The sequence below is a fragment of the Pseudonocardia broussonetiae genome (assembly GCF_013155125.1).
In the GTDB taxonomy this organism is placed as follows: Bacteria; Actinomycetota; Actinomycetes; order Mycobacteriales; family Pseudonocardiaceae; genus Pseudonocardia; species Pseudonocardia broussonetiae.
The window spans coordinates 3550568-3664921 of the sequence record NZ_CP053564.1 but is presented as its reverse complement, the minus strand read 5'-3'; the positions used below and the strand labels follow the sequence as shown (position 1 = coordinate 3664921).

General features: G+C 74.7%; 102 protein-coding genes, 1 tRNA gene and 1 pseudogene (2 of these 104 only partly in view). 54 read left to right on the top strand and 50 right to left on the bottom strand.

What is annotated here, in order from left to right:
- On the top strand, positions 1 to 2 hold a 2-nt sliver of the coding sequence (locus HOP40_RS18050; RefSeq protein WP_172160126.1) for an enoyl-CoA hydratase-related protein. It extends 1198 nt beyond the left edge of the window; a 2-nt sliver of its 1200-nt coding sequence is all that appears in the window; the start codon falls outside the window, past its left edge; the stop codon is cut by the window's left edge — 2 of its three bases fall inside, at positions 1 to 2.
- Positions 1 to 1180: the 3' portion of an acyl-CoA dehydrogenase family protein gene (locus HOP40_RS18045; protein WP_172160124.1), read on the top strand. It extends 2 nt beyond the left edge of the window; the window shows 1180 of its 1182 coding nt (coding positions 3-1182); its start codon straddles the left edge of the window (only 1 of its three bases is visible, at position 1); its stop codon occupies positions 1178 to 1180. Before HOP40_RS18050 ends, HOP40_RS18045 begins: the two co-directional genes overlap by 4 nt.
- 83 nt (positions 1181 to 1263) lie before the next feature.
- The gene (locus HOP40_RS18040; protein WP_172160122.1) at positions 1264 to 2853 is read left to right on the top strand and encodes a class I adenylate-forming enzyme family protein; all 1590 of its coding nucleotides are present in this window, start codon (positions 1264 to 1266) and stop codon (positions 2851 to 2853) included.
- A gap of 1167 nt (positions 2854 to 4020) precedes the next feature.
- Here HOP40_RS18040 and HOP40_RS18035 read toward each other — a convergent pair.
- Positions 4021 to 5712, bottom strand: a complete 1692-nt coding sequence (locus HOP40_RS18035) for a class I adenylate-forming enzyme family protein (RefSeq protein WP_172160120.1) — start codon at positions 5710 to 5712, stop codon at positions 4021 to 4023.
- Positions 5713 to 5805: 93 nt separating this feature from the next.
- Here HOP40_RS18035 and HOP40_RS18030 point away from each other — a divergent pair, with 93 nt between their 5' ends.
- The 5 genes from HOP40_RS18030 (at position 5806) to HOP40_RS18010 (ending at position 10664) form a co-directional block, all read left to right on the top strand.
- Positions 5806 to 6426: a TetR/AcrR family transcriptional regulator gene (locus HOP40_RS18030; RefSeq protein ID WP_172160118.1), complete on the top strand. Its 621-nt coding sequence runs from the start codon at positions 5806 to 5808 to the stop codon at positions 6424 to 6426.
- A gap of 240 nt (positions 6427 to 6666) precedes the next feature.
- Positions 6667 to 7458: an enoyl-CoA hydratase-related protein gene (locus HOP40_RS18025; protein ID WP_172160116.1), complete on the top strand. Its 792-nt coding sequence runs from the start codon at positions 6667 to 6669 to the stop codon at positions 7456 to 7458.
- A 57-nt stretch (positions 7459 to 7515) separates the two neighbouring features.
- Positions 7516 to 8832 (top strand): phytoene desaturase family protein, encoded by a 1317-nt coding sequence (locus HOP40_RS18020; RefSeq protein WP_172160114.1) that lies wholly within the window; start codon positions 7516 to 7518, stop codon positions 8830 to 8832.
- A 17-nt stretch (positions 8833 to 8849) separates the two neighbouring features.
- A complete protein-coding gene (locus HOP40_RS18015) occupies positions 8850 to 10019 on the top strand; it encodes an acyl-CoA dehydrogenase family protein (protein ID WP_172160112.1) in 1170 nt (389 codons plus the stop codon).
- A gap of 15 nt (positions 10020 to 10034) precedes the next feature.
- On the top strand, positions 10035 to 10664 hold the full coding sequence (locus HOP40_RS18010) for a TetR/AcrR family transcriptional regulator (RefSeq protein ID WP_172160110.1): 630 nt from the start codon (positions 10035 to 10037) through the stop codon (positions 10662 to 10664).
- A 4-nt stretch (positions 10665 to 10668) separates the two neighbouring features.
- On the opposite strand, the gene HOP40_RS18005 is transcribed toward HOP40_RS18010, so the two are convergent.
- Both HOP40_RS18005 and HOP40_RS18000 read right to left on the bottom strand, forming a co-directional pair.
- On the bottom strand, positions 10669 to 11835 hold the full coding sequence (locus HOP40_RS18005; RefSeq protein WP_205346801.1) for an RNA polymerase sigma factor: 1167 nt from the start codon (positions 11833 to 11835) through the stop codon (positions 10669 to 10671).
- Positions 11832 to 12236 carry a YciI family protein gene (locus tag HOP40_RS18000; protein WP_172160106.1) on the bottom strand — a complete coding sequence of 135 codons (405 nt, stop codon included), beginning with the start codon at positions 12234 to 12236 and terminating at the stop codon, positions 11832 to 11834. The genes HOP40_RS18005 and HOP40_RS18000 overlap by 4 nt, the downstream gene beginning before the upstream one ends.
- Positions 12237 to 12466: 230 nt before the next feature.
- On the opposite strand from HOP40_RS18000, the gene HOP40_RS17995 reads away from it, so the two are divergent.
- Entirely contained in the window at positions 12467 to 13975 is a 1509-nt protein-coding gene (locus HOP40_RS17995) for a C1 family peptidase (RefSeq protein WP_172160104.1), read from the top strand.
- Between the two features lie 8 nt (positions 13976 to 13983).
- Here HOP40_RS17995 and HOP40_RS17990 read toward each other — a convergent pair whose 3' ends face one another.
- Positions 13984 to 14862 carry a helix-turn-helix transcriptional regulator gene (locus HOP40_RS17990; RefSeq protein ID WP_172160102.1) on the bottom strand — a complete coding sequence of 293 codons (879 nt, stop codon included), beginning with the start codon at positions 14860 to 14862 and terminating at the stop codon, positions 13984 to 13986.
- Positions 14863 to 14963: 101 nt separating this feature from the next.
- On the opposite strand from HOP40_RS17990, the gene HOP40_RS17985 reads away from it, so the two are divergent.
- Positions 14964 to 16169 carry a multidrug effflux MFS transporter gene (locus HOP40_RS17985; RefSeq protein ID WP_205346800.1) on the top strand — a complete coding sequence of 402 codons (1206 nt, stop codon included), beginning with the start codon at positions 14964 to 14966 and terminating at the stop codon, positions 16167 to 16169.
- A 35-nt stretch (positions 16170 to 16204) separates the two neighbouring features.
- Positions 16205 to 17227 (top strand): zinc-dependent alcohol dehydrogenase family protein, encoded by a 1023-nt coding sequence (locus HOP40_RS17980; RefSeq protein ID WP_172160100.1) that lies wholly within the window; start codon positions 16205 to 16207, stop codon positions 17225 to 17227.
- 41 nt (positions 17228 to 17268) lie between these two features.
- Here HOP40_RS17980 and HOP40_RS17975 read toward each other — a convergent pair whose 3' ends face one another.
- Entirely contained in the window at positions 17269 to 18408 is a 1140-nt protein-coding gene (locus HOP40_RS17975; protein WP_205346799.1) for a cupin domain-containing protein, read from the bottom strand.
- A 125-nt stretch (positions 18409 to 18533) separates the two neighbouring features.
- Between HOP40_RS17975 and HOP40_RS17970 the strand changes: the two genes are divergently transcribed.
- Positions 18534 to 19451 (top strand): LysR family transcriptional regulator, encoded by a 918-nt coding sequence (locus HOP40_RS17970; protein ID WP_172160098.1) that lies wholly within the window; start codon positions 18534 to 18536, stop codon positions 19449 to 19451.
- Between the two features lie 29 nt (positions 19452 to 19480).
- On the opposite strand, the gene HOP40_RS17965 is transcribed toward HOP40_RS17970, so the two are convergent.
- The 3 genes from HOP40_RS17965 to HOP40_RS17955 all read right to left on the bottom strand — a co-directional run bounded on the left by HOP40_RS17965 (position 19481) and on the right by HOP40_RS17955 (position 22846).
- Positions 19481 to 20686 carry a cytochrome P450 gene (locus tag HOP40_RS17965; RefSeq protein ID WP_172160096.1) on the bottom strand — a complete coding sequence of 402 codons (1206 nt, stop codon included), beginning with the start codon at positions 20684 to 20686 and terminating at the stop codon, positions 19481 to 19483.
- Between the two features lie 34 nt (positions 20687 to 20720).
- Positions 20721 to 22043 carry an MFS transporter gene (locus tag HOP40_RS17960; protein WP_172160094.1) on the bottom strand — a complete coding sequence of 441 codons (1323 nt, stop codon included), beginning with the start codon at positions 22041 to 22043 and terminating at the stop codon, positions 20721 to 20723.
- Between the two features lie 200 nt (positions 22044 to 22243).
- Complete coding sequence (locus HOP40_RS17955; protein WP_172160092.1) at positions 22244 to 22846, bottom strand: TetR/AcrR family transcriptional regulator; 603 nt, start codon at positions 22844 to 22846, stop codon at positions 22244 to 22246.
- Positions 22847 to 22938: 92 nt separating this feature from the next.
- Between HOP40_RS17955 and HOP40_RS17950 the strand changes: the two genes are divergently transcribed.
- On the top strand, positions 22939 to 23751 hold the full coding sequence (locus HOP40_RS17950; RefSeq protein WP_172160090.1) for a crotonase/enoyl-CoA hydratase family protein: 813 nt from the start codon (positions 22939 to 22941) through the stop codon (positions 23749 to 23751).
- An 803-nt stretch (positions 23752 to 24554) separates the two neighbouring features.
- On the opposite strand, the gene HOP40_RS17945 is transcribed toward HOP40_RS17950, so the two are convergent.
- Positions 24555 to 25547, bottom strand: a complete 993-nt coding sequence (locus tag HOP40_RS17945; protein WP_172160088.1) for an LLM class flavin-dependent oxidoreductase — start codon at positions 25545 to 25547, stop codon at positions 24555 to 24557.
- 267 nt (positions 25548 to 25814) lie between these two features.
- On the opposite strand from HOP40_RS17945, the gene HOP40_RS17940 reads away from it, so the two are divergent.
- Entirely contained in the window at positions 25815 to 27767 is a 1953-nt protein-coding gene (locus HOP40_RS17940) for an acetoacetate--CoA ligase (RefSeq protein WP_172160086.1), read from the top strand.
- Complete coding sequence (locus HOP40_RS17935; RefSeq protein WP_172160084.1) at positions 27767 to 28510, top strand: LLM class flavin-dependent oxidoreductase; 744 nt, start codon at positions 27767 to 27769, stop codon at positions 28508 to 28510. Before HOP40_RS17940 ends, HOP40_RS17935 begins: the two co-directional genes overlap by 1 nt.
- 5 nt (positions 28511 to 28515) lie before the next feature.
- Here HOP40_RS17935 and HOP40_RS17930 read toward each other — a convergent pair whose 3' ends face one another.
- The 6 genes from HOP40_RS17930 to HOP40_RS17905 all read right to left on the bottom strand — a co-directional run bounded on the left by HOP40_RS17930 (position 28516) and on the right by HOP40_RS17905 (position 34272).
- Positions 28516 to 28794: a hypothetical protein gene (locus tag HOP40_RS17930; protein ID WP_172160082.1), complete on the bottom strand. Its 279-nt coding sequence runs from the start codon at positions 28792 to 28794 to the stop codon at positions 28516 to 28518.
- Between the two features lie 137 nt (positions 28795 to 28931).
- Positions 28932 to 30710, bottom strand: coding sequence for an FAD-dependent monooxygenase (locus HOP40_RS17925; RefSeq protein ID WP_172160080.1), 1779 nt, complete (start codon positions 30708 to 30710; stop codon positions 28932 to 28934).
- A complete protein-coding gene (locus tag HOP40_RS17920) occupies positions 30707 to 31591 on the bottom strand; it encodes an alpha/beta fold hydrolase (protein ID WP_205346798.1) in 885 nt (294 codons plus the stop codon). The genes HOP40_RS17925 and HOP40_RS17920 overlap by 4 nt, the downstream gene beginning before the upstream one ends.
- Entirely contained in the window at positions 31588 to 32208 is a 621-nt protein-coding gene (locus HOP40_RS17915; RefSeq protein WP_172160078.1) for a cysteine hydrolase family protein, read from the bottom strand. Before HOP40_RS17915 ends, HOP40_RS17920 begins: the two co-directional genes overlap by 4 nt.
- A gap of 28 nt (positions 32209 to 32236) precedes the next feature.
- Positions 32237 to 33310, bottom strand: a complete 1074-nt coding sequence (locus HOP40_RS17910; protein WP_172160076.1) for an LLM class flavin-dependent oxidoreductase — start codon at positions 33308 to 33310, stop codon at positions 32237 to 32239.
- Positions 33311 to 33324: 14 nt separating this feature from the next.
- Complete coding sequence (locus tag HOP40_RS17905) at positions 33325 to 34272, bottom strand: 3-carboxyethylcatechol 2,3-dioxygenase (RefSeq protein ID WP_172160074.1); 948 nt, start codon at positions 34270 to 34272, stop codon at positions 33325 to 33327.
- Positions 34273 to 34420: 148 nt separating this feature from the next.
- Between HOP40_RS17905 and HOP40_RS17900 the strand changes: the two genes are divergently transcribed.
- On the top strand, positions 34421 to 35110 hold the full coding sequence (locus HOP40_RS17900) for a GntR family transcriptional regulator (RefSeq protein ID WP_172160072.1): 690 nt from the start codon (positions 34421 to 34423) through the stop codon (positions 35108 to 35110).
- A gap of 21 nt (positions 35111 to 35131) precedes the next feature.
- On the opposite strand, the gene HOP40_RS17895 is transcribed toward HOP40_RS17900, so the two are convergent.
- Both HOP40_RS17895 and HOP40_RS17890 read right to left on the bottom strand, forming a co-directional pair.
- Positions 35132 to 36826: a sigma-54-dependent Fis family transcriptional regulator gene (locus HOP40_RS17895; protein WP_172160069.1), complete on the bottom strand. Its 1695-nt coding sequence runs from the start codon at positions 36824 to 36826 to the stop codon at positions 35132 to 35134.
- A 64-nt stretch (positions 36827 to 36890) separates the two neighbouring features.
- Entirely contained in the window at positions 36891 to 38060 is a 1170-nt protein-coding gene (locus tag HOP40_RS17890) for an LLM class flavin-dependent oxidoreductase (protein ID WP_172160068.1), read from the bottom strand.
- A 142-nt stretch (positions 38061 to 38202) separates the two neighbouring features.
- Between HOP40_RS17890 and HOP40_RS17885 the strand changes: the two genes are divergently transcribed.
- The 3 genes from HOP40_RS17885 to HOP40_RS17875 all read left to right on the top strand — a co-directional run bounded on the left by HOP40_RS17885 (position 38203) and on the right by HOP40_RS17875 (position 41371).
- On the top strand, positions 38203 to 38712 hold the full coding sequence (locus tag HOP40_RS17885; protein ID WP_172160066.1) for an NUDIX hydrolase: 510 nt from the start codon (positions 38203 to 38205) through the stop codon (positions 38710 to 38712).
- A 43-nt stretch (positions 38713 to 38755) separates the two neighbouring features.
- Complete coding sequence (locus tag HOP40_RS17880; protein ID WP_172160064.1) at positions 38756 to 39448, top strand: DUF4230 domain-containing protein; 693 nt, start codon at positions 38756 to 38758, stop codon at positions 39446 to 39448.
- Positions 39449 to 39517: 69 nt separating this feature from the next.
- Complete coding sequence (locus tag HOP40_RS17875; protein ID WP_172160062.1) at positions 39518 to 41371, top strand: FAD-dependent oxidoreductase; 1854 nt, start codon at positions 39518 to 39520, stop codon at positions 41369 to 41371.
- A 4-nt stretch (positions 41372 to 41375) separates the two neighbouring features.
- On the opposite strand, the gene HOP40_RS17870 is transcribed toward HOP40_RS17875, so the two are convergent.
- Positions 41376 to 43370 carry a SpoIIE family protein phosphatase gene (locus HOP40_RS17870; protein WP_172160060.1) on the bottom strand — a complete coding sequence of 665 codons (1995 nt, stop codon included), beginning with the start codon at positions 43368 to 43370 and terminating at the stop codon, positions 41376 to 41378.
- A gap of 1534 nt (positions 43371 to 44904) precedes the next feature.
- Positions 44905 to 45369 (bottom strand): GNAT family N-acetyltransferase, encoded by a 465-nt coding sequence (locus HOP40_RS17865; RefSeq protein WP_240157128.1) that lies wholly within the window; start codon positions 45367 to 45369, stop codon positions 44905 to 44907.
- Between the two features lie 82 nt (positions 45370 to 45451).
- Here HOP40_RS17865 and HOP40_RS17860 point away from each other — a divergent pair, with 82 nt between their 5' ends.
- Positions 45452 to 45886, top strand: coding sequence for a Fur family transcriptional regulator (locus HOP40_RS17860; protein WP_172160056.1), 435 nt, complete (start codon positions 45452 to 45454; stop codon positions 45884 to 45886).
- Positions 45887 to 46023: 137 nt separating this feature from the next.
- A complete protein-coding gene (katG, locus tag HOP40_RS17855) occupies positions 46024 to 48285 on the top strand; it encodes a catalase/peroxidase HPI (protein WP_172168516.1) in 2262 nt (753 codons plus the stop codon).
- 72 nt (positions 48286 to 48357) lie between these two features.
- Here katG and HOP40_RS17850 read toward each other — a convergent pair whose 3' ends face one another.
- The gene (locus HOP40_RS17850) at positions 48358 to 48828 is read right to left on the bottom strand and encodes a globin domain-containing protein (protein WP_172160054.1); all 471 of its coding nucleotides are present in this window, start codon (positions 48826 to 48828) and stop codon (positions 48358 to 48360) included.
- A gap of 246 nt (positions 48829 to 49074) precedes the next feature.
- Here HOP40_RS17850 and HOP40_RS17845 point away from each other — a divergent pair, with 246 nt between their 5' ends.
- Positions 49075 to 49287: a hypothetical protein gene (locus tag HOP40_RS17845; RefSeq protein WP_172160052.1), complete on the top strand. Its 213-nt coding sequence runs from the start codon at positions 49075 to 49077 to the stop codon at positions 49285 to 49287.
- Between the two features lie 36 nt (positions 49288 to 49323).
- The gene (locus tag HOP40_RS17840) at positions 49324 to 51687 is read left to right on the top strand and encodes a glycoside hydrolase family 65 protein (protein ID WP_172160050.1); all 2364 of its coding nucleotides are present in this window, start codon (positions 49324 to 49326) and stop codon (positions 51685 to 51687) included.
- A 50-nt stretch (positions 51688 to 51737) separates the two neighbouring features.
- Here HOP40_RS17840 and HOP40_RS17835 read toward each other — a convergent pair whose 3' ends face one another.
- The 5 genes from HOP40_RS17835 to HOP40_RS17815 form a co-directional block, all read right to left on the bottom strand.
- Complete coding sequence (locus tag HOP40_RS17835; protein ID WP_172160048.1) at positions 51738 to 52589, bottom strand: class I SAM-dependent methyltransferase; 852 nt, start codon at positions 52587 to 52589, stop codon at positions 51738 to 51740.
- A 56-nt stretch (positions 52590 to 52645) separates the two neighbouring features.
- The gene (locus HOP40_RS17830; protein WP_172160046.1) at positions 52646 to 55765 is read right to left on the bottom strand and encodes an ATP-binding protein; all 3120 of its coding nucleotides are present in this window, start codon (positions 55763 to 55765) and stop codon (positions 52646 to 52648) included.
- An 85-nt stretch (positions 55766 to 55850) separates the two neighbouring features.
- Complete coding sequence (locus tag HOP40_RS17825; RefSeq protein ID WP_172160044.1) at positions 55851 to 56186, bottom strand: AzlD domain-containing protein; 336 nt, start codon at positions 56184 to 56186, stop codon at positions 55851 to 55853.
- Entirely contained in the window at positions 56179 to 56907 is a 729-nt protein-coding gene (locus tag HOP40_RS17820; RefSeq protein WP_172160042.1) for an AzlC family ABC transporter permease, read from the bottom strand. The genes HOP40_RS17825 and HOP40_RS17820 overlap by 8 nt, the downstream gene beginning before the upstream one ends.
- The gene (locus HOP40_RS17815) at positions 56904 to 57698 is read right to left on the bottom strand and encodes a PIG-L deacetylase family protein (protein WP_240157127.1); all 795 of its coding nucleotides are present in this window, start codon (positions 57696 to 57698) and stop codon (positions 56904 to 56906) included. The genes HOP40_RS17820 and HOP40_RS17815 overlap by 4 nt, the downstream gene beginning before the upstream one ends.
- 410 nt (positions 57699 to 58108) lie before the next feature.
- On the opposite strand from HOP40_RS17815, the gene HOP40_RS17810 reads away from it, so the two are divergent.
- Both HOP40_RS17810 and HOP40_RS17805 read left to right on the top strand, forming a co-directional pair.
- Entirely contained in the window at positions 58109 to 59419 is a 1311-nt protein-coding gene (locus HOP40_RS17810; RefSeq protein ID WP_172160040.1) for a BtrH N-terminal domain-containing protein, read from the top strand.
- A gap of 86 nt (positions 59420 to 59505) precedes the next feature.
- Positions 59506 to 60519, top strand: coding sequence for an ABC transporter substrate-binding protein (locus tag HOP40_RS17805; protein WP_172160038.1), 1014 nt, complete (start codon positions 59506 to 59508; stop codon positions 60517 to 60519).
- Here the strand turns inward: HOP40_RS17805 and HOP40_RS17800 are convergent.
- Positions 60473 to 61768 carry an MFS transporter gene (locus tag HOP40_RS17800; protein ID WP_205346797.1) on the bottom strand — a complete coding sequence of 432 codons (1296 nt, stop codon included), beginning with the start codon at positions 61766 to 61768 and terminating at the stop codon, positions 60473 to 60475. The two genes, HOP40_RS17805 and HOP40_RS17800, sit on opposite strands and share 47 nt — an antisense overlap.
- Before the next feature lie 224 nt (positions 61769 to 61992).
- Here HOP40_RS17800 and HOP40_RS17795 point away from each other — a divergent pair, with 224 nt between their 5' ends.
- The gene (locus tag HOP40_RS17795) at positions 61993 to 63303 is read left to right on the top strand and encodes a DUF6884 domain-containing protein (protein WP_172160036.1); all 1311 of its coding nucleotides are present in this window, start codon (positions 61993 to 61995) and stop codon (positions 63301 to 63303) included.
- Positions 63304 to 63506: 203 nt separating this feature from the next.
- Here the strand turns inward: HOP40_RS17795 and HOP40_RS17790 are convergent, their stop codons facing one another.
- Positions 63507 to 63722 (bottom strand): hypothetical protein, encoded by a 216-nt coding sequence (locus tag HOP40_RS17790; RefSeq protein WP_172160034.1) that lies wholly within the window; start codon positions 63720 to 63722, stop codon positions 63507 to 63509.
- A gap of 174 nt (positions 63723 to 63896) precedes the next feature.
- On the opposite strand from HOP40_RS17790, the gene HOP40_RS17785 reads away from it, so the two are divergent.
- Complete coding sequence (locus HOP40_RS17785) at positions 63897 to 64904, top strand: alpha/beta fold hydrolase (RefSeq protein WP_172160032.1); 1008 nt, start codon at positions 63897 to 63899, stop codon at positions 64902 to 64904.
- A gap of 12 nt (positions 64905 to 64916) precedes the next feature.
- Here HOP40_RS17785 and HOP40_RS17780 read toward each other — a convergent pair whose 3' ends face one another.
- Complete coding sequence (locus tag HOP40_RS17780) at positions 64917 to 65219, bottom strand: hypothetical protein (RefSeq protein ID WP_172160030.1); 303 nt, start codon at positions 65217 to 65219, stop codon at positions 64917 to 64919.
- Positions 65216 to 66112 (bottom strand): UV DNA damage repair endonuclease UvsE, encoded by an 897-nt coding sequence (gene uvsE / locus HOP40_RS17775; RefSeq protein WP_172160028.1) that lies wholly within the window; start codon positions 66110 to 66112, stop codon positions 65216 to 65218. Before uvsE ends, HOP40_RS17780 begins: the two co-directional genes overlap by 4 nt.
- A gap of 38 nt (positions 66113 to 66150) precedes the next feature.
- On the opposite strand from uvsE, the gene HOP40_RS17770 reads away from it, so the two are divergent.
- The gene (locus HOP40_RS17770; RefSeq protein WP_172160026.1) at positions 66151 to 66669 is read left to right on the top strand and encodes a 2'-5' RNA ligase family protein; all 519 of its coding nucleotides are present in this window, start codon (positions 66151 to 66153) and stop codon (positions 66667 to 66669) included.
- Positions 66670 to 66687: 18 nt separating this feature from the next.
- On the opposite strand, the gene HOP40_RS17765 is transcribed toward HOP40_RS17770, so the two are convergent.
- Positions 66688 to 67332 (bottom strand): response regulator transcription factor, encoded by a 645-nt coding sequence (locus HOP40_RS17765; protein WP_172160024.1) that lies wholly within the window; start codon positions 67330 to 67332, stop codon positions 66688 to 66690.
- 149 nt (positions 67333 to 67481) lie between these two features.
- Here HOP40_RS17765 and HOP40_RS17760 point away from each other — a divergent pair, with 149 nt between their 5' ends.
- From HOP40_RS17760 to HOP40_RS17735, 6 genes are all read left to right on the top strand, one after another.
- The gene (locus tag HOP40_RS17760; RefSeq protein WP_172160022.1) at positions 67482 to 68183 is read left to right on the top strand and encodes a DUF4097 family beta strand repeat-containing protein; all 702 of its coding nucleotides are present in this window, start codon (positions 67482 to 67484) and stop codon (positions 68181 to 68183) included.
- 53 nt (positions 68184 to 68236) lie between these two features.
- On the top strand, positions 68237 to 69049 hold the full coding sequence (locus HOP40_RS17755; RefSeq protein WP_172160020.1) for a CPBP family intramembrane glutamic endopeptidase: 813 nt from the start codon (positions 68237 to 68239) through the stop codon (positions 69047 to 69049).
- A 114-nt stretch (positions 69050 to 69163) separates the two neighbouring features.
- Positions 69164 to 70960, top strand: coding sequence for a sensor histidine kinase (locus HOP40_RS17750; RefSeq protein ID WP_172160018.1), 1797 nt, complete (start codon positions 69164 to 69166; stop codon positions 70958 to 70960).
- Between the two features lie 250 nt (positions 70961 to 71210).
- Complete coding sequence (locus HOP40_RS17745; RefSeq protein ID WP_172160016.1) at positions 71211 to 71837, top strand: hypothetical protein; 627 nt, start codon at positions 71211 to 71213, stop codon at positions 71835 to 71837.
- Positions 71838 to 71935: 98 nt separating this feature from the next.
- The gene (locus HOP40_RS17740) at positions 71936 to 72889 is read left to right on the top strand and encodes an ATP-binding cassette domain-containing protein (RefSeq protein WP_172160014.1); all 954 of its coding nucleotides are present in this window, start codon (positions 71936 to 71938) and stop codon (positions 72887 to 72889) included.
- A 6-nt stretch (positions 72890 to 72895) separates the two neighbouring features.
- A complete protein-coding gene (locus tag HOP40_RS17735; RefSeq protein WP_172160010.1) occupies positions 72896 to 73639 on the top strand; it encodes a hypothetical protein in 744 nt (247 codons plus the stop codon).
- Between the two features lie 90 nt (positions 73640 to 73729).
- Here HOP40_RS17735 and HOP40_RS17730 read toward each other — a convergent pair whose 3' ends face one another.
- Positions 73730 to 74224 (bottom strand): MarR family winged helix-turn-helix transcriptional regulator, encoded by a 495-nt coding sequence (locus tag HOP40_RS17730; RefSeq protein WP_172160009.1) that lies wholly within the window; start codon positions 74222 to 74224, stop codon positions 73730 to 73732.
- A gap of 121 nt (positions 74225 to 74345) precedes the next feature.
- Between HOP40_RS17730 and HOP40_RS17725 the strand changes: the two genes are divergently transcribed.
- Positions 74346 to 75290, top strand: coding sequence for an NADP-dependent oxidoreductase (locus HOP40_RS17725; protein ID WP_172160008.1), 945 nt, complete (start codon positions 74346 to 74348; stop codon positions 75288 to 75290).
- Positions 75291 to 75309: 19 nt separating this feature from the next.
- Here the strand turns inward: HOP40_RS17725 and HOP40_RS17720 are convergent, their stop codons facing one another.
- A complete protein-coding gene (locus tag HOP40_RS17720; protein ID WP_172160007.1) occupies positions 75310 to 76440 on the bottom strand; it encodes an epoxide hydrolase family protein in 1131 nt (376 codons plus the stop codon).
- Between the two features lie 62 nt (positions 76441 to 76502).
- On the opposite strand from HOP40_RS17720, the gene HOP40_RS17715 reads away from it, so the two are divergent.
- The gene (locus HOP40_RS17715; protein WP_172160006.1) at positions 76503 to 77471 is read left to right on the top strand and encodes a helix-turn-helix transcriptional regulator; all 969 of its coding nucleotides are present in this window, start codon (positions 76503 to 76505) and stop codon (positions 77469 to 77471) included.
- Here HOP40_RS17715 and HOP40_RS17710 read toward each other — a convergent pair.
- Genes HOP40_RS17710 through HOP40_RS17685 form a run of 6 tightly spaced genes read right to left on the bottom strand, consistent with a single transcriptional unit; the run spans position 77458 to position 83053 of the window.
- A complete protein-coding gene (locus tag HOP40_RS17710; protein WP_205347222.1) occupies positions 77458 to 78366 on the bottom strand; it encodes an alpha/beta fold hydrolase in 909 nt (302 codons plus the stop codon). The genes HOP40_RS17715 and HOP40_RS17710 overlap by 14 nt on opposite strands.
- An 11-nt stretch (positions 78367 to 78377) precedes the next feature.
- Complete coding sequence (locus HOP40_RS17705) at positions 78378 to 79157, bottom strand: SDR family NAD(P)-dependent oxidoreductase (RefSeq protein WP_172160005.1); 780 nt, start codon at positions 79155 to 79157, stop codon at positions 78378 to 78380.
- A complete protein-coding gene (locus HOP40_RS17700; RefSeq protein ID WP_172160004.1) occupies positions 79154 to 80506 on the bottom strand; it encodes an MFS transporter in 1353 nt (450 codons plus the stop codon). The genes HOP40_RS17705 and HOP40_RS17700 overlap by 4 nt, the downstream gene beginning before the upstream one ends.
- Before the next feature lie 39 nt (positions 80507 to 80545).
- Entirely contained in the window at positions 80546 to 81496 is a 951-nt protein-coding gene (locus tag HOP40_RS17695; protein WP_172160003.1) for a VOC family protein, read from the bottom strand.
- Positions 81493 to 82353 (bottom strand): fumarylacetoacetate hydrolase family protein, encoded by an 861-nt coding sequence (locus HOP40_RS17690; RefSeq protein WP_172160002.1) that lies wholly within the window; start codon positions 82351 to 82353, stop codon positions 81493 to 81495. Before HOP40_RS17690 ends, HOP40_RS17695 begins: the two co-directional genes overlap by 4 nt.
- Positions 82354 to 82357: 4 nt before the next feature.
- Entirely contained in the window at positions 82358 to 83053 is a 696-nt protein-coding gene (locus HOP40_RS17685) for a VOC family protein (RefSeq protein ID WP_275691361.1), read from the bottom strand.
- 119 nt (positions 83054 to 83172) lie between these two features.
- Between HOP40_RS17685 and HOP40_RS17680 the strand changes: the two genes are divergently transcribed.
- The 3 genes from HOP40_RS17680 to HOP40_RS17670 are packed head-to-tail and all read left to right on the top strand — an operon-like array spanning position 83173 to position 85272.
- A complete protein-coding gene (locus HOP40_RS17680; protein ID WP_172160000.1) occupies positions 83173 to 83844 on the top strand; it encodes a GntR family transcriptional regulator in 672 nt (223 codons plus the stop codon).
- A gap of 19 nt (positions 83845 to 83863) precedes the next feature.
- On the top strand, positions 83864 to 84475 hold the full coding sequence (locus tag HOP40_RS17675; protein ID WP_172159999.1) for a nuclear transport factor 2 family protein: 612 nt from the start codon (positions 83864 to 83866) through the stop codon (positions 84473 to 84475).
- Positions 84472 to 85272, top strand: coding sequence for an SDR family NAD(P)-dependent oxidoreductase (locus HOP40_RS17670; protein ID WP_172159998.1), 801 nt, complete (start codon positions 84472 to 84474; stop codon positions 85270 to 85272). Before HOP40_RS17675 ends, HOP40_RS17670 begins: the two co-directional genes overlap by 4 nt.
- Positions 85273 to 85437: 165 nt before the next feature.
- On the opposite strand, the gene HOP40_RS17665 is transcribed toward HOP40_RS17670, so the two are convergent.
- Complete coding sequence (locus HOP40_RS17665) at positions 85438 to 85806, bottom strand: winged helix-turn-helix transcriptional regulator (protein WP_172159997.1); 369 nt, start codon at positions 85804 to 85806, stop codon at positions 85438 to 85440.
- An 87-nt stretch (positions 85807 to 85893) separates the two neighbouring features.
- Between HOP40_RS17665 and HOP40_RS17660 the strand changes: the two genes are divergently transcribed.
- Positions 85894 to 88170, top strand: coding sequence for an LLM class flavin-dependent oxidoreductase (locus HOP40_RS17660; RefSeq protein WP_172159996.1), 2277 nt, complete (start codon positions 85894 to 85896; stop codon positions 88168 to 88170).
- Positions 88167 to 89066 (top strand): LLM class flavin-dependent oxidoreductase, encoded by a 900-nt coding sequence (locus HOP40_RS17655; protein WP_172159995.1) that lies wholly within the window; start codon positions 88167 to 88169, stop codon positions 89064 to 89066. The genes HOP40_RS17660 and HOP40_RS17655 overlap by 4 nt, the downstream gene beginning before the upstream one ends.
- 19 nt (positions 89067 to 89085) lie before the next feature.
- On the opposite strand, the gene HOP40_RS17650 is transcribed toward HOP40_RS17655, so the two are convergent.
- Positions 89086 to 90003, bottom strand: a complete 918-nt coding sequence (locus HOP40_RS17650) for a LysR family transcriptional regulator (RefSeq protein WP_172159993.1) — start codon at positions 90001 to 90003, stop codon at positions 89086 to 89088.
- Positions 90004 to 90076: 73 nt separating this feature from the next.
- Here HOP40_RS17650 and rarD point away from each other — a divergent pair, with 73 nt between their 5' ends.
- Entirely contained in the window at positions 90077 to 90994 is a 918-nt protein-coding gene (rarD, locus tag HOP40_RS17645) for an EamA family transporter RarD (RefSeq protein WP_172159991.1), read from the top strand.
- 40 nt (positions 90995 to 91034) lie between these two features.
- Here rarD and HOP40_RS17640 read toward each other — a convergent pair whose 3' ends face one another.
- The gene (locus HOP40_RS17640) at positions 91035 to 91631 is read right to left on the bottom strand and encodes a carboxymuconolactone decarboxylase family protein (RefSeq protein ID WP_172159989.1); all 597 of its coding nucleotides are present in this window, start codon (positions 91629 to 91631) and stop codon (positions 91035 to 91037) included.
- 1118 nt (positions 91632 to 92749) lie between these two features.
- Between HOP40_RS17640 and HOP40_RS17635 the strand changes: the two genes are divergently transcribed.
- Together HOP40_RS17635 and HOP40_RS17630 are read left to right on the top strand one after the other, a co-directional pair.
- Complete coding sequence (locus HOP40_RS17635; protein ID WP_205347221.1) at positions 92750 to 93661, top strand: patatin-like phospholipase family protein; 912 nt, start codon at positions 92750 to 92752, stop codon at positions 93659 to 93661.
- Positions 93658 to 94653 carry a 1-acyl-sn-glycerol-3-phosphate acyltransferase gene (locus tag HOP40_RS17630; RefSeq protein WP_172159987.1) on the top strand — a complete coding sequence of 332 codons (996 nt, stop codon included), beginning with the start codon at positions 93658 to 93660 and terminating at the stop codon, positions 94651 to 94653. Before HOP40_RS17635 ends, HOP40_RS17630 begins: the two co-directional genes overlap by 4 nt.
- A 34-nt stretch (positions 94654 to 94687) precedes the next feature.
- Here HOP40_RS17630 and HOP40_RS17625 read toward each other — a convergent pair whose 3' ends face one another.
- From HOP40_RS17625 to HOP40_RS17615, 3 genes are read right to left on the bottom strand one after another with little or no spacing between them, the layout of a single operon-like run.
- Positions 94688 to 95650 (bottom strand): MmpS family transport accessory protein, encoded by a 963-nt coding sequence (locus tag HOP40_RS17625; protein WP_172159985.1) that lies wholly within the window; start codon positions 95648 to 95650, stop codon positions 94688 to 94690.
- A gap of 27 nt (positions 95651 to 95677) precedes the next feature.
- Entirely contained in the window at positions 95678 to 96652 is a 975-nt protein-coding gene (locus HOP40_RS17620) for a carbon-nitrogen hydrolase family protein (RefSeq protein ID WP_172159983.1), read from the bottom strand.
- Positions 96649 to 97503: a class I SAM-dependent methyltransferase gene (locus HOP40_RS17615; RefSeq protein ID WP_172159980.1), complete on the bottom strand. Its 855-nt coding sequence runs from the start codon at positions 97501 to 97503 to the stop codon at positions 96649 to 96651. The genes HOP40_RS17620 and HOP40_RS17615 overlap by 4 nt, the downstream gene beginning before the upstream one ends.
- A gap of 134 nt (positions 97504 to 97637) precedes the next feature.
- Here HOP40_RS17615 and HOP40_RS17610 point away from each other — a divergent pair, with 134 nt between their 5' ends.
- The 3 genes from HOP40_RS17610 to HOP40_RS17600 all read left to right on the top strand — a co-directional run bounded on the left by HOP40_RS17610 (position 97638) and on the right by HOP40_RS17600 (position 102319).
- On the top strand, positions 97638 to 100727 hold the full coding sequence (locus HOP40_RS17610; protein WP_172159978.1) for an ATP-binding protein: 3090 nt from the start codon (positions 97638 to 97640) through the stop codon (positions 100725 to 100727).
- A gap of 76 nt (positions 100728 to 100803) precedes the next feature.
- Positions 100804 to 101967 (top strand): FAD-dependent monooxygenase, encoded by a 1164-nt coding sequence (locus HOP40_RS17605; RefSeq protein ID WP_172159976.1) that lies wholly within the window; start codon positions 100804 to 100806, stop codon positions 101965 to 101967.
- 154 nt (positions 101968 to 102121) lie between these two features.
- Positions 102122 to 102319, top strand: coding sequence for a DUF1059 domain-containing protein (locus HOP40_RS17600; RefSeq protein ID WP_172159974.1), 198 nt, complete (start codon positions 102122 to 102124; stop codon positions 102317 to 102319).
- Between the two features lie 45 nt (positions 102320 to 102364).
- Here the strand turns inward: HOP40_RS17600 and HOP40_RS17595 are convergent.
- Positions 102365 to 103084, bottom strand: a pseudogene (locus tag HOP40_RS17595) (aldehyde dehydrogenase family protein); the annotation flags it as partial.
- A 31-nt stretch (positions 103085 to 103115) separates the two neighbouring features.
- Complete coding sequence (locus tag HOP40_RS17590; RefSeq protein WP_172159972.1) at positions 103116 to 103337, bottom strand: GntR family transcriptional regulator; 222 nt, start codon at positions 103335 to 103337, stop codon at positions 103116 to 103118.
- Positions 103338 to 103660: 323 nt separating this feature from the next.
- Here HOP40_RS17590 and HOP40_RS17585 point away from each other — a divergent pair, with 323 nt between their 5' ends.
- Positions 103661 to 104746: a VldE C-terminal domain-containing protein gene (locus HOP40_RS17585; protein WP_172159970.1), complete on the top strand. Its 1086-nt coding sequence runs from the start codon at positions 103661 to 103663 to the stop codon at positions 104744 to 104746.
- 6 nt (positions 104747 to 104752) lie between these two features.
- On the opposite strand, the gene HOP40_RS17580 is transcribed toward HOP40_RS17585, so the two are convergent.
- The 3 genes from HOP40_RS17580 to HOP40_RS17570 form a co-directional block, all read right to left on the bottom strand.
- Complete coding sequence (locus tag HOP40_RS17580) at positions 104753 to 105298, bottom strand: hypothetical protein (protein WP_172159968.1); 546 nt, start codon at positions 105296 to 105298, stop codon at positions 104753 to 104755.
- Between the two features lie 170 nt (positions 105299 to 105468).
- Positions 105469 to 105882: an SgcJ/EcaC family oxidoreductase gene (locus HOP40_RS17575; protein WP_172159966.1), complete on the bottom strand. Its 414-nt coding sequence runs from the start codon at positions 105880 to 105882 to the stop codon at positions 105469 to 105471.
- 91 nt (positions 105883 to 105973) lie between these two features.
- Positions 105974 to 106930, bottom strand: coding sequence for a sigma-70 family RNA polymerase sigma factor (locus HOP40_RS17570; RefSeq protein ID WP_172159956.1), 957 nt, complete (start codon positions 106928 to 106930; stop codon positions 105974 to 105976).
- Between the two features lie 216 nt (positions 106931 to 107146).
- Here HOP40_RS17570 and HOP40_RS17565 point away from each other — a divergent pair, with 216 nt between their 5' ends.
- From HOP40_RS17565 to HOP40_RS17540, 6 genes are all read left to right on the top strand, one after another.
- Positions 107147 to 107749: a TetR/AcrR family transcriptional regulator gene (locus HOP40_RS17565; protein ID WP_172159954.1), complete on the top strand. Its 603-nt coding sequence runs from the start codon at positions 107147 to 107149 to the stop codon at positions 107747 to 107749.
- Positions 107750 to 107867: 118 nt separating this feature from the next.
- Positions 107868 to 109067 carry an LLM class flavin-dependent oxidoreductase gene (locus tag HOP40_RS17560; RefSeq protein WP_172159952.1) on the top strand — a complete coding sequence of 400 codons (1200 nt, stop codon included), beginning with the start codon at positions 107868 to 107870 and terminating at the stop codon, positions 109065 to 109067.
- Positions 109064 to 109867, top strand: coding sequence for a dienelactone hydrolase family protein (locus HOP40_RS17555; RefSeq protein ID WP_172159950.1), 804 nt, complete (start codon positions 109064 to 109066; stop codon positions 109865 to 109867). Before HOP40_RS17560 ends, HOP40_RS17555 begins: the two co-directional genes overlap by 4 nt.
- Positions 109864 to 112167, top strand: coding sequence for a CaiB/BaiF CoA transferase family protein (locus HOP40_RS17550; protein WP_172159948.1), 2304 nt, complete (start codon positions 109864 to 109866; stop codon positions 112165 to 112167). The genes HOP40_RS17555 and HOP40_RS17550 overlap by 4 nt, the downstream gene beginning before the upstream one ends.
- Before the next feature lie 42 nt (positions 112168 to 112209).
- Entirely contained in the window at positions 112210 to 113238 is a 1029-nt protein-coding gene (locus HOP40_RS17545; RefSeq protein ID WP_240157730.1) for a VOC family protein, read from the top strand.
- Positions 113235 to 114068 carry a mycofactocin-coupled SDR family oxidoreductase gene (locus tag HOP40_RS17540; protein ID WP_172159946.1) on the top strand — a complete coding sequence of 278 codons (834 nt, stop codon included), beginning with the start codon at positions 113235 to 113237 and terminating at the stop codon, positions 114066 to 114068. The genes HOP40_RS17545 and HOP40_RS17540 overlap by 4 nt, the downstream gene beginning before the upstream one ends.
- Positions 114069 to 114248: 180 nt before the next feature.
- On the opposite strand, the gene HOP40_RS17535 is transcribed toward HOP40_RS17540, so the two are convergent.
- Positions 114249 to 114320 (bottom strand) — tRNA-Val (locus HOP40_RS17535).
- Positions 114321 to 114354 lie beyond the last annotated feature (34 nt).

The window sequence follows — 114354 nt, the reverse complement described above, 5'->3', positions numbered from 1 at the left end:
GAACGCCTCGCTCATCGTCGCCGACACCGAGGAGCGCGCCGCGCTGCGCGAGGCCGTCGGGAAGCTCGTCGCGAAGTACGGGCACGACTACTTCATGGAGAAGGCGCGCCTGCACGAGGAGCCCACCGCGCTGTGGCAGGACCTCGGTGCGGCCGGGTTCCTCGGCGTGCACCTGTCGGAGGAGTACGGGGGCGGCGGCGGCACGATGGCCGACCTCGCCGTCGTCGTCGAGGAGGTGTCGACGCAGGGCTGCCCGCTGCTGATGATGGTCATCTCCCCCGCGATCTGCGGCACGATCATCGACGAGCACGGCAGCCACGAGCTCAAGTCGCGCTGGCTGCCCGGCATCGCCGACGGCTCGCTGAAGATGGCGTTCGCGATCACCGAGCCCGACGCGGGCTCCAACAGCCACGCGATCACGACGACGGCCCGGGCCGACGCCTCCGCCGATGGACGCAGTGGGTGGCGCATCTCCGGGACCAAGTACTGGACCAGCGGGATCGACGAGGCCGACGCCGTCCTCGTCGTCACGCGCTCGGCCGAGGCGCTGCCGAACGGGCGCCACCCGCTGTCGCTGTTCGTGGTGCCGACCGACGCGCCGGGCCTGACGTACACCCCGATCCCGGCGGCGCTGCAGCAGCCCGAGCACCAGTTCACGGTGTTCCTCGACGACGTCGCCGTCGGTCCGGAGGCGCTCATCGGCGAGGCGGGCAACGGGCTGCGGCAGGTGTTCTCCGGCCTCAACCCGGAGCGGATCACCGCGGCCTGCATCAGCAACGGCATCGCCCGCTACGCGCTGGGCAAGGCCACCCGCTACGCCACCGAGCGCCAGGTCTGGGGGACGCCGATCGGGGCGCACCAGGGCGTGGCCCACCCGCTGGCCGAGTCCTACATCGGCGTGCAGCTCGCCCGGCTGATGGCGTTCCGCGCCGCCGAGCTGTTCGACGCGGGCGCCGACGCCGCGGAGGCGTCGAACATCGCGAAGTTCGCCGCCGCCGACGCCTCGCTCAAGGCCCTGGACCAGGCGATGCAGACCCACGGCGGCAACGGCCTGTCGCTGGAGTACGGGCTCGCCGACCTGTGGTTCGTCGCCCGGATGCTCAAGACGGCCCCGGTCAGCCGCGAGATGGTGCTCAACTTCGTCGCCCAGACCAGCCTCGGCCTCCCCCGGTCGTACTAGCCGCTCTCGGGCTGCGAGCCGCTAGTGTCGTTCCTTAATATTGATTCGACGAGTGGTCGCGGTCACGTCTGTGGAGGTCAGTGATGAGCACGGACGCGGGGACGCGCACGCTGTCGGAGGTGGCGCCCGAGCCGGGCGTCGCCCTGCTGGAGAGCACGGTCGGCGGACTGCTGCGCGAGCAGGCGCGGCTGCGGCCCGACGCCGTCGCGCTGGTGGGCACGACCCACGCCGGTGAGTCGCGCCGCTGGACCTACGCCGAGCTGCTGGCCGCGGCCCGCCACACCGCGGGCAGCCTGCTCACCGTCGCCGACCCGGGCGACCACGTGGCGCTGTGGGCGCCGAACGTCGCCGAGTGGCCGATCGTGCAGTACGGGGCGGCGCTCGCCGGCGTCACGCTGGTGGCGCTCAACCCGGCGCTGCGCGCGGCCGAGCTCGAGTACTGCCTGCGGCTGTCGAAGGCGTCGGTCCTCGTGCACGCCGACGACCTGCGCGGCTACGACATGGCCGCCGTCGCCGCCGAGGTGGCGCCGTCGCTGCCGGAGCTCGTCGAGCGGATCAGCCTGTCCGACGTCGGGCTGTTCTACGGCAGCCCGGTCGAGCCCGAGGAGCTGAGCACCCCCGACTCCCCCGCGATGATGCAGTTCACCTCCGGCACCACCGGGCGTCCCAAGGGCGTGCTGCTCTCGCACCGCTCGCTGGTCAACAACGCGCACCTGACGATGCACACGGCGGGGGTCGCGCCCGGTGCCGTCGCGATCGCCCCGCTGCCCTCGTTCCACACCGCGGGCTGCGTGATCTCCCACCTCGGCCCGGCGTTCCTCGGCGGCACGGTGGTGCTGATCGAGAAGTTCGACCCCGCCGCGGTGCTCGCCGCGATCGCCGACGAGGGCGCGTCGGTGCTGATGAGCGTGCCGACCGTGCTCGGCGCCGTGCTGCACGCGGCCCGGCGGTCCGACGCTCCCGCGCCGCACCTGGACACCGTGCTCGTCGGGGCGTCGACGGTGCCGGGGAGCATGATCGAGGCCGTCTCGGAGACCTTCGGCGCGTTCGTGCACAACCTCTACGGCCAGACCGAGCTGTCGCCGGTGATGACGCTGACGCGCCGCACCGACACGCGCGAGGACCAGGTCACCGCCGTGGGCCGCCCGCTGCCGCACACCGGGGCGCGGATCGTCGACCCGGTCACCGGCGAGGTCGTGCCGCTCGGGACGGTCGGCGAGGTCTGCGCGCGCGGCTACAACCAGATGATCGGCTACGTCGACGATCCCGACGCGACGGCGACCACCGTCGACGCCGAGGGCTGGCTGCACACCGGCGACCTCGGCTCCATGGACGCGCGCGGCATGATCACGCTGTCTGGCCGGCTCAAGGAGCTGATCATCCGCGGGGGCGAGAACATCTCCCCCGCCGAGATCGAGATCGCCCTGGCCGCGCACCCGGGCGTCGCGGAGTCGGCGGTGATCGGCCTGCCCGACCCGACGTGGGGCGAGGTGGTGGCGGCGGTGGTGACGACGCACGACCCCGCCCCGTCCGAGCAGGAGCTCGTGGACCACTGCCTGGCGCGGCTGACGCCGTACAAGGTGCCGGTGCGGTGGTTCTTCCGGGACGAGCTGCCGCACACGGCGTCGGGGAAGGTGCAGAAGTTCGTGCTGCGGGAGGAGCTGGGGGGCTGACGTCCCGTCCGCCCCCTCGCCGCCCGCGCGCCCCGCTTTCGCGCCCGGCCTGCGCGTCCGCACCGCCGCGCGTGCCAGCGCGCCCGGCCTCGCCCGCGCGACCTGGTGCGCGGCCTGGTGCGCGCGCCCTGGTGCGCCCGGCCTCGTGCGCGCGCACCTCGCGCCCGCACCTCGCGCCCATCCCGCCCCCGCCCCGGGCCCGCACACTCGGTGATCAAGGGCAGATGGTCGCCGCTGGTGATCCACGAGCAGCCATCCGCCCTTGATCAGCGGGATCGGGAGGCGATCAGGCCCGCCCCCCGGCCCACCGCCTCTGAACCTCGGTTGCAGCCGGTCGGCGCTGCTCGACGATCAAGGCGAGGTGGTGGCCTCCCGTGTTCCACGAGCGTTCCGCGCGCGTTCCCGGTTGCCGCGCGCGTTCCCAGCTCCCGCGCGCCCCCGGAAGCGCGCGGGACCTTGTTGGGTGCGCGGGACCCTGTTCGGCGCGCGGGAAGGGTCGGCGCCGGCGTGCGGCCCGGTCCGCCGACCATCCGCCTCTGATCAGCGAGATGGAGCCGGTTCGCGGTCGCTCCGCTCCACGGTCGTCCCGCGCGCGTTCCCGGTTGCCGCGCGCGTTCCCAGCTCCCGCGCGCCCCCGGAAGCGCGCGGGACCTTGTCGGGTGCGCGGGACCCTGTTCGGCGCGCGGGAAGGGTCGGCGCCGGCGTGCGGCCCGGTCCGCCGACCATCCGCCCTTGATCAGCGAGATGAAGCCGGTCCACGATCGATCCGCTCCACGCGACGGCCTTGCAGCCCGCGCCCGGCCCGCAGCGCCGCGTTCGGCCCCACGCCCCGCACCCGGCCCGCCGCCCCACACCCCGGCGCCGCCGCCCTACACCCCGGCCCCGCCGCCCCACGCCCGGCCCCGCGGCCCCGCGCCCCGGCCCCGCCGCTCCGCGATCAAGGCGAGATGGTCGCGCCCAGTGATCCACGAGCGACCATCCGCCCTTGATCAGCGGGCTCGGGCAGCCGCGGGCTCGGGCGAACGCTGGCGCCGGGGCACGGACCGTCGAGGGCAACGGACGCGCGAAGGGGCTCGGCCGCAGGCACGCGGTGCCCAAAGGCCTCAGCCTCGGGCGGTCGGACCGCCACGGGTGCCCGCGTCGGCCAGCGGCGGGACCGGCGGTGCGTCAGGAACTCAACCGCTCCGCCGCCCGCCGGGCCAGCCGGAACTTCTGGACCTTCCCCGTCGGCGTCGTCGGCAGCTCCTCCGCCGTGGTCAGCAGGACGTGCTTGGGCACCTTGAACCGGGCCAGCTTGTCCTTGCACAGCGCGATCAGGTCGTCGGGCCGCACGTCGGCACCGGGCTCCGGCACCACCCACACGCATCCGACCTCGCCCCACCGCTCGTCGGGCACGCCCACCGCGTACGCCTGGCTGACGCCCGGGTGCCGGGTGAGCAGCTCCTCGATCTCCTTGGGCATCACGAGCTCGCCGCCGCTCTTGTACAGCTCCTTGCTGCGCCCGGTGAGCTGCAGGTAACCGTCATCGCGGATGCGGCCGAGGTCGCCGGAGTGCACGCCGTCGGCCCGCAGCGTCTCCGCGGTCTCGGCGGGCTTCTCCCAGTAGCCGAGCATGTGGGTGGGGCCGTGGCTGACGAGCTCGCCCTCGCCGCCGTCGGGCAGCGGGTCGCCGGTGAGGGGGTCGATGGTGGTGTAGGCGCAGAGGTCGCCGCCGGGCAGCCCGGCCACGCCCGCGAGCTTCGGGCGCCCGACCGTGGCCGAGTGGCGCTCCAGGTCGTCCTCGGGCAGCGACATGGTCATCGCGCCGCCGCACTCGGTCATGCCGTAGCCGGTGGTCATCTCGGTGATGCCCAGCTCGTCGCGGACCTTCTCCCACAGCCCCACCGGCGCCGGCGCCGCGCCTGAGAGCAGCGCGAACACCGACGAGAGGTCGCGCGTGCGCCGGTCGGGGTGCTCCAGCAGCGCGACGGTCATCGTCGGCACGGCCAGCAGCTCGGTGGCGCGATGCCGCTCGACGGAGGCGAAGTAGTCGGCGGGGGCGAACGCTGTGCGCGGCACGATCGCCCCGCCGACGACCATCGCCGCGAGCAGGCCCTCGACGTAGCCGAACATGTGGTAGCAGGGCAGCGAGAACAGGATCCGCCGCCCGTCCTCGAACGCGCGGGTCAGCGCGGAGGCGTACGCGGTGCGCAGGACGGCGTCGTGGGTGACCATCACGCCCTTGGGCGAACCGGTCGTGCCCGAGGTGTAGAGGATGTCGCCGAGGTCGTCGGGCGCGGCCGCCCCCGCCGCCGCGCCGCCGGGGTGGGCGTCGCCGAGTGCCGCGAGGTCGTCGAGGGTGCGGACTCCCGGCACGCTCCGCCCGTCCGTCGGGAACTGCACGACGTGGCGCAGCTCCGGAAGCGCGTCGGTCGGGCCCTCGGTCCAGCCGGGCGCGATCTCGTCGAGCATCTCGGGGTGGGCGAGCCCGGCGAACCCGGTCATCGTCACCAGCACCGCGCAGCGCGACTGCGCCAGCACGTAGGCCAGCTCGTCGCGCCGGTAGAGGAAGTTGAACGGGACGGCGACGGCCCCGGCCCGCGCGATCGCGAACTTCAGCGGCACGAACTCGAGGTAGTTGGCCATCAGGACGCCGACGCGGTCGCCGGGGCGCACGCCGAGCGCGGCCAGGCCGTCGGCGAGGCGGACCGACCAGGCGGCGATCTCGGCGTAGGTGGCCGTGCGGTCGTCGGTGAGCACCAGCGGGCGGTCCGGGAACTCCCCCGCGCACCGGTCGAGGAACCCGTCCAGCGTGGTGGGCGCCCAGACCGGGAACCGCGACGCGAGTGCCGCCCGGCGTCGCTCGATGGTGTCGGTCATCGACGTCCTCCTTGACGGTGGCATTCTTTAATCGCAGATAGATTAGAGGGCCGGAACCGCGTCTGGCAACGACGCCGTGCCTAGACTCCCGCCATGGCGCGGCGGCAGGTGGTCACGGCGGACGCGTCGTCGAAGTCGGCACGCACGCGGGAACGCATCCTCGACGCCGCCGCCGAGGTCCTGAACCGCAAGGGCTACGCCGGCACGCGGCTCTCCGACATCGCCGACGTCGCCGGCCTGCAGGCGCCCGCGATCTACTACTACTTCCCCTCGCGTGACGACGTGATCCAGGAGGTCGTGCAGGTCGGGCTGCGCCGGACGCTCGCGGAGGTGCAGGCGGCGCTCGCCGCGCTGCCCGCCGACGCCCCGCGCCTGGACCGCATCCTCGCCGCCGTGGCCGCGCACCTGCGGGTGGTCCTGGAGGACTCGCGGTTCGCCTCGGCCGCGATCCGCAACGCCCAGCAGCTCCCGGCCGCGATCCGCGAGGTGCAGCTGCTCGACGAACGGCGCTACGGCGCGCTGTGGCGCGGGCTCGTCGACGACGCCGTGGCGGCCGGCGAGATCGACCCCGACCTCGACCCCCGCGCCGCCCGCATGCTCGTGATCGGCGCGCTGAACTGGGCGCCGGAGTGGTGGGACCCGGCGCGCGGGACGCTGGCCGAGACGGTCGCGACGGCCCAGCGGCTCGTCCGCCGGGGCCTCGCCGCCCGCTGACCCGACGCCCGCCGACCCGGCGCCCGCGACCCGGCACCCGCCGAGCCCGAGCTCGCACACACCTTCCGGGGCCGCACACGGGTTCGGCCCTGTGTGCGAGCACCGCAGCCTGTGTGCGAGCACCCGAGCGGGAGGGGCTGCGAGCCGCCGGGGCGGGAGGCCACCCGGGCGGGAGCGCTGTCCGAGCCACCCGAGCGCGACCCGCTCGCGTCGCACCCTTTTCGAAGCTACGTTAGAAGGATGGCCTACGACGACATCCGCTACCACCACGACGCGGGGGTCGCGCACATCGAGCTCCACCGGCCCGAGGCGCTCAACGCCTGGACCCCGGGAATGGGGCGCGAGCTGCTGCACGCCGTGCGCCGGGCGTCGGCCGACGACGCCGTGCGGGCCGTGCTGGTCACCGGCGCCGGGCGCGCCTTCTGCGCGGGCGCCGACGTCAAGAACGCCCGGGACCTCATGCCCGACGGCAGCCCCGACCTGTCGTCGCGGCTGCGCGAGATGTACAACCCGCTGGTCCTGGCGCTGCGGGCCGCGCCGAAGCCGTGCGTCGCCGCGGTCCAGGGCGCGTGCGCGGGCATCGGGGTCTCGCTGGCGCTGGCGTGCGACCTCGTCCTCGCCGCCGACGACGCCTACCTGCTGCTCGCCTTCGTCCGGATCGGCGTGATGCCCGACGGCGGGGCCACCGCGTTCCTGGCCGAGCGGGTCGGCCTCGCGCGGGCCGCGGAGCTCTGCATGCTCGGCGACCGGCTGCCCGCCGAGCGCGCGCGGGACTGGGGCCTGGTCAACGCCGTGCACCCGGTCGCCGATCTCCCCGCCGTCGCGCGCGAGCTGGCCGCGCGGCTCGCGGCGGCGCCCACCGTCGCCATCGCCTCGACGAAGCGCGCGCTGGCGGCCGCAACGCAGCGCTCGCTGGCCGACCACCTGGAGCTGGAGGCCGGCCTGCAGCAGGGCCACGCCGCCACCCACGACTACGCCGAGGGGCGCGCCGCGTTCGTCGAGCGCCGCCCGGCCCGCTTCCTCGGCCGGTGACGCCCGGCGTCGCGTGTGCCACACTCGCTTAATCAACGTTCGAAAAAGGAGCTGACGATGACCGACGGCACCACGTTCGACGCGCTGGTCGTCGGCGCCGGGGCGGGCGGCCTGTTCGCCGCGGCCCGCCTCGCCCACGCCGGGTACCGCACGCTGGTCGTCGAGCGGCTGCCCAAGGTCGGCGGCCGCGCCTCCACCACCGACATCGACGGCTTCAGGGTCAACGACGGCGCCATCGTCATCGAGGTCGGCGGGATCACCGAGGAGACGTTCGCCGAGGTCGGGGCGGAGTTCGACGTCCGCACGCCCGCGGTGCCGGTGCTCTACCGCGTCGGCGGCAAGGACCTCGACGTCACCCGCGGCGGCTGGGGCCTGCTGCTCTCGACGCTCACCCGCCAGGGCGCCAAGCTCGTCAGCGGCATCGGCGCCGCCCGCAAGGACGACGACGCGCTGCCCGGCGAGGAGCTGTCGACGGCCGAGTGGGTCGGGCGCTACTCGAAGAACGCGGCCGTGCAGGGCGTGTTCCGCAACATGTGCGCGTCGGTGTTCGCCGTCGGGTCCGAGGAGCTGCCCGCGCGGGTGTTCCTCACCTACTTCACCCGCAAGTCGGCGTTCAAGCGCTTCGGGTTCTGCCCCGACGGCACGATCGGCGTCTGGGAGTCCCTCGCGGCCACGATCACCGCGCGGGGCGGGGAGGTCTGGCTCTCCAGCACGGTCGAGGCGCTGCACGTCGACGGCGGGCGGGTCACCGGAGCGACCGTGCTGCGCGGCGGCGAGCGCGTCGAGGTCACCTGCGGGGTGGCCGTGAGCGACACCGGCCCCGCCGCCACCGTCGGGCTCGTCGGCGCGGAGCACCTGCCCGAGGACTACCGCGAGCAGGTGCGGCGCAAGGACCGGCCGTGCTCGATGCTGGCGCTGAACTTCGCCAGCCGCGACCGCCTCGTCGACGTCCCCGGCATGCTGCTGTTCTCCACGACCAGGCGCCTCTGCTACGTCGCGAACTTCACCGACACCTGCCCGGAGATGGCGCCGCCCGGCTGGAACCTCTACGTCGGGGCCTCGGTCCCGAAGCCCGCCGTCGGCGACTTCGACGAGGCCGCCGAGATCGCGCTCCTGCGCGCCGACCTGCGCGAGCACGTCCCCGGCTTCGACGACGCCCGCGAGCTCTCGGTCGCCGTCATGCGCGACGGCTGGCCGCCCCAGCGCGCCGTGGCCGGCCACGACCTCCCCCACACCACGCCGATCGCGAACCTCTGGAACGTCGGCGACGGCGTCAAGGAGTACGCCAACGGCGGCACGACGGCGTGCGCGGAGACCGCGAAGCTGGTCGTCGAGCAGATCACGACGCACCACCCGCTCCCCGCTGCCGTCTGACCCCGAGAGGCGCCCCCATGCAGCGCACGCTCTACACCGAGGACCACGAGCAGTACCGCGCCACGGTCCGCGCCTTCCTCGCCCGCGAGGTCGAGCCGCACTTCCTGCGGTGGGACGAGGAGCGGCTGATCGACACCTCGGTGTTCCGGACGGCCGCCGAACAGGGCGTGTACGCGCTGGCGGTGCCCGAGGAGCACGGCGGCGCGGGCGAGACGGACTACCGCTACCGGATGGTCGTCAACGAGGAGGTCGCCCGCGTCGGCGCCACCGCCTTCGGCATGACCCTGGGCCTGCAGGACGACCTCGTGCTCGCCTACCTGCTCGACCTCACCACCGACGAGCAGAAGGAGCGCTGGCTGGAGCCCTTCGCGCGGGGCGAGCTGCTCGGGGCGCTCGCGATGACCGAGCCGGGCACCGGCAGCGACCTGCAGGGCATCACGACGCACGCCCACCGCGACGGCGACGGGAACTGGGTCCTGTCGGGCGCGAAGACGTTCATCAGCAGCGCCACCACGGCCGACCTCGTGATCGTCGCGGTCCGGACCGACCCGGAGGCGGGCTCGCGCGGGTTCAGCCTGCTCGTCGTCGAGCGCGACACCCCCGGGTTCACCCGCGGGCGGAAGCTCTCCAAGGTCGGCCTGCACGGCCAGGACACCGGCGAGCTGTACTTCGACCGCGCGGTGGTCCCGGCCGAGAACCTCCTCGGCGTCGAGGGCCGGGGCATGCAGCACCTCATGAGCCACCTGCCCCAGGAGCGGCTCGGGCTCGTGGCGTCGGCCTACACCGCGGCCCGCGCCGTCTACGAGCTGACGGCCCGCTACTGCTTCGAACGCACCGCGTTCGGCACGGCCGTCGGCGACTTCCAGAACTCCCGGTTCGTGCTGGCCGAGATGGAGACCGAGCTCGACGTCGCCGAGGCCTACGTCGACCGCTGCGTCCTCGCCTTCAACGCCGGCGAGCTGACGCCCGTCGAGGCGGCCAAGGGCAAGTGGTACCTCACCGAGCTGCAGAAGCGCGTCACCGACCGCTGCGTGCAGCTGCACGGCGGCTACGGCTACATGCTGGAGTACCCGGTGGCCCGGGCGTTCGCCGACGGCCGCATCCAGACGATCTACGGCGGCACCACCGAGATCATGAAGGAGATCATCGGCCGCGACATCGCCGGGCGGCACCGGCCCGCGCGCTGACCCTAGGCTGACCGCGTGCCCCGCAAGCTGCCCGCAGACCCGGTCGAGCCCGACGCGGCGGAGACCAAGTCGGCCCGCACCCGCGCCCGACTGCTCGACGCCACGGCGAAGGTGCTGGCCCGGCGCGGGTTCGCGGGCACGCGGCTCTCCGACATCGCCGAGCAGGCGCACGTGCAGGCACCGGCGATCTACTACTACTACCCCTCGCGCGAGGACCTGATCGAGGCCGTCATGTTCGCCGGCGCGTCGGCGATGCGCGAGCACCTGGAGCAGGCGCTCGCCGCACTGCCGCCGGGCACGCCGCCCGCCGACCGGATCGCCGCCGCCGTCGACGCGCACCTGCGCCACGAGCTGGAGATCTCCGACTACACGCGCGCCGTCGTCCGCAACACCAACCAGCTCCCGCCCCAGCTCAGCGCGCGGGCCCTCACCGAGATCGCCGCCTACAACGACATCTGGCGCGAGCTGGTGGCCGACCTCGCCGCGGCCGGGCAGCTGCGCGCCGACGTCCACCCGTCGATCGGGCGGATGACGGTGCTGGGCGCGCTCAACTGGACCGTCGAGTGGTGGGACCCCGAGGCGGGCAGCCTCGAGGACGTCATCCGCACGGTCCAGTCGATGGTGCTGCACGCCCTGCGGCCCTGACGCCTCAGCCGCGCAGCGCCTGCCCGATCCGCGCCGCCTGCTTCGCGAGGTGGTGGCGCTCGGCGAGGTTCGGGGCGCGGCGCGCCGCCTCGGCGTAGAGCCGCGCCGCCTCCGCCCGGTCCCCCGCCCGCTCGTGCAGGTACGCCGCGGCCGCGGTGCGGCGGGGCAGGCCGGGGTCGACGTCGGCCAGCGCCGCGAGCCCGGCCGCCGGCCCGTCGGCCTCCCCCACGGCGACGGCCCGGTTGAGCCGCACGACCGGGCTGCCGGTGATCCGCAGCAGCTCGTCGTACCAGCCGACGATCTGCGGCCAGTCGGTCTCCTCGGCGCGCGGGGCGTCGGCGTGCAGGGCGGCGATCGCGGCCTGCGCCTGGAACTCGCCGAGCCGGTCGCGGGCCAGCGCCGCCTGCAGGACGGCGACGCCCTCGGTGATCAGCGCGGTGTCCCACAGCGAGCGGTCCTGCTCGGCCAGCGGGACCAGGCTGCCGTCCGCCCGCGTGCGCGCCGGCCGCCGCGCGTGGTGCAGCAGCACCAGCGCGAGCAGGCCCGCGGTCTCCTCGTCGTCGGTGCGCCCGGCCACCTGCCGGACCAGCCGGAGCGCCTCCTCCGCGAGGTCGACGTCGCCGGTGTAGCCCTCGTTGAACACCAGGTAGAGCACCCGGAGCACGGTCGCGAGGTCGCCCGGCGCGTCGAACCGCACGTCGCGCACCGTCCGCTTGGCCCGGCTGATGCGCTGGGCCATCGTCGCCTCCGGCACGAGGTAGGCCTGCGCGATCTGCCGGGTCGTGAGGCCGCCGACGGCGCGCAGCGTGAGCGCCACCGCCGACGCCGGGGGCAGCGACGGGTGCGCGCACAGGAAGAACAGCGCGAGCGTGTCGTCCACCGCCGCGGCCGGGCCGGGCGGCGGCTCGACCGCCACCCGGTCCTCCCGGTCGCGCCGCGCGGCCTCGGACCGGCGGGCGTCGAGGAGCTTGCGCCACGCGACCGTGACCAGCCAGCCCTTCGGGTCCTCGGGCGGGCGCTCCGGCCAGGTCAGCGCGGCCTGGACGAGCGCCTCCTGCACGGCGTCCTCGGCCGTCGCGAAGTCGGCGCCGCGGCGCACGAGGATCCCGATGACGCCGGGCGCCACCTCCCGCAGCAGCCGCCCGTCGACGACCCGGCCGGGCCCGGTCACTCGGTGACCGTCGGCGGTGCGGTGAGGAACGGGCGCAGCTCCAGCCACTCGTGGATCGGCTTCCCGCCGGCCCCGGGCGCCGCCGACAGCTCCCCCGCGAGCTCCAGCGCCCGGTCGTGGCTCTCGACGTCGATGATCATCCAGCCCGCGATCAGGTCCTTCGTCTCCGCGAACGGCCCGTCGGTGACCGGCGGGCGCCCCTCCCCGTCGTGCCGGACCCACGCGCCCTCGGGCGAGAGCGCCTGGCTGTCGACGAACTCCCCCGTGGTCTCCAGGCGCGCGGCGAACTCGTCCATGTACCGCACGTGGTCCTCGACCTCGGCCGGCGTCCACCGGTCCATCGGCACGTCGTTGACGGCCTCGGGCGCGCCGCGGTAGTGCTTGAGGAGCAGGTACCTCATGGTGGTCTCCCTCTCTGCGGTGCGACCCCGTCGGCCGCATCCACCCCGGGGACGGGGCAGCCGGACCGTTCTCGACACCCGCGCCCACATTCTTCCGAAGAGATTCGCCGCCGCAGTGGACGGCCGGGACGTTGCTCCGTTCGGTCGCCAACCGTCGTCCCGTCGCGGCGTCTCTTCCTGTGGCTGGCCGCGGCACCACCGCCCGGCCCGGACGAGAGCAGGCCCCACCGATGTCGATCGCGCAGTTCGTGCTGGAGAGCGCGGAGGGGACCCTGCGGGTCCTGAGCGGGTACCAGTACCAGGAGCCGCCTGCGGACGCCAAGCGCTTCAGCGCCGGGCGCCCGAGCGGGGGGCTCCCGCCCAAGGTCGACCTGCGCGAGTGGATGACCACGGTCGAGGACCAGGGCCAGACCAACACCTGCACGGCCAACGCCACCGCGGGCGCGTACGAGTACCTGATGAAGCGGCACCTGGGCGACGACGCCTACGACGTCAGCCGCATGTTCATCTACTACAACGCGCGGACGCAGTCGGGCGGCGAGATCGCCGACGAGGGCGCGGTGCTCGTCGACGTCATCGAGGGCCTGCGCCAGCACGGGGCCTGCGCCGAGGACTCGTGGCCCTTCGAGCTCGACACCGTGAACGACGAGCCCCACGCGGACGCCTACACCGAGGCCGAGTCGTTCCTCGTCGAGGACGTCCAGCTGGTGCCCACCGACCTCGACGAGTGGCGCGGCGCGCTGGCCGAGGGCTACCCGATCATCTTCGGCATCTCCCTCTACGACTCGTTCTACAAGCAGCGCCGGCCCGGGCTGGTGCCGATGCCGACGCAGCAGGAGTCTCAGCTGGAGCGCCACGGCGGCCACGCGATGCTGTGCGTCGGCTACTCCGACGCCGACGAGGTCTTCATCGTCCGCAACTCCTGGGGAGCGGAGTGGGGCGACCAGGGCTACTGCTACATGCCCTACGGCTACCTCATGGACCCCCGGCAGAACGACGGCGACTCCTGGATCATCCGCCAGGTCGAGGTCGTCGACGAGGAGGCCGGCTGGGGCGACGAGGAGTCGGTGCTCACCGAGGTCGGCACGTTCCTGGCCGAGATGGACGAGGACGCCTACGGCGAGCTCGTCGACGCGATGGGCGAGGTCGCCTTCGAGCGCCGCATCGCGCTGCTGTTCGTGGCGGTGGCGGCGGCCGACGGGGAGGTCGACGACGCGGAGCTCGCCCAGGCGGCCCTGCTGCTGCAGCCGGTGCTCGACTCGCTGAGCTCCTCGATGTCGCCGGAGAAGCTGCTGCGCAAGGCGCAGGCGCTGTTCGACGGCGACGACGCCGAGGACCTCATCGGCGAGACCATCGTCCTGTTCGCCGAGCACGTCCCGGCCGACGTCCTGGCGAGCCTGCTCGGCCAGCTGCGCGAGGTCGTGGAGGCCGGGGACGGGGAGGACGAGGACGAGACCGAGGTGCTCGACGCGATCGTCGTGGCCTGGCAGGTGGAGGAGTTCGTCAGCGACGAGGCCGAGGTGGAGGGCGAGGAAGAGGGCGAGGAGTCGGACGAGTCCGAGGAGGACGAGGAGTCCGACGAGGAGGACGCCGACGAGTCCGAGGACGAGGAGTCCGAAGACGAGGAGTCCGAAGAGGAGGAGTCCGAAGAGGAGGACTCCGAGGACGACGAGGGCTACGAAGAGGAAGAGGAGTCGGAGGACGACGAGGAGTACGAGGAGGAAGAGGAGCAGCGCTAGGGGGTGCGTCAGGGGTGGTGCAGCGCTGCCGGGCTGTGCTCGGCTGCCAGCGAGGCCAGCAGCCTGAGGCGCTCGGCGGAGGCCGAGCCGGGTTCGGCGGTGTAGACCAGAAGGACCAGCCCGGGCTCCGCGGTGATCGCCAGCTCCTCGTAGGCGAGCACGAGCTCCCCCACCTCGGGGTGGGCGAAGCGCTTGGTCCCCGTGCCGTGGGTGCGCACGTCGTGGGCGCCCCACAGCGTGCGGAACACCGGGCTCTGCATCGACAGCTCGCCGACGAGGTCCTGCAGGCCGCGGTCGTGCGGGTCGCGCCCGGCCTCGGCCCGCATGATCGCGACGCACATCTCCGCGAACGCCTCCCAGTCCGGGTAGAACGCGCGGGAGGCGGGGTCGAGGAACTGGAAGCGCGCGAGGTTGGGCGTGCGGCCGCCGTCGCCGATCACCGGTGAGTAGAAGCGCCGGCCCAGCGCGTTGGTGGCGAGCAGGTCCTGCTGCGGGTTGCGGACGAACGCGACGCCGTCGGTGATCGCGTCCAGCGCCCAGGCCAGGCTCGGCCGCGCCGCGCCCGGGCGGCTCGCGCGGCGGCGGGCGCGGCCCGAGGTGGGGATGCCGTCGGCGGCGCGGGCGAGGTCGAGCAGGTGCGCGCGCTCGGTGTCGTCCAGGCGCAGGGCCCGCGAGACCGCGTCGAGCACCGACGCCGACGCGCCGGCGATCGCGCCGCGCTCGAGCTTCGCGTAGTACTCGACGCTGACCCCCGCCAGCACCGCGACCTCCGCGCGCCGCAGCCCGCGCACGCGCCGGTTGCCCCCGGCGGGGATCCCGACGTCGGCCGGGGACACCTTGGCCCGGCGCGACATCAGGAACTCGCGGACCTCGTCCCGGTTGCGCATGTCCCGAGCCTAGGCGCGGTGCCGCTGAGCTGGGGCGCTCTGCGGGTACACCCTTCGGCAGGGACTCCCACCCCGCCCGCCCGGGGCCTTGACTGGGTCGCGTGAACCGCTCCTCCCGCCTCCTGCCGGCGCTGCTGCTCCTGCTCACCGTGTTCGGCCCGGTCTCGATGGACCTCTACCTGCCGGTGCTCCCCGCGCTGACCGCCGAGCTCGGCGCCGCCACCTCCACGGCCCAGCTGACGATCACCGCGTGCCTGCTCGGCCTCGCGCTGGGCCAGCTCGTCGCGGGCCCGCTGTCGGACCGGTACGGGCGGTCGGTGCCGCTGCGCGTCGGCGTCGTCGCCTACGTGGTGACGTCGCTGCTGTGCGCCGCGAGCCCGACGGTCGAGGCGCTCGTCGCGGCGCGGCTGGTGCAGGGCGTCGCGGGCGGGGTGGGCATCGTCATCGCCCAGGCCGCGGGCCGCGACCTCTACTCCGGCGGCGCGCTGATCCGCTACTACGCACGCCTGACGGTGCTCGGCGGGCTCGCGGCCGTCGTCGGGCCGGTGCTGGGTGGGCAGCTCGCCCGGTTCACCGACTGGCGCGGCCTGTTCGTGTTCCTCGCCGCGCTCGGGGGGCTGGTCCTGCTGGCCGTCGCGCTGGTGCACCGCGAGACCCTGCCGCCGCACCTGCGCACCACCGGCGGGTCCGCGCAGACCGGCCGCGACGTCCGCGCGCTGCTGGCCGACCGCGTGTTCACCGGCGCCGTCCTCGTGCAGGGGTTCGTCCACGCCGCCCTGTTCGCCTACCTCAGCGGCGCGACCTACGTGCTGCAGGGCGTCTACGGCCTCACGCCGCAGCAGTACGCGCTCGCGTTCGGCCTCAACTCCGCCGGGTTCATGCTCTGCGGCCACCTCGCCGGCCGCGCGACCGAGCGGTGGAGCGCGACGGGCACGCTCACCGTCGGCCTGGTGCTGTGCGGCGCCGGCGCGCTCGGGCTGCTCGCGGCCGGGCTCGTCGCGCTGCCGCTGGCCGCGGTGGTGGTCTCGCTGCTGGTGATGGTCGGCGGGGTCGCCGCCACCACCCCTCCGACGACCACGCTCGCCCTCGCCGACCACCCGCGCACGGCGGGCACGGCGTCCTCCCTGCTCGGCACCGCCCGGTTCGCCTTCGGCGCGGTGTCGGCCCCGCTGGTCGGGATCGCCGGCGCGGCCGCGGTGCTGCCGCTGGGCCTGGTCACCGTCGTCTCCACCGTCCTGGCCGCCGTCGCGGCGGCCCGCATCCACCGTCCCGTCCCCGGGCGCGCCGAGCCCCAGCTCGTCGCCTGAGCACATCACCACTGACCGAGAAGGAGACCACCACCATGCGTGGAGTCGTCATGCACGCCCCCGGCGACGTCCGGGTCGAGCAGCGCGAGCGCCCGACCGTCGTCGAGCCCACCGACGCGGTCATCCGCGTCACCGCCGCCTGCGTCTGCGGGTCGGACCTGTGGCCCTACCGCGGCGTCGAGGAGCTGGCGGGGCCGACGCCGATGGGCCACGAGTACGTCGGCGTCGTCGAGGAGATCGGCGCCGACGTGCGGAACGTCGCCGTCGGCGACTTCGTCGTCGGGTCGTTCTTCGCCTCCGACGACACCTGCGAGATCTGCCGCGCCGGCTACCAGAGCCGCTGCGTGCACGCCGTGCCGATGGGCTCGATCGGCACCCAGGCCGAGTACGCCCGCATCCCGCTGGCCGACGGCACGCTCGTCGCCACCCCCACCGCCCCGACGCCCGAGCAGGTGCCGCACCTGCTCGCCGCGTCCGACGTCCTGGGCACCGGCTGGTTCGCCGCCGTCGCCGCCGAGGCGGGCCCCGGCAGGACCGTCGCCGTGGTCGGCGACGGCGCCGTCGGGCTGCTCGCCGTGCTCGCCGCCCGCCGCCTGGGCGCGGAGCGGGTCATCGCGATGAGCCGCCACGCCGACCGCCAGGCCCTGGCCCGCCGCTTCGGCGCCACCGACGTGGTCACCGAGCGCGGGGCCGAGGGCGTCGCGGCCATCAAGGAGCTGACGGGCGGGCTCGGAGCGCACAGCGTCGTCGAGGCCGTCGGCACGCAGGAGTCGATGATGCAGGCGATCCGCTCGACCCGGCCCGGTGGGCACGTCGGCTACGTCGGCGTGACCCACGACGTCTCCCTCGACGGCATGGAGCTGTTCTTCTCCGGCGTGCACCTGCACGGCGGCCCCGCCCCCGTGCGGCGGTTCCTGCCCGAGCTGGTCGAGCTGATCCTCGCCGGCGAGATCCACCCCGGCGACGTCTTCGACCTCACCCTCCCCCTCGACGACGCCGCCGAGGCCTACCGGGCGATGGACGAGCGCCGCGCCACGAAGGTCCTGCTGACGCCCTGACTCCCCCACCCCCACCGCACGTCATGGAGGAGGGGTGGGCGTCAGGTTCCGGACTGGCGCGGGCCCAGGTAGCCGGTCTGGCCGGCCTCGGAGCCCAGGGCGAGCACGGGCCCGTCGAGCTCCTCCTGCCACACCAGCGACTCCATCGCGATCTGCAGCGGGTGGTCCTGCACGGTGAAGGCGCCGAAGCCCTCGTCGCCCCAGAAGTGGGCGTGCTCGGACCAGCCCGGTGCGGACAGCAGCAGGTCGCCGGCCTTCCAGCTGATCTCCCGGCCGTCGACGACGCTCGAGCCGCGGCCGCGGAAGTGGTAGTTGATCGCCACGGACGTGTGCCGGTGGCCGGGCCCCGCCTCCTTGCGCGGGCTGCCCGGCGGCACGGTCATCGCGGTGACGAAGAAGCTCTGCGTGGCGCCGGAGCGCCGTCCGGTGGCCGGGTTGTAGTAGGCCATGATCGGCCGCTTGCCGTCGCCGGGCCGTGACGACAGGTGCTGCTCGACCTCGCTCCACGGCCACAGCAGCGGCGGGTTGTCGACCACCTCGATGTCGACGAGGTGCTCGTAGCCGCGCAGCCGCGCCCCCTCCGTGCCGATCGGGACGTCCGGCGACTTCTCCCGCACGTAGTCCCCGCCGTCGACGACCTCCCGCTCCGGCGGCACGACCGACGCCAGGCGCTCCACGTAGTGCACGCCGAGCGCGGCGAGCAGCGGCGAGTTCGAGTAGCTCAGCCGCACCCACGGCTGCGACGACTCGTTGCGGAACACGTAGGGCCGCATCGCCGGCACCGTGGCGACGTCCCAGCGGCGCTGCACGTGCGCGACCCCGGCGACGTCGACGACGCCCTCCCCGCGGAGGCCGATCTGTACCAGGCTCGCGTTCTGGCGCACCGGCGCCGTCGCCTCGCCCGGCAGGAGCACCTCCACCGCGACCTGCACGCCCGGGGCCAGCCCCAGCCCCGGGCCGGTGGCCTCGGGGTGCACCAGCAGCGCGACCCGGCGGCCGTCCGGCGGGGTCGGTCCCTGCGACAGCCGCTCGATCTCGGCGTCGATCCGCTCCCCCTCGATCTTGACCGGGGCCCAGGGCACCACCCCGTTGCGGACCGCGCCGCTGGCGTCGACCAGGCGGACCCCTTCCGCGCTCGTGCCGCCGAGCTGCGCCTCGACATCGACGTCGATCGTGGTCATCGCTCCTCCTCCGAACTCCCCGGACGGGTGGACGGACGTCCGCCCCGTCGTGTCCGTCCGACGCTAGGCAGGGCCGACCCATAACGCCAATGCCGAGTTCCGGATGGACTGATAACCTCCGCGCTATGGACCTGCGCGCGCCGTTGCGTCGCCTCGAGATCTTCTGCCTGGTGGTCGACGAGGGCGGGGTGACGCGGGCGGCCGAGCGGCTGCTCGTCGTGCAGCCCGCGGTGTCGGCGCAGCTGCGCGCGCTGGAGAAGTCGCTGGGCGCGGTGCTGTTCGCGCGCAGCGGCAACACCCTCGCGCTCACCGAGGCGGGCGAGCGCGTGTACGTCTGGGCCAAGGAGGTGCTCGCCGGCTGCGCGCAGGTGCAGCGCGACGTCGACCAGCTGGCGGCGGGCCAGGCGGGCTCGCTCGTCGTGCACGCGAGCATGGCCGTCGGCACCTACCTGCTCCCGCCCGTGCTGACGGCGCTGCGGGCCGACCGCGCGGGCGCCCGGATCACGGTGCACGTCGGCGAGCCCGCGGTGGCCATCCGGGCGGCCGAGGTCGGCAGCGCCGACTTCGCCGTGACGACGCTGCTGGACACCCCCACCCCGGAGACGCTGACCTCGACCCGGCTGTGGGAGGAGCCGATCGTGCTCGGCGTCGGGCCGAACGGGCCGGCCGTGGGCGAGAGCGTGAGCCTCGCCGAGATCGCCGCGATGCCGCTCGTCGCCGCCCCGCAGGACGTCGCCTTCGACCGGATGCTGCGCGCGCAGCTGCAGCGGATCGGCGCCCCCGAGCTCGACGTCATCATCCGGCTCGGGCACGCCGAGGCGATCAAGCAGGCGGCCGTCGAGAACGGGTGGGCGTGCCTGCTGCCCTCCTACATCATCGCGAACGACCCGCCCGGGCGGCTGCGCGGCGTGCCGATCCGCGACGCGCACCTCGTCGAGGGCATCGGGCTCTACCACCGGCCGACGAAGTACTTCTCGCCGCTGCAGCAGGCCGCCCTGGACGCCCTGCGGGCGCGGGGCCGCGAGCGCGCCGCGGCGGGCTGACCCCGCGGCCGGGGCCGGCCCGCCGCAGGTCACGCGCGCACGCGGACGGGCAGCGTGCGCAGCGAGGGGAACATCAGCGACGGGTACCGGGCGGACTCCCCCGCGGCCTCGATCGCGGAGAACCGGCGGACCAGGCCGAGCACCGCCTCCTGCAGCTGGACCCGGGCGAGCGGCGCGCCCAGGCAGTGGTGCAGACCGCCGCCGAAGGAGGTGTGCCGGCCGGCGTTGGGCCGGGCCGGGTCGGCGACGGCGGGATCGGGGAACACGCTCTCGTCGAGGTTCGCCGCCCCGGCCGCGCACAGGACGGTGGCCCCGGACGGCACCACCGTGCCGTCGGACGCGGTGTGGTCGGCGGTGAGGATCCGCGGGATCGTCTGCACCGGGGCGCGCAGGCGCAGCGTCTCCTCCACCACGCCCGGCACGAGCGCGGTGTCCGCGCGCACCCGGTCGAACAGCCCCGGCTCGGCCGTGAACAGCTCGATCGCGTTCGAGATCGAGGTCCGCGTCGTCTCGAAGCCGGCGTCGAGCACCGTGTGCATCAGCGACAGCACCTCGTCACGGGATAGGTCGCCCGCCTCCTCCGCGTCGAGCAGGCGCCGCACGAGCTCGGTGGGCTCGGCGGTGCGGCCGAGCAGCCCGTCGAAGTAGTCGAGGTAGAACTGCGCGACCTCGTCGAGGCGGGCCCGCTGCTCGTCGGGCAGCGGGAACGGCGAGAAGATCATCAGGAAGTCGGTCTGCACCCGCAGCAGGTCCGCCCAGTCCTCGTCGGGCATCCCGACCAGCAGGCGCAGGACGCCCTTCGGCACGCGGGCGGCGAGGTCGGTGACGGCGTCGAACACGCCTCCGCGGGCGGCCACCGCGTCGAGCTCCACCTCGACCTCCGCGGCCGCCGCGGCCCGCATCCGCTCGGCCGGGCGGGCCGTGAACAGCGGCCCGACGACGCCGCGCAGCCGGGTGTGCACCGGGCGGTCGGTCTGCACCATGTTGGCCCGCAGCCGGCGCGCGGCCGGGCCGGAGCCCATCCAGGCGGGGGCGTCGACGCCGGCGGGGTGCATCCGGCTGGTCGTGTCGCGCAGGACGGCCTGCACGTCGACGTACCGCGACACCACCCAGGGGGCGCCGCCGTCCCCCAGCGGGATCGCCGGCGCGGTGTCGCGCAGGAGGCGGTAGGCCTCGTGCCGGTCGCCGACGAGGAAGGCGGGGTCGTGCAGGTCCGGGAGTGCCGTGGTGGGCATGGTGACCTCTCAGTCGGGCGGGGTCCGGGGACGGTCAGGCCGTCTCGGCGACGGCCGGGGCGGGTGCGGCGGTGGAGTGCTCGACGGTGTGCGGGCTGCGCAGCGCCCGCGCGGCCGCCAGGCTCACCAGCCCGAGCAGGACGAGGTAGGCCGACAGCGCGGTGGCCGACCCGGTCGCGGCGACGAGCAGCGTCGCGACGATCGGGGCGATGGCCCCGCCCAGGACGCTGCCGATCGCGTACGACACCGAGGCGCCGCTGTAGCGGACGGCTGTCGGGAAGGCCTCGGCGATGAAGGCGCCGTACGGCCCGGACGTCATCCCGATGCCGGCCCCGGCGACCAGGCAGGCCACGAGCACGCCCGCGGTGCCGCCGCCGTCGACCAGCCAGAAGTAGGGGAACGCCCACAGCGTCAGCACGACGAGCGACGCGGTGATCACCGCGCGCCGCCCGAACCGCTGCGCCAGCAGCGCGCCGACCGGGATGGCCGCCGCCCAGACGAGCGCGGTGACGGTGGTGATCGCGAGCATCGTCGACGCGCCGACCAGGCCCCGCGCCGCGACGTAGGACAGGGTGAAGACGAGCAGCACGTTGCCGAGCCCGGACGCCAGGATGTTGACGCCCGACGCGGGCATCAACCTCCGCGGCGCGCGCAGCACGTCACGCAGCGGGGACCGGCGGACCTCCTGCTGCGCCCGCGCCCGCTCGAACTCCGGGCTCTCGTCGAGCCGCAGCCGCAGCACGAGCCCGAAGACCACCAGCAGTGCACTGAGCAGGAACGGGATCCGCCAGCCCCAGGCCGCGAACGCCGCCTCGTCGACCGAGAGGCGCAGGACCAGGAAGACCAGGCTGGCCAGGACGACGCCGAGCGGCAGCCCGACCTGGGGCAGCGAGCTGTAGAGCGTGCGCCGCGACGGCGGGGCGTGCTCCAGCGCGAGCAGCGTGGCTCCGCCCCACTCGCCGCCGACGCCCAGGCCCTGGGCGAAGCGGAGCACCACGAGCAGGATCGGCGCGGCGACGCCGATCGTGGCGTAGGTGGGCAGCAGCCCGATCAGCAGCGTGCCCACGCCCATGACCAGCAGCGACAGCACCAGCATGCTGCGGCGGCCGATCCGGTCGCCCCAGTGCCCCATCAGCGCGCCGCCGACCGGCCGGGCGACGAACCCGATGGCGAACGTGGACAGGGCCGCGAGGGTGCCGGCGACCGGGGAGGCGCCGGGGAAGAACTGCGGCCCGAACACCAGTGCGGCGGCCGTGCCGTAGATGAAGAAGTCGTACCACTCGATCGTCGTCCCGATGAGGCCCGCGAGGGCGACCCGGCGGGCCGCCGGGCGCGGCGGGGCGGCGGATTCGGACATCGTCGTCTCTTCTCGTCGGGTCCGGCAGCGCCGGACGGCGTGCGCACGGGCGGCCCGACGGGCCGGCGCGGTCCCGGGTGCGCGTCCCGCTCGCGGGTCGGCGGTCCTGCGGGCCGTCGTGACGCAGACCACGCTAGGCAGCGACTTCCCATAGCGCCAGTACGTGACTCGGCATGAGCCGATCACGCATTCCTGATGTGTTAGGGCAGCCGGGCGGTGACGACCCCCAGGGCCATCGCGGCGACGCGGTCGGCGAAGCCGTCGGCGGGGGGTGTCCCGGCGGGCGAGAGCGGCCGCACGAGGGTCTCGGTCATGACGCCGACGACCGCGGCGGACGAGACGGCGACGTCGTGCGCCGGCACCGCATTCTCGGTCACGGCGAGCGCGACGAGGTCGGCCAGCACCTCCCGGAACGCCTCCCTCAGCTGGATCCGCAGCGCCTCGACGGCCGGCCCCGACGGCTCGAACATGAGCGCGTACGCCAGCGGCCCGGCCTGCAGGGAGCGCTCGCAGAAGCCGCGCACGGCCACGGCGAGGCGCGCCAGCGCCGGCCCCCCGTCGGCCGCGACGGCCTCCCGCATGACGCCGAGCTCACGCCGGACGACCCGCTGGTAGATCTCCGCGAACAGGTCGGCCTGGGACGGGAAGTGCGTGTAGAGCGAGCCGACGCCGACCCCCGCGCGCAGCGCGATGAGCGACATCTGGGCGCCGCGGAAGCCGCCCGAGCGGATCACCTCGACGGCGGCCTCGAGGATCCGCTCGCGCGCCTCGTCGCGGCGGCGTGCGGTCGAGGTGCGGGGCATGGCTTGACCGTACCCGAATCGTGAATCAGGATTCACGGAAGCCGGTGCGTTACCGAGGCCGGCCCCGTCGCCCGTCGTCCCAGGAGGAACCCGTGATCAGGACCGAGAAGGACGGCGACGTCTGGACCGTCGTGCACAGCCGCTACGACGAGGCGCGCAACGCGATGGACCCCGACAGCGCCGACGCCCTCGTCGAGGCGATGCTGGAGTTCGACCGCGACCCGACCGCGTCCGTGGCGGTGCTCTGGGGCGAGGGCGGCGCGTTCTGCGCGGGCTGGGACCTCAAGTACGCGAGCACGCTGGACGACCGCGACCGGTTCCACGACGAGTTCGTCGCCGAGCTGAACTTCCCGATGGGCGCGAACCCCGCCCCGCGCGGGCCGCTCGGGCCGACGCGCCTGGAGCTGTCCAAGCCGGTGATCGCCGCCGTCGAGGGCCCGGCCGTGGCCGGGGGCATGGAGCTCGCGCTGTGGTGCGACGTCCGCGTGATGGCCGCCGACGCCTACTTCGGCGTGTACTGCCGCCGCTGGGGCATCCCGCTGCTCGACGGCGGCTCCGTCCGCCTCCCCCGCCTCGTCGGCCAGGGCCGGGCGATGGAGATCATCCTGACCGGCCGCCAGGTGCCCGCCGAGGAGTCGCTGCGCATCGGGCTGTGCGAGCAGGTCGTCGAGCCCGGCGGCGCCCGGACCGCCGCCGAGGCGATGGCCCGCGACATCGCCCGGTTCCCGCAGGAGGCCGTGCGCGCCGACCGCCGCTCCGCGATCGAGAGCTACGGCCTCCCCGTCCGCGAGGCCCTGCGCCGGGAGTGGGCCAACGGCGTCGAGGCGCACTACGCGGAGGGGGCGTCGGGAGCCGGCCGGTTCGTCGGGGGTCGGGGGCGGCACGGGGACTTCAGCGCGATCTGACCCGCCTCCCGCCCCTCCCGCGCGCGTTCCCGCCTCCCGCGCGCGTTCCCGCCTCCCGCGCGCGTTCCCGCCTCCCGCGCGCGTTCCCGCCTCCCGCGCGCTTTCCCGCCTCCCGCGCACGTTCCCGCCTCCCGCGCACGTCCCGCCTCCCGCGCACGTTCCCAGCTGCCGCGCACGTTCCGAGTCCCGCGCGCGTTTCCCGCTCCCGCGCGCTTTCGGGGCCGCGCGGGAACCGGTTCGGTGCGCGGGAACCGGTTCGGCGCGCGGCGACACCGACCGAGGACCCCGCGGCGGCGGGGGCGGCTGGACCGAACGGGGGGGAACCTCGAGCCCCGCGTCAGCACACCTGCAGCGGCGGCTCCGCAGCCACCGCCCCCACGCACGCCGCAGACGACTCCCGCGCACGTTCCCGGCTGCCGCGCGCGTTTCCCGCTCCCGCGCGCTCCCGGGGCCGCGCGGGAACCTGTTCGGTGCGCGGGAACCCCAACGGCGCGCGGGAAGCGGCGGCGCCGGCGACCCCGCGGCGACGAGGGCCTCTGGCCGAACGGGGGCAGCTCGAGCCCTGCCGCGTCGAGCACATCCCCAACGGCAGCTCCGCAGTCACCGCGACGCACGCCGCGGACGACTCCCGCGCACGTTCCCGGTTGCCGCGCGCGTTTCCCGCTCCCGCGCGCTCCCGGGGCCGCGCGGGAACCTGTTCGGTGCGCGGGAACCCCAACGGCGCGCGGGAACCGTCGAGAACGACCGAGCACCGCCGTCCAGCGACGGCGGTGCTCGGGGCGATCAGTGCTGCGGGGCGGGGCTCAGGAGGCCTCCACCTTCGGCATGATGTCGTTCTTGATCCGCTTCAGGTCGTCGAGCGTCTTCGACACCGGCACGTCCGCGAACGGCGGCCAGATCAACGGCATCGTCAACCCCGCCTCCTTGTACGACTTCAACCGGTCGGTGATCTGCCCCTCCGACCCCACCATCAAGTTCGTCACCTTCCCCGCCGGCGACTGGTCCACATCCACATCCGTGATCACCGTCCACAACATCGAACAGATGTCCAGATCATCCACCGACCGCGGCGTGTCCAACTCATCGAGCTCCCGCTGGATCGACCCCCGCCAGTTCCGGATGTCCTCCGGCGAGTCCTGGATCCCGATCCACCCCGACAACCCGTACTTCGCGATCCGCGCCGCCGACCGCTTCGGATCCTTCAACCCCGAGAAGTAGATCGGCGGACCCGGCTGCTGCACCGGCTTCGCCCCGAAACCACACGACTCGAAATCCGCGAACTCCCCGTGGTACTCGAACAGCTCGTTACCCCAGATCCCCTGCATGATCTCGATCGTCTCCCGCACGTGCTTGTGCCGCTTCGGGAAGATGTGCGCCGCACTCGCCGCCGCGAACTCCTCCGGCATCCACCCCGACCCCACACCCACGTTCAACCGCCCGTTGGACAGGTGGTCGATCGTGGCCAACTCCGCCGCCAACACCCCCGGCGACCGGTACGGCGTATCGATGATGCTCATCCCGATCCGCACCTTCGACGTCTTCGCCGCCAACCACGGGATCAACGGCATCCCCTGGAACCACTCCCCCCGCGCGGAGACCGGCAGCGCCTTGGGCAGACCCTCCATCATCCCGAACGAGTACTGCAGCTCCTGACGGTCCGAGGACTCCGGCACCACGATCCGGTCCAGCGTCCACACCGAGTCGAAGTCCAGCTCCTCAGCCAGCTCGGTGAGGTCCTCCAACTCCTTCACCGTCACCTTGTCACGGAAGTTGGGCAGGTAGAGAGCGAGCTTCACGGGATACGGCCTCCTTGCCGGACACTGTGGACGACGGGCCGGCGCAGACCTCGAACCGGCACGTGTGCGCACGTGTCGGCCCGACACGCACGGTTGGGGATGACCTTAACGGGCCGCGTGACCTGGGTCACGAGGAAGATCGTGTCGGGTACGAGCCGGTCGTCGTCGACACGGTGGTCCCCGTCGCGTCCCCCCTCTAGGTTGACCGGCAGGAGATCCCGTCCGGCGGCCACCGTCGCCGGCGACCGCACGGCGAAGGCGACGCGCATGACCGACACGATCTGGAGTCCGACGCAGGCCCGCATCGAGGGCTCGGCGCTGCGCGGGTACCTCGACTGGCTGCAGGAGCGCGAGGGGCGCGCCTTCCCCGACCACGACGCCCTCTGGGCCTGGTCGGTCGAGGACGTCGGCCGGTTCTGGGTCTCCCTGGTCGACTACTACGGGGTGGAGCCCTCCGCGCCGTGGACCGAGGTCCGCACCGACGACCCGATGCCGCGCACCCGTTGGTTCACCGGGGCGACGCTGAACTGGGCCGAGCAGGCGCTGCGCCGCGGGGCCGGCGACGCCGTCGCGCTGGTGTGCGTCCAGGAGGGCGGCCGGCCCGCGCGCGAGATCACCTTCGACGAGCTGCGCCGCTCGGTCGCGGGCGTCGCCGGCTGGCTGCGACGCGCGGGCGTGCGCCCCGGTGACCGCGTCGGCGCCTACCTCCCCAACACCGAGCACGCCGTGATCGGCGCGCTCGCCGCCGCCGCGGTCGGCGCGGTGTGGGCGTGCTGCTCCCCCGACTTCGGCGCCGAGGGCACCACCGGCCGCCTCGCCCAGCTCGAGCCCACCGTCCTGATCGCGACCGACGGCTACCACTGGAACGGCAAGGAGGTCGACCGCGCCGACGTCGTGGCGCACCTGCGCGAGAACCTCCCGACGCTGCGCCACATCGTCCACGTCGCCTGCGTGTTCGACCGGCCCCACCCCGAGGGCGCGACGCCGTGGGACGAGGTGGTGGCGACCGAGGCCCCGCTCGAGTTCGAGCAGGTCGAGTTCTCCCACCCGCTGTGGGTGCTGTTCACCTCCGGCACCACCGGCCTGCCCAAGGGCCTGGTGCACGGGCACGGCGGCATCACGCTGGAGGGCCTGAAGTGGTCGGGCCTCTACGCCGGGATGCGCCCGGGCGAGCGGCTGTTCGCGTTCACCTCCACCGGCTGGGCGCTGTGGAACATGCAGGTGAACGTGCTCATGCAGGGCGCGGGGATCGTCCTGTACGAGGGCAGCCCGGGCTACCCGGCCGGCGCGGTGTGGGAGGTCGCGGCGCGCACCGGGGCGCAGGTCGTGCTGATCGGCGCCGCGGTGATCACGGCGACGGCGGGCACCGGCGTCCGCCCGGCGCAGGAGCACGACCTGAGCCGGCTGCGGCACGTCATGGTCAGCGGCTCGGCGCTGCCCGAGGCGGGCTACCACTGGGTCATGGAGAACATCGGCGCGGACGTGCGCATCGACTCCACGAGCGGCGGCACCGACGTCTCCGGCGCGTTCGTCGGCGCCAACGAGTACACGCCGGTGCGGCCGGGCCGGATCGGCGGGCGGCTCGCGGGCGTCGACTGCGCGGCGTGGGACGAGGACGGGAACCCGGTCGTCGAGTCGGTGGGCGACCTCGTGATCACGCAGCCGATGCCGTCGATGCCGATCCACCTGTGGAACGACCCCGACGACGCCCGCTACACCGAGTCCTACTTCGACACCTGGCCCGGCGTCTGGCGCCACGGCGACTGGGTGACGATGCACGCCGACGGCAGCGTCTCGGTGCACGGCCGCTCGGACTCCACGCTCAACCGCCAGGGCGTGCGGCTGGGCAGCAGCGACTTCTACGACGTGCTGGAGACCCTGCCGGAGATCAGCGAGACCCTCGTCGTCGGCGTCGACCTCCCCGACGACGGCTACTGGCTCGGGCTGTTCGTCGTGCCGGCGCCGGGCCAGGTGCTCGACGACGCACTGAAGCAGAAGATCGTCTCGACGCTGCGCACGCGCCTGACGCCGCGGCACGTCCCCGACGAGATCGTCGAGGCGCCCGCCGTGCCGCACACCCTGTCGGGCAAGCGCCTCGAGGTGCCGATCAAGAAGCTGCTCAGCGGCCGGCCGCTGGAGAAGGCGGCCAACCTCGCCTCCGTCGACGACCCCGACGCCCTGCGCTGGTACGCCCGGTTCGCCGAGGGCCGGCAGGCCTGATGCGCCTGGGTGCGACGCTCGCCCACCTGTCCGACGCCCCGCCCCACCCGGTCGCGGAGTGGGCGCGGCGCCTGGCGGGTGCGGGGTTCGAGAGCCTGTGGACCCCGCAGATCATCGGGCGCGGCCCGCTGGTGCCGGACCCGTTCGTCACGCTCGCGGCGGCGGCCGCCGCGACCGGGGGCGTGGCGCTGGGGACGGCCACGGTGCAGGTGCCGCTGCACCACCCCGCCGACCTCGCCCACCGCGTCCTCTCGCTGATGGCCGTGTGCGGCGACCGGCTGTCGCTGGGCGTCAGCCCCGGCTCGACGCGGGACGACTACGCCGCGCTCGACCGCCCCTACCCCGCCCGCTTCCGCACCTTCGACGAGAGCGTGGCCCGGCTGCGGGTCCTGCTCACCGAGGGCCGCGACGAGCACGCGGTCCTGGCCCCCGCGCCGCCCACCGGCCCTCCGCCGGTGCTGCTCGGCTCGTGGGGCGCGAAGGTCGAGCGGGCCGCCCGCGAGTTCGACGGCTGGCTGGCCTCGGCCTACCGCACCACGCCCGACGAGATCGTCGCCGCGCACGCGCGGTACCGGGCGGCGGGGGGCCGGCGGGCGGTCGTGTGCGCCGTGCCGGTGGCGGCCGACCCGGGCCCCACGGGCGAGGTCCTGCACCGCTACGCCGAGGCCGGCTTCGACGAGGCGGTCGTGCTGATCGGGCCGGACGGGCCGGACCCCGAGGACGTCCGGGCGGTCTTCCCGTAGGACGCTCAGGCGTCGGTGGAGCGGTGCACGCCGATCAGCCGGTCGACCGCGGTGACCACGGCCAGCGCCTCGGTCACGATCTCCCGCGGCAGCGAGGCGACCTGGCGGCCGACGGCGTCGAGCAGCGAGGCCTGCGCCTTGCCCAGGTCGCCGCGGAACGGGTCGGTGCGCGCGTCGTGCTGGGCGGAGATGCGGAGCATCTGCGCGGTCTCGGCGATCGCCGCACTGTTCGCGCGCACGTAGGCCGCGCGGCGCTGCGCCGGGGTCAGTTCGGCAGAGGACACGGCAGGGCCTTCCCGTGGACGGCATCGGCCCGGCGGCCGGGCGCCCTTCCCCGGCGTCCGGCCACCGGAGACCCGACCCTACGGCAGATCGAACATCAGTTCGACACCCCCGCCGGGTGACGCGCGCCCCACGTCGGTCAGTAGTCGGCCGACAGCGCCGCGCTCAGCGCCGACCGCAGCCGGGCCAGGGCGTCGTCGTCGTCCCGCACCGCGTCGCCGTGGCGCCAGGCGACGTAGCCGTCGGGCCGGACCAGCAGCGCCCCGGCCTCGTGCACCTCGCGCAGCCGCGCCCAGTCGCGGTAGGCGTCCTCGGCGCCCGGCGCCCCGATGACGACGGTGCGCAGGAACGGCAGGTCGAGCTTCGCCGCCGCGCGCACCCACGAGCCGCCCGACAGCCCGGTGACCAGCGACATCCGCCCCTTGCCGGTGACGTCGAGGGTCGACGTGCGCCGCCCGGCCCCGTCGACCAGCCACGCGTGCGGCAGCTTGGCCCCGGGCCGGGTCGTGGCCTGCAGGTGCAGCTCGCGGTCGCGGGCGAACACCTCCTCCCCCGCGTCCCCGTCGGGCACGACCGCGGTGGAGGCGTAGCGCTGGTTGAGCTCGACGCCCTGGGCGTTGAACTCATGGTTCTTCAGCTCCAGCGCCGCGGTGAGGGCCTCGCGCACGGCGACGCCGTCCGGGCCGGGGTCGCGCAGCTTCGCGAGTCCCGCGGCGACCGGGTCGGCCTCCCCCGTCGTGCGGAAGCACTCGTTGAGCGGGGCGTAGTCGACGCGCGACCGGTTGGCCCGCGCGACGACCTGCGCCCCCACGGGCACCCGCTCGTCGGAGTAGGTCTCCAGCAGCTCCGGCCCGGCGTGGCCGTGGACGACGAACGCGAGCTTCCAGGCGAGGTTGAACGCGTCCTGGATCGAGGTGTTGGACCCCAGCCCGCTCGAGGGCGGGTGGCGGTGCACCGCGTCGCCGCCGCAGAACACCCGGCCCGAGGAGTACCGGGTGGCGTGCGCCTGGTTGACGTACCAGCTGGAGCAGGACTCGATCTCGATCTCCAGGTCCGGGTCGCCGACGTAGCCGCGGATGCGCGCCGTCACGGACTCCGGGTCGAAGTCGGGTCCGGGGCCGTCGAGGGCGTAGCCCCAGCCGGCGATCCAGGTGTGCCACGGCCGGATCGCCCGCAGCAGGCCCATGCCGATCTCGCCGAACGCCGCGCTCGGGGTCATCAGCCAGTGCAGGATCGACGGGCGGTGCTCGACGTAGCGGCTCAGGTCGGCGCGGAACAGCACGTAGGCGGTGGCCGCGCGGGCCAGCTCGCCCTCCATCGGCAGCCCGAGCTCCTCGACGACCTGCGAGCGCGCGCCGTCGGCGCCGATCATGTAGCGGGCGCGCAGGGTGTACTCCCGCGACGTCGTGAGGTCGCGCAGCGCGACCGTGACGCCGCTGTCGTCCTGGGTGTGGCCGAGGTACTCGGTGGTGAAGGCGAACGTCGCGCCGCGCGCCGCCGCGGCGCCCACCAGCACCGGCTCCAGGTGCGGCTGCGGGATGTCGAGCATCGGGCAGGGGCTGCCGGTGAGGTAGTCGGTGGCGCGGTCGGGCCCGGTCCCCCACGTGCGCAACCGCGCGATCTCGGGGCCGGCGAGGCTGGTGGCGAACAGCGTGTCGCCCATCTGCTCCCACGGCGTGGCGTGCTTCGTGGCCTCGGCCTCGACGCCCAGGTCGCGCAGCACCTCGACCGTGCGCTGGTTGGTGATGTGCGCGCGCGGGGTGTTGGCCAGCCAGTTCCAGCGGGTCACCGCGTGCACGCGGACGCCGTAGGTGGCCAGGGCGAGCGCCGCGGCCCCGCCGGTGGGGCCGGTGCCCACGACGAGGACGTCGGCGTCGTACCCGTCGGCGTCGGGCCCGCCGGCGTCGGGCCCGCTCACGGCGTCCCCTCCCCCGTCAGGAACGCCAGCGCCACCTCGTTGAACCGCTCGCGCTGCTCCCACTGCGGCCAGTGCCCCGCGTCGGTGATCAGCTCGAACCGGCCGCCGCGGATCTTCTCGGCCATCTCCAGGCCCGCCCCGGCCGGGCCGGACGGGTCGTCGCTGGTCCAGATGACGAGCGCCGGACCGGGCACGGCGGCCAGGTCGGCGTCGGTGACCATGTTGCGCCGCCGCACGTCGGGGTCCTGCAGGCACAGGATGTGGCGCATCGACTCCGCGAACCCGGGGCGGGAGTAGATCGCGCGCCGGATCGCCACGAGCTCGTCGGTGACGGTGGCCGGATCGGCCATCAGCCACTCCAGGCGCGCCCGGATCCGCTCCTCGGACGGGTCGTCGGCGGCGGCCTGGGACAGCCCGCGGATGCGGTCCATCACCTCGGGGCTCGCCATCGTGCCGCCGGGGGTGTTGAGCACGAGCCTCCCCACGCGTCCCGGGTGTGCGGCGGCGAACTTGACCGCGACCCAGCCGCCGAGGGACTCCCCGTTGAGGTGGGCCCGTTCGACGCCGAGCGCGTCGAGCAGCCCGGCGAGGTGCTCCACGTAGGTGTCGAGCTCCAGGTCGGCCGTCGCGTGGGTGGTGTAGCCGTGGCCCGGGTAGTCGTAGGCGATCACGCGGAAGCGGCCGGCCAGCGCAGCGACGTTGTGGGCGTATGCCTCCAGGTGCCCGCCCGTGCCCGGCATGAGGACCAGCGGCTCGCCCTCGCCGGCCTCCAGGACCCGGGTGCGCCAGGGCGCGACGTCGACGTAGTGGACGCGGTGCTCGACCGCGCCCAGCGCCACCCAGACCGGGACGTCCGTCCGCGGGACGACGGCCGCGCTCACGCGCCCACCCCGGCCCCGGCCGTCAGACCGGCGAGCAGCTCGTCGGTGCTGACGACCTCGGCGAGCAGGCCGAGCGAGGCCAGCGACGCCTCGTGCGCCTCCGGTGACCCGGCCGAGCACGCGTCGGAGACGACGACGGTGCGGTAGCCCAGGTCCGACGCGACGCGGGCGGTGCCCTCGACCGAGGCGTTGGTCGCGACGCCGCAGAACACGACGGTGTCGACGCCCGCGGCGCGCAGGACGGCGTCGAGCTCGCTGCCCTGGAACCCGCCGACGCGGTGGTGGGTGACGACGCGGTCGCCGTCGCGCGGGGCCAGCTCGTCGGTGACGGCGGCGCCGGGGCTGCCCTCGGCCAGGCACCCGGTCTGCGCCACCATCCCGAGCAGCGGGGAGTTCGCGTCCAGGTCGGCGGACCCGGGACGGAACGCCACCCGCGTGTGGACGACGGCGGCACCGGCGGCCCGGGCGGCGTCGAGCAGGCGCGCGGCGGTCGCGAGCACGCCGGTGCGCTCGACCTCGGCGCGGAAGAACCCGGCGAACGCGCCGTCCGGGCCGACGACGTCGTTCTGGAAGTGCACCGCGACGATCGCCGTGGTCTTCGGGTCGAAGCTGGTCATCTTCGATCGGTTCCTCTCGGAGGGTGGGTCAGACGCGGGCGAGGATGGACGAGCCGATGTCGGCGATGTCGCGGGTGGCGGTGAAGGGGTTGGAGAGGAAGACGCTGACCATGTCGCAACCGGCCTCGCGCATGAGCTGGGTCTTCTCCAGCAGGTCGTCGGGGCTGCCGTAGAGGCACCAGTAGTCGACGAGCTCCTTGGTGATCAGCGGGCGGTGCACGGGGTCGAGGCCGCGCAGGTACTTCGCCCACGTCTCCAGGTAGTGCGGGGCGTCGGCGGCGGTGGGGTCGCCGATGTAGGCCGTGGCCGCGTCGGTGGAGGCCTTCACGATGCCCTCGCCGAGCTCGTCGACGTGGGCGTTCATGAACCCCGCGTTGGTGATGCAGGAGCTGATCGGGCCCGAGCCGAACCCGTTGTCGATCCCGTCCTCCCAGGTCTCGCCGTCGCGCAGCCGGTAGAACCAGGACAGGGCGACGAGCTTGACCGAGCCGGGCGGGCGTCCGGCCTCGGCGACGGCCTTGTCCAGCTCGCGGCGGACGACGCCGATCATCTCGGGGTTCGGGCCGAGGCAGTAGGTCATGTAGTCGGCGTGCTTCGCGGCGACCGCGAAGCCGCGCGGGCCGCCTGCCGACATCCACACGTCGATCGGGTCGTCGAGGTTGTACCAGTGGCCCTGCTTGTCGAGGAACTCGATCTCGCGCCGCTGCCCGAGCCAGTCCTGCGTCACGCGCTCCCCTGCGAGCAGGCCGCGGGTCGTGTCGAGCGCGGTGTCGAGCTCGTGGATCGTCGCGGGGCGGTGCCCCATCGAGCGCAGCGCGTTGTTGGCCGTCCCGATCCCCAGGAACGTCCGGCCGGGAGCCAGCGCGTTGAGGGTCGCGATCGAGTTGGCGGTGACCGGGGGGATCCGGGTCAGCGGGTTGGTCACCCACGTCCCGAGCTTGATCGTCGAGGTCTCGCGGGCCGCCAGCGCCAGGTACTGGTAGGGGTCGCTGAACAGCAGCGGCCCCTCGCCGACGCCGAAGTGGCTCGCGCCGAGGTCCTCGGCCTGCCTGGCCCAGCCGACCTCGTCGATCTTCGCGCAACTGCCGATGCAGAACTCCATGACTGCTCCCTCGCTCAGGTGACGGCCGCGGTGGCGGCCGTGGTGATGCCGAAGCCGGCGATCCACTCCGGGACGGGCCGGTAGAACGACGACCGGACCTCGTAGGGGCCGGCGGTGGACAGCGCGGCGTAGGCGGCGATCCAGGTGCGGACCTCGTGGGAGGAGTGGCCGGCCTGCTCCACGAACTCCTCGGGGGTCCACGTGTCGATCTCGTCGAGTTCGCCCGCGGCCAGCAGCGCCATCAGCCGCCGGTCCCACTCCGGGTTGAGCGGGGCGATCGTCGAGGTGCCGGCCGCGAAGGCGCGACCCGCGGCGTAGACGCGCTGCTCGTGCTCGGCGCGCTGGGCCGCCGTCGGGTGGCGCCCGGCGATCAGCCGCTCGGCCACGGCCGGAGGTGCGCCGTCGAGCCGCGGCACGGGCGGGTCGTGCGACAGCCCGCCCGACCCGAGCACGAGGACCCGGCGGTCCAGCGCCGCCGCCGCCCGCCCGAGGGCCTCGCCCAGGCGCCGCACCCGCGACATCGGCCCCAGCGGCTCGGCCACGGAGTTGATGAACACCGGCACCAGCGGTACCGCGTCCAGGCCGCCGAACAGGATCTCCAGCGGCTGCGCGAGGCCGTGGTCGACGAACATCCGCTCGGAGTAGGCGAGGTCCAGCCCCTCGGCCAGCACGTGCCGGACCAGCGCGTACGCCGCGTCGCGGTCGACGGGCAGCGGGCCCGCGGCGGTCCGGTAGTCGCCCACCGACGTGGCGCCGGTGCCCAGGCAGAACGGCGGCATCATGTCGTAGAAGAAGCCGTTGTAGTGATCGGGACCGAGCAGCAGGACCAGGTCCGGTGCGAAGTCGGCGACGAAGGCCCGGGCGTCGGCGAAGGCCTCCTCCACGGCGGCCGCGACCTCCGGCGCCGGGTCGTTCTCCCCCATCAACGGCGAGTGCGACGTCGTGCACACGGCCAACGGCATCTGCGTCCTCCACTCCGAGTCGCTCTGTCACTATCCGTAACTGACATGCTAGCGTGCTTGCAGCACAGTAGGGCTCGGGGCACAGCAGCGCAAGGGAGGGGACGCAGTGGTGTCGGAGGCGTCCGTCGGCCGCGGTTACGCTCGCCCGGTGACCAGCCCCCGCCCCGTGCGACTCGACCGGGCGACGAGCCGGCTCAACCACGCCGTGTACGACCAGCTCAAGGAGCGCCTGCTGGACGGCGTCCACGCGGCGGGCGAGCAGCTCTCCACCGAGCGGCTCCGGCTGGAGTTCGGCGTCAGCAAGCAGCCGGTGATGGAGGCGCTGCGCCGGCTCTCCGGCGACGGCCTGATCGACATCTACCCGCAGGTCGGGTCCCGGGTCGCGATCTACCCGCCCCAGGAGGTCGACGACTTCTTCGTCATGTTCGGCGGCTTCGAGGGCACCATCGCCGGCATCGCCGCCACCCGGCGGACCCCCGAGCAGCTCGCCGAGATGGACGCCGTCTCGCGGCAGATCGACGCCCTGCGCTCCGAGGTCGACCCCGCCGCCCGCGCGCGCGGGTACCGGCTGCTCAACCGCCGCTTCCACGAGGTGGTCCACCTCATGGCGCACTCCCGGGTCATGGCCCAGACCAGCAGCCGGATGTGGGACCTGTCGGACTTCCTCATCAACACCACCGGGTCGGCGCACCCGCTCAGCGACGCCCTGGACCAGCGCCACGACGACCACGAGCGCATCCGCGCCGCGCTGCACGACGGCGACCGGGCCGCGGCGCGCGCGGAGATGGAGCGCCACATCGTCGGCACCGTCGACGTCATCGCCGAGCCGGGCGCCTGATCCCGGCCGCCCGACGCCGCCTCAGAGCCGGTAGGTGCGGATCTTCGAGTACAGCGCGGTGCGGGAGATGCCGAGCTCGCGGGCGGCGAGGGACTTGTTGCCGTCGTGCTCGCGCAGGACCGACGCGATGACGCCCGCCTCGGCCCGCTCGATCGGGCTCAGCGCCCGGCGCTCGGCGGCGCCGCGGACCTCGGCGGGCAGACCGGCGAGGACGATCGTCGGGCCGTCGGCGTCGCGCGCGGCGTCCCGCACGACGCGGGCGAGCTCGGCCAGGTTGCCGGGCCAGTCGTAGCGGCGCAGCGCGGCGTGGGCGTCGGCGGCGAAGGACAGCCCGCGGCCGTGGCGGGCCAGCTCGGACCGGGTGTGGGCGACGATCGCGTCCGGCCGGCCCCGCAGCGGCGCCAGGTGCACCGAGCCCGCGGCCAGCCCGTCGACCAGGCGCATCACCGGCGCCGCGGGCGCGGCGCCGTCGGCCGCGGTGGCGGTCAGGCCGAGCGGCGGGAGGGCTCCGGCCGCGTCGAGGACGGCCGAGACCGCCGCCGCCGCGCCGGCGTCGAGCAGGTCGACGTGGTGCAGCAGCACCGGCGCGGGACCGTCGAGCGCCGCGCGCAGCCGGTCGACCCACGCAGCGGGGTCGAGCACGCAGGTCGCGGCGTCGAGCACGACCGGGTCGGCGTCGAACGCGGCCGTGAGCAGGGTGCGTTTGCCGGTGCCGGGCTCCCCGAGGACGACGACCGGGCCCTGCGCGGCGAGCGACCGGGCCCGGCGCGCCGCCGCCTCCCACTCGCTCCCCGGATCGGCCGCGGCCGCGCGCCGCGCGCGCCGCGCCGGTGCGGGCGGCACCTCCGGCGACGCGGCGGCCTCCGCCACCGTGACGACCGCGCCGGCCGGCGCCCCCGCCTCCCGCACGAGCCGGACCCGCGCGGTGAGGTCGGCCGGCAGCGCGATCCGGGCGTCGTCCCCCGCCCCGCGCAGGGCGCGGATCTCGTCCCACAGGTCGAGGCGGTCGAGCCCGAGGTCGGCGGCCTGCGGGTTGGCGATGATCAGCCCGTCCCCGACGACGGCGACGGGACCGCCGCCGCGGCGCTGCTCCTCCAGGAACGCCGAGAGCAGGTGCCGCTCCCGCGCCGTGGCCGCGTCGTAGAGCGCGGCCCGGATCTCCTCGACGAGCTTGCGCACCACTACCGCGAGCAGCGAGTTGGTGTCGGCGGCGCGGCAGGTCACGTTGACCGCGCCGACGACCCGGCGGGTCACCGGGTGGCGCACCGGCGCCGCCACGCAGGTGACGTCGTGGAAGCGCTGGACGAAGTGCTCCGACCCCCGGACGACGGCCAGCCCGCCGGTCTCCAGCGCGGTGCCGAGGCCGTTGGTGCCGACGAACTCCTCGTTGAAGCAGAAACCCTCGACGACCGACAGGCCGTCGAGGGTGTTCCGCAGCATCGGCTCGGAGACCCACCGCCACACCACGCTGCCCGACGCGTCGGACAGCGCGAGGCACGAGCTGTCGCCGACCAGCAGGTCGGCCATCCCGGTCATGATCGGGACGGCGACCCGGGCGAAGTGGGTGTCGAGGTCGGTCTCGAGGTAGGGGACGTCGACGTACTCGGGGTCGACGCCGCTGAACCGCGAGCGGCGCCACGACGTGAGCACCTCCGCGCGCACGTCACGGGGCTCCTCCCCCGCCTGGAAGCGTTCCCAGGTGCGCGTGGTCGTCATCGACCCCCCTCTCCCGCCCCCCATCCTGACCCACCGCACCGCGCGGGGGCCAGGGTCGCCGGGATCAGGCGCGGGCCGCCTTCTCCTGCTCGTACTTCTTCGTCATGTGGTCGACGGCGTCGAGCTGGGTCTGGGCGTGGGCGGTGCGGGTCGCGCTCGCCCGGTCCTTCGCCGCCACGGTGCTCGCGGCCTGGCCCTGGAACTCCGGGAACACGTTCTGGGCGATGAGCTCGTAGGAGCGCCGGGTGGCCTCCGGGTTGGCCCACTCGTGGCCCAGCAGCAGGAACGCGCCGAAGCCGCCGGACTGGTCGGCGAGCTTCTGCACCTGCGCCTTCGCGTCCTCGACCGTGCCGATGGCGCCGATGCCGGCCTCGTTGATGAAGTCGATCATCTCCTTGACGTCGCCGCCCGAGACCGCCATCTGCGGGAACGCCGCGACCTTCTGGAAGTAGTGGAACCAGTGCTCGATGCCGTGCTCGACCTCGCGGTAGGCCTGCTCCTTGGTCTCGGCGATGTGCATCAGCCCGACCAGGCGCCAGCCGGAGCGGTCCGGCGTCGGGCGGCCGAAGTGCGCGGCCTGCTCCTCGACGACGTTCCAGTGGTGCGCCAGCGCGTCGAACCCGTCCTGGGTCAGCGTGGCGCCGATCGAGAGCAGGCCCGTGCCGTACTTGCCGGCCAGGCGCGGCCCGGTGGGCGAGGCGACGGCGGCGACGGTGATGTCGAAGCACGGGTCGGTGTAGGGCCGCAGCTGGAGCTGGGCGTCGACGAGGTTGTGGGTGCGGGTCTGCTTCGTGACGGTCTCGCCGGCGAGCAGGCGCGTGATGATGTCGAGGTTGTCCTCCATCAGCTCGCGGGTGTCGGTCGGGTTGAGCCCGATCATCGAGGAGTCCGTCGGGAGCGAGCCGGGGCCGCAGCCGAGCATCGAGCGCCCGCGCGTCAGGTGGTCGAGCAGCACCATGCGGTCGGCCACCCACAGCGGGTTGTGGTAGGCCACCGAGGTGACGCCGGTGCCCAGCCGGATCTGCCGGGTCCGCTCGGCGGCGGCGGCGATGAAGATCTCGGGCGAGGCGATGATCTCGCTGCCCGCCGAGTGGTGCTCGCCGATCCAGGCCTCGTCGTACCCCAGCCGGTCGAGGTGCTCGACGAGCTCGAGGTCGCGCTGCAGCGCGAGGGTCGGGTTCTGGCCCGGCTTGTGGAAGGGCGCGAGGAAGGTGCCGAAACGCAGACGGCTCACGGGTGCTCCTGCTGGTCGATCGGCGGCCGCGGTCCCGACCGCCCTGTGGCCCCAGCATGACCGGCGTCACGCGCGCCGGACTGTGCGGAAACTGGACACCTCCGACCCGTCCGGCGGGGCCGCGTTCCGGGTACCCCCTGGTGTGGACCTCAACTTCTGCATCACGTGCGCCGCTCCCCTGGCGGCCCGCGACGACACCGAGTACGTGTGCGACAACGGCCACCCGTACTGGAACGAGCCGCGGGCCAGCACGTGCGTGGTCCTGCTCGACGGCGACCGCGTGCTGGTCGCCGAGCGCGCCGTCGAGCCGCGGAAGGGCAGCTACATCTTCCCCGGCGGGTTCCTGCACTTCGGGGAGGACCCGCGCGAGGGGGCGCGGCGCGAGATCCGCGAGGAGACCGGGCTGAGCTGCGGCGAGCTGACGCTGCTCGACGTGCACAACCTGCGCTACCAGGAGAACGAGGCCTCGCTGAGCATCGTGTTCCTGGCCCACGACTGGCAGGGCGCGCCCGCCGCGGACGACGACGCCGCCGCGCTCGTCTGGCAGCCGCTCGACGTCGTCGACGGCGACCGGTTCGCCTGGCCGTTCCCCGGGCTCACCGACCGCATCCGCGGAATCACCGGGGCGGGGGCCGACGTTGCACACTCCTGAACACCCCGGCCATGACGACGCCGTCCACGACAGGGGAGAACCCGTGCCGCACCAGGTGCTCGACGCGTCCACCACCACCACGCAGGCCCCGCGCCGGCGCCGCCCGTGGCGCCTCGCCGCCGTCGTCGCCGCGGTGGCGATCGCCGTGCCCGTCGGCGTGCAGGTCGCAGGCTCGCTGCCCGGCTTCGGCCCGCCGGAGCAGACCGTGATCGACCGCAGCCCGGCCCCGCTGCTCCTCGCGCTGGCCGACCTGTCGGAGTACCACGCCGCGACGGGCACGTTCCAGGCCGTCGTCGACCTGGAGCGCGACACGCCCTACCTCCCGTCCGTGATCAGCGGCGAGCGCACGACGCTGCTCGCCACCGGCGGCGTCGACGCGGTCGTCGACTTCGGCGGGCTCGGGCCCGACGCCGTGCGCCCGTCGGCCGACCGCCGGTCGGTCACGATCACGCTGCCCCCGCCGCGCCTGGCCCCGGCCACGCTCGACCCGGCGCAGACCCGCGTGCTCGACCGCGACCGCGGCGCCGTCGAGCGGGTGGGCGGGCTGTTCGCCGACGACCCGGTGGACGACGCCGAGCTCTACCGGCTCGCCGCGCAGCGGATCGACGACGCCGCCCGCGGCAGCGACCTGCTCGCCCGGGCCGAGACCGGCACGCGCGACATGCTGACGGGCCTGGCCGGGTCGCTGGGCTACGAGCGGGTCGAGGTCGTCTTCGACGCCGTCCCCGCCGATTGACAGGAGAGTTTCTCTACGCAACTCTGGTGCTCGCAGGTGGTGGCGGGGCGAGCGTGAGGAGCCGACGGCATGGGTGACGCGCAGGCGCGGAGCACCGGGATCCTCGTGGAGGCCGAGGCCTTCGACGACCACGGCGGCTGGACGCTCGACTCGCAGTTCGAGTCGGTGATGGGGTCGCCGTACCTGCTCGCCCACGGCCTGGGCCGCCCCGTCGCGGACGCGACGACCGTCGTCGAGGTGCCGGAGGCGGGCGAGTACGGCGTCTGGGTGCGCACCAAGGACTGGATGCCCGCGGGCCACCCCGGCCGCTTCACGCTGTCGGTCGGCGGCACGGCGCTCGGGGTCGAGTTCGGCGCCGACGGCCGCGACTGGGCGTGGACCTCCGGCGGCACGGTGCGGCTCGACCGCGGCCCGACGGCGCTGGCCCTGCACGACCTGACGGGCTTCGACGGCCGGTGCGACGCGGTCTACCTCTCCCGCGACGGCGCGCCCCCGCCCGACGAGCCCACCCGCGAGTGGCGCCGGGCGCTGCTCGGGCTGCCGTCCGAGCCGCAGGACGCGGGCGCGTTCGACGTCGTCGTCGTCGGGGGCGGCGTGTCGGGGTGCGCCGCGGCGCTCGCGGCAGCCCGTCTGGGCCGCCGGGTCGCACTGGTGCAGGACCGTCCGGTGCTCGGCGGCAACGCGAGCACCGAGGTCGGCCTCACCCCGCAGGGGCGGTCGAACCCGCTGATCGCCGAGCTCACCACCCGCAGCGACGACGGCGACCTGCTCGCGCGGAAGGTCCTCGAGGCCGAGCCGACCCTGTCGCTCGCCCTGGAGCAGCGCGTCGTCGGCCTCGCGATGGACGGGTCGCGGATCGTGTCGGTCGACACCCGCGACGCCCGCACCGGGCACGAGCACCGCTACCGGGCGCCGGTGTTCGTCGACTGCACCGGCACCGCGCTGCTGGGCCTGCTGTCCGGCGCCCGCACCCTGTTCGGTCAGGAGTCCCGCGCCGAGTACGGCGAGCCGCTCGCCCCCCGCCGCCGCGTCGAGGCGCACCACGGCCACACCGTCTTCTTCCGCACCCGCCGCGCCGAGGGCCCCGTCCCGTTCCCCGACGTGCCGTGGGCCCGGGCGGTGGCCCGCGACTTCGCGAAGCTCACCGGCCAGCTCGTGCGGCCGGGCGTCGACAACGCGCCGGGGCCGGTCGCCGGGCGGGGGCCGCGGGCCTGGTTCGCCCGGACCGGGGAGAAGGGCGCACCGGGCCGCACGACCGTCGGCAAGATCCTGCGCAAGCTCCCGGAGCAGCTGCGGATGCGGCTGAACATGGAGCGGTTCCCGGCCACCCACTTCTGGGAGTACGGGCAGTGGCTCGACCCCTACACCGACGGCGAGCACATCCGCGACCACCTGCTCGCCGCGCTCTACGGCACGTTCTCCAACGTCAAGCGCCGCGAGCCCGACGCCTGCGCCGACCTCGAGCTGGAGTGGGTCGGGTTCGTCGCGGGGCAGGGCGAGTTCCGCCGCTACCTGGGCGACCACGTCCTCACCGAGAACGACATCCGCGGCCACACCGTCTTCCCCGACGCCGTCGTGCAGAACTCGGGGGCGTTCTGCCTGCACCACGCGGGGCACCGCCGGTACGACTTCCGCCTGCGCGGCTGGACCTGGGACACCCGCGACGGGAAGCCGTACGACATCCCGTTCCGGTGCCTCTACTCCGCCGACACCACGAACCTGATGATGGCCGGCAAGCACATCAGCGTCACCCACATCGCGGGGTCGTCGGCGAAGTTCATGGCCAACGGCGCCCAGCACGGGATCGCGACGGCCGCCGCCGCCCACCTCTGCGTCGAGCACGGCACGACGCCCCGCGGGGTCTACGAGGAGCACCTCGACGAGCTGCGGGCGGTGGTCGCCGGGCTGACCGGCGGCGCCTGAGCGGTCACCCGTCCGCCCCCGCGCCCGCCGTGGTGTGCGGCAGCGCGGTCAGGGTCATGATCTGGTCGGCCGGGCTGCCGGGGGGCGCCGAGAGCAGCAGCCCCGGCGCGGCCCGGCCGGTGCCGACCAGCTCGTGCAGCACGGCGACGCCCGCACTGGCCAGGTACGTCACCCCGGACAGGTCCACCGCCAGCGGACGCGTCCCGCCCCGCGTGCGGCGCTGCAGCTCGTCGCGCAGGTCCGGTGCGGTGAGGGCGTCGATCGGGCCGACGAGCCGCACCCCGCCACCGGTCCCGGGCGGGTCGAGCACGGCGAGCCGGTCCGGGAGGGCCGCCGGGTCGGCGCGCGGCCGCGGGACCCCGCCCAGGGCCGCACCCACGGTCAGCAGCCGGGCCGGGGTGAGCACCCGCCTCGTGACCGTCGCCGTGGTGCCGCCCGCGCGGCGGTCGAGGTCGAGGCCGTCGGTCAGCTCCCCGGCCATCGTGAGGCCGCGACCGCGGCCGCTGCCGGTCGTCTCGCGGTCCACCCACCGGCCCTGGTCCGCGACCTCGACCTGCACCGTCCCGGCCGGGGTGAGCACCCCGCGCACCCTCACCCGGGCGTCCGCGGCGGCGGCCGGGTCGTGGGTGAACGCGTGCTCGACGGCGTTGGTGACCAGCTCCCCGACCGCGTGCTCCAGCATCGTCCGGTCGGCGCCGCTCACCCCGAGCCCGTGCAGCCACACCCGCAGCGCCGACCGCGTCACCGGCAGCGCGGTGGGCTCGCTGCGCACGCTCTGCTCCAGGGCCGGGGGCGCCGCACGGCGCTGCACGGCCAGCAGGGTGACGTCGTCGGCGTGCCCGGTCGCGCGCACCAGCAGCTCGAGGGTTTGGGTGCACACCCGCTGCGCGGGCGACGCCCCGCCGGCACCGGGCACCCGACCGGCCGCGGCGTCGGCCGCGACCTGCGCCAGCTCCACCGTGCTCGCCCCCAGCTCGCGCCCGGGCCGCTCGACGATCCCGTCGGTGTGCAGCAGCAGCACGTCACCGACGTCGAGGTGGTCACGCCAGACGGCGCGCGGACCCGACGCCCCCCGCACCCCCAGCGGCGGGGCACCGGTCGGCGCCAGGAACCGCGCCTCGCGGCCCCCGGGGAGCAGCAGCGGCGGCGGATGGCCCGCCGTGGAGTACGACAGGTCGCCGGTGCCCGGGTCGAGCACCGCCACGCACACCGTCGCCGCCCGCCCGCCCGGACCCCGGGCCGCCACCCGGTCCAGCGCGTCCAGCGCCTCGGCCGGGCCCGCGCCCGCCGCGAGCCGCTCGGCCAGCACCGCCCGCAGCTGCGCCATCACCGCCGACGCGGCCACCCCGTGCCCGACCACGTCGCCGACCACCAGCGCCAACCGGCCGTCCGGGACCACGACGGCGTCGAACCAGTCCCCGCCCGCGGCGAGGTCCTGCTCGGCGAGCAGGTAGCTCGACGCCACCTCCGCCTGCGGGACGACCGGTAGCCCCGCCGGGAGCAGCGCGCGCTGGATCTCGGCAACGACCTCACGCGCGGTCTCGTAGCGCCGCTGGGCCTCCTCGGCCCGGGCCTGCGCCGCCCGCCGCTCCCGCACCTGCGCGGTGACGTCGACGGAGGACAGGAACAACCCCACGACCTCGCCCGAGCCGTCGCGACGCGGGGTCACGGTGAAGTCGAGGACCATCTCCTCGGGTTCACCGTCGGCACTCCGGGCGACCTGGATCCGCCATTCCTGGCCCGTGTGCGCCCGGCCGGAGGTGTACACCCGGTCCAGCAGCTCGAAGACCTGCTGACCCGCGACCTCCGGATAGGCGTCACGGACCAACGATCCGACGAGGTCCGGACGACCGATCCACTCGCGGTAGGCCCGGTTGGCCGCGACGATCCGGTACTCCGGCCCGGCCATGTAGATCATCATGATCGGGTTGTCCTCGAACACCCCGACCACCACGCCGGGGTCACCCACGTGGCCCGCCTCGGTGCCCTCCAGGGTCATGTTCCGGCCCCCGCTCCTCGCGCGCCTGCCGATCGGACGCCCACTCTCCACCCTCCCCGCCGGGCGCGCCGCTCGGGATGCGCTCGGGGCCCGGCCCGGCCCGGCCCGGCCCAGCTCGGGCTCGGGCTCGGTGGCCGGCCTGGGTGACGACGAGTCCACGTGTTCTCAGCGGCCGTGAGGGGTGGTGGAGGTGGTGGCGCACCGTGCCCGGCGGGGCGCAGCCGAGGGCATGATCGTCGGGAATGTGACGTCGCGGCCCTCCCGACGACCGTGGTGGCGCACTCCCGCCGATCAAGGGCGGTTGGTGGGCCGGAGCGGGGCGGCCGGGTGGTGGGCGGCTGGCCGCGGACGGCGGACGGCTGGCCGGCTGGACGGCGGGGCGCGGGGCGGCGGGCGCGGGGCGGCGAGGCACGGGGCGGCGAGGCGCGGGGCGGCGGGCGCGGGGCGGCGGGCGCGGGGGGCGGCGGGCGCGGGGGCGGGGGGCGCGGGGCGGCGGGCGCGGGGCGGCGGGCGCGGGGCGGCGGGCGCGGGGCGGCGGGCGCGGGGGCGGCGGGCCGCATCGGAGCGTCGTGGCGGCGTCCCGCGCGCGTTCCCGTCTGCCGCGCATGTTTCCCGGTCCCGCGCGCCCCCGGGGACGCGCGGGAGCAGGTTCAGCGCGCGGGAGCAGGTTCGGCGCGCCGGAGCAGGTTCAGCGCGTGGGAGCAGGTTCAGCGCGCCGGAGCAGGTTCAGCGCGCCGGAGGGGCGGAGGGTGGCGGGGCGCATCGGAACCTCGTAGCGGCCGTCCCGCGCGCGTTCCCGTCTGCCGCGCACGTTTCCACGTCCCGCGCGCCCCCGGGGACGCGCGGGAGCAGGTTCAGCGCGCGGGAACAGGTTCAGCGCGCCGGAGGGGCGGAGGGGCGGAGGGGCGGAGGGGCGGAGGGGCGGAGGGGCGCATCGGAGCCTCCTAGCGGCCGTCCCGCGCGCCTTCCCGTCTGCCGCGCACGTTTCCACGTCCCGCGCGCCCCCGGGGACGCGCGGGAGCAGGTTCAGCGCGCGGGAACAGGTTCAGCGCGCGGGAACAGGTTCAGCGCGCGGGAGGATGGCAGCGGTCGTGGTGGGCGGACTGCACGCGGCGGAGGGGTCGCGGCTGGCGTGCGTGATCGTCGGAAGTGTGACATCGCAGCCCTCCCGACGACCGTGGTGACGCAGTCCCGCCGATCAAGGCCGGTTGGTGAGTCGGCAGGGCGGCGAGGCGGCGAGGCGGCGGACGACTCGTGGCGGCCGTCCCGCTCTCCTCCCGACGACCGTGGTGGTGCACAACCGCCGATCAAGGGCGATTGGTGGAAAGGCCGGAGCGGAGGGGCGGATGCTCGCGGCGGCCGTCCCGCGCACGTTCCCGTCTGCCGCGCGCGTTCCCAGGTCCCGCGCGCCCCCGGGGACGCGCGGGAGCAGGTTCAGCGCGGGAGCATGTTCGGCGCGCGGGAGCAGGTTCGGCGCGCGGGAGCAGGTTCAGCGCGCGGGAGCAGGTTCGGCGCGCGGGAGGGGTGGGCCGCGTCATCCTCGCCGCAGGTGCAGCAGCGGGAACGGCCGCCCCTCCCCGTCCCGCTCCGACCGCCCCACCCGCACGAAGCCGTGCCGCTCGTAGAAGGCCAGCGCCGACGGGTTCTGCTCGTTGACGTCCAGCTCCACCCGGCCCATCGCTGGGGTGGCCGCCCCGAGCAGCGCGGTGCCGACGCCGAGGCGGTGCGCGGCGGGGTCGACGAACAGCGCCTCCACGCGAACCGCCCGAGCACGTCGGTCGCCGTGCACGCCGACCCAGCCCAGCAGCGCGCCGTCGGACCGCTGCGCGACCGTCAGCGCCAGTGCGGGCAGTGCTGCCGCCCGGACCTGCTCCTCGATCTCGTCGACGTCGGCCGGGGTCAGGAAGCCGTGCGTCGCCTCGACCGCGCGGCGCCAGATCCGCAGCAGGGCGGGCCGGTCGCCGTCGGCGGCGGGGCGCAGGGTGGTGCCGTCGTCCACAGCGACCAGCGTGCCAGGGCCGTCGAGCCGTTTCGCGGTGCCAGGACTTGAACCAGTCAGGTCTTCGTGCTGGAATCGGGGCATGCGGAACGAGCCGCAGATCGAGGGTCTGCTCCGTGGCGCCGCGCTGAGGATCACCGCCCAGCGCAAGGCCGTGCTGGCCGCCGTGCACGACCACCCGCACTCCGACACCGACACCGTGCTCGCCATGACGCGCGCCCGGATCGGGTCGGTGTCGCACCAGGCCGTGTACGACGCCCTGCGCACGCTCACCGACGCCGGCCTCGTCCGGCGCATCCAACCCGCGGGCTCGCTCGCCCGGTACGAGGCGCGGGTCGGCGACAACCACCACCACCTCGTGTGCCGCTCCTGCGGGGTGGTGCGCGACGTCGACTGCGCCGTCGGCGAGGCGCCCTGCCTCACCGCGTCCGACGACGGCGGCTTCGTCGTCGACGAGGCGGAGGTCGTGTACTGGGGCCTGTGCCCCGACTGCCGGTCCGCTCCCCCGGACCGCTGAGCACCGCGAACCCGACACAACCGAGCATCGCGAACCACCGCAACCGAGCACCGCGAACCACCGCAACCGAGCACCGCGAACCGATGCACCCACCCACCAGGCCGGCCGAGCCCCACGACCGGCACCCCTGAGGAAGGATCGACGTGTCCGACAGCGAGAACCCCGCCCTGGCCGACCCGAAGCCCCGTGACTCCTCCGCGAGCCCGCAGGGCACCGACGAGACCGCCAGCCGGAGCGAGAGCGAGAACCCGGCCCTCGCCGGCCCCAGCTTCGACGGAGACGGCCGGCCGCGCAGCAACCGCGACTGGTGGCCCAACCAGGTCGACCTGGGCGTGCTCAACCGGCCCTCGCGCGAGTCCGACCCCCTGGGTGCGGACTTCGACTACAAGCAGGCCGTCTCCCGCCTCGACTTCGACGCCGTGAAGGCCGACATCGTCTCGGTCATGCGCACCTCGCAGGACTGGTGGCCGGCCGACTGGGGCCACTACGGCCCGCTGTTCATCCGCATGTCGTGGCACGCCGCCGGCACCTACCGCCAGCTCGACGGCCGCGGCGGCGCGGGCGCGGGCGAGCAGCGCTTCGCCCCGCTCAACAGCTGGCCCGACAACGGCAACCTCGACAAGGCCCGCCGCCTGCTGCTGCCGGTCAAGCAGAAGTACGGGCGCAGCCTGTCCTGGGCCGACCTGCTGGTGCTCGCCGGCAACGTCGCCCACGAGGACATGGGCTTCGAGACCTTCGGGTTCGCCTTCGGCCGCGAGGACGTGTGGCAGCCCGAGGAGGTCTTCTGGGGTCCGGAGGACACCTGGCTCGGCGACGAGCGCTACAGCACCGACGGCCCGCTCGAGCTCGAGGGCGACCTCGGCGCCGTCACCATGGGCCTGATCTACGTCAACCCGGAGGGCCCGAAGGGCCAGCCCGACCCGCTGGCGTCGGCCCACGACATCCGCCTGACCTTCGGCCGGATGGCGATGAACGACGAGGAGACCGTCGCCCTCATCGCCGGCGGCCACACGTTCGGCAAGGCGCACGGCAACGGCGACCCGAACCTGGTCGGCCCGGAGCCCGAGGGCTGCCCGGTGCACTCCGGCGGCCTCGGCTGGAAGAACCAGAACGGCAGCGGCAAGGGCGCCGACACCGTCACCAGCGGTCTCGAGGGCGCCTGGACGCCGAACCCCACGCAGTGGGACAACGGCTACTGGGACACGCTGTTCGGCTTCGAGTGGCAGCTCACCCAGAGCCCCGCGGGCGCCAACCAGTGGAAGCCCAAGGAGGCCGAGGGCCAGGAGCTCGTGCCCGACGCGCACATCGAGGGCAAGAAGAACCCGCCCATGATGGCCACGAGCGACCTCGCGCTGCTCGCCGACCCGGAGTACCGCAAGATCGCCGAGCGGTTCCGCGACAACCCCGAGCAGTTCGCCGACGCCTACCGCCGCGCGTGGTTCAAGCTGCTGCACCGCGACATGGGCCCGGTCTCGCGCTACGTCGGCCCGTGGGTGCCGCAGGAGGTGCAGCTCTGGCAGGACCCGCTCCCGCCCGTCGAGCACGAGCTGCTCTCCGAGGCCGACGCCGCCGAGCTCAAGCAGCAGGTCCTGGCCTCGGGCCTGACGGTGTCGCAGCTCGTGCACACCGCCTGGTCGTCCGCGGCGTCCTACCGCGGCACCGACAAGCGCGGCGGCGCGAACGGCGCCCGCCTGCGCCTGGAGCCGCAGAAGAGCTGGGCGGTCAACGCCGGCACGCAGGAGGTCGTCGCGAAGCTCGACGAGGTGCGGCAGGCGTTCGGCAAGCCCGTCTCGCTCGCCGACACGATCGTGCTCGCCGGTGCCGCCGCCGTCGAGAAGGCCGCGGCGGACGCGGGCGTCACCGTCACCGTGCCGTTCAGCCCGGGCCGGACCGACGCCTCGCAGGAGCAGACCGACGTCGAGACCTTCGCGTTCCTGGAGCCCCGCGCCGACGGGTTCCGCAGCTGGATCTCCCCCGACGTCAAGCTCTCGCCGGAGACGCTGCTCATCGACCGCGCCTACAACCTGGAGCTCACGCCCAAGGAGCTGACGGTGCTGGTCGGCGGCCTGCGCGTGCTGGGCGCCAACACCGGTGGGGTGCAGCACGGCGTGTTCACCGACCGGCCCGGCGTCCTGTCGCAGGACTTCTTCCGCACCCTGCTCGACCTCGGCGTCGAGTGGAGCACCTCCCGCGACGAGGAGGGCGTCTACGAGGGCCGCGACGCCCAGGGCACCGTGGTGCGCACCGCCACCGCGACCGACCTGGTCTTCGGCTCGAACTCCATCCTGCGCGGCATCGCCGAGGTGTACTCCTTCGACGACACCAAGGAGAAGTTCGTGCAGGACTTCGTCACGGCGTGGGACAAGGTCATGAACCTGGACCGCTTCGACCTGCGCTGACCCGCAGTCCGACGACGCCCCCGTCCGCCGCACCCCGCGGTGGGCGGGGGCGTCGGCCGTCCGGGGGTCCGGTCAGACCCGCAGGCGCGACCACAGCGGCGCGGCGCGCTGCGCGGGCAGGCTCGGCTCGGGCTCCGCGGGCGGCGCCGCGGCGGCGGGCTCCGGCCGGTCCAGCGACTCCGCGCCGGCCGTCATGTGCGCCGCGACCCACTGGTAGAGCGCGATCCACGACGAGCTCAGCGACCCGGTGTACTGCGGGCCGGCGACCTCGCGCACCGCGCGCGTCAGGGCGTGGCCGATGTAGCCGTAGTGCTCGGCCTCGACCCCGTAGCGCGTGCGGTGGTCGGCGCCCAGGCGGTGCAGCAGGGCCTCCAGCTCGGCGGTGTCGGTCTCGGCGAGGTGCGAGATCGCGGCGAGCAGCGTGTCGGTCATCTTCTGCATCTGGCCGGACATGTCGGCCGGGAACATCGCCCGCAGCTGCGGGGCCATCTCGAACAGCTCCCGGTAGAACTCCTCGGCCAGGCGCACCGGACGGTCGGCCACGGCGCGGCACGAGGCCCGGACCGCCTCGATCACCGCAGGTGCCGGACGCCGTGGGGACGTCGCACCGATGATCGGACCTTCGTCGAGCTGAGACACCCTGCCACCTTCCGGTCCCCGTCCGGACCGTGTCCCGTGCACCGGCCCGCACCCTCGTATCGGTCGCGGGGCCCGATCCGTTGCGCCCTCGGCACAACCGGCTGCGCCGCCTAGGCAGCGGGCGGCCCCGGCCTGAGGCATCCTCCGCCCATGACCGAGCGAGAGACCCTGGCCGAGAGGATCGCGACCGCCCTGGACGACGAGGTCCCGGGGCTGCACCCGTGCGTCTCGGACAAGGTCGCCCGCGTGGCGGCCCGGGTCGCGATCGAGAACCTCTCGCTGGTCGTCGGCGCGATGCCGGAGGACCTCATGCCGCAGACCCGGCCGAACCTGACGGTGGTGGAGGACCCCGAGGCGCCCTGAGCGGCGCCGCACGCATCGTCACGGTAGGAACGTCGCATGGGTGACGAAGAGGACGTCTACGCGGTCGAGCCCTGGGTCGTGCGCGAGCCGCGCCCCCGGCTGGACTCGCAGGCCGACACCGAGACGGTCTTCGCGCTGTCCAACGGCTGCCTGGGGATCCGCGGCACGCTCGACGAGGGCGGTCCGGTCGGCATGCCCGGCACCTACCTCGCCGGGCTGCACGAGCTGCGCACGATGGTCTACACCGAGACGGGCTACGGCGACCCCGAGCAGACCCAGACACTGGTCAACACGATCGACGGCACGCTCGTGGCGCTGTCGGTCGACGGGCACCCGCTGGACCTGCGGGCCGGCGGGGTGCTCGACCACGAGCGCGTGCTGGACCTGCGCGCGGGCACGCTGGTCCGCGAGCTGCGGTGGCGGTGCCCGGCGGGGCAGGTCGTCGAGGTGCGCTCGGAGCGGCTGGTGTCGTTCCGGCACCGCGGGGTCGCCGCGATCCGCTACACCGTGCGCGCGGTCGACGGGCCCGCCGAGGTCGCGCTGACCTCCAGCCTCGTCGCCAACGTGCAGCTGCCGCACCTGCCCAGCCACCCCGGGGCGCAGGACCTGCTCCGGCACCCGCTCGACGCCCAGGAGCACCACGCCGACGGGCAGCGGATCACCCTGGTGCACCGCACCTGCCGGTCGGGCTTCGCGGTGGCGGCCGCCGCCGACCACCGGCTGGAGAGCCCCGCCGAGCTGGAGACCCACGTCGACAGCGACCAGGACTGGGCGCGGCTGACCACCACCGCCCGCCTCGAGCCCGGCCAGGAGATCACCCTGGTCAAGCTGCTCGCCTACGCCTGGTCGGAGGACCGCTCGCTCACCGCGGTGCGCGACGAGGTCTCGGCCACCCTGACGACCGCCCGCCACACCGGCTGGGACGCGCTCGTCGCCGCCCAGCGCGAGTACCTCGACGCCTACTGGGACGACGTGGACGTCGAGATCGAGGGCGACGACGAGCTGCAGCAGGCGCTGCGCTTCGCGCTGTGGCACCTCCTGCAGGCCACCGCCCGCGCCGAGGGCCGCGGCATCGCGGGCAAGGCCCTCACCGGCACCGGCTACGAGGGCCACGTCTTCTGGGACACCGAGACCTTCGTCCTGCAGGCGATGACGGCCCTGCGCCCGGAGATCACCCGCCACGCGCTGGAGTGGCGGCACTCGACGCTCGACCGGGCCCGCGACCGCGCCCGCCAGCTGGACCTGCGCGGCGCGGCGTTCCCGTGGCGCACGATCGACGGCATCGAGTGCTCGGGCTACTGGCCGGCCGGCGCCGCCGCGTTCCACGTCAACGCCGACATCGCCGACGCCGCCATCCGGTACGTCGAGTGCACGGGCGACGAGGCGTTCGCGCGGAGCACCGGGATCGACCTGCTCGTGGAGACCGCGCGGCTGTGGGCGTCGCAGGCGCACCAGGGCCGTGACGGCGTGTTCCACATCCTCGGCGTGACCGGCCCGGACGAGTACAGCGCCCTGTCCGACGACAACGTCTACACGAACCTCATGGCCCAGCGGAACCTGCTCCACGCCGCGCGCTGGGCCCGTCGGTACCCCGACTGCGCCGCCCGGCTCGCTGTCGACGCCGAGGAGATCGACGGCTGGGAGGCCGCGGGCAAGGCCATGGCGGTGCCCTACGACGCCGACCGGGGCGTGCACCCGCAGGCCGCCGGGTTCACCGACCAGCCCCGCTGGGACTTCGAGGGGACCGGCCCGGACCGCTACCCCCTGCACTCGCACTTCCCCTACCTGCAGCTCTACCGCAAGCAGGTCATCAAGCAGGCCGACCTCGTCCTGGCCATGCTGCTGCGCGGCGACGCCTTCACCGACGAGGACAAGGCGCGCAACGTCGCCTACTACGAGGCGGTGACGGTGCGCGACTCGTCGCTGTCGGCGTGCTGCCAGGCCGTGCTGTGCGCCGAGGTGGGGCACCTGGACCTGGCGCACGCCTACCTGGCCGAGTCGGCGCTCGCCGACCTGCGCGACACGTCGCACGACTCGTCGGACGGGCTGCACCTCGCCGCGCTGGCCGGGACCTGGATCGCGGTCGCCGCCGGGTTCGGCGGGATGCGGCAGGTCGACGGCGAGCTGCGCTTCCGGCCCGCCCTGCCCGCGGCGCTGCCCCGCGTCGCGTTCCGGCTGCGGCACCTGGGCCGGCGGCTGCGGGTGACCGTCACCTCCGACCGGACGCGCTACGAGCTCGTCGACGGCGAGCCGCTCACGGTCCGCCACGAGCAGGAGACCCTGCGGCTGTCGGTGGGCGAGCCGGTGGAGCGGCCCACCGTCCCCCGCGTCGCCGACGCCGAGCCGCGCCAGCCCGAGCACTGCGCGCCGCGCCGCCGGTCGCGGCCCCCGGCGGCCTGACGCCCCGACGGGCGGTGGGCCGCCCGCGTCCGCGGACGGCCCACCTCCTCTCAGCCGCTCCGGCGGGCGGTGAGGACCAGGTACTCCCAGTCCATCACCGTGGAGCCGGTGCCGCGGTCGGCGCTGGCGGCGACGGCGGCGAGGTCGCGGTCGAGCGCCGCCACCTTGTCCGCGTCGTCGGCGATGCCGCGGTAGACCGCGACCGTCGGGCCGTACACGGTCTTCCAGTGGTCCCGCCACGCCTCGGGCGTGGCGAACCGGTCGGTCGTCAGCACCTCCCGCGTCGTGGTGACGTCGGTGACGCGGTCGCCGAGCAGCGCCCGGACGTGGTCCTCGTCGCCCCACAGCGGCGGCGGCTGCGCACCGGGCGGCGGCGCGGGCGCGAAGGGCTTCATCGCCCGGAACATGTCGCCGACGAACCCCTGCGGGGTCCAGCTGAGCAGCCCGATCGTGCCGCCGGGGCGGCACACGCGGACCAGCTCGTCGGCCGCACGCTGGTGGTGCGGCGCGAACATCACGCCGATGCAGGACAGGACGACGTCGAACGCGCCGTCCTCGTAGGGCAGCGCCTCGGCGTCGCCCTCCTCCCACTCCACCTGCACGCCGTGGCGCGCGGCGAACGCCCGCCCGGCCACGAACAGCTCCGGCGTCAGGTCCGACGCCGTCACCCGCGCGCCCGCCACCGCCGCCGGTACCGCCGCGTTCCCGGCGCCCGCGCCCACGTCCAGCACCCGGTCCCCGGGGCGCACCCCGGCGGCCGCCACGAGCACGGGCCCCAGCTCGGGGATCAGCTCGACGGCCACGCTCGGGTAGTCCCCCAGCGCCCACATCGCCCGGTGCCGGGCCTTGAGCGCCCGGTCTGCCGCAGCGTCGGTGTCCGTCGTGTCGATCGTTCCCGTCATCGTCTTCTCCTCCTGGTCGGTGCGCCTCCGGCTGTGCCCGGTGCGCGCCTCCGACGCTAGGAACGCGGCGTTCGCGTGCCGTTCGCGTCCGGGAGGAGGTCGGCGGGCTCCGGGGGAACGCCGAACGGCCCGTCGGGAACGCCGCGGGCGGCGAGGTCGGCGCGGCACCGGGCGAGCAGGACGACGCTGCCGTGCGCGGCGGCGAGCCGGGCGCCCTCGCGCAGGCGGGCCACGGCCCCGTCCGCGTCGTCGCCGAGGGCGGCCCGCGCGCGCAGCACCTCGGGCAGCCACCACACGTCGTCGCGGGCCCGCCCGCTCTCCAGGGCGGCGTCCAGCATCGCGCGGGCGGCGTCGGGGCGGCCCTCCCGCCGCTCGATGTCGGCGCAGAGCGACAGCCAGTACGGCATGCGGGCCAGCGCCCCGTCGGCGGTGAGCGCCTCCACGCCGCGCCGGGCGAGGGCGGCCCCGGTGCCGTCGTCGCGGCTCCAGCCGGTGAGCACGAGCCCCCACTCCCGGTAGTAGGCGAAGGAGTAGCGCCCGCACAGCTCGCCGAGCTCGGCGACGGCGCGGCCGAGCTCGTCGCGGTCGCCGCGGAGCTGGCGGGTGACGGCGGCGTAGGCCAGCGCGACGGCGAGCTGGTGCGCGCTGTCCCCGGCCCGCGCGCGGGCGACGGCGTCGGCGGCGCACTCGCGGGCCCGGTCGGCGTCGCCGAGCAGCCAGTGCACGTGCGCGGTCCACGCGGGCCCGTGGACGTCGGTCCGCGTGCCGACGGTCAGCTCGTGCGCCCCGCCGTAGCGGGCCGCGAGCGCGAAGTGCTCCACGGACTCCGCGAGCCGCCCCAGGCTCGCGGCCGACCCGGCGAAGCCGAAGTGCACCGGCCCGCGCAGGGGCGAGTCGGGGGGCACGATCTCCAGGGCGCGCGTGGCCGTGCGGTGGGCCACCGCGGTGTCGCCGTGCACGAACTGCGCGGCCCACAGCCCGACGAGCGCGTCCAGGGCGGACTCGCGCCGCCCGAGCGTCTCGGCGAGGCCGATGGCCCGCTCCAGCGCGTCCCGGATCAGCGGCGACGCGGGCCCGTACCGGGCGGTCAGCGGCCGGACCAGCGACTCGATGAGGGTCAGCTCGCGGCCGAGCCGGTCGCGCCCGTCCGGCAGCCCGCGCACGATCTCCAGGGCGGCCTCGTGCAGCCGGATCGCCTCGTCGTGGGCGAACATCGACGCGGCGACGGCGGCGGCCCGCCGGTAGTTGTCGACCGCCCGGTCCGGGCGCCCGCCGCGGGCGTACTGCTCGGCGAGCTGCGCGGACACCGCGTCGGGCTCGTCGGCGTGCAGCAGCTCCAGGCCCTGCGCGACGCGCCGGTGCAGCAGCCACCGCCGGGGCGGGCTCACGCCCGCGTAGGCGACGTCGCGCAGCAGGTCGTGGGAGAAGTCGTAGCCGTCGCCGACCTCCCGCAGGATGCGACTGCGCCACAGCTCGTCCACCGCGCGGACGACGGCGTCGGCGGGCAGGTCGGCGGCCTCGGTGAGCAGGTCGAGGGTGACGTCGCGGCCCACGGCGGCGGCCAGCCCGGCGAGGTCGCGGGCCTCGTCGCTCACCTGGGCGAGCCTGCTCTGCAGGACCGACGCCAGCTGGTCGCCCGCGGGGGCCGCGGCGTCGGCGCGCCCGGCCTCGACGATGTAGAGCGGGAAACCGCCGGTCGTCGCGTGCAGCAGGTCCGCCTCGGCCGCGGTCAGGGCGCTGCCGGTGACGGCCGCGGCGAGGGCGGCCGTGTCGGCGACCTCGAACGGGCCCAGGGCGATCTCTGTGAGCCGGCCGGTGGCGCGCATCCGGGCGATCCACTCCCCCACCGCCGGGTCGTGGTCCTCGCGCAGCGTCGCCACCACCAGGACGGGCTCGTCCGTCGCGAGGCCGAGGCAGAACGTCGTGAACGCCAGCGTCTCCTGGTCGCACCACTGCAGGTTGTCGATCGTCAGCAGGACGGGCCGGTCGACGGCGAACACCGCCCTGCTCAGTCCCTCGAAGAAGCGGTGGCGCTGCCAGGCGTCGACCATCGCGCGCGGGCCGGGCCGCGCGGGTTCGGCGCGCGGCCCCGCCGGGGGCAGCAGGCGCTCCACCTCGGCCCGCCACACCGGGTCGACCGACGGCAGCGCCGCGCGGACCGCGGGGGTGCGCAGCCAGTCCGCGACCGGGGCCAGCGCGAGCCGCCCCGACGTGCCGAAGCACTGCGCCTGCGCCACCACCGCGCCGCCGTGGCGGACCTCGTCGGCCAGCTCGGCCATCAACCGGGACTTGCCGATCCCCGGGTCCCCGCGCAGCAGGACGAGCCCGGCGACGCCGGTGGTCGCGGTGCCCCACCGCCCGCGCAGCGCCTGCAGCTCGGCCGCGCGGCCGACGAACCGCCCGCCCCCGCCCGTCCGCCGGCGGGGCGGTTCGACGACCGCGGCGACGGCCGGGCCCGAGCGGGCCAGCAGCCGGTTCAGCGCGGCGCGGGTGAGCGGGTCGGGCTCGACGCCGAGCTCGCGCTCGAGCACCGAGGCGCAGTGGTGGTAGGCGCTCACCGCACCCGCCCGGTCGCCCTGCTCGCCGTGCAGCTCGATCAGCGTGCGGTAGCCGGACTCCTCCACGGGGCGCAGCGCCACGCGACGCCGCGCGGCCCCGATCGCCCGGTCGGGGTCGCCGGCCCCGCGGTGCGCCGCGACGCACCGGTCGAGCAGGTCGACGCACTGCTGCTCCAGCTCGGCGCGGGTGTCGCGGGCCCAGTCCTCGTCGCTGCCGGGCAGGAACTCGCCCCCGTAGCGGGCGACGGCGGCCGACGCGCGGGCCAGGAACGCGTCCCGGTCGGTGGCCGCGAGCGCGGCGGCGCGGTCGGCGCGGAAGGCCCGGACGTCGACGACGCAGGTCGGGCTGTCGCGCCAGGCGAGGTCGCGCGGGGTGACGACGAGCGCGGGCTCGTCGCCGAGGACGGCGCGCAGCTGGTGCAGCTCGCGCCGCAGGTTGGTCAGCGCCTGCTCGTCGGAGGAGTCCGGCCAGAAGGCGGCGGCGATGCGCTGGCGGGTCTGCGGCGCGTCCCCGTGCGCGACCAGGAACGCGATGAGCGCGATCGTCCGCGACGACCGCGCCCGCACGACGCCGTCGGGCCCGGCGAGCAGCTGCTCGCCGAGCAGGGTGACGTCCATCGTCGCCGCTCCTCCCCCGCGCGGACCGCACGGCCAGCCTCCCGGCCGACCGGCCCGCGCGGCAGGGGCCGGTCGGGGGACCTCGTCAGCCCAGCACCGCGTGGGCCAGCACCGACAGGCCGAGACCGGCGAACAGCGCCAGCGGCAGGCTCCGCGTGCGCCGCCACACGAGCGCGGCGACCGAGGCGGCCAGCAGCGCGGGCACGGTGTCGACGACCGTCACGGCCCCCCGCGGGGCGATCAGGGCGGGCAGCGTGATCGCGGCCAGCACCGCGGGCCCGACGTGCGGCAGCAGCCGGGCCAGCGGCCCCGGGGGCCGGTCCTGTGCCGTGACCAGGAACGCCGCGCGCAGGGCGTAGGTGCCCAGTGCGGCGACGAGGAGCACCAGCAGCGGCTCAGCCACCGTGATCGTCTCAGCCACGGGGACCACCCGCCGCCCCGCTCCGGGCGGCCAGCGCGCCGGCCGCCACACCGGCAGCGGCGCCGACCAGCACGTCCAGGCCCAGCGGCAGCGCGAGGACCGCAGCGGCCGCGAGGCCCCCGGACGCGGCGGCGACCACCGCGGCGCGGGTCCCGAGCATCGGCAGCAGCAGGAGCAGGAACGTCAGCGGCGCGGCGTCGTCGAGCCGCAGACCGGCGGGCAGCGCCCCGGCCAGCAGCATCCCGAGCCCCGTGACCAGCGACCAGACGACCCACAGCGTCACGCCGACGCCGGCGTAGTAGGCCCTGCGCTCCCGCGGCGGCCCGGACCCGGCGGGGCCCGCGAACCGGGCGGCGACCAGCGCGTAGACGGGGTCGGCGAGCAGGTGCGCCGCGGCCCAGCGGGTGCGCCGGGGCCAGTCCGCGACGTGCGGGGCGAGCGCGGCGCCGTAGAGCAGGAACCGCGCGTTGACCACGAGCACGGCCGACACGGTGACCACGGCGCCCGCGCCCGCGCCGAGCAGCTGGACCGCGAGCAGCTGCCCGGCCCCGCCGAACAGCAGCGGCGACGACGCCCACGCCACGAGCGGGGGCACGTCCGCGTGCGCGAGCGCCGCGCCGACGGCCATGCCGAACGGGAGGTAGGCGACGATCACCGCGACCGTGTCGCGCGCGCCGCGCCGCAGCTGGGCGGCGACCGCCGGGTTCGCCGGGGCGCTCATGCCGCCACCCGCCAGGTGCCCCAGGTGCGGGAGCAGGCGGCCTCGGCGGCGACGAACGCCTCCACCGACCACCACGTCCGCACCCGTTCCTCGCCGACGGCCGCGATCAGTCCGGTCGTCTGGCCGGCCTGCGCGCGCAGCGCCACGACCTTCCGGTCGAGCGCCGCGCCGTCCAGCCGCAGGTGCACCGCCAGCGCCGACTCGGGCGTCCGCAGCGGCAGCCCGTCGGCGAGGAACACCGGGAACGCGTCGCGGGCGGGCTCCCACGCGTCGACGAACTCGCCGGTGGTGGTCGCGTGCAGCAGGCGCGTCCCCGGCGCGACGGCGGCCCGGGCGTCGGTGACCCAGGCGGAGACGGTCTGGTGGTCCTCGTGGCCGGTCAGGCCGTCGGGCCCGAACGTCAGGATCGTGTCGGGCGCGACGGCCTCGATCACGCGGCCGAGGTGGCGCACGAGCGCGTCGTGGGGCTGCGCGGCGCAGGTGCCGTCGGTGATGCCGAGCAGGTGGTGCTCGTCGACGCCGAGGACGGCCAGCGACGCCTCGAGCTCGTGGCGCCGGACGCGGGCCAACCGGTCGGGTGGCCACTCGTGCGGGTCGTCGGTGCCGCGCTCGCCGAGCGTCGCGGTCACGCAGACCACCCGCTGCCCGGCGTCGCGGGCGGCGGCCATCAGGCCGGCGGACAGGAACGCCTCGTCGTCGGGGTGGGCCCAGACGCCGAGCACCGTCCCGAGGGCGGTGACGTCGGTGGTGGCGGGCCCGGTGGCCCGCGGGGTGAGGGGGATGACGGACAACGGAAGAGCTCCTCGTGGGTCCGCGGCCGACCGGCCGCAGGATCACCCGCGTCCGGGTCCTCCCCGGTCCGCGGCGGCCGGTGGCTCCGGCGCTCCTGCGACGCTAGGAACCGGCCGTTCCGCACGCGTTCGGGTCGCGGCCCGCCCGTGCGGGGGCGGGGCGAACGGCGAGCGGGGCGGCGAACGGCCGCGGCGCCTCCTCCCTGCACCGCCGCTGTGGCACACTCCCCGCACGGCGTCGGCCACGCCGGACCTCCAGACCGGGCTCCCACGCGACCCGGCGACGCGGGGGCGAAGGGGACTGCGGGAGCCTCGGCCCCGACCAGACCGGTGCACGACCAGCTCGAACCGGCCGGGGCGGCGTGCGGGGCGTGGTGACCGCACCCGCCGTCCGGCCGTGGGGAGCGGTCATGACCCGTCAGAAGCAGCTCAAGGCCCGGATCCGCGCGCGGATGGCGCGCACCGGCGAGAGCTACAGCACCGCCCGGCTGCACGTCGCCGGGCCGTCCGGACCCGTCGAGCACGCCGGCTACCGGCTGCGCGGCGGGACCCACCCGGCGTCGGCCGCGCTCGCGAACGTCCTGGCGCACCACGGCGTCCGGGCGGCGGGCGCGGAGCTCTCCGAGGCGCTGGTGTTCGGGATCGCCGGCGGACCGGGCGCGGGCTACATCCTGTGGGAGTTCGCGCACGACGGCAGCCGCCCGGTCGTGCTCGGGTTCTCCTCCCAGTGGCAGTACGCCGACCGGGCGCCGCTGGCCGCGCTGTCCCGGCTGGGGGTGCCGGCCGCCGTCGAGCGGACCGGGGGCGCCGTCGGCGCGGCCCGGGCCCTGGACGCCGCGCTCGACGCCGGCACGCCCGCCCTGGTCTGGCCGGACCGCCACGTCGTCGGCTACGGGCACCTGCCGGCGAGCTTCGACGGCATGGGCGGGCACCCGGTCGTCGTGCACGGGCGGGACGGCGACCGCTACCGCGTCGACGACCGCACCCTCGCCCCGCTCGGCGTCCCCGCCGACCGCCTGCGGGCCGCCCGCGCACGGGTGGGCTCGTACAAGAACCTGCTGGTCGTCCCGCGGCCCGAGGGCGACGTGCCCGAGCAGGTCCTGCACGCGGCGGTCGCCGACGCGATCACCGACGGCGCCACCCGCCTCGGCGGCACGTCCGCGTCGTTCGCGCTGCCGGCGTGGGCGAAGTGGGCGCGCACCCTCACCGACGCGGGGGCGGCGAAGGGCTGGCCGCGCGTGTTCGCCGACGGCCGCGGCCTCACCGGCGCGCTGGCCTCGGTCTGGGAGGGCGCCTCTCCCGCCGGCGCGACGGGCGGGCACCTGCGCGACCTCACCGCCGCGTTCCTCGACGACGCCGGACCCCTCGTCGGCGGCACCGCGCCGGCCGCGCGGGCGTGGCGCGCGGCCGCCGCGGCCTGGCACGGGGTGGCCGAGGCGGCGCTGCCGGTCGACGTCCCGCCGTTCGCGCGGCTGCGCGAGCTCACCGCGGCCGTGCAGCAGGCCGTTGTGGCCGAGGGCGACGCCGGCGCCGCGGCCGCGGAGGAGTCCGCGGGCGAGCTGTGGGCGCTGCGGGCCGAGCTGGACGCCACCCCTCCCCTCTCCACGCCCGAGCGCGACGACCTGTTCGCCGCCCTGGCCGCCCGCCTCCGTGCCGCGCACGCGGCGGAGGTGGTGGCGGTGGCCGAGATGGCGGCGTGGTCGGCGAGCCGCGCGCGCTGACCCGGGGCGTCACGCACCGGCCGTCGACCATCGCCCGGTCATGATCCCGTGAGATATGGTGAGGGTCACCTAACCCGGAGGCACGCGTGGACCTGCAACTCACCCGTCGTACGGCGCTCACATGGAGCCTGATCTCGGTGGCCGGGCTGGTCACCGGGTGTGCGGGCGACGATCCGGGAACGGACGCGGGCGCCGCGGCCGGTCCCGCGGAGCCCGGCGCCTACCCCGTGACGCTGGAACACGTGCACGGGTCGACCACCGTCACCTCGGCGCCGAGCCGCGTCGCGGCCGTCGGGATCGGTGACGCCGACGTGCTGCTGGCGCTGGGCGTGATGCCGGTGCTGGTCCCGGTCTGGACGGGCTCCACCGACGACGGCGTCGGCGAGTGGGCCGAGCCGCACCTCGGCGCGGCGGCACCGGCCCCGCTGGCCGACGCGACCACCGACTTCGACCTCGAGTCGATCGCGGCGGCGCGCCCGGACCTGATCGTCGCGGTCAACAACGCGATCGAGGAGGACACCTACCGCAAGCTCGCGGCCATCGCGCCGACCGTCCTGCACGCCCCGGGGCAGACCGACTGGGCACTGCCGTGGAAGGACGTCACGGCGCGCATCGGCTCGGCGGTCGGGATGCCGGGCCGGGCGGCGGCCGAGATCCGGGAGGTCGAGGAGGTCTTCGCCCGGACCAGGGCCGATCACCCGCAGTTCGCCGAGCGGACCGCGGCGCTGGTCCGGGTGCTCGAGGGCGGGACGCTGCGCGTGTTCAGCCCGGCCTCGGCGCGCGGACAGCTGCTGACCGAGATGGGCTTCGGCCCGGTCGCCGGCGTCCGCGACGCGTTCGGCAGCGAGCTCTACGTCGACGTCGCCGCGGAGAACCTCTCGCAGGTGGAGGGCGACCTGCTCGTCGTCGACAACTACGCGAAGGCCGAGCCCGTGCTCGCCGCGGTGCCGACGTTCGCCGCGCTCGGGGTGGTCCGCTCCGGCGGCATGATCGGCCTGGACCCCGTGACGAGCGACGCCGTGTCGATGCCGAACTCGTTGACCATCCCGTTCGTCATCGACGAGATGCTGGAGCGGATCGGGCGAGTGCCGCTGGGCTGAGTCGGTCGCGACCGCTCCACAGCCACATCGCCCCCGCCGACGCGGCGACGACCGCGGCCAGCGCCAGCCACGGCGCGGCCGCGGTCGTGCGGCCGGCGTCGACCAGGTCGTAGATCCACCCGACCAGCACCGAGCCGACCAGCGTCGCCAGTCCCCCGACCGTGCTGAGCATCCCGAAGTGCGCGCCCAGGTTGCGCTCGCCGGCGAGCCGACCGATGACGTCGCGCATCGGCGGCACCATCAGCATCTGCCCGACGTGCAGCAGCGCGACCCACCCGACGAGCCCGGCGAGCGCCCGTCCCGGGTCGGCGAGCAGCAGCGGCGGGACGAGGAAGGACAGCGCGATCAGCGCGAGCCCGCCGACGATCGCGTTCCGGTGCCCGAGGCGGCGGGCGCACGCGACCGCCGGTCCCTGCCCGACGATGACGAGCACGGCCGCGCCGGCGAAGAACCAGCCCAGCGCGGCCTGCGACCCCGTCGAGCGGTCCAGCTGCTCGGGCAGGACGAGGTAGAGCTGGTTGTAGGCGAGCAGCTGCGTGGCGCACAGCACGACGAAGAACAGGAACGACCGGTTCACCAGCACGGTCCGCCACACCTGGCGCAGGGTCGGCGCGACCGCGCCGGGCTCGGCCGCGCTGGTGCTCGCGTCGTCGGGCAGCCAGCGGGCGAACGCGAGCCACAGCAGCGCGAACAGGCCGGCGGCGGCGACGGCGGTCCACCGGAACGGGACGACCAGCAGCACCGCACCCAGCGCCGGCCCCACCACCGAGCCCAACCGGCTGCACATCTGCTCCAGACCGAACAGCTCGGTGCGCGCCAGCACCCCGTCGGCCTCGAGCCGGTGGCCGTACACGGCGTTGGTCGACTCGACCGCGGGGGCGAACAGCGCGGCGGCGAGCCCGACCAGCACCACCCCGACGATCATCGACCAGAGGTGCTCCGCGAACCCCAGCGCGACGAACGCGACCACCCGCAGCGCGACGCCCAGCAGCACGATCGGGCGCGCCCCGAACCGGTCGGCCAGGCTCCCACCGAGGAAGAACAGCCCCTGCTGGCTGAACGTGCGCAGCCCCAGCACGAGCCCGATCGCCCACGCCGCGAGGTGCAGCTCGTCGGCCAGGTGGACCGCGAGGAACGGCACGACGAGGTAGAACCCGACGTTGAACAGCACCATGGAGGCGAGGATCAGCCGCACGGGGGGCGGCAGGATCCTCACGATCCTCAGCCGGCCGACCAGGGATCGCTTCACCGGCTCACCCGCACGGGATCATCCTAGGTCGCGGTGATCCCGGTCCGGCGCGCGTGCCGGAGGTACCGCCGTCACGCACCGTGCGCGGCACACGGGCTGCCACCGGTGTCCCGGTCGTGGAACCGGTGCGTCAGGGCCCGGTCAGGTGCATCCCCCTTGGCGGATCCCGTGTCCGATCCGACGATGCGTGCGGGCTGAGGCAATGGATCGTGAAGACTGGGCAGATGGCGAACTGGGTCCTGCTGACCGAACGGTTGGTCCGCGAGAGCGGGCCCGTGCGCATGACCTGGGCCGAGTTGCAGGCGCTCGTGGGTGAGCTGCCGGCGTCGGCCGAGAAGCACCGGGCGTGGTGGGGCGGCGACCGCTCGCACGTGCGCGCGTGGCGCAACGCCGGCTTCACGGTCGGCGGACTCGATCCGGGCCGAGAGGTGACCTTCGTTCCTGCCCCCGGCGTTCCTCCTCGCACCACACCCGTCGAGCTCCGCGACGAAGCGGCGCTGCAGGACGAGCCGCGGCCTGCTGACGTGCTCCTCGTGGGCTGTGTGAAGACGAAGTCGGCCTCCCCGTGCGCCGCCAAGGACCTCTACGTCTCGCCGCTGTTCCTCAGTGAGCGCCGGTACGCCGAGGCCCGTGGTCTGCCCTGGTTCATCCTCTCCGCGGAGTACGGGCTGGTCGCGCCCGATGAATGGATCTCGCCCTACGAGCGGTACCTGCCTGACACCCCGGCGTCCTACCGAGCGGCATGGGCCGCGTGGGTGGCAGCACGACTCGAGATGATCGTCGGTCCGCTGAGCGGCACGACCATCGAGGTGCATGCCGGCGAGACCTACCTCCAGGCCGTCTCACCGCCCCTCAACGCCAGGAGCGCCGTGGTGACGGCCCCCCTGGCGGGGCTCGGCTTGGGAAAGCGGATGGGCTGGTACGCAGCGCAGCCGTCCGGCTTGAACGCGGTCCGGGAGGACTCCGCGCCGCCACCGGACGCCGCCCCGGAGGCGGTGGACTCCATGGTGGCGACCCTGCTCGACGACACCGCCGCCATGACCGCCGCGACGTTCCTCGGCAGCCGACGTGATGTGCTGAACGCACCAGGTCTCTACAGCTGGTGGGTCGACGCCACCGGCGCCGCGGACCTCTCCGCCGGACTCGGCCTCACGGTTCGCCCCGGGCTGATCTACGCAGGCTTGGCCGGCGCGACGCGCTGGCCCAGCGGGAAGCGTTCGACGAACACGCTGTGGTCACGGATCGCAGGCATGCACCTGGGAGGCCGACACGAGTTCTCCACGTTCCGGCGCACCCTCGGATCCGTCCTCGCCTCCGCGCACGGTGCTGTGACCATCGATGAGGAGGCCCTGACCCGCTGGATGAACCAGCACCTCGCCGTCCGCGTCGCCGTCGTCCCCGATGCCGATGCGCTCGGACGGCTCGAACGGGACGTCCTGGGTGTCATCGATCCGCCGCTCAACCTGAAGGGCATGACCGGCACGCCCGTCCGCTCGCGCCTCACGGAACTGCGGCACATCTACGGACGAACCTGATGCCGACCGCCGATCTCGCGCGCTGCCCACGTCTCCATCCACCCGACCCTCAGGTGCGATGTCGAGGTGTTCGTCGGCGTCGCTCCTCTGCCCGCGACCCACGAAGCTGAGACCCGCAGCGCCGAACGGGACACGCACTAACCCGTAGTCCTGCTCGGCGCATCCGGGTCGACGACGTCCGCCGCCGGTGCGTCAGGGCCCCCTCAGGCCGATTCCTCCGGCGGCTCGTCGGCGTCCGCCGGGGTCGCGGAGATGTCCCGCGGCAGCTCCGTCCGGTCGATCCGGTCCTCCGCCGCGGCGCGCGGTTCGGTCTCCGCCCACTCCTCGCGGTGGCCACCGGCACCACCGGTGCGCCCCCGCACCTCCCGGCCGAGCTCCTCGTCGACGCGGGCCCCGTGCTTGCTGCTCCCTCGCTCCACCGTCGTCTCCTCCGTCCGGTACTCGAATCCCGACGACGCGGGCGTACCCGGCGCGGCACCGGCGAACCCGACCGACCGATCCCGGCGGGGACTCCCCCGCGCTCGGTCTGGTCTGCGGCGGCCTCCGCGCCTAGCCTTTTTCGGACACAGGTCCGGGAGAGGAAGGCTGACGCCGTGCCGCACGAGGTCTTCGAGTTGGGTGACACCGCACTGCAGAAGGGCGGCGTCCTGCCCGCCGCGCGGCTGGGGTACACGACGCTGGGCGAGCTCAACGAGGCCCGGGACAACGTCGTCGTCTGCCCGACCTGGTTCACGGCGACGCCGTCGGACACCGCGGCCACGATGACGGGCGCGGGGCGCGCGCTCGACCCCGAGCGCTACTTCATCGTCGTCCCCAACCACTTCGGCGCGGGCGTCTCCTCCTCCCCCAGCAACACCCCGCCGCCGTTCGACCGGGGCAGGTTCCCGCACGTCACTACCTACGACAACGTCGCCGCGCAGCACCGCCTGCTCACCGAGGAGCTGGGGGTGGAGCGGATCAGGCTGGTCACGAGCTGGTCGATGGGCGCGTGCCAGACCTACGCCTGGGCGGCGCGGCACCCGGAGATGGTGCGGGCCATCGCGCCGATCTCGGGGTCGGCCCGCACCGCGCACTTCAACAAGGTCTTCCTGGCCGGCAACATCCGCGCCATCACCTCCGATCCCGACTGGAACGACGGCTTCTACACCGACAAGCCGCCCGTCCGGGGCGTCCGGGCGATGGCCGCGCTGTACGCCGGCTGGGGCTTCTCGGAGCCCTTCTACCGGGCCGAGCTCTTCCGGGCGTTCGGCGCGAAGGACGTCGACGAGTTCATCGACCGGTTCTGGGACCCGTTCTTCCTCAAGTGCGACGCGAACGACCTGCTCGCCCAGATGTGGACGTGGTGGAACAACGACCTCGGCGACCACGCCGACTTCGGCGGCGACTTCGACGCGGCCCTGGGCGCGATCACCGCGCGGACGATCATCCTGAACGCCGAGACCGACTCCTACTTCCCGCCCGTCGACAGCGAGTACGAGGCGAGCCGCATCGCCGGGGCCGAGTCCCGGCCGATCCCGACCGTCTGGGGCCACCTCGCCCCCTTCAACCCGCAGGACCAGGAGTTCATCGACGCCGCCCTCCGGGAGCTCCTCGAGGACTGAGAGGGCGACCAGTCACGACTTCCCCCTCCACGCCAGGCTCCGCGCGTCGTGCTCGCGGACCAGCGGGTCGCCCTCGACGGCCATGCGCTCGGCCAGCTCCACGGCCGCGGCCAGCTGCGCGTCGTCGAGCTGCGCGAACGCGGGCGAGCGGCGCCGGTCGAGCACGTCGTACCAGCACCCGCCGACCGCGGCGTCGAGCACGATCCGCCCGAAGCAGTGGTCGGCGGTGACGACCCACCGGCCCGCGCGGGCCCGGCGGGGCAGCTCGTGCAGCACCAGCTCCCGGTAGCGGGCCAGCAGCTCCTCGCGGGTCACCGCTCCACGGTGCCCAGCTCGTCGAGCACGACGCGGGCCTGCAGCGCGCTCGCCTCCTTGTTCTTGATCTCCAGCATGACGTCGACGTCGCGGCGGCGCAGCCGGCGGACGAAGCTGCGGAAGTGCTCGACGTCGAGCGTGACGGCGTGCGCGCCGGGCCGCCGGGCGGGGTCCTGGGTCGAGTAGTCGACCATCGGGGTGCCGTCGGCCGGGCCCCAGGTCGCCGCGGCCAGGTCGAGGCCGCGGAGCTCGGTCTCGCCGTCGTTGCGGATGCTGTGGTGCAGGGTGTCGAACAGCACCGGGACGCCGACGGCGGCGTGCAGGCGCAGGCACTCCGCCAGGCTCGCGTCGCGCTCGTCGTTCTCGATCACCAGGCGCTCGCGCACCGCCTCCGGCAGCGCGGCGTACCGCTCGGCGAACACCTCCATGCTGCGCTCGGCGTCGCCGTGCCGTCCGCCGAGGTGGATCTGCACCTTGTGGGTCCGGTCGAGGCCGAGCGCGTCGAGCAGCTCGGCGTGGTAGACGAGCTCGGCCACGCTGCTCGCGTACGTGGCCTCCGACGGGGAGTTCAGCACCACGAACTGCCCGGGGTGCAGGGAGATCCGGACGCCGTGGGCGCGCACGTACGCACCGATGTCGGCCAGCTCGCCGGCGAACCGGCCGCGCCAGTCGTACCCCGCCGACACCGGGTGCGACGCGAACGGGACCAGGTTCGAGGTGATCCGGAAGAACATCAGCCGGTGCTCGGTGTTCCAGGCCAGCACCCGGCGCAGGCAGGCGAGGTTCGCGGTGATCGTCTCCGTCATCCGCTCCTCGGAGAAGGACGCGAGGCGGAACGTGCCCGAGCACCGGCACGCGAGGGCCTGGTTGATCGCGGGGTAGCCGAGCTTCACGGCCGTCACGCTACGACGGCGGATGGCAGTCTGCCGGGATGGACGACCGGCCCCTGATCCTCACGCTCCGCCTGGACCCGGCGTCGCAGGAGCGGTTCGACGCACTGCGCCGCGCGCACTTCCCGTCCGGTCGCAACCACCTCGCCGCGCACGTCACGCTGTTCCACGCGCTACCGGCCGTGCACGCGGACGACGTGCGCGCGGACCTCGCGGAGGCGACCGGCCGCGCGCCGTTCGCCGTCGAGGTCGCGGGCCTCCGGTCGCTCGGCCGCGGCGTCGCGTACGTCCTGCGCAGCCCCGAGCTCGACGCGCTGCGCGCCGCGCTCGCCGGCCGCTGGCGTCCGTGGCTCACTCCCCAGGACGCCCAGCGGTTCTCCGCCCACGTCACGGTGCAGAACAAGGTGGCGCCCGACGCCGCCCGCGCCCTGCTCGACGCGCTGACGGCCGAGTTCGTCCCCGGCACCGCCCGCGCCGAGGGCCTGGACCTCTGGCGCTACGCCGGCGGGCCGTGGGAGTTCGACGGCGGGTACGGGTTCCGGCCCGGTCCCCCGGACTGACCCGACGTCCGACGCGGCTCAGCCGCGCAGGTGGGCCAGCACCGCGAGGACGCGCCGGTTGTCGTCGGCGTCCTGGTGCAGGCCCAGCTTCGTGAACACCCCGCGCACGTAGGCCTCGACCGTCTTCGGGCTGAGGTGCAGCCGCTCGCACACCGCCTGGTTCGACCGACCCTCGGCCATCAGCGCCAGCACGTCGCGTTCCCGGTGGGTCAGGTCGTCGAGCGGGTTGCGGGCCCTCCTCCGCCCGACGAGCTCGGCCACCACGGACGGGTCGATCACGAGCCCTCCCGCCGCCACCCTCCGGACGGCCTCGGTGAGCTCGTCGAGGTCGGAGACGCGCTCCTTGAGGAGGTAGCCGGCACCCCGGGCGCCGTCCTCGATCAACTGCAGCGCGTAGTGCGGCTCGACGTGCGCGGAGAGCACCAGCACCCCCGTCGACGGGTGGCTCGTCGCCAGCGCGCGGGCGGCGTCGAGTCCCTCGGTGGTGTGGGTCGGGGGCATCCGGATGTCGACGACGGCGCAGTCGGGCGGGTCGTCGCGCACCGCGTCGAGCAGCGCCTGTGCGTCGCCGACGCGGGCGACGACGTCGAACCCGGCCTCGGTCAGCACGCGGGACAGCCCCTCGCGGAACAGCACCGCATCGTCGGCCACGACCACCCGCATGCGGCCGGAGCGTACTGACCGCGCGGCAGCCGGGGAACGGATCGCCGGGTGCGCCGGGTGCACCCGGACCGGTCGTGCAGGGAAAGCCCTGCCCGGAGCCCGGTGCTGGGCCCGTGGTGGCCGCGGGTCCCCGGGCGGAGGCTCGACCGATGACCACGACACCGCCGTACACCGTCCGGATCCGACCCGTCGACCCGCCGCGCCGACGGAGGACGGGCCTGGCACTGATCGTGGGCGCCGGGGTCGTGCTGCTCGCCACCGGCGGCGCCGTCGCGTTCGGCGTCGCCACCGCCGCATCCCTCCGGACCGAGTCCTCGTCGGAGTCCGTGGCCGGCGTGGCGGAGGTCGTCATCGACGTCGACGCGGGCTTCGTGGCCCTGCGCGGAGGCACCGGGCCGGACGTCGAGGTGCGCACCACCCGGATCTGGGCGCCGGGATCCGAGCCCGTCGTCGAGCGCCGCCTCGAGGGTGGCGTGCTCACGCTCACCTCGGACTGCCCCGCGTTCGACCTGGGATGCGAGGTCGAGCGGGAGATCGTCGTACCTGCCGGGACGAGCGTCCGCGCGCGGACCGTGGCGAGCGACGTCGAGGCCGTCGGGATCGACGTTCCGCGGTTCACCGCCACGACCGTCGGCGGTTCGGTCACGGCCTCCTTCTCGGTGCCCCCGGACGAGGTCGCGGTCCAGACCGTGTCGGGCGACGCCCTGCTGACCGTTCCGCCCGCCGCCTACCGCGTCACCACCGCGACCGTGACCGGCCGCGAGCGCGTCGACGTCGCGCAGGACCCGGCCGACGGCCGGACCGTCTCCGTCCGCACCGTGTCCGGGGCCATCGAGATCCTGCCCGGCTGAGCACCCCGTCAGCGCACCCCCCTCCCCCACCGCAACCGCTTCGAGGAGCGCTCATGTCATCGATCGTCACGTGGACCCGTCAGCACCGGCTGGTCGCCTTCTTCGGTCTCGCCTTCGCCGTGTCGTGGTGGGTGTGGCCGTTCCACGCCCTCGGTCTCGCGCCGACGGCGTTCTTCCCGTGCGGGCCGCTCGTGGCCGCGCTCGTCGTCATCGGTGTCACCGAGGGCCGGCCGGGCTACCGGACGCTCGGCGCCCGGATGGTCCGCTGGCGGGTCGGCCGGCGCTGGTGGGCGGTGGCGATCGGCACACCGCTCGCAGTGCTGGCCGTGGCCGCAGCCGCGAACGTCGTGGTCTGGGGGGCTCCCGCTCCGGTGCCGGCCGACATGGCGTGGGGAGCTCTGGCGGTCGGCCTCGCCGTCCGGTTCGTCAACCCGCTCGACGGCCCGCTCGGTGAGGAGCCGGGCTGGCGCGGCTACGCCCTCCCGCAGCTGCAGACCACCCGGTCGCCGCTGGTCGCCGGCCTGGTCCTGGGCGGGTTCGCCGCGCTGTGGCACCTCCCCCTGGTCGTCACGGGGCAGCTCGCCGCGAACGGGCTGGTCGTGACGTTCGCGATCACGCTGGTCTACGTGTGGCTGTTCAACCGCACGGGCGGCAGCGTCCTGATGACGATGGTGTTCCACATCGCCCAGGGCCTCGGGCACGCCGCTCTGGGGTTCGCCGGGGCCGACGCGGCGCGGATGGACCTGCTCACCGGCGCCCTCTGGTGCGCCATCGCGGTCGGGGTGATCGTGCTGGACCGGGGGGCGTGGCGGGTCGCACCCGTGTCGGCGGTGGCGGAACCGCCGGCGGAACCCGTCCTGCGCTGACGGGCGCGACGCGCACCGGGCCGGGTCCGCACCGTTCAGCGGTGCCGGCCCGGCCCGTGCGGGCGCTACCGTGCTCGTCCCGACCGGCCACGTCCGGCGGAGAGGAGTGGCGCGATGCCCGGCGACGCGGTCACCGGACTGCTGAGCCAGGGCAACGAACGCGTGGCGAGCCGGTTCACGAGGCCCGAACCGCACCGCGCGTTCTGGATCGCGCTGTGGACCGTCGCCGCGGCCGCCGAGTTCGGGGCGCTCGCGCCGGTGCTGTTCCGCCACGTGGCTTTCGAGCCCGTCGACGTCGTCTTCCGCCTGGTCGGCGGCTCGTTCGCGGCGTGCGGGTTGATCGCCTGGCACCGGCGTCCGGACAACCACAGCGGCCGGTTGATGACCGCGACCGGCTTCGCGTTCTTCGTCAGTCCCCTGTTGGGCCAGCTCGACACGCCACTCACCCGGACGGCCGCGCTGTGGCTGCCCGACCTCTGGATCCTGTTCTTCGTCCCGCTCGTGCTGACGCTCCTGACCGGTGGACGGCTGCGGACCGGGGCGGACCGGGCCCTCGTCGGGACGATCCTCGTCGCGCTGCTGGTCCTCGCCCCGCTGTGGCTGATGTTCTCCCCCGAGGAGGACAACCTCCTCCGGATCGTCGGGGAGGGGCGGCTCGCCGGCGTCGTCGACACCGTTCAGCGCGCCGTGTTCGTCGCGGTCCCGGTCGCCACCGCGGTGGTGCTGGCCACCCGCTGGCGGACGGCGTCCGCACCGGGACGACGCGCCCTGCTCCCGGGCGTGGCCGGGGCGGTGTGCCTGCTGCTCTTCGCGCTGCTGCTGGTCGTGCACCTGGTCACGGGCGAACGATCGCAGCTGCTGCTCTGGATCGCGGCCTGCTCGATCGCGACCGTTCCGCTGGCCTTCCTGGTCGGGCTCCTGCGCTCCCGGCTCGCGCGCGGCGGACTCGCCGACCTGTTCCGCGGGCTCCGGACGATGCGACCGGACGAGCTCCAGCCGGCGCTGGCCAGGGCACTCGGGGACCCCGGACTGCTCGTCGCCTACCCGCTCCCGGACCACCGGGGCCACGTCGACGGCGACGGCGTCCCCGTCACCCTCCCCGCACCGGGGGGCGACCGCTCGGTGGCCGTGGTCGAGCGCGACGGCGAGCAGGTCGCCTCCCTCGTCTACGACAGGTCTCTGGACGACGACCCGGAACTGGTCGAGGCGATCGGCGGGGCGGCCGCCATCGCGCTGGAGAACGCCCAGCTGCACGCCGAGGCACAGGCGCGCCTGGTCGAGCTCCGGGCCTCCCGCGAACGGATCATCACCGCCGCCGACGCCGAACGGCGCCGCATCGAGCGCAACCTGCACGACGGCGCCCAGCAGCGCCTGGTCACCCTCGCCCTGCAGCTCTCGCTCATCGGCCGGCAGATCCGCCACGACCCGAGCGACGCCGAGCAGCTCGTCACCTCCGCCGCCGAGGAACTGGCCCGGTCCCTGGAGGAGCTGCGGGAGCTCGCCCGCGGCATCCACCCCGCCGCTCTCGACCAGGGCCTGGAGTACGCCCTCGACGCTCTGGTCCTGCGCTCGGCGGTACCGACGACCCTGATCGTCGAGCCCGGCGGCCGCCTGCCCGAGCACGTCGAGTTCGCCGCGTACTTCGTCGCGTCGGAGGCGTTGGCCAACGTCGCGAAGCACGCGCACGCGAGCGCCGCCACCGTCCGCGTCGTGCGGACCGGACCGGATGCCGTCGTCGAGATCACCGATGACGGTGTCGGCGGTGCGGACCCGACGCTCGGGTCGGGGCTGCGCGGATTGACCGACCGCGTCGAGGCGCTCGGCGGGCGGCTGCGGTTGTCCGGCTCGGCAGACGGCGGAACCGTCGTCACCGCAGTGCTCCCACAGCGGCGACGAGCGCGCACGCACTGACCGGCACCGGCCCCCGGTCCAGGGTTTTCCCTGGTCACGGCGGAGGGCCCGCACGATGGTCGGCCGCGTGGGCCCGGCGAACACTGGGGACGCACCGCCGGGTCGTCGACCCGGCGGACCACGCCCCAGGAGGATCGTCATGCCTCGTCCTCGTCCGACCGGGCCCCGGGTGCCCGGTCGTCCACGCGATCACCGTGCGGCCGAGCCGTCGCGCTCCGGTCCTGTCCTGACGGTCGGTCGGCCCCCGGTCGTGACGGCCCTGCAGCGCGGGACCGGACCGGCGGCGGTGCTCGCCGGAGGGCTCTGGGCCGCTCAGGGACTGATCTGGACGCTCGGACCCGCGGTCCAGGCGGTGGACCCGCCGTACCGGATCACGGACCGGCCGCTCTTCGCACTGTTCTGGCTCGCGATCGTCGGCGCCGTCCTCTGCTCGGCAGCGGCGCTGCTCGGGCTGCTGCACCGCGGCGGGGACCGGCCGGACCGCGCCGCACGGGCGACCGGCACGAGCGCCACCGCCGCGGGGGCGGCGCTCGGCACGGCCGGGGTGGCGGGCATCGCCGTCGTCGTGGCCGCGCTCGACGTCGCGGAGGAGCTCGGCCTCGCCGTTCTGACCCCGGCTCTGAACCTGGCCGGGCTCCTGCTCCTGGTGGCACTCTCGCTCGCCGGCTCCGCGGTACCGCGGACCGGGATCCTCACCGGCCGGCCGGCCGCCCTGCCCGCGGTGCTGGCCGTCCTCACGCTGCTCAGCCTGGGTGCGATCGCGGCCGCCGCATCGACCGCCGTGATCGGGCTGGTCTTCGCCGTGGTCGTCGTCACCCTCCTCGGTGCGACGTGGGCGCTCCTCGGGTGGGCCCTCCGCCCGCAGTCGGGGCGGTGATGCGCCGGCCCCCTCGACGCAGGCCGGCGCCGGCCCGGTGCCGCACCGTCCTGCGGATCGCGACAGAGCTCTGCAGGCGACCGAACCACGGAGGAACGATGATCGAGACCCGCAGTCTGACCAAGCGCTACGGCCCCACCCTGGCCGTCGACGACCTGTCCTTCACCGTCCGGCCCGGACGGGTGACCGGCTTCCTGGGCCCCAACGGATCGGGCAAGTCCACCACGATGCGGATGATCCTCGGGCTGGACGGACCGACCAGCGGCGAGGCGTTGGTCCAGGGGAAGCCCTACCGGCAGCTCGACCGTCCGCTGCGCACGGTCGGGGCCCTGCTCGACGCCGGGTGGGTCCATCCCCACCGCTCGGCCCGCGCGCACCTGCGCTGGCTGGCGAGGTCGAACGAGCTGCCCCCGAGCCGCGTCGACGACGTGCTCGACCAGGTGGGACTCACCGCCGTCGCCGACCGCAGGGCCGGCGGGTTCTCCCTCGGCATGTCCCAGCGCCTGGGCATCGCGGGAGCCCTGCTGGGCGATCCGGAGATCCTGCTGTTCGACGAACCCGTCAACGGGCTCGACCCGGAGGGCATCGTCTGGATCCGGCACTTCATGCAGCGCCTCGCCGGTGAGGGCCGCACCGTGCTCGTCTCCAGCCACCTCCTGCCGGAGATGGCGCTCACCGCCACCGACCTCGTCGTCATCGGGCGCGGCCGGCTGATCACCCAGTGCAGTACGGCGGCGTTCGTCGACGGGGCGGCGGAGTCGACCGTCCGGGTGCGCAGCCCGCAGGTCCCGGAGCTGGCCGTGGCGCTGAGGCGGCACGGACTCGGCGTCGCCCCCGGCGAGGACGGCCACGCGCTGGTCGTCACCGGGGCCGACACCGCCCGCGTCGGCGAGCTCGCCGCGGGGGCGGGTGTGGTGCTGCACGAACTCTCCGCGGTCCGCGGATCACTCGAGGAGGCCTTCATGCAGATCACCGGGCACGACGTGGAGTACGTCGCCGGAGGACCCGTGGACGACGACCGGGCCGTGGCACTCGCCGCGGCGAGGAGGTGACAGGCCATGTCGGTACTCGCAGCTGAACGGATCAAGCTGACCTCGACCCGCTCGCCCTGGTGGTGCGTGGGCTCCGCCGTGGCTCTCACGATGGGGCTGAACGCGATCGTCGTCGTCGCCGCGACGCGGGAGGACGGCATCCCCGCGACGGTGGCAGCGACGCAGTTCGGCTACACCACCGGGATGGCGGTGCTGATGGTGATGGCCACCCTCGCCGTCACCACCGAGTACTCCGTCGGGACCATCCGCACGACGTTCCTCGCCGTGCCGGGCCGCACCGCCGCCCTCGCGGCGAAGACCGCCGTCGTCGCGGCGGTCGCGGGCGTGGTCGGACTGGTGACCGGGTTCGGGAGCTGGGCGATGGGCCGGCTCCTGCTCCCCTCGGCCGATCTGGCACTGGCCGGCGCGACCGAGTGGCGCCAGGTCGCCGGCGTGGGCCTGGTCTACCTCGTGGCGTCCGTGGTGGCCGTCGCCGTCGGCATCCTGGTCCGGCACACCGCAGGTGCGGTCTCGCTCGTGCTGGTGTGGGCACTGATGGCCGAGCAACTGCTCACCCTGGTCCCCGGCGTCGGGAACGCGATCGGGCCGTGGCTCCCGTTCCAGGCCGCGAAGCGCTTCCTGACCGCCGGGGAGGCACCGACCGGCGCCGGCCTGCTGGACGGACCGTGGGCCGCGATGGGCTACTTCGCCGCGGTCGCCGCCGTCCTGCTCGCCGTCGCGATCGGGCTGGCGAAGCACCGCGACGCCTGACCGGCAGGACCGCGCCCGCGCCCGCCCCGGGTCATGGGGCGGGCGCGGAGGCGCGGGGCCCGGAGGCGCGGGGCCCGGCGGAGCGGGAGGTCACCGCCGCCGGCGGGCGGCGGAGCGCGGCGGCGCCGCGCGCATGTGGTCGCGCACCGGCGACAGCAGGGCGGCCAGGGCCTGGGCGTCCTCGCGGGAGAGCGGCCCGAACAGCTGCTGCTCCAGCACCTCGGTGTGGCCGGGCAGCACCTTCGCCAGCAGCGCCCGTCCGGCGTCGGTGATCGTGACCGTGACCCCCCGCTCGTCGTCCGCCGAGGGCGATCGCGAGACCAGGCCGGCCTTCTCGAGGAGCCCGGCCTGGTAGGTCAGGCCGCTGCGGCTGTAGACGACGCCGTCGGCCAGGTCGGTCATCCGCCTGCTGCCCGTCGGCGAGCCGAGACCGAGCTGCGCCAGCAGCTGGAACTGCACGTAGCTGAGGCCGCCCGCCTCGCGCAGCTGCTGCTCGACCGCGTGCCGGAGCAGGTTCGCCACCTCCATGAGGGCGAAGTACGCGCCCAGCTGCACGGAGTCCAGGGACGACGGCTCCTCGGTCACGGCGTCGACCCTAACAGTCGCTTCGGATTCGCAGTACTTGCTTCATCTTCGAAGCACTGCTAGCGTCGATGACGTGCTTCGAAGTCGAAGCAGTAGCCCGAGCGAGAGCGAGAGACCAGTGATGAAGGCAGTCCGCTTCCACGAGTACGGCGAGCCCGACGTCCTGCGCTACGAGGACGTCGAGGTGCCCGTCGCCGGCCCCGGGCAGGTGCGGGTGCGGGTCGCCGCGACGACGTTCAACGGCGTCGACGGCAACATCCGCGCCGGGTTCATGCAGGGCCCGATGCCCCTGAGCCTCCCGCACGTCCCCGGCCTGGACGTCGCGGGAACGATCGACGCGCTGGGCGAGGGCGTGAGCGGCCTCGCGGTCGGCGACGAGGTGATCGGCTTCCTCCCGTTCGTCGCCGACGGCGCCGCCGCGGAGTACGTCCTCGCCCCCGCCGAGGTCCTGGCGCCGGCCCCGACGAGCATCCCGCTCGCCGACGCGGCCGCACTGCCCGTGGTCGGCCTCACGGCCTGGCAGGCCCTCGTCGACCACGCCCGGCTCGAGCCCGGGCAGCGCCTCCTGATCAGCGGCGCCGGTGGGGCCGTGGGCGGCTACGCGGTGCAGCTGGCCAAGGCGACGGGCGCCCACGTGATCGCCACCGCGAGCCCCCGCAGCAGCGAGCGCGTGGCGAGGGCGGGTGCCGACGAGGTCGTCGACCACACCACCACCGACCTGGTCGCCGCCGTCACCGAGCCGGTCGACGTCCTGCTCAACCTCGCCCCGATCGACCCCGCCCGGTTCGCGGCCCTGACCGCCCTGGTCCGCGACGGCGGCGTCGTGGTCAGCACCACCGTCTGGATGCCCGCCCCCGCCGACGAGGACCGCGGCGTGCGCGCCGTCGACCTGTACGTCCGCAGCGACCCGGCCCAGCTGTCGGAGCTCGTCGCGCGGGTGGACCGGGGCGAGCTGACCGTCGACGTCGCCGAGCGCGTCGCACTGGCCGAGCTGGCACCGGTCCACGCCCGCGCGGCGGCGGGAACCCTGCCGGGCAAGGTCGTGGTCCTGCCGACCCCGGCCTGACCCGACCCCCGGACGCCGGTCAGCGCAGCCCGGCGAAGAAGGCGCGGATGTCGCCGGCGAGGACGTCGGGCACCTCCAGCGCGGCGAAGTGGCCGCCGCGCTCGAACCGGCTCCAGTGCACGATGGCGGAGTTGTCCCGCTCGGCGAACACCCGGATCGTCTGGAAGTCGTCGGCGAAGACGGCGACGCCCGTGGGTGCGGCGTTCACCCGCGGCTCGCCCTCGGCGCGGGCGTTCTCCAGGTAGCTGCGGCTCATGCCCGCCGCCGCGTTGGCGAACCAGTTCACCGTGACCTCGGTGAGGATCGCGTCGAGCGGCACGAGCGAGGTGCCGTTGCCGAAGGAGTTGAACAGCTCGCTGTAGGCGAGCAGGGCGACCGGGGAGTCGCTGAGCCCGACCGCGACGGTCTGGGGCCGGCTCGCGTTCATCGTGTTGTAGCCGCCCACCGACTGGAACCACTGCATGTGCTCGAGGCCCGCGTAGTCCTGGGGCTCCAGGCGCTCGAACTCGCTGGGGTCGCCGGACGGGAACGAGAAGAGCTGCAGCACGTGCAGGCCGAGGAAGCCCTCGGGCGCCAGCAGGCCGAGCTCCCTGGCCACCATCGCCCCGTGGTCCGAGCCGTGGACGCCGTAGCGGGTGTAGCCCAGGCGCCGCATGAGCTGGTCGTAGGCGCGGGCGATCCGCGCGGTGTCCCACCCGGCCTCGGTGACGGGCTGGGAGAAGCCGTAGCCGGGGGCGTCGGGGATCACGACGTCGAAGGCGTCCTCGGCGCGGCCGCCGTGCGCCACCGGGTCGGTGAGCAGGTCGACCAGGTCGAGGTAGTCGACCGACGAGCCGGGGTAGGTGTGGGCCAGCAGGAGCGGCGTCGCGCCGGCGTGCGGGGAGCGCACGTGGACGAAGTGGACGAGCTGCCCGTCGACCTCGGTCGTGAAGTGCGGCACGGCGTTGATGCGCTCCTGCTGCGCCGCCCAGTCGTAGCCGGTGCGCCAGCGCTCGACGGCGTCGCGCAGGTAGCTGTTCGGGGTGCCGTAGCTCCAGTCGTCGCCGGGCGCGGGCTGCGGCAGGCGGGTGCGGGCAAGCCGGTCCATCAGGTCGTCCAGCTCGGCGGCGGTGACCTCGACGCGGAAGGGGCGGACCTCGGTGTTCGTCATGACCATGACACTATGGGCAATATAGGAGCATTCAGTTCCTATATGGAGGAGGAGTTTCCGCCGTGGCCGACAGCGCTGCCCGACTCCTGGCCCTGCTCTCCCTGCTCCAGGTGCGGCCCGACTGGACGGGCACGGAGCTGGCCGACCGCCTCGGCGTCACCAGCCGGACCGTCCGGCACGACGTCGGCCGGCTGCGCGAGCTCGGCTACCCCGTCGACGCCACGCGGGGCGCGGCGGGCGGCTACCGCCTCGGCGCGGGCGGCAAGCTGCCGCCGCTGCTGCTCGACGACGAGGAGGCCGTGGCCGTCGCGGTCGGCCTGCGCGCGGCGACGGGCATCGCCGGGATCGGCGAGTCGAGCGGGCGGGCACTGGCGAAGCTGCTGCAGGTGCTCCCGCACCGGCTGCGCCCGACGGTGGCGGCGCTGTCGTCGGTGCTGGACCGGGCCCCGGAGAACACCGACACCGACGCGCCGGACCCGGAGGTGGACCACGCCGTGCTCACGGCGATCGCGAAGGCGGTCAGCGACGCCCACCTCCTGCGCTTCGACTACCGCGGCGCGCTGCGGCTCGTCGAGCCCTACCGCCTGCTGAGCTGGACCCGCCGCTGGTACCTCGTGGCCCGCGACCCGGCGTCGGGCGACTGGGAGACGTTCCGGGCCGACTGGGTCGAGCCCCGGATGCCGACGGGGCGCCGCTTCCCGCCGCAGCCGCTGCACGGCGGCGACTACACGGCCTTCGCGATGCAGTCGATCGCCGCGAGCGGCTGGAAGGTGCACGCCCGGCTGCGCATCGCCGCGCCCGCGGAGGCGGTGCTCGACCGCATCCACGCGGCGGTCGGCGTGGTGGAGTCGGTCTCGGCGACGGAGTCGGTGCTGGTCACCGGGGCCGACAGCCTCGAGACCATCGCCGCCTACATCGGCATGCTCGGCATGGACTTCACCGTCGAGTCCCCGCCCGAGCTGCTCCCCCACCTGCGGCACCTCGCGGAGGTCTACCTGCGGGCCGTGGCGCCGGGCGTCACGGGCGGGTAGCGCCGGCCGCTCGGTCGGCCAGGAACGGGACGAGCTGCTCGACGAAGGAGTCGGGCTGCTCCTCGGCGACGAAGTGCCCCGCCCCGTCGACGACGATCGCCCGCAGGTCGGGCGCGGCGGGGGCGAGGTCCTGCGCGACGCGCTCGCCGAGCGAGAGCCCTCCCCCGACGGCGGCGACCGGCATCGGCAGCCGCCCGCCGCCGTCGAGCCAGGCCGCGGTGGCGCGGCCGTCGTCGAGCAGCGCGCGGTAGTGGCCGAAGCCGCGGTCCAGCGCGGCGCGGCCGCGGTAGGCGGCCGTCGTCGCGGCGACCTCGGCCGGCGGGAAGGCATCCCGGTCGCCGGCGAGCCGGCCGAACCACCAGGTGAAGAACTCGTCCTCGGTGCCGGCGACGAGCATCGCCGGCACGTCCGGGGTCATGAAGAACCCGTGGTGCCAGCGTCCGCCGCGCGCGACGTCCATCGCGCGCTCCAGGCCCAGACCGGGCAGCCCGGTGTCGACGACGACGAGCCGCGCCACCTCGTCGGGGTGGGTGCGCGCCCACGCGAACGCGACCATCCCGCCGATGTCGTGCCCGACCACCCGCACCGGGCCCGCACCGACCAGGTCGTGCACCAGGGTCCGGAGCGCTCCGGCCACCGCGTCCTTGCCGTACCCCGCCGGCAGCGGGTCGGACCCGCCCAGGCCCGGCAGGTCGGGCGCGACCACCGTGTACCCGGCCGCGGCGAGCGCCGGGGCGACCCGCCGCCAGGCCCGCGAGGTCTGGGGCCAGCCGTGCAGGAGGACCAGCGGCGGCCCGTCCCCGCCGACGAGCGCGGTGGTGCCCGCGCCGTCGACGGTGCGCGTCTCCCGCCGGAACCCGGCGGGGACGCCGCCCGTCCCGGCGTCGCCTGTCACAGCGCTGCCCGTCACAGGCGTCGCCCCGCGAGCAGTCCACCTTCGACGGGCAGGAGCGCGCCGGTCACGAAGGAGGCCTCGTCCGACAGCAGCCACCGCGCCAGGTGCCCGACCTCCTGCGGCTCGGCCATGCGCCCGAGGAGGTGCAGCCGCCGGGCCCGCTCCTGCGAGGCCTGCGCGTCGACCGAGCCGTGCGCGGCCGTCTGCATCGGCGTGTCGACGACCCCCGGGAGGATCGCGTTGACCCGGATGCCCCGCTCCGCGCCCTCGACGGCCGCCGCCCGGGTCAGGCCGCACACGGCGTGCTTCGAGGCGATGTACCCCGCCTGCCCGAGCGCGCCCATCACGCCGAGGGCCGAGGAGGTGTTGACGACGGAACCGCCGTCCGCCATCGCCGCCATCTGGTGCTTGAGGCAGAGGAAGACGCTCAGCGCGTTCGTGCGCAGGACGCTCTCGAACGCCTCCGAGGTGAGCTCGACGAGCGGCGTCCCGGCCTGGGAGACGCCGGCGTTGTTGAACGCCCCGTCGAGCCGGCCGAACCAGTCGACGGCGTGCTGCACGAGCGCCTGCACCTGCGCCTCGTCGGTGAGGTCGGCCGGGACGAACGACGCCTCTCCCCGCAGGCCGGACAGCTCCTCGGCGAGGTCCTTCCCGCCGTCGTCGACGACGTCGGTGACCACCACCCGGGCACCCGCCCCGGCCAGCAGCCGGGCCGTGGCCGCGCCGATGCCCCCGAGGCCACCGGTGACGATGACGACCTTCCCGTCGAGCGACCCCGTCGGTGCCGTCACCGGACGCCCTGCTCGTCGTCGAGCAGCTCCTCGACCGGCTCGGGCCGGGCCGGACGGGCCAGGACCGCGAGGAAGTTCACCACGATCAGCACCGTGCCGTAGGCGGTCACGGCCCACACTCCCCCGCCGGTCAGGCTCAGCAGCCACGCGGCGACGACGGCCGCGGTGCCGCCGAAGAGGACGTTGGTCGTCGCGTAGGAGATCGACGACCCGAAGTAGCGCATGCGCACCGGGAAGGAGTAGGCGTAGAACGACGCCTGGGCGGCCATGACGAAGATGATCGACGCGACGGAGCCGGCGGTGCAGACCCCGATGAGCAGGACGTTGCCCGTGTGCACGACCGGGAACAGCGGGACGAAGGCGACGGCGAGGGTGACCAGCCCGATCAGCATCGTGTTGCGGGAGCCGATGCGGTCGGCGACCCGCCCGCCCAGCAGTGCCGCGCCGATCGCGACGAGCTGGGCGCACAGGAACAGGACGAAGGTCGTGCTCGGGGCCAGGCCGCCCGCCGAGGTCATGTAGGCGACGCCGAAGGCGGTGACCATCGGGAAGATGCAGGCGGGCGCGGCGTAGCTGAGCACCAGCAGGACGATGGTGCCGGGGTAGCGCTTGAGGACCTCGACCGGGCTGGTGCGCCGGGCGTTGCGCACCTCGGCCGCGACGAACTCCGGGGTCTCGGTGACCCCGGACCGGACCCACGCCGCGAAGGCCAGCAGGACGATGCTCGCGACCAGCGGGACGCGCCAGCCCCAGGAGACGAAGTCCTCCCTGCTCAGTCCGGCCGTCAGACCCGCGAGGACCAGGGTGGCCAGCGCCTGGGCGAGCGGGGAGGCGATCGCGACCGACGATCCGGCCCGTCCGCGCCGCTCGGTCGGCGCGTGCTCGAGGGCGAGGATCTGCGCACCGCTGATCTCGCCGCCCGAGGCGACGCCCTGGATGAACCGGAGCACGACCAGGATGATCGGGGCCGCGATCCCGATGGTGGCGTAGCCCGGCAGCAGCCCCATCAGCACCGTCGCGAGCCCCATGATCCACAGAGTGGCGATCAGGACACCGCGGCGTCCGCGCCGGTCGCCGATCGTGGAGAAGACCACGCTGCCGACGGGCCTGGCCACGAACGCCACCCCGTAGGTGGCGAACGACGCGATGAGCGCCGCCGGGCCGTCCAGGTCCTGGAAGAACACGGTCGGGAAGACCGTGGCGGCCAGCAGGCCGAAGATCGCGAAGTCGAAGTACTCGAGCACGGTGCCGCCGGAGGCGGCGAGAGCGGCGCGCCGCTCCATGCGCCGGTCCTTCCGCACCACGGGGGTCGCCGCCACGGCGGACGTCGACATGTCTGTCTCACTCATTCCGAGCACTCCTCGTCACTGAGAGTCCGTTGGGAAAGGTCATCGGGAAAGGGGTCGGGACCCGGGGAGGGCCCGGGGCACGAAGCCGTACAGGTCGTCGTGCCCGGCGGGCACCAGGAGCTGCTCGACGGACAGGCCGTCGGCCAGGCGCAGGTAGACCGAGCCGGCGACCTCCGGGACGGCGGTCGTCGCGGTCGCCCCGAGGGCGGTCGCGGCCGCGGTGGCGCGGGCCATCCCGGCGCGGTCGCGGTAGCCGAGGGCGGCGTTCATGATCCCCTGGTCGCTGAGCAGGGCGTCGGCCGCGGGCGGCCGCCCGGCGGGGGTCTCGTACTGCACCACCTCGAGCACCGCGTCCCCGGCGCGGAAGGCCGCGCAGGTGCGCCGCGCGCCGTCGAGGCCCCAGAGGCGCTCGTGCTCGGGGCGGTGGACCGGTTCGACCTCCTCGAGCCCGAAGGCGCCGCCGAAGCACCGCCGGGCGCCCTCGAGGTCCGCGACCGAGGCGGCCGCGTACGCCAGCGCCGGGCCCGGATCCGACGCCTCGACGATCTCGACGACCGCGTCCGCGCCGGGCTCCCGGAAGCAGACCCGACGGGCGCCGTCGACGCCGGCGGGCGCGGTCAGGGTCCTGAGCCCGGCCGCGTCCAGCCGCCGCAGGGTGGCGTCGAAGTCCGCGACCGCGACGCCGAAGCGGACCCAGCCCAGGTCCGACGGCCGCCACCCCGGCCGCCGCGCGCGCTGGGCCGGGCTCGTGTGGTGGAACAGCTCCAGCTGGACGAGTTCCTGCCGCCCGACGAGCCACCACATCATGCAGCGGGTGTCGTCGCCGGTGGGCAGCTGCTGGATGCGCGCCGCGTCCGCTCCCCAGCGGGGCCTGCCGCCGGCGTCGGCGAACCCGAGCACCTCGACGAGGATCCGGGCCGTGCGGGGGATGTCTGCCGTGCACAGCGCGACCTGGGCGAGGTTCGCCGTCGTCGCGCAGGCCTCGCTCATCGCGCGACGAACCGGTTCGTCATCGTGCCGACGCCCTCGATCGTGCTGGTGAGGACGTCGCCGGGCCGGAGGAACAGGCCGCGCGGCGCACCGACACCCGCGGGCGTGCCGGTGAAGACGACGTCGCCGGGGTGGAGGGTCACGACCTGGGAGAGGTCGGAGACGATGCGCTCGACCGGGAAGATGAGGTCGGCGGTGGTGCCGTCCTGCAGCGTGACGACGGCCTCGTCGCCGGCGCTCGGCCCCTCCAGGACGGCGGTGAGGCGCAGCTTGCCGGGATCGTCGAGCTCGTCCTCGGTCACCACCGCCGGCCCGAACGGGGCGAAGTTCGGGTAGGACTTGCCCAGGCTGAACTGCGGCACGGGCCCCCGGAGCTGGACGGCCCGCTCGCTGTAGTCCTGCCCGACGGCGTAGCCCGCGATCGCCCGCACCGCCTCCTCCGGCCCCACCCGGTGCACCCGCCGGCCGATGACGACGACGAGCTCGATCTCGTAGTCCACCCGGTCGCTGGGCAGCTCGACCGTGACATCCGGTCCGGCGAGGGCCGAGGCGAACTTCGTGAACACCACGAGGTCCTCGGGGTGGTCGAGGTTCGCCTCGTCGGCGTGGTCGCGGTAGTTGAGCCCGATCGCGAAGACCTGGCGCGGGTCCGGCACCGGGGCCCCGAGCTCGGCGGGGTCGAACGGGCGGCCGGCCCCGTGGTCGGCCTCCGCCGCCCAGGCGGTGAACTCGTCCCACGCCTCGAACACCGCACGCGGGGAGGGGCCGAACCGGCCCCCGCTCGCGTCGGCGACGTCGACGGCGGTCCCGTCCCCGGTGAGGAGGACGGCTCGGTCCGCGAGGTTGGCGATGCGCATGGGGTCAGGCCTCCGGGCTCGGGGGAAGGGGCACGCCGTCGGCCAGCGACGGGTCCGCCGCCACCCGGGCGGGCCAGGGATCGTCGAAGGTCACGGTGGTGCGGGGCCGGTCGGGCAGGAACTCGCCCTTGCGGGCACGGACGTGGATCTCGTCGCGCGTCGCGCCGAGCCGGTAGGCAGCCAGCACCTTCTCCGGGTCGAACTGCGGCCCGATCTGGTCCTCGCTGAACTCCTGCGAGGCCCACATCCACTCCTTGGACACGGCCCAGTCGTCGAACACGTCCACCTGGATCTCGACGCCGTTGCCGTCGGGGTCCTGGTAGTACATCGACATCGTCATGCCGTGGTCGAGGCAGACGGTCGGGGTGGTCCCGGCGTCGCGGAGCCGCTCGTAGTTGTCGATCCAGCCGTCGAAGGAGTCGTACTCGAAGGCCGTGTGGTGCAGCCCCGCGCTGTGCGGCTTGTCCACCGGCGGGTGCGTGCCCGGCAGCCGCAGCAGCGCGATGCGGTGGTTCGCCTCGTCGTTGGTCAACCAGGCGGCGTGCTCCGCGTAGTACACCGGCTGGAGGCCGGCGACGAGCTCGTAGAAGGCGACCATCGCGTCGACGTCCATGGTCATGAACGTGGCGTGGTGCAACCTGGGCGGTCGGATCGGGCGCGGCCTCGGCGTCCGGAGGTACGGGCTGTGCTGCGTGCTCACGGGTCTGCTCTCCCTGCCTGCTCACCATCGAGTGACGCCACTGTGGCCCACGATTCCCGAACAAGCAACAGATTTTTGAAAACCTGCCGATTCACGAACACCGGTGCTAGCGTGGCGCCGTGACCGAAGCGAAGACGCCGACGCGGGCCGCCCAGCTCCACGAAGCCATCCGCTCCGACGTCCTGCGCGGCGAGCTCCCACCCGGCACGCCGCTGCGCCTCGCCGCGCTCGCGGCGCGGTACGGCGCCGGCCAGTCGGTGGTGCGCGAGGCGCTCGGCCGCCTGGCCGAGAACAACCTCGCCGTGCTCGTCCCGAACCAGGGCTTCCGCGTCGTGGACGCCTCGCGCGCCGACCTCGTCGCGCTCACCGAGCTGCGCGTGATGATCGAGTGCGAGGCGCTGCGCCGCTCGATCGCGCACGGCGACGTCCGGTGGGAGGCCGCCGTCGTCTCCGCCCACCACGTGCTCGAGCGCGCCACCTTCATGCTGGACGACAGCCCCGGCAGCACCGAGGAGTGGAGCCGCGCGCACGCCGGGTTCCACGACGCCCTCGTGTCGGCCTGCGACAACGCCCGCATGCTCGCCCTGACGACCTCCCTGCGCGACGGCGCCGAGATCTACCGCCAGCTCGGCGTGAACGCCCGCTTCGAGGAGCTCGCCGAGCGCGACATCCCGTGCGAGCACCGGCAGCTGATGGAGCTGAGCACCGCGCGCGACCTCCGCGCGGTCGACGCGCTCGCGCGCCACATCCAGCGCACCACCGACGACCTCATCACGGCAGGAGCACTGTGACCACCACGGCAGGAGCACTGTGACCGCGGGCGACGTCGAGACGATCACCCAGCTCGTCCTGCACGAGCGCCGGGCCCGCGACCGCGGCTGGTGGGACCGGATGCGGGACGCGTACTGGCCGGAGGCCGTGGTGTCGATCAGCTGGTTCACCGGTCCGGCGCACGAGTTCGTCACCGCCTCGGAGGCGATGAGCGGCGGGGGCACGGTCGCGACGCACCGCCTCGCCCCCGTCGTCGTCGAGACCGCGGGCGAGCGCGCCCTGGCCGAGGCGCCCGCCGCGATCGAGGTGGTCACGACCGTCGACGGGGCCCCCGCCGTGCTCACCTCCTTCACGCGGCTGCAGTTCCGGGCCCTGCGGCGCGAGGGCCGGTGGCGCCTGCTCGGCCTCGACGCGGTCTACGAGCGCGACGCCCTGGAACCCGCGACGCCGGGCGCGACCGTCGCCGTCGACGCGGCCGCCCTCGCGCCGTTCCGGTCGTCCTACCGCCTGCTGTCCTGGCACCTGACCGGCCGCGGCCACACGATCGGCGCGGACCTGCTCGGCGACGACCGCCCGGCCGAGGTGGCCGCCTTCTACGAGCGCGAGCACCGCTGGCTCCACGACGACCACCTCGACGGGGGTCACCGGTGAGGGGGCTGGACGGCAAGGTCGCGATGGTGGTGGGGGGCGGTTCGGGCATCGGGCGGGCCGCGGCCCGTCGCCTGGCCGAGGAGGGTGCGAGCGTCGCCGTCGTGGACGTCGCCGCGGACGCCGCGGACGCGACGGCCGCCGGGATCGCCGCCGCGGGCGGTCGCGGGCTGGCCCTGCACGCCGACGCGACCGCACCCGAGGACGTCGACCGTGCCGTCGACCGGGTCGTCACGGACCTCGGCGGCATCGACGTCCTCGTCAACTCGGTCGCCCGCGTCCCGCGCAGGACCATGTACGACATCACGCCGCAGGAGTGGCAGGACACCGTCGACGCGTGTCTGTTCAGCTACTTCCTCACCACCCGGGCGGCGCTGCCCCACCTCGTCGCGCGCGGCGGCGGCAAGATCGTCAACGTCTGCTCCGTCACCGCGCACGTCGGCGCGCAGCTGCCGGCGTACTCGGCGGCGAAGGGGGCCGTCCTGTCCTGGTCCCGCGAGATCGCCGTGGAGTTCGCCCACCACGGGATCACCGTCAACACCGTCAGCCCCGGCGTGATCGAGACCCCGATCAACACCGAGGTCCTGCGCTCCGACGCCGTGCGGGCGACGATGCTCGACGCCATCCCCCTCGGCCGGTTCGGGCGGCCGGAGGACGTGGCCGCCACGATCGCGTTCCTGGCCTCGTCCGACGCCGACTTCGTCTCGGGCACCGACGTCGTCGTGGACGGGGCGATGATCGCGTCCACCTCGTGGGGCACCGCGCGGACCGCCTGGCGGACGCACGACGCCGCGCGCTGACCCTCAGGCGGGCGGCGGCCAGCTCGCCAGGACCGTGTCGACGACCTCCTGCAGCTCGTCGGGGCCGACCCCGCCTCGCGTTCCTCGCCTCCGACCAGAGCACCTTCGTCGTCGGCACCGCCATCTACGTCGACGGCGGCGAGATGCAGTTCTGACGCCGTCCGGTCACGGGCGCTGCTGGTCCTCCAGGCTCCACGCCACCAGGGGGTGGATGGCGCGCATCAGCCCGCGGGCGCGCTCGCTCGGGCGGTAGGTGACGAGCACGGGCGTCGTCGGGGTGACGGTGCGGACGACGAGGTGCTCCTCCTCGAGCTCCCGCAGCCGCTGCGCGAGGAGCCGGTCGGAGATCCCGACGACGTGCGCGCGGTACTCGACGAACCGCCGCGCGCCCCTCAGTCCGGCCAGCAGGATGCCCGCCGTCCACTTCTTGCCGACGAGCTCCGCCGCGTGCTGGAAGCTGCGGCACTTCTCCTCGTCGATGTGGTCGTACGCGGTGGTCTCGGCGGCCGGCTGACCGCCCGTGGAGCTCGACATGGGGTCGAGGGTACGCCGGTCACTTACGAAAGGTGAGTCGCTCACTCCCTGGTTGCTGCTTCCCGTGCGTGAGCAGATCCTGGGGCCATGCAAGCAGGTACAGCACCCCGTCCGCGGGGCTACGGGCACCGCGTGGAGTTCGGCGTCGCACTCGTCCCCGACGCCCGGGACCCGCACACGCCGGTGCGGCTCGCCCTCCTGGGCGAGCAGCTCGGGTACGACCTCGTCACCGTGGCGGACGACCCGTCGCAGCCCGACCTCGACGAGACCTGGACCCTGCTGTCCTGGATCGCCGGCGTCACGTCCCGGATCCGGCTCGCGGCGGACCTGCGCAGCCCCTCCGTGGGCAACCCGGCGGTGCTGGCCCGCAGCGCGGCGAGCCTCGACCACCTCTCCGGTGGGCGGGTCGTGCTGGTGCTGGGCCCGGTCGCGCACGACCACACCGGGGCGGTCGCCGAGGTGATCGACGTGGTGCGGGCGCTCTGGGACGTCGACGAGCGCGGCCTCGCCCGCTACGACGGCCGCCACCACCACCTCCGGGGCGCGCAGCGGGCGGCCCCCGCGCACGACGTCCCGATCGTCGTGGCCGGCTCGACGCCGGAGGTGCTGGAGCTGGCCGGGGCGCAGGCGGACGGCTGGTCCGGCGACCACGCCGACCTCTGCTCCGAGGGACTCCGGGGCCCCGAGGGGCTCCGGCTCGCCCACCTGGCACTCGACGCCGCCGCCCGGGCCGCCGGCCGCGACCCGCGCGAGGTCCGCCGGCAGCTGACGGTGTCGGGCCGGTTCGCCGGGCGGCGCACCGGGTTCCTCGAGGGCTCCCCCGCGGACTGGGTCGACGACCTGCTGCCGCTCCTGGTGGAGCACGGCGTCGGCACCGTCGTGGTGCGGTCCGCCGACCCCGCGACGCTGACGGCGTTCGCCCGCGAGGTCGTCCCCGGGCTGCGCGCCGCCGTCGACCGGGTCACCCCGTTCGGGTCGGCCGGCGTCCGGGTCCGCCGGGCCTCCGCGCTGGCGAAGCGCCGCGGCGGGATCGCCTACGACGACGTCCCCGCCTCGATCGCCCAGGTGGTCGAGCCCGGCGACCACGACTACCACCGGTTCCGGTCCGGCTACCTGCGCGGCGGCTCGCCCGGGATCGTGCTGCGCGCGGCGGACGCGCGGCAGGTCGTCGACGCGCTGGCGTTCGCCCGGGCGCACCCCGGCGTCCCGCTGTCCGTCCGCAGCGCCGGCCACGGGATCAGCGGGCGCTCGACCAACGACGGCGGCATCGTCGTCGACGTCTCGCTGATGAACGCCGTCGAGGTCCTCGACGAGCCCACCCGGCGCGTCCGGATCGGTCCGGGCGCCCGCTGGACGGACGTCGCCGCGGCGCTCGCGCCGCACGGGTGGGCGCTGAGCTCGGGCGACTACGGCGGCGTCGGGGTCGGCGGCCTCGCGACGGCCGGTGGGATCGGCTACCTGTCCCGGGCGCACGGGCTGACCATCGACCACCTCCGCGCCGTCGAGATCGTGCTGGCGGACGGCACCGTCACCCGCGCCGACGCCACCGAGAACCCCGAGCTCTTCTGGGCCGTCCGCGGCGCCGGGGCCAACTTCGGCGTCGTGACCTCCTTCGAGTTCGAGGTCGACGAGGTGGGCGCGGTCGGCCACGCCCGCCTGGTCTCCGGCACCGACGACATCGCGGGGTTCCTGCGGGAGTGGGGCCGGGTGGTGGAGGACTCGCCGCGCGACCTGACCAGCTTCCTGATCACCGGTCCGTCGCGCGCCGGGCAGCCGTCCGTGGTGCAGACGCTGTCCGTCGTGGACTCCGCCGACCCGGAGACCGTGGTCGCGCGGCTGCAGCCGATCGCCGACCTCGGCGCGCTCCACGAGCAGGACGTCCGGATCCTCCCCTACGCCGCGGTGATGGCGAACGCGAGCGACGCCGAGCACCACGCCCGCGGTGAGCCGATCTCGCGCAGCGGGCTGGTCGACCACATCACCCCGGAGTTCGCCGCCGCGGCCGCGGCCGCCCTGCGCAGCGGGTCCCTGCACTGGTTCCAGATCCGCTCGGTGGGCGGTGCGGTGTCCGACGTCGACCCCGACGCGACCGCCTACGCCGGGCGGGAGGCGAACTTCCAGGTCGTCGCCATGGGGTCGCGGGAGGAGGCCGTCGACCGCGCCTGGGCGACGCTGCGACCCTTCTTCCAGGGCCTCTACCTGAGCTTCGACAGCAGCACCGACCCGCGGCGGATCACCGACGCGTTCCCGCCCCGGACCCTCGCGCGACTGCGCGCGCTCAAGGCCGACCTCGACCCGCACAACCTGTTCCGCGACAACTTCAACATCACCCCCGACTCCGCCGTCGAGAGGAGCGCGTCATGACCGACTACGCACAGGACCTGGTCTTCGGCAGCTTCGTCACCCCGACGGCCCGGCCCCCGCTGCGGCCGGTCGAGCTCGCCGTCCTGTCGGAGCGGGTCGGCCTGGACCTCGTGACGTTCCAGGACCACCCGTACCAGCCGGCGTTGCAGGACGCCTGGACCCTGATGTCCTTCGCCGCCGCCCGCACCGAGCGCATCCGCATCAGCGGCAACGTCCTGAACCTGCCCCTGCGCCGACCGGCGGTGCTCGCCCGCAGCGCGGCGACGCTCGACCGGCTCAGCGGCGGTCGGATCGAGATGGGGATCGGCGCCGGCGGCTTCTGGGACGCCATCGCCGGCATGGGCGGGCCGCGCCTCACACCCGGGCAGTCCATCCAGGCGCTCGAGGAGGCCATCACGATCATGCGCGGCATCTGGGCCGCCGACGAGCGGGGCGGGCTGACCGTCGAGGGCGAGTTCCACCGGGTCCGCGGGGCCAAGCGCGGGCCGGCACCCGCCCACGACATCGGCGTGTGGGTCGGCGCCTACAAGCCCCGCATCCTGCGGCTGGTCGGCCGCGTGGCCGACGGCTGGATCCCGTCGCTGCCCTACCTCCCCGACGGCCCCGCCTCGCTGACGGAGATGAGCAGGCACGTCGACGACGCCGCGCACGCCGCAGGCCGCGACCCGGCCGCGATCACCCGGTTCCTCAACATCGGCGGCGAGTTCCGGCGCGACAGCGGGGGCCTGCTCGTCGGGCCGCCCGGCCAGTGGGCCGAGGAGCTGACCGACATCGCCCTGGTCCACGGCGTCTCGGGCTTCATCATGATGGGCGACGAGCCCGCCGCGCTGGAGCTGTTCGCCCGGGAGGTCGCCCCCCGCGTCCGGGAGCTGGTGGCCGACGAACGGGCCGCCTGACGCCCCGGGCGCAGGATCCTCAGGCGGGCGATCGTCGCCCCTGCTCCAGCAGCGCCGCCAGGTACGCCCGCAGGGCCGGCGAGACGGGCGCGTCGCGGGTCACGACGAACAGCCGCCGCGCCAGGTCGACCCCCGCGACGTCGCGGACGGCCAACCGGGGGTCGACGGCGGGCAGCGCGAGGTCGGGCAGGAGCGTGACGACCCCGGCGGACCGGACGAGCTCGAGCTGGACGTCCGCGTCGTCGGAGCGGTGCCGGAGGTCGGGCTCGTAGCCGCCGTGCGCCCGGCAGGTCCCCAGCACCATCGCGTGGTGCCCGGTGCCCTCCCCGGAGGCCGCCCAGACCTCGTCGCGCAGTGCGGCGACCGGGACCGCCGCCTCACCCTGCGCGAGGGGGTGGGCCGCCGGCAGCACGAGCCGGACCGCCTCCCGGTGGAGCGGGGTGTGGACGAGACCGGCCGGTCGCGGGCGGGGGAAGCCGTCGTAGTCGTCGCTGATCACCAGGTCGACCGCGCCCAGCCGGAGCTCGGGGAGCGCGAGCTCGACCTCGAGCTCGGTGATCTCCACCGCGACGCCCGGGTGCTCCCCCGCGAGCTCGACCAGCGCGGGGATGAGCAGCCGACGCGCCGCGGACTGCACACCCACCGCCCGGACCCTGCCCCGCACCTCGTCGGTGAGCGAGGCGAGATCGGTCTCCGCCTCCTCCACGGCGCGCAGCAGGATCGCGGCGTGCCCGGCGAGCACCCGGCCCGCATCGGTGAGCCGCACCCCGCGCCCGGCCGGCTCCAGCAGGCCCACCCCGGCCTCCTTCTCCAGCACCGCGAGCTGCTGCGACACCGCCGACGGGCTGTAGCCCAGCGCCGAGGCCACCGCCGTCAGGGTCCGGCGCTCGGCCAGCTCCCGGAGCATCCGCAGGCGGCGCAGATCGGCGAGCACCATGCACGAACCCTAACTGTTGTGGTCCAGGAATCGTCGCTGGAGCTGACAGGTCCGATCGGACAGGCTGGTCCCCGTGACCGGACCGGCCCGCGAGGTCTCCCCCAGCGGCGTGCTGGCGTCCCTGGGGGCGTCGGTCCTCTTCGGCTTCACCTTCCTGCTCCCGCCCCGGTTGCTGCCGCTCGATCCCGGGCAGGTCCTCGCCTACCGGATCGTCGTGACGCTGGCCGTCCTCGTGCCGCTGTTCACGGCGCTGCGGGTGTGGCCCGAGGTGCTCGCGATCCTGCGGCGCTGCCGGCGGGCCCCGCACCTGGCCGCCGTCCTCGTGGTGGACGCGGCGCTGCTGGGGCTGCAGCTGTGGCTGTTCGGGTGGGCGCCCCAGAGCGGCCACGGCCTCGAGCTGTCCCTCGGGTACCTCGTCCTGCCGCTCGTCATGGTGCTCACGGGCGCCGTCGTGTACCGCGAGAGGCTGTCGGCGCTGCGGGTCGCGGCCGTCGGCACCGCCTCCGTCGGGGTGGTCGCCGCCGTCGTCCTCGCCGGCGGCCTGAGCTGGCCGACCCTGCTCGTGGCGCTGGGCCTGCCGCTGTACTTCGTCAGCAGGCGCGCGTTCGGGCTCGACAGCACCGGGGCGCAGTTCCTGGAGCTCACGGCGATGCTGCCGTTCTCGGTGGTCGTCATGACCGTGCGCCCGTCGTTCGGCACGGTCACCGCCGAACCGCAGCTGGTCGGCGGCCTCCTGGTGCTCGGGCTGGTGAGCGCGGGCGGGTTCACCCTCTACCTCACCGCGAGCCGGGTGCTGCCGTTCGCCCTGTTCGGGGTGCTGAGCTACGTCGAACCGGTGCTCCTGGTGCTGGTGGCGCTGACCGTGCTCGGCGAGCCCTGGACCTGGACGGACTCCTTCGTCTACCTACCGATCTGCGCGGGGCTGTGCGTCCTGGCGGTCGAGGTGCACCGCGAGGGCCGGCGCCGGGCGGTCGCGGTCCTCACGCACTGAGGCGTCCGCGCCCGCTCCACGGCTGCCGTCGGGCCGCGGTTCAGCGGTGGTCGGCGACGACCGTGCCGGCACCCCACGGCGCCACCGTGGCGTCGCGGTCGTGGAAGCGTTCGGGGAGGTCGTCGACGATGTCCCAGGTCGCCGACAGCCGTCCGAACCCGACGAAGACCGCGATCTGCACGCCGAGCTCGACGATGTCGGGCTCGCCGAAGTGCGCGGGCAGGAGGTCGAACACGGCGTCGCCCGCCGCGAGGTGGTCGGTGGCGAACAGGTCGGCGTAGCGCAGCGCGGCCTTCTCGGCGTCGGTCAGGTCCGGCGCCTCCTGCGGCTGCTCCAGCGAGCACACCAGGTCCTCCGTGACGCCGTCCGCCGCACCGCTCGCGGTCCGCAGCGCCATGCAGCTGCGGCACTGGTTGTGGAACGCGATGCGCAGCCGCACCAGCTCGACCAGCCGGGGCGGGAGCGTCGACGTCGCGGTGAGGGCGCTGCGGAAGGCCAGGAACGCCGCGGTGACGTCGGGCCGCTGTGCGAGGACGCGCAACAGGCCGAGACCCTGCGGGTCGTCGAAGGCGGGGCCGAGCGCCGCGCGCAGAGCGGGGTCGAAGTCGGCGGGCGTGACGGGGTGCAGACGGGCCACGGAACCTCTCCTCGTCGGGTCGCCGTCCCACGGTGCCGGAGGCGACGGCCATCGGGCCGAGCGGACGTCGTCAAGGTTATGGCGACGCACCGTCGAGCAGCCGCGGATCGCGCGGGGGCGGGTTCCGCGTGGTGTGCGCGCGCGGCGCGCGGTGGTGGGATCGCGTGCATGTCCGAGCGCGCGCCGACCGTCCCGCCGTCCGGCGTCCCCCGGTTCGCGCGCACCGCCGTGCTGACGGTCGCCGGCGTCGTCGCGCTGGCGCACCTGGCCGCAGCCGCGGTGACCGACGGCTACTGGTTCGACGAGGCCTACGTGCTGGCGATCGGGCGCCACCACCTTGCGTCCGCGACGACCGGCTGCTGCTCGTGCTGGGCGTGGTCGCCGGGATCGCGGCGCAGACGAAGTTCCAGGTGCTGCCGCTGTGCGCAGCGCTCCTGCTGGGTGTGGCCGCGGTGGGCCCGCGCGCGCTGCTCGCCCGGCCGCTGCTGTGGGTCGGAGCGCTGGTCGGGGCCGCGATCACCGCGCCGACGCTCGTCTGGCAGGCGGCGAACGGCTGGCCGCAGCTGCGGATGGGCCCGGTGGTCGCGGCGGAGTCGGAGTTCCTCTACGCGGGCCGGCCCGGGGTGGCGGTGCTGCTGGCTGGTGCTGCTCGCGGGCGTCGCCGGGGTCGTGCTCAGTGGCTACGGGTTGGCGCGCCTGGTACGTACGCCCGACCACCGCTACCTCGGCGTCGCGACCCTGGTGCTCTGCGCCTTCTTCGTCGCGACGGCGGCCCGTCCGACCTACATCGGCGGCCTGTACGGCGTGCTCGCCGCGGCCGGTGCGGTCGGGCTGATGCACCGCCGGGAGGCCGGGCGGGTGCGGTGGCGGTGGGTGGCGTGGCCGGCGTACGCGCTCAGCGGACTCGTGGCCCTACGTCGGCTCCGACCCCGACGAGCTGGCGCCGTACTTCGCCGAGGTCTGCCGGCTGGCCGATCCTGCCGCCGGCACCGGGGTCTGGCTGCTGACCGGCCGGACGCAGCCGTGGGAGACGATCTGGACCCGCGAGCGCGGCCTCACGGTGTCCTGACCGGCCCCCGTCTTCCCCTCCCGGGGACGATCTCCTACCGTCGACCCGGGTGGGCGTCGCGGAGACCGGGCCCACCACCCGTGCGGGCGGTCCGACGAGAGCGGTGGCGCAGCTGAACCGGAAGGGCCTCACGGCGGTCGTGCTGGGCGGCGGTGGCGTGCTCGGCGCGGTCCAGGTGGGGATGCTGCGGGCGCTGGTCGAGGCCGACATCCGCCCGGACCTGGTCCTGGGCACGTCGGTCGGGGCGCTCAACGGTGCGGTGCTGGCCGCACTGCCGCCCGGCGAGGTCGCCGACCGGCTCGACGCGATGTGGGACTCCCCCGACGCGCGGGGGCTGTTCGCCGCCGGGACCGTCGCGCGGCTGCGCGAGTTCGCCCGCAGCGGGGTGGCGGCCCACACCTCGGCCCCGCTGCGGCGGGCGGTCACCGCGGTGCTGGGTGACCGGCTCATCGAGGACATGCCGGTGCCGTTCGCCTGCTGCGCGGCCGGCGTCGAGGACGCGGCGGAGCACTGGTTCGACCGCGGCCCGGCCGTGGACGCCGTGCTGGCCTCGGCCGCGGTGCCGGGCCTCCTGCCGCCCGTCGTCGTCGACGGCCGGCACTACCTCGACGGCGGGCTGGTCAACAGCATCCCGCTGGGCGCGGCGGTCGAGCGCGGCGCCACCCGCGTGTTCGTGCTCCAGGTCGGGCGCATCGACCAGCCGCTGCGCCCGCCCCGACGGCCGTGGGAGGTCGCGATGGTCGCGTTCGAGATCGCCCGCAGGCACCGCTACGCCCGCGACCTGGCGGCGGTGCCCGCCGACGTCGAGGTGCACGTGCTGCCGACCGGGGGCTCACCACCGCGCTGGGACAGCCGTGCCGCGCTGCGCTACGGCGACGTCTCCGCCTCGCGGGCCCGCACCGACGCGGCCTACCGGGCGTCGGCCGAGTACCTGAGCGACGTGACCGGGGGTGTCCGGTGACCCTCCCCCCGCGGTGGGTCCGACGGCTGGTGCTCGCGCCCGCGGTGGTGGCCCTGACGTTCCTCGTGCTGGTCACGCTGCCCGCGTGGCTCGTGCTCGCCGCCGCCCTGTCGCCGCTCCTGCCGGGCCGGCTGCGGGTGCTGCGGGTGACCTGGGTCGTCGTGGTGGCCCTGGTGCTGGAGAGCGCCGTGCTCGGGATCCTGCTGGGACTGTGGGTCGCAGCCGGGTTCGGGCTCGCGCTGCGCACGCCGCGGTTCCAGTACCTGCACTACCGGGTGGTGGGCTGGTACCTGCGCGTGCTCTACCGCGAGGCCGCCCGGGTGCTGCGGCTGCGGGTGGAGATCGAGGGCCCCGACCCGGACGAGTACCTCGACCGGCCGCTGGTGGTGTGCTGCCGCCACGCCGGGCCCGGTGACTCGTTCCTGCTCGTGCACGCACTGGTGAACTGGTACGCCCGGGAGCCGCGCATCGTGCTGGCCGCGGCGCTGCAGTGGGACCCGGCGCTCGACGTGCTGCTCAACCGGCTGCCCAACCGGTTCGTCAGCGCGGGCGGCGGGGACCGGTTGGAGGGACGGATCGGTGAGCTCGCCACCGGGCTGGACCACGACGACGCCTTCGTGATCTTCCCCGAGGGCGGCAACTTCACCGAGCGCCGCCGCCTGGCCGGGATCGCCCGGCTGCGGGCGCGGGGCCTGGAGGAGATGGCCCGCCGGTCCGAGGCCATGCGGCACGTGCTGCCGCCACGCCCCGGCGGGCTCACCGCCGCGCTCGCCGCGGCACCGGACGCCGACGTCGTCTGGGTGGCCCACGCCGGACTCGACCACCTCTTCACGGTGGCCGGCATCTGGCGGGAGCTGCCGCTCGACGCCACGGTCCGGATGCGCTGGTGGCGGGTGCCGGCCGCCGACGTCCCCCGCACGCAGGAGGCCCAGGTCGACTGGCTCTACGGCTGGTGGGAGCGGATCGACGACTGGGTGGACCGCACGCGCTGACCGCGGGACCCCGACGGCCGGGGTCCCGGTCGGGTCAGAGGCGACCGCTGCAGGAGACCGCCGAGTACTCGCTGTCCGTCGCCTCCGCCAGGACGACCCCGTCGACGACGATCCGGCAGGAGACGTCGCCGGACGCACCGGCGGCGGCGAGCGAGTAGTCGGTGGGCCCGTCGGCCGCCGGGACGGTGTACTGCCAGGGCAGCTCCACGTCCGAGACCTGGCCGACCGAGGTCCCCCGGCTGTAGCTGATCACGCCGGCCGACCCGGACCCGGTCACCTCGAAGACCACCTCCGCCGGCGCGGGCGCCGCGGCGGGGTCACCGGTCGCGGCCGCGCCGGTCGGGCCGCTGTCGGCCGACACTCCGAACGCGACCGCGCTCCCCGTCCGTGAGGCTGCGGGCTCGCCGTCCGGGCCGCCGAGGGCGGTCAGCGCGATCGGCACGGCGACGGCGACGGCCGCGGCGGCGCCGGCCACCCACAGCCACTTCCGGCGGCGGGCTGCGCGGACGTCGTCCCGGCCGGTCCGGCCCCGCGGGCTCCGCGGGCCGCTGGTCGCGCCCCGCCCGGGCCCGGCCGACGCCTGCCCGGGCTCCTCGTGCCCGGCCCGCCCCCAGTCGCGCCGCGGGGCGTCCGCGGGCCGCCGGTCGTCGGGCCGGGCCGGAGCACCGCGGGGGTCGGCCCCGACGGCCCGGCCGTGCCGGGCGGTCGGGCGGTCGTCGCCGTCGGACCGGGCCGGACGGCGTCCCTCCCGGCGCGGGTCGGGCGGGGGCGCTCCCGGTCCGGGCGCCTCCGGAGCGCGGCGGTGCCCGCCCCGTGGCCCCTGGTCGCCCCGGCCTGCCGCCGGCCGCTCGGCACCGTGACGGCGGTCGCGGGCCGCGGACGGTCCGGCCGCGTGCTCCCGGTCCGGCGCAGGGACGACCCCGCGCCGTGGTGCCGGGGGCGGCGCGTCGTCGAGCACCCAGCGACCCGTGGCCGGATCGAACCTCGGTCCTGGCACGACGCTCCCCTCGTTGGTCGTACCCGTTCAACGAGGGGGTTGACGGTCGGTGACGGGACGGGTCTGCTCCCCCGGTGCGCCCTCGCCGAGGAACGTCGCCGCCGGGCGTGGGGCGACATCGACCGTGAGACCGAAGACGTCGGGTCTCGAGTAGTGGCCCACGGGGTCGAACTCGCGTCGGGACAGCGCCGCGGTGCGGCGGTCGATCTCGGCGTAGAGGACGCCCTCCTCGCCGTACAACGGGCCGGCCAGCACCGTTCCGTCCGGGCCCACGATCGCGGTTCCGCCGCGCGAGAGCACGTCGTCCTCGTCGCCGTACAGGTCGTCGCGGCCCGGCAGCACCCCGGGCACGTCGGTCCCGCGCAGGAACGAGTTGGCGCCGATGACGAAGACCCGGCCCTCCTTCGCGATGTGGCGCAGGGTCGCGAGCCAGCAGTCGCTCGTGTCCCAGGTGGGGGCGAGGTACACGTCGATCCCGCGGGCGTAGAGCGCGGCCCGGGCGAGCGGCATGTAGTTCTCCCAGCAGATCAGACCGCCGAGCCGCCCGAACGGCGTGTCGAACACCGGCAGCGTGGAACCGTCGCCCTGGCCCCAGATCGTGCGCTCGCCGCCGGTGGCGATCAACTTGCGGTGCCGGCCGGCGAGGGCGCCGTCGGGCGCGAAGTAGAGCAGCGTGTTGTAGAGCGTCCCGCCGACCAGCTCGTTCACCCCGACCGCCACCCACGCCTGCGCCGCGCGGGCCGCCTCGCCCATCCGGTCCGTGGACGCGGACGGCACCGTGACCGCCTCCCGCTCCAGCGCCTCGTAGAACACCCCGTCCCGCCAGGCCGGGGTGCGCCAGACCCAGTCCGGGTAGGTCGGCACGAACGCCTCCGGGAACACCACCAGCCCCGCCCCCTCTGCGGCGGCCTTCGCGGTGAGCTCCACGACCTTATCGACAGTGCCGGCGCGGTCCAGGAACACCGGCGTGGCCTGCACGGCGGCGACGAGCACGGCGCTCACTTCACACCCCACGCGACGACCAGCTCGCACGGTCCCTCGAACCCGCCGGCCCCCTCGAACGCCGCCAGCTCCGTGGCGATCTCCGCCCAGGCCGCGTCGCGCGCGTCCGGGGTGAGCCCGCCGAGCATCTGGTGGAGGGCGCCGAAGGACTCCCGCTCGAACCGGACGCAGTCGGCGGCCGCCGGCAGCCGCAGCGGCGCCGGGACCGACTGGGACCCCACGTCCCGGAACCCGGCGGCCCGCAGCTCCTCCTCCAGCACGCCGGGGCCGCCGAGGCTGAACGGCCCGGGCTGTCCCGGTGCCGGCGAAGGCAGCTGCGCGCGCCGCCGGATGATCGACACCGGCACCGAGAAGAACCCGTTGCGGTCCGGGGTCGAGTAGACGACGGCGGACATCCGGCCGCCGGGGCGGAGCGCCCGGTACTGGCCGGCCAGCGCGCCGGCCCGGTCCGGGAAGTAGATGAGCCCGAGCCGGGAGATCACGGCGTCGAAGGCGGCGGGCCCGACGTCGAGACGCTCGCCGTCCAGCTCCTGGGTGCGGACGGTCGTCAGCCCCTCGGCGGCCGCCGCGGCGGCCGCGTGCCGCAGGATCGCCGGCGAGATGTCGGTGGCGAGCACCTCGCCGGTCGGGCCGACCCGTCGTGCGGCGGCGAGGGTCTGCCCGCCCGCACCGGCGGCGACGTCGAGGACGCGGCTGCCGGTGCCGACGCCCGCCGTGTCCAGCATCAGCTCGGTCGCCTCCCCCAGCCACTCCTCCAGCGTCGGGCCCCAGGCGTGCCACGCGTCGGCGGCGTCCTGCCACTGGGCGCGGGTGGTGTTCTTGTACGAGGTGGGATCGAAGGTGACGGTCACGGCGTGCTCCTCGGGGTCTCGTGGTGGTGCCGACGCCCCTCCTGCGCCAGACGGGCCCCGCGGCCGCCAGATCCCGTCACGCGGTTCCGCCAGGTGGACGCCACGCCGGGGCGCGAACGGGCACAATCCGCGCCATGGCCTTCGTCGGGCGCGCCCGCGCGTTGTCCCGGCTCCTCGCCGCCGTGGAGGAGGCGGAGGGCGGGTGTGCCCGGCTCGTACTGGTCGGCGGCGAGGCCGGCATGGGGAAGACGACGCTGCTCACCGAGGTGGCGGGCCGCTCCGGGCTGCGCGTCGGATGGGGCACCTGCGCCGACGCGGACCGGCTTCCCGCGCTGTGGCCGTGGACCACGGCGCTGCGGGGCCTGACCACCGGCCTCGACCCGGCCGCGGTGAGCGCCCTGGCCCACCCCGATGCCGCCGAACTGGCTCGGCTGCTGCCGGAGCTGGCGGCCGGCGGAGCCGTCACCGATCCGGCCGGCAGTGCCGACGACGCCCGGCTGCGGCTGTTCGACGCCGTGGCCCGGTTCCTGGAGCGGCTCGCCCGGCACGCGCCGGTGCTGCTGGTCCTCGACGACCTGCAGTGGGCCGACGAGTCGACCCTGGCACTGCTGCAGTTCGTGACGCGGGTCTACCGCCCGGTGCCGCTGGTCGTCGTCGTCGCCTACCGGCACGACGAACTCGGGCCCGGCGCCGGGCGGGCCGTGGCCGAGCTGGTCCGCAGCGGTGACCCGGTGCAGCTGAGCGGCTTGTCGGCCGCGGAGGTGTCCGAGCTGGTGACGGGGGTGATCGGCGACGCAGGTGCGCAGCGCTGGGCGGCCGAGGTGCACCGGCGCACCTCCGGGCACCCGTTCCTCGCCCGTCAGCTGGCCGAGCTGCTCGCCGACCCGACGCGGCCGCCGGACGCGGTCCCGCCGGTCGCCCACGAGCTCCTCGCCCGGCGTGTCGACCGGCTCTCCCCCGGTGGTCGGGCCCTGATCGAGGCCGCCGCTCTGGGCGGGGGTCCGCTGCTGCCCGACGTGCTGGCCGAGGTGTGCGGGATGCCGGCGGCCGCCGTCGCGTCGTTCGTCGAGGAGGGGGTGCGGGAGGGTGTCCTGGTTCGCGACACCCACGGGGGTCGTCCGCGGCTCACCCACGACCTGTTCCGCGAAGCCCTCGCCGCCCGGCTCGACGTCGCGGCCCGGATGGAGCTGCACCGCCGCACCGCCGACGCGCTGGAGCACCGGCACCGCCGCGGCGCCGCCGTGGTCGCGGCCGAGCTGGCCCGCCACTGCGCCGCGGCGGTCCCCCTGGAGGGCGGAGAACGGGCGGTCGTCTGGGCGCGGGCGGCGGCGCTGGCGGACTCCGCGCGGTTGGCGTACGGGGAGGCGGCCGCGCACCTCGCACGGGCCCGCCGCGCGCTGGACGACGCCGGCGTGGCCGGGGAGGTGGCGGTCGACCTGCTCGTCGAGGAGGCCGCGGCCCGCGCCCGGTCCGGCGAGCGCGGCGCCAGGGCCCTGCTCGACGACGCCTGGGCGCGCGCCACCGCGCTGGGCGACCCCGAGCGACTGGGCGCCGTCGCGCTGGGCGTGCAACGGCTCGGCGCGCGCTTCGCGATGGCCCGCGACGCGGTGGTGGCGATGCTGGAGACCGCCCGCGCCGCACTGGACGGCACCGGCAGCGCGCTGGAGGCTCAGCTCACCGCCAGCCTGGCCCGCGAGCTGCACCACTCCGTGCCTGCGCACCGGGCGCGCGCCCGGCCGCTGTCGGAACGGGCCATCGAGCTCGCTCGCCGGCGCGGGGACCCGGCCACGCTGGCCGCCTGTCTGCTCGCCCGCCACGACGTGCTCTGGACGCCGGGCCGGGCCGCTGAACGGGTCGGCCTGGCTCGGGAGATCGCCGACCTCGCCGCGCGCACCGGCGACGCCGAGCGGCACGCCGAGGGCCTGCTGCTGCTGGCCAACGCGCTGCTGGAGGAGGGCTCCCCCGCGTTCCGCGCGGCGCTCGCCGACTACCTGGCGGTGACCGACGGGTTCGGGCAGCCCCGCCACGACTACCTGGCCCTCACCCGGCGGGGTGCGCTCGCACTGATCGACGGGCGCCTCGACGAGGCCGACCGGCTCATCGGGGAGGCGAGCACCCTCGGTGAGCGGATCGGCGAGCCCGACACCGGCAACGTCCGGATGTCCCAGCTCCTGGGCCTGGTGCGCGCCCGCCGGGATCCCGACCGGTTGCGCGCGACCGCCGCGGAGGCGATCCGCTGGTGGGTGGGGGTCCCGTCGCACGCCTACGCGGTCGCCGCGGGCCTGCTCGCGATGGCGGGAGAGCCCGGTGACATCGAGGCGGCCCGCCGCGCGCTCGACACGGTCGTCGCCCTCGACGAGTGGCGCAGCGACCACTCCTACCTCTGGTCGGTGTTCGTCGGCGGCATGGCGACGGCTGCGGTCCGCCTGGGCGACACCCAGGTCTGCCGGCAGCTGCTCACCGAGCTGGAACCCGTGGCCGGCTCGTGCGGCGTGAACGGGGCGCTGGTCTGCTTCGTGGGCAGCAACGCGCACTGGGCCGGCGTCCTCGCCGGTGCGCTCGGACGGCCCGACGACGCCCGGCGGCTGCTGACCCGTGCTCTGACGGTGCACCGGCGGCTCGGCGCGCACGACTGGGCCGCCGAGACCGAGCGGGAGCTGGCCGGGCTCGACACGGCACCCGCCCAGGCGGTGGCCGACGCCGAGCTGCGCCGCGACGGGGAGCTGTGGCGCGTCCGCCACCGCGACGTCACCGCCCACCTGCCCGACCTCAAGGGCCTCGCCGACCTGGCGGCGCTCCTGGCGCGGCCGGGGAGGGACGTGCACGTCCTGGAGCTGGCCGGCGCCGGCAACCGGGAACGGGACTCCGGCACCCTGCTCGACGCCACCGCTCGCGCGACCTACCGGCACCGGCTCGCCGAGCTCGACGAGGACCTGGCCGACGCCCGGGCCGACCACGATGCAGGACGTGCGCAGCAGCTCGACGTCCAGCGGGACGCGCTGATCGCCGAGCTCGGCCGGGCCGCGGGGCTCGGCGGGCGCGGGCGGGCGCTCGGCACCAGCACCACCGAGCGCGCCCGCAAGGCCGTCACCGCGCGACTGCGCGACGCGATCGGGCGCATCGCGTCGGTGCACCCGGGGCTCGGAGCACACCTGGACCGCGCCGTGGTCACCGGCACGGTGTGCCGGTACGAGCCCGCCGACCCGTGCACCTGGCAGCTCTAGGCACGATGGATCGCGTGGATCGGGGCGTCCGGCGCCGACCTGGACACCGGGACCACGTTCGCGATCGAGGAGGGACATGACCGCACCGGATGTGGACGTCGTGATCGTCGGCGGCGGCATCGGCGGCCTGGGCAACGCTCTCGCACTCGCCCGGGCGGGCCACACCGTCCGGGTCCTCGAGCAGGCCCCGGAGTTCGGCGAGGTCGGGGCGGGCCTGCAGATGGCGCCCAACGCCACCCGCATCCTGCGCTCGTGGGGTCTGCTCGACGACGTCGTCGGACTCGGGGTCACCCCCCGCCGGCTCGTCCTGCGCGACGCGGTCGACGGCCGGGAGCTCACCCACCTCGACCTCGCCGACGTGGCCCGCCGCTACGGCGCCCCCTACGTCGTGATCCACCGCAGCGACCTGCACTCGATCCTCGTCCGGGCCTGCCGCGACGCCGGCGTCGACCTCGTCACCAGCGCCGCCGTGGACGACGTCGAGACCGACGCCGAGCACGCCACCGCCGTGGGCACGACCCGCCGGGACACCGGCCGGATCGTCGTCGCCGCCGACGGCCTCCACTCGCGGCTGCGCCGCCGGTTCAGCGACGACGAACCGGTCAGCTCGGGCTACGCCGCCTACCGGGGCGTGCTGCCCCTCGCCGACCTCCCCGACACCCGCGACCTCGCCCTCGACGACGTCGTCGTGCACGTCGGCCCCGGCTGCCACCTCGTCCAGTACCCCCTGCGCCGGGGCGAGGTGTTCAACCAGGTCGCGGTCTTCCACTCCCCCGGCGCCCAGGCCGGCGAGGCGGAGTGGGGCACCCCCGACGAGCTCGATGCCGCCTTCGCCGGCACCTGCGCGACCGTCCGCGCCGCCCTGCCCCACCTCTGGCGGGACCGGTGGTGGCGGATGCACGACCGCGAACCGATCGACACCTGGGTCCAGGACCGGCTCGTCCTCACCGGCGACGCCGCGCACCCCATGCTCCAGTACCTCGCGCAGGGCGCCTGCCAGGCGATCGAGGACGCCGACACCCTGGCCGGCCACCTCGCCGGGACCCCCGGGGACTGGGACGCCGCCCTCGTCGCCTATGCGAAGGCCCGCACCGCCCGGACGGCCCTCGTGCAGCGCACGGCCCGCCGGTGGGGCGAGCTCTGGCACTGCGACGGGCTCTTCCGCGCCACCCGCAACGCCCTGCTCACCGACCGGTCACCCACGGACTACCGGCACGTGGACTGGCTCTACGGCGCCTGACCCGGCCCCCCGTCGGAGGTCCGTCCCCCGCGCGCGGAGGCTCGCGAGCAGCTCCTCTGCCGCCGGCGACGGGGCCGCATGGGCCATCCGGCGGTTGCGACCCGGCGTAGCTTGGATCGTCTCCCACCGTGACTCTGACCAGGAGGAACCCGCCATGGCCCGCATGATGATCGACTGCCGGGACCTGCCCAGCGACAGCGGCTGCACGCTCGCCATCGCCGGGGACGACATCGACGACCTGCTGGACGCGGCGGTCCTGCACGCCACCAGCAAGCACGGCCACCCGGACGCCCCCGAGCTCCGCGAGGGCATCCGCAGCGGACTCAAGCCGGCCGACGCCGCGATGGCCTGAGCGCCCACTGACCCGGACGTCCGCCGCCCGCCGAGCCTGCGCGGCTCAGGACATGGTGGGGATGACGAACGAGGATCCGTCCTTGATGCCGCTGGGCCACCGAGAGGTGACGGTCTTGGTCTTCGTGTAGAAGCGGAACGCATCGGTGCCGTGCTGGTTGAGATCGCCGAAACCGGAGGCCTTCCATCCTCCGAACGTGTAGTAGGCGATCGGTACCGGGATGGGGACGTTGATGCCGACCATGCCGGTGTCCACGCGGGCGGCGAAGTCGCGGGCGGCGTCGCCGTCGCGGGTGAAGATGGCGACGCCGTTGCCGTACTCGTGTTCGCTGGGCAGACGGAGCGCTTCCTCGTAGTCGGCCGCGCGGACCACGATGAGCACCGGCCCGAAGATCTCCTCGCGGTAGAGCGTCATGTCGGGGGTCACGTCGTCGAACAGCGAACCCCCCAGGAAGAAGCCGTCCTCGTGGCCCGGCAGGGTGAAGTCGCGGCCGTCGACGACCAGCCGGGCGCCTTCCTGCACCCCGAGTCCGATGGAGTCGGTGACCCGCTGTCTCGCTGCAGCGGTGACGAGCGGCCCGAGGTCCGCGTCGTCGTCGGAGGAGACGCCGATGCGGAGGGCGCGCGTCCTGTCCGCGAGCTTCGCCACGAGCCGGTCCGCGGTCTCCGCACCGACGGGCACGGCGACGGAGATGGCCATGCACCGCTCGCCGGCCGATCCGAACGCCGCCCCGATCAGGGCGTCGGCGGTGCGGTCCAGGTCGGCCCACGACCTCCGGCCCGAGGCGCGGTAGGCCTCACTTCGCGTCGCGGCATGCGCAGGCCTCACGCAGCTGCGTCCGGTTGACCCCCAGGCGCTTCGCCAGCTTGACCTGCGACACCACGGCGCCCGCCGGCAACTGCCCGTGCAGGATCTCGTTGCGCAGGAGCTCGAAGATGGCGTCGACGGTGAGGGAGCCTCCCGGTGCGGCGCGATCGTCCGAGTCGGCCATCTCCTCGGCTGCCGGCTCGGCGGTCACGGCTCCTCCTCCACTGGGCTCCACCGCGACCACGAGCACGCGAAGTGGCGGCAGAAGAACGATCGCGAGGACGAGGGCGGACACGGCGAACTGCTCCGTTGGGCAGTTCTGTCGACAGTAACACGCTGGATGCGGACGATCGGACGGCTGCCGCCGCGCCCGTCCGGTCGTCGCGCGCCGCCGTTGACGGCCGCCGCCCGCCGTCGGGACACCACAGGTCGCCCTTCCGCTGCGGCGACCGACCGTGTCACCCTGGAAGCGATGGCAGCCCGCTTCCCGGCTCAGCGCACGGCAGTCGCTCACTGCGGAGGAACGACCGCATCGTGAACGGCGTCGAGCACGCCACCGTGGCGATGCGGAGGCTGGGGCTCCGGATCGTCGCCCTCGGTGCCGTCGTCGCGGTGTTCGCCCTGGCGGGCGTCGCCGTGTTCATCGCCATGACGGCGTTGATGACTCCCGCAGGCCGCCCGGGTGGGTGCGTGCCCGATTCCGCCGCGGTGCCGATCGAGGCGGCGGGTGGTGCCGATGTCGGGCAGGAGCAGCTGGCCAACGCATCGGTGATCGTCGCGACGGGCCGTGAGCTCGGCGTCCCGGAGCGCGGGCTGTGGGTGGCGCTGGGCACCGCGTTGCAGGAGTCCGGGCTCAGGAACCTCGACTACGGCGACCGGGACTCGCTCGGCCTGTTCCAGCAGCGCCCGTCGCAGGGCTGGGGCAGTCCGGCGGAGGTCCGCGACCCCCGGTACGCGTCGACGCAGTTCTACCAGCGCCTCGTGGCGGTGCCCGGCTGGGTGGACATGCCGCTGTGGCAGGCCGCGCAGACCGTTCAGCGCTCCGCGTTCCCCCTGGCCTACGCGAAGTGGGAGCAGACCGCCGCCGACATCCTGGCCGCCGTGGGCACCGCCACCGGGTCGCGGGGAGCGACCTACGGATGTGCGCCCGAAGGATCGGTGGCCGCGCTGGAAGGCGCCGCGAGCGGGTGCACGGAGGACGATCCCACCACCGCCGGCTGCGTCACGCCGACGACCCGGTACGCGCTGGCCCAGGCCGAGGCGGCCTTCGGAGGGCTGCGCAACGGCCTCCTCGTCCGGTCCACCGGATGCTTCGCGCAGCGGCCCGCCAACGCCACCAGCGACCACCCGCTGGGCAAGGGCTGCGACCTGTTCCCCGGTCGGGGAGGGAGGTTCGCGACCGGCGTCGAGGTCGAGAACGGGTGGCGCGTCGCCGGTTGGTTCCGCACCAACGCCGAGGCGCTCGGCGTGTCCTACGTGATCTGGCAGGGCCGGATCTGGGCGCCCGGCGACGTCGACGCCGGCGGCTGGGGCCGCCGCTACACCGGCGGCGGCGTCTACGATCCCCTCGACGCCGTGGGCGGGCACTACGACCACATCCACGTCAGCTTCCTGCGCTGACGAGGATCATCCGGCCTCGCCCCGGCGGCCGCGGGACGGCCCGTTCGTCGGGCGGCCCGCCCCACGCCCGAACCCCGTGGGACCGCGGGGCTTGAAGATCGAGAGGGCCAGCGGGACGAGCAGCACGACCAGCCCGCCTCCGGCGTGCACCACCAGCGACATCCGGGCCTCGCCGAGGAGCCCCTCCGCCCCTGCCGAGCGCGCCGACACGTCGGCGAGGTAGCCGATCGACTCCATCTGCAGCAGCAGGACGGCCACGGCGACCACGGTGACGGCGAGCTTGACCACGACCCAGTAGTGCCTGATCAGCCCCCACTCCGTGCCCAGCGCCTGCACCAGACCGGTGAGCAGCGAGGCCAGCGCGAGCGGCACGACGGCGAACCGCGCGACCAGGTCCATCCCCACGTAGGAGCTCCGCACGACGACCTCGTCGGACGCGCCCACCCCGGCGACGGCGAGGACGAGGAAGGCCGCGACCGCGCCGATCCAGCCCACGGAGCACGAGACGTGGACGAGGAGCGCCGCCTTGCGCACCGGGCCGCGCATGCTCATGGAGCCGGCGCCGCACCGCTCGACGACTCCACCGGGGCGAGGTGCCGACCGGCCCCCCGAGCGGGTTTCCGGCCCCGGTGGGCGCCTGACCTGGCTCGCCGTACAGCGGCCGCCAGGCTGTTCGTCGCTGTTCTTCCGCGACAGGACGGGCCGGCGGCCGCTGGACGGGACTACTGCTCGGGGGTCAGGACGGGGCTGTTGTGGTAGGCGGCGATCAGCCAGTGGGCGTCGCGCTTCTCGAAGACCCAGGTGGCGTTGACCTTGCGCTGGTCGTCGGTGATCCCGGTCTCGCCGGGGAAGAGGATGGCGGATCGGCTGATGACGATCGCGGCGTCCTGGCCGAGGAAGCGGATGCTGAGCTGCTCGTTGTGGGTGGAGCTGCCCTTGAGGGGACCCGCGAAGCCCTGGGCCATGCTCTGGCGGATCGTCTCGCGGCCGTCGCGGAGAGAGCCGGTCATGATGGCGGTCGCGTCCGTGGTGTAGTCGGCGACCATGCCGTCGGCGTCGCCGGCCTCCCACGCCCCGTACGATTCGGCCAGCACGGCCTGGATCGCGGACTCGTCCTCGACACGGGTGTTCGACATGGGGTGCTCCCTCGTGATCGGCTCGCCCGGGGTGTTCCGGTGAGCTCGCCGATACATACCGACGGCGCGGGCCGAACTCATCGCACCGTCGTCAGGAGATTTCGGCGGGCAGGCCGAAGGCCGCGAAGATCTCGGGGTCCTGGAACACCGAGTTCCGACTGATGCCCTCGGCGGTGACGGTGAAGATCTGCAGCGTGTGCAGCTGGTACCCGTCGCCGACGCGCCGGTAGGCGGCGAATCCGGGCTGGCCGCCGTTGGCGGTGGTCTCCTCGAGGCGCCAGTCCTTGCCGGCGGCGTCGAACACCCAGCCCATGAACAGGGCGTAGTTCGCGCGTCCGATGAACCAGTTGAGCATCGGCGGCATCTCCATGAGGACGTCCTCGGTGATCAGCCGTTTGAGGGCCTCGACGTCGGCGACCTCGAACGCGTTCATGTAGCGCTCGACCCAGGCGCGCTGCTCGGCCGCGGACGGCTCGTCGACCAGTTCCTGCCGGAGCCCGGTCTCCTTCAGACGGGCTCGTGCCCGCTGCAGGGAGCTGTTCACCGACGCGCCGGTGGTGTCGAGGATCTCCGCCGTCTCCGACGCCGAGAAGCCGAGCACGTCACGCAGGATCAGCGCGCCGCGCTGCCGCGCCGACAGGTGCTGCAGGGCGGAGGCGAACGCCAGCCGCAGGCTGCTGCGTTCGATCACGGTCACGGCCGGGTCACCCGCCTGCAGCAGCGAGTCCGGCAGGGGCTGGAGCCAGGCGTGCTCCCCCGGGGCGAGCGGCGCGAGCGGATCCGACGCGGCCACCAGGCCCGACGGCAGCGGCCTGCCGCCGCGGGACTTCAGCGCGGTCAGGCAGGCGTTCGTCGCGATCCGGTACAGCCAGGTCCGCACCGAACTGCGCATCTCGTCGTACTGCTCCCGAGCGCGCCACGCCCGCAGGTACGTCTCCTGAACGAGGTCCTCCGCGTCGTGGACCGACCCGAGCATCCGGTAGCAGTACGCGAGCAGCTCCGTCCGGAACGGCTCGATCCGACGGTCGAAGCCCTCTTCCCCCGACATCACTGCACGCCCCTCCCGCACCGCCGCCCGCAACCATCATGGTCGGCACCCATCGGTGGGGTGTGCCGGGCCCGGCGGGGGCCGCGCCTGCCACCGGAAGCGGTTCGCCTGGAGGGCTTCGCGGCGGGATCACCTCCGCCGATCCGGAGGAACGCTGCGGGCAGCCGGCGGCGGCGACCGGCCGGAACGTGGCCCGGAACGCACTAGCCTGAGCCCATGACGAGGGCGGGGACGGGCTCGAAGGCGGGTGACAAGCGTCGGCGGCTGATCGAAGCGGGGCTCGAGCTGATGGAGGAGCTGCCCTACGCGGACATCACCGTCGCCATGATCGCCGAGAGGGCGAAGATGGCCCGCAGCTTGATCTTCTACTACTTCACGGACAAGGACGCTCTCTTCCGCGGCGTCGTCCACGACCTGCTCGACGGGCTCCGCCGAGTGTTCGAGACGAACGACCTGTCCCTCGCGCAGGACCCTGCGGTGTGGCTGCGCCGTGAGGTGGAGATCTTCCTCGAGTTCATGGCGGCGCACCCGCAGGCCATGGCCACGATCGTCAGCCAGGGGTGGGAGGACGTGGAGGACGACTCCGGGGCCACGATGATGGACTTCACCGCGGGGCGCGTGCAGCAGGCGTTCGGCGCGCACCCGCAGGACCCGCTGCTCGACGCGGCCCTGCACAGCTGGGCCAGCCACTGCGTGGACCTCGCGATCCGCACCCGGAAGACGGCTCCGCAAGCCGACCCGGAGACCGTCGCCGCCCTCCTCATCGGCCAGCTCGAAGCCGTCTTCAGCACCCTCCGGACCGACGCACGCACGGGTTGAGCACCCCTCGACGAATTTGACCGCCAGTCAAGAAATTTCTTGACTGGCGGTCAAATCCTGCGTCATCCTCCTCCGTACGAGGCCGCCGCCAGCGGCAGCCCGGACGAGGAGGTCCCCAGTGAAGTTCGGTGTCTTCTACAACCCGATGGTGCCCAAGGCGCCGGGCCAGGACGATTGGGAGCCCGGCCAGGAGCGCAAGGTCCTGACCGAGATGCTCGAGCAGATCCGCTTCGCGGACAGCCTCGGCTTCGACTACGCGTTCCTCGGCGAGCACCACTTCATGCCCGAGTACGCGCACAACTCGGCCACCGAGGTGATCCTCGGCGCGCTCGCCGAGTCCACGAGCCGGATCCGGATCGCCACCGGGATCGTGCACACCTCGCACAACGACCCGATCCGCACGGCCGAGCGCATCGCCACCCTCGACCAGCTCTCCGGCGGCCGGGTCGAGTTCGGGTTCGGTCCGGGGACGACGCCGGAGATCGCGCACTGGCTCAAGGACGACCTGCCGCGCAAGCGGGAGCGTTCCGACGCGTCCGCTCAGGTCTCGATCGACGTCCTCGGTTCGACCGGCGTGTGGCCGGGCGTGGACAACGAGTGGTTCCGGTTCCCGGCGGGGAACGTCGTGCCGAAGTCGTACCAGAGGCCCCACCCGCCGCTGTGGACGTCGACCGCGCTGCCGAACATGGCGCCCGGGGTCGCGGCGCGCGGGCTGGGGCAGCTGATGCTGACGCTGGCGGGCCCGGACACCGTCGCCGCCGAGGTGCAGGCCTACTGGGACACCCTGCGGTCGGGCTCCGTCAACCCGATGGGCAAGGGGATCAACCCCGCGGTGTTCACCTTCACGATGGGCCTGGTGGCGCCGACCGACGAGCTCGCCGAGGAGCGCGCCCGCGAGGGCGTGGAGTACTACGGCTACGGACTCACCGGTGGCGCGATGGCCCGCATCGGTGACCCGACCCACCACCTCTACGACTCGTTCCAGGACTTCAAGGCGGGTCGGAGTGACATCCGTCCGGAGTCCGGGCTGCCGCAGTTCCTGCTCGACCTGGGCCGCCACTTCGCCGACCTGCCGGGGACGATGATGTGCGGACCCGAGCGTGCTCGGGAGTTCACCCGCCAGATCGAGGCGACCCACGCCGACGGGCTGCTGCTCAACCAGCAGTTCGGCTGGACCAGGCACGAGCACCTCATGGAGTCGCTGGAGATCTGGGCGACCGAGGTGATCCCCGAGTTCCGCGAGCGCGACGCCGAGCACCAGGCGTGGCGCAAGCAGCAGCTCGACGGCATCGACCTCCCGGTCGTGAGCTCACTGTGACCGGCCGGCCGATCACGATCGAGGACCTGACCGTCGACGGCGTCCCCTGCAAGATGGCACGACCCCTCGGGCCAGCGGGAACGGGCGTGGTCGTCCTGCACCAGGCGCCCGGCTACTCCCCCCAGATCGCCGACTGGCTGGAACGGCTCGCCGCCGACGGCCACCTGGTGATCGCGCCGCTGCTCCTGCACCACCGCGGGGAGCAGGCGGTCGACCCCTTCGAGCGGTTCGGCGGGGACCTCGCCGCCTTCGCGGCGTTCCTCCCCGGCGACGAGGAGGTCCGCGGTGACGTCACCGCGGTCCTGGGCTTCCTCCGCGGCTCCGGTGTGGAACCAGGACGGACCGGGATCCTCGGGTTCTCCTACGGCGGCCGGGCAGCCTTCCTGACGGCCACGGAGCACCGCCTCGGCGCCGCGGTCACGTTCTACGGCAACGGGATCCAGAACGACGGCTACCCCGGCAACGACGGGGCGCCGGCGCTGGCCGACCGGGTGCCGCGACTGCGGACCCCGTGGCTCGGTCTCTACGGCGACCGCGACGTCCTGCTGGCCGAGGGGGAGCTCGACGAGTTCGAGGTGTCGCTCCGGGAGGCGCCGGGGTTCACCGAGCTCGTCCGGTACCCCACCGCCGGGCACGCCTTCGACGTCGACACGACCTTCGGTCCCGGGGCACCGAGCACCCTGGACCCCGACGCCGCGACGGACGCCACGGAGAGGACGCGGGCCTTCCTGCGCACCCACCTGTCCGGCGACCCGAACGGTGCCACGCAGGGTCCCCGACCGCTCGAGGGGCAGACGTGACCCGGCCGCTCGACGGCCTGCGCGTGGTCGACCTCGGACAGTGGCTCGCCGCCCCGCTCGTCGCGGCGTGGCTGGCCGACGCCGGCGCCGACGTCGTCCGCGTCGACCCGCCCGGCGGGCCGCGGTGGGCCCACCCCGCCGACGCCGTGCTCCAGCGCGGCAAGCGCAGCATCGTGCTGGACCTCAGATCCGACGGGGACCTCGACGTCGCGCAGCAGCTGGTCGCACGCGCCGACGTCGTCCTGGAGAGCTTCCGGCCCGGCGTCATGGACCGGCTGGGCCTCGGAGCGGAGGCGATGACCACCGCCCACCCCCGCCTGCTCTACTGCTCGATCCCCGGCTTCTCCGCCGACGACCCCCGCGCCGGCCTGCCCGGATGGGAAGGGGTGGTGGAGTCGGCGGCGGGCCTCTACCTCTTCCCCGGCTGCCGCCCGATGGACTACGTCGGCCACCGCGACGGCGAGCCGATCTTCAGTGCGCTGCCGCTGGCGTCGGCGTACGGGGCGTTCGTCGCGGCCCACTCGATCGCCGCCGCGCTCGTCGCCCGCGAACGGTCGGGTCGCGGCCAGCGCATCGAGGTACCGCTGTTCGACGCCGCCTTCGAGCTCATCGGCGCCAACGTCATGCAGACCGAGCGGCCCCGCCCGCCGACCACGGCACCGAAGGTCACCCTCGAGTCCCCCCAGCTGGGTCACTACCGCTGCGCCGACGGGAAGTGGCTCGAGCTGTGCCTGTTCCAGGACCAGCACCTGCGGTGGTTCGCCGACACCTTCCTGCCCCAGGAGCACATCGACGACGGCATGGGCGACGCGGACCGCATGCTGACCGACCCCGACCTGCAGGTTCGAGCCCGCGAGCGCTACGCCCGCCTGCTCGCGACCCGTCCCGCACGGGAGTGGGAGATCGCGATCAACGACGAGAGCGGTGCTTCGGCCGCGCTGTGCCAGACCGCCGAGGAGTGGCTGACCACCGACAGCCACGCCCGGGACTCCGGCGCGGTCATCGACCTCGACGATCACGAGTACGGCACGACCGCGCAGGCCGGCTTCCCCGTCCGCATGTCGAGGACGCCGTGGAGCGTGGCGTTCCCCCGCCGGCCCCTGGACGCGGACCGTGCCGAGATCCTCGGGGAACTCGCCCGGCCGGAGCCCACCCCGGCAGACCCGCCGGCGACTCCCGGTGACGACCCGGCACAGGCCCTCGCCGGCGTTCGCGTCCTGGACATGGCCCAGGTGCTGGCCGGACCGACGGTCGGCCGGATCCTGGCCGAGTACGGCGCGGAGGTCGTCAAGGTCCACAGCCTCCTGGACCGCCAACTGGCCATGCACCTCTACACCAACAGCGGCAAGAGCTCGGTCATGCTGGACCTCAAGACCGCCGAGGGGATGGACGTCTTCCGCACCCTCAGCGCCGATGCCGACATCGTCGTGCAGAACTTCACTCGCGGGGTCGCCGACCGCATGGGCATCGGCGAGCAGTCGGTGCGCACGTACAACCCCGACGTCGTGTACGTGTCGATCAGCGCCTTCGGGCACGAGGGCTACCGCGGCGGGTGGCGGGGCCGTGAACAGCTCGGACAGGGTCCGACCGGGATACAGGTCCGGGTGGGCGGAGACGGCGAACCCGTCATGTCGCCCTACCCGCTCAACGACTACGGGTCGGGGAACCTCGCCGCGTTCGGCGCGCTCCTCGCGCTGTACCACCGGATGCGCGGGGGCGAGGGTCAGCACGTCCAGTCCTCACTGACCCACAGCGCGACGTTCCTGCAGCTCCCGTTCATGGTCGCGTTCCCGGGCCGGGAGTGGGACGAGCCCGCCGGGCCCCGGGCGAGGGGGTGGGGCCCGTTCGACCGGCTCTACGCCGGCTCCGACGACTGGTTCTACCTGTGCGCACCGCGCGGTCTGGACGCCCTACCGGACCTCGCCGGTCTCGACGAGGAGCAGCTCGCGACGACGTTCGCATCGGCCCCGGCCCAGGAGTGGGTCGATCGACTCGTCGCGGCGGGTGTCGCCGCGCACGTCCTGGTCGACCAGTCCGACCTCATGACCGACCCCGTGACCAGGGCCCGCGGCCTGGCGATCGAACGCGAGCACCCGGGCGAGGGCCGGGTGCGCATGGCGGGTCCGTCGGCCCGCCTGAGCCACACGCCCGCACGGGCGACCCGACCTGCAGGACGCCCGGGCTCGGACACCCGCGCGGTGCTCGACGGGCTCGGTCTCGACAGCGCCGACCTCATCGCCCGGGGCGTCGCGAGCGACGGACTGCCCGACGGCACGGAGTTCATCGGGCTCTTCCGCTGAGTCAGCGCGAAGTGCCACCCACCGCACACGAGAGGTGATCCGTTGACCACGACCCCCCGCTTCGAGCTGGCGCACATGGCCCACGCCGAACTCCACACCCCCGACCTCGAGGGCAGCCTCTGGTTCTTCACCCGGCTCCTCGGCATGCGCGAGACCGCCCGCCACCAGGACTCGATCTACCTGCGCTGCTACGAAGACCCCTACCACCACAGCCTCAAACTCACCGCCCACGACCGACCCGGCCTGGGCAACATCGGCTGGCGCACCACCTCCCCCGACGCCCTCCAACGCCGCGCCACCGCCCTCGACCAAGCCGGCCTCGGCACCGGCTGGACCACCGGCGACATCGGCGTCGGCCGCACCTTCGGCTTCACCTCCCCCGACGGACACCCCATGGAACTCGTCTGGGACATCGAGAAGTACACCGCCCCACCCGCACTGCAGTCCCGGATCCTCACCCGCCGCTCCAAGCGCCCCCTCCACGGCCTCCCCCCGCGACGCCTGGACCACGTCAACCTCATGGCCTCCGACGTCACCACCCAGAAGGAACTCTTCGAACACACCCTCGGGTTCCAGACCCGCGAACGCGTCATCGACGCCGCCGACGGCGGCACCGAGATCGGCGCCTGGCTCAGCGTCAACAACCTCGGCCACGAGATGGCCGTCATGCGCGACCAGACCGGCACCCGGGGCCGCCTGCACCACCTCGCCTTCTGGTACGGCGTCCCCCAGCACAACACCGACGCCGCCGAACTCTGCCGCGAGTACGGCATCCAGATCGAAGCCGGCCCCGACGTCCACGGCATCACCCAAGGCGCGTTCCTCTACGTCTTCGAACCCGGCGGCAACCGCATCGAACTGTTCGGCAACTCCGGCATCCTCCAGTTCGAACCCGACCACGACACCGTCACCTGGGACCTCGCCGACTTCGACACCGGCCTGGCCATCGGCGGCGCCACCCTGCCCGCCGAGACCTACTTCGTCTACGGCACCCCCGGCACCGACGGCCAGGACAAGCTCCTCGACGGCTGGAAGGACCGCGACCTCGTCCCGGGCGGGGAAGCACCATGACGAACCGCTTCACCGGCAAGATCGCCCTGGTCTCCGGGGCGGCTCGGGGCCAGGGCCGCAACCACTGCGTCCGGCTGGCGGCGGAGGGCGCCGAGATCATCGCGTTCGACGTCGCCGGACCTGTCCCCGGGCAGGGGACGCCGGTGGCGACACCGGAGGACCTCGCCGAGACCGTGCGCCTGGTCGAGGAACTCGGTCGGCGGATCGTCGTCGGCGTGGCCGACGTCCGGGACGCCGACGCCGTCGCCGACCTCGTCGACCGCGGCGTCGACGAGCTCGGCGGACTGGACGTCGTCGTGGCGAACGCCGGCATCTCCGGCATCCCCGGTCCCGTCGCGCAGACGACACCCGCCAACTGGGCGGCGGTCGTCGACACCAACCTCAGCGGAACGTTCCACACCGTGCGCCCGGCGATCCCGCACCTCATCGCGCGGGGCGGCGGCGCGATCGTCATCGCGAGCTCGTCGATCGGGCTGAGGTCCGTGCCGAACATGGCCGCCTACGGCGCCACGAAAGCCGGTCTCACGGGCCTGATGCGGACCCTGGCCCTGGAACTGGCCGAGCACTCCATCCGTGTCAACACCGTCAACCCCACCACCGTCGCCACGCCGATGGTGCGGAACGCGGTCAGCTACCGGCTGTTCCGGCCCGACCTCGACGACCCGACGGAGGCCGACGTCCTGCCCGTCTTCCGGACGCTGAACGCACTCCCGACACCCTGGGTCGAGTCGGACGACGTCAGCAACGCCGTGCTGTTCCTCGCCTCCGAGGAATGCCGCTACGTCACCGGTATCGCCATGCCGATCGACGCCGGATACGCCGTGAGATGACGACCACTCCCCCTCGAGAGGCACATCGACGAACAGCGGCCGCAGCGCCGCTACCGCGCCGGCGCCCGGTGCGCCGTCCGGACCCGGCGATGGGCGACCGTGACAGCGGTTCGCACCACGTTCGACCCCATGACGGTTCGCGAGCTGACCGGTGAGCTGGATGAGAGCGGGTCAGGAGGGTGGGCGCGGCAGGGTTCGAACCTGCGACCGCTCGGGTGTAAGCCGAGAGCTCTTCCGCTGAGCTACGCGCCCGCCGGGCCGGGACCCTCGGGCCCCGGCGCGGGTG

Excerpts from the sequence above, each read along its gene's own strand:
- HOP40_RS18040 (WP_172160122.1), top strand. The coding sequence starts at position 1,264 with ATGAGCACGGACGCGGGGACGCGCACGCTGTCGGAGGTGGCGCCCGAG.
- HOP40_RS18035 (WP_172160120.1), bottom strand. The coding sequence starts at position 5,712 with ATGACCGACACCATCGAGCGACGCCGGGCGGCACTCGCGTCGCGGTTC.
- HOP40_RS18030 (WP_172160118.1), top strand. The coding sequence starts at position 5,806 with ATGGCGCGGCGGCAGGTGGTCACGGCGGACGCGTCGTCGAAGTCGGCA.
- HOP40_RS18025 (WP_172160116.1), top strand. The coding sequence starts at position 6,667 with ATGGCCTACGACGACATCCGCTACCACCACGACGCGGGGGTCGCGCAC.
- HOP40_RS18020 (WP_172160114.1), top strand. The coding sequence starts at position 7,516 with ATGACCGACGGCACCACGTTCGACGCGCTGGTCGTCGGCGCCGGGGCG.
- HOP40_RS18015 (WP_172160112.1), top strand. The coding sequence starts at position 8,850 with ATGCAGCGCACGCTCTACACCGAGGACCACGAGCAGTACCGCGCCACG.
- HOP40_RS18000 (WP_172160106.1), bottom strand. The coding sequence starts at position 12,236 with ATGAGGTACCTGCTCCTCAAGCACTACCGCGGCGCGCCCGAGGCCGTC.
- HOP40_RS17995 (WP_172160104.1), top strand. The coding sequence starts at position 12,467 with ATGTCGATCGCGCAGTTCGTGCTGGAGAGCGCGGAGGGGACCCTGCGG.
- HOP40_RS17990 (WP_172160102.1), bottom strand. The coding sequence starts at position 14,862 with ATGCGCAACCGGGACGAGGTCCGCGAGTTCCTGATGTCGCGCCGGGCC.
- HOP40_RS17980 (WP_172160100.1), top strand. The coding sequence starts at position 16,205 with ATGCGTGGAGTCGTCATGCACGCCCCCGGCGACGTCCGGGTCGAGCAG.
- HOP40_RS17975 (WP_205346799.1), bottom strand. The coding sequence starts at position 18,408 with ATGACCACGATCGACGTCGATGTCGAGGCGCAGCTCGGCGGCACGAGC.
- HOP40_RS17970 (WP_172160098.1), top strand. The coding sequence starts at position 18,534 with ATGGACCTGCGCGCGCCGTTGCGTCGCCTCGAGATCTTCTGCCTGGTG.
- HOP40_RS17965 (WP_172160096.1), bottom strand. The coding sequence starts at position 20,686 with ATGCCCACCACGGCACTCCCGGACCTGCACGACCCCGCCTTCCTCGTC.
- HOP40_RS17960 (WP_172160094.1), bottom strand. The coding sequence starts at position 22,043 with ATGTCCGAATCCGCCGCCCCGCCGCGCCCGGCGGCCCGCCGGGTCGCC.
- HOP40_RS17955 (WP_172160092.1), bottom strand. The coding sequence starts at position 22,846 with ATGCCCCGCACCTCGACCGCACGCCGCCGCGACGAGGCGCGCGAGCGG.
- HOP40_RS17940 (WP_172160086.1), top strand. The coding sequence starts at position 25,815 with ATGACCGACACGATCTGGAGTCCGACGCAGGCCCGCATCGAGGGCTCG.
- HOP40_RS17935 (WP_172160084.1), top strand. The coding sequence starts at position 27,767 with ATGCGCCTGGGTGCGACGCTCGCCCACCTGTCCGACGCCCCGCCCCAC.
- HOP40_RS17915 (WP_172160078.1), bottom strand. The coding sequence starts at position 32,208 with ATGACCAGCTTCGACCCGAAGACCACGGCGATCGTCGCGGTGCACTTC.
- HOP40_RS17910 (WP_172160076.1), bottom strand. The coding sequence starts at position 33,310 with ATGGAGTTCTGCATCGGCAGTTGCGCGAAGATCGACGAGGTCGGCTGG.
- HOP40_RS17905 (WP_172160074.1), bottom strand. The coding sequence starts at position 34,272 with ATGCCGTTGGCCGTGTGCACGACGTCGCACTCGCCGTTGATGGGGGAG.
- HOP40_RS17895 (WP_172160069.1), bottom strand. The coding sequence starts at position 36,826 with ATGACGACCACGCGCACCTGGGAACGCTTCCAGGCGGGGGAGGAGCCC.
- HOP40_RS17875 (WP_172160062.1), top strand. The coding sequence starts at position 39,518 with ATGGGTGACGCGCAGGCGCGGAGCACCGGGATCCTCGTGGAGGCCGAG.
- HOP40_RS17870 (WP_172160060.1), bottom strand. The coding sequence starts at position 43,370 with ATGACCCTGGAGGGCACCGAGGCGGGCCACGTGGGTGACCCCGGCGTG.
- HOP40_RS17860 (WP_172160056.1), top strand. The coding sequence starts at position 45,452 with ATGCGGAACGAGCCGCAGATCGAGGGTCTGCTCCGTGGCGCCGCGCTG.
- HOP40_RS17845 (WP_172160052.1), top strand. The coding sequence starts at position 49,075 with ATGACCGAGCGAGAGACCCTGGCCGAGAGGATCGCGACCGCCCTGGAC.
- HOP40_RS17840 (WP_172160050.1), top strand. The coding sequence starts at position 49,324 with ATGGGTGACGAAGAGGACGTCTACGCGGTCGAGCCCTGGGTCGTGCGC.
- HOP40_RS17835 (WP_172160048.1), bottom strand. The coding sequence starts at position 52,589 with ATGACGGGAACGATCGACACGACGGACACCGACGCTGCGGCAGACCGG.
- HOP40_RS17830 (WP_172160046.1), bottom strand. The coding sequence starts at position 55,765 with ATGGACGTCACCCTGCTCGGCGAGCAGCTGCTCGCCGGGCCCGACGGC.
- HOP40_RS17820 (WP_172160042.1), bottom strand. The coding sequence starts at position 56,907 with ATGAGCGCCCCGGCGAACCCGGCGGTCGCCGCCCAGCTGCGGCGCGGC.
- HOP40_RS17810 (WP_172160040.1), top strand. The coding sequence starts at position 58,109 with ATGACCCGTCAGAAGCAGCTCAAGGCCCGGATCCGCGCGCGGATGGCG.
- HOP40_RS17795 (WP_172160036.1), top strand. The coding sequence starts at position 61,993 with ATGGCGAACTGGGTCCTGCTGACCGAACGGTTGGTCCGCGAGAGCGGG.
- HOP40_RS17770 (WP_172160026.1), top strand. The coding sequence starts at position 66,151 with ATGGACGACCGGCCCCTGATCCTCACGCTCCGCCTGGACCCGGCGTCG.
- HOP40_RS17765 (WP_172160024.1), bottom strand. The coding sequence starts at position 67,332 with ATGCGGGTGGTCGTGGCCGACGATGCGGTGCTGTTCCGCGAGGGGCTG.
- HOP40_RS17760 (WP_172160022.1), top strand. The coding sequence starts at position 67,482 with ATGACCACGACACCGCCGTACACCGTCCGGATCCGACCCGTCGACCCG.
- HOP40_RS17755 (WP_172160020.1), top strand. The coding sequence starts at position 68,237 with ATGTCATCGATCGTCACGTGGACCCGTCAGCACCGGCTGGTCGCCTTC.
- HOP40_RS17750 (WP_172160018.1), top strand. The coding sequence starts at position 69,164 with ATGCCCGGCGACGCGGTCACCGGACTGCTGAGCCAGGGCAACGAACGC.
- HOP40_RS17740 (WP_172160014.1), top strand. The coding sequence starts at position 71,936 with ATGATCGAGACCCGCAGTCTGACCAAGCGCTACGGCCCCACCCTGGCC.
- HOP40_RS17735 (WP_172160010.1), top strand. The coding sequence starts at position 72,896 with ATGTCGGTACTCGCAGCTGAACGGATCAAGCTGACCTCGACCCGCTCG.
- HOP40_RS17725 (WP_172160008.1), top strand. The coding sequence starts at position 74,346 with ATGAAGGCAGTCCGCTTCCACGAGTACGGCGAGCCCGACGTCCTGCGC.
- HOP40_RS17720 (WP_172160007.1), bottom strand. The coding sequence starts at position 76,440 with ATGACGAACACCGAGGTCCGCCCCTTCCGCGTCGAGGTCACCGCCGCC.
- HOP40_RS17700 (WP_172160004.1), bottom strand. The coding sequence starts at position 80,506 with ATGAGTGAGACAGACATGTCGACGTCCGCCGTGGCGGCGACCCCCGTG.
- HOP40_RS17695 (WP_172160003.1), bottom strand. The coding sequence starts at position 81,496 with ATGAGCGAGGCCTGCGCGACGACGGCGAACCTCGCCCAGGTCGCGCTG.
- HOP40_RS17690 (WP_172160002.1), bottom strand. The coding sequence starts at position 82,353 with ATGCGCATCGCCAACCTCGCGGACCGAGCCGTCCTCCTCACCGGGGAC.
- HOP40_RS17665 (WP_172159997.1), bottom strand. The coding sequence starts at position 85,806 with ATGTCGAGCTCCACGGGCGGTCAGCCGGCCGCCGAGACCACCGCGTAC.
- HOP40_RS17660 (WP_172159996.1), top strand. The coding sequence starts at position 85,894 with ATGCAAGCAGGTACAGCACCCCGTCCGCGGGGCTACGGGCACCGCGTG.
- HOP40_RS17655 (WP_172159995.1), top strand. The coding sequence starts at position 88,167 with ATGACCGACTACGCACAGGACCTGGTCTTCGGCAGCTTCGTCACCCCG.
- HOP40_RS17650 (WP_172159993.1), bottom strand. The coding sequence starts at position 90,003 with ATGGTGCTCGCCGATCTGCGCCGCCTGCGGATGCTCCGGGAGCTGGCC.
- HOP40_RS17610 (WP_172159978.1), top strand. The coding sequence starts at position 97,638 with ATGGCCTTCGTCGGGCGCGCCCGCGCGTTGTCCCGGCTCCTCGCCGCC.
- HOP40_RS17605 (WP_172159976.1), top strand. The coding sequence starts at position 100,804 with ATGACCGCACCGGATGTGGACGTCGTGATCGTCGGCGGCGGCATCGGC.
- HOP40_RS17600 (WP_172159974.1), top strand. The coding sequence starts at position 102,122 with ATGGCCCGCATGATGATCGACTGCCGGGACCTGCCCAGCGACAGCGGC.
- HOP40_RS17580 (WP_172159968.1), bottom strand. The coding sequence starts at position 105,298 with ATGAGCATGCGCGGCCCGGTGCGCAAGGCGGCGCTCCTCGTCCACGTC.
- HOP40_RS17575 (WP_172159966.1), bottom strand. The coding sequence starts at position 105,882 with ATGTCGAACACCCGTGTCGAGGACGAGTCCGCGATCCAGGCCGTGCTG.
- HOP40_RS17570 (WP_172159956.1), bottom strand. The coding sequence starts at position 106,930 with ATGTCGGGGGAAGAGGGCTTCGACCGTCGGATCGAGCCGTTCCGGACG.
- HOP40_RS17565 (WP_172159954.1), top strand. The coding sequence starts at position 107,147 with ATGACGAGGGCGGGGACGGGCTCGAAGGCGGGTGACAAGCGTCGGCGG.
- HOP40_RS17540 (WP_172159946.1), top strand. The coding sequence starts at position 113,235 with ATGACGAACCGCTTCACCGGCAAGATCGCCCTGGTCTCCGGGGCGGCT.